We start from the raw sequence: 114,157 nt of genomic DNA on the forward strand, positions 1-114,157 counted from the left end.
GACTGCCATAGCGATAAGTTCCTGTCGTAACGACGATGTGACAGGATCGACGTTATGCATGTAAACAACGTCAAAATACCACTCGACGATTTTTGTCGACAATTATACCAATGAAAGATTGAGGTCATATCCGCGACCAGGCACTCCTCTGAATTGGATGCGATCAATAAAGCCTGGTCTATCATGAGCGCACCGAGGTTTCCCAGAGATGCGCGTATTTCTTGTCAGGCAAAAATATACACATTCACTTTTGATGCGGAATCCAGGAACTGGATTTTTTCTTTCTCTCGTTTTGCGGTTTTGCTTTCTGATGCTTATCCCGTTTCCCTTTCCAGTTTCCAGTGCCTTGAGGCTTGTGCGCGACACTGAAATTTGGGGCCCAACCATCTACACGAATTTGCTCACTGGCATTAGCACTGAACACTGCCATTGCTAAAAAAATTGGAAGAACGTATCTCATTTCTATTCCTGTATTTTAAACAGAGTGTAGTAGGGGGAAAACGACTAGTGATGAATTAAACTATATTTGGATCGCATATACAATCAATTTTTGATCGTGCATGCAGACACGATGGGCTAGATGCAATTGTATGCACGCAATGAGTGAAAACGATCGTCGTTGTCGTCTCTGAGTCTGAATTGAAATAGCCCACGGTTTCTTGCTAAAGGCAAGCGGGCGCGGGCTATTTATCTGCTGCTTAGGCTGAAATTCAATATGTGGCCGGTATGTGTCTTAGCTGAGACTTACTGCGGCGGCTTGACTGTCACCGTCAGTTCACGCGAAATACCACCACGTTCGGCGCTGCCGGACTGGGTTCCTGCTCCGCGCATGCGTTGCAGGCAATATTCGCGGTCTTCTGCGGGGTGGGCATCGCAGCGGCTTTCGCGGTTACGCTGGAGCTGTTCTTCGCTCAGGGTGGTGAGTGTGCCCAGGCGGGCTTGTTGTTTGGCTGCACCGGCTTCGCGCAGGCAGGTTTCTTTTGCCTGATTGGTCTGGCCCTTGTTACAGAGGCTGCGTTCATACTCGTAACGTGCGCTGGCACTGGTATCCTGGCGATCTGCCGCCATGCAGGTGCTGGCCAGTACAAAGGATGACATGATGCCCGCAATCAAGCCTGCGGTTTTTCTGCCCGCAGGCAAGCTAAAAATGTGAGTGGGAATAGGGGTGGTTTTGGTTTGATCTAGTTTCATGGCATGGCCTCACTGAAATTATAAAGATGTTGTCTATGCGGGCATGATGAGGGCATGATTGCATTGCCATCCAGCCTGCAATTATCTTGTCACTGTCCTGAGTGTAGTCTTCATAGCCCCATGCTTCTGCGTGTTAGCGCACATTCGCCAATAATTCTTTGCGGCACCAGCTGGATGATCAACTGTGACTTCAAGTATCATATCCGCAACTATACTGCTGATGCCTGCACATGTCAGCCTTATTGAAGTACGTCAATATTCTTTATCAAACCACATCAGAAAGATAAAAACCATGAAGCTTGCCACGCCTATCCAATTTGCCGCCTTGTTGCTGGGAACGGTGTTGCACCAAGGCAGCCAGGCACAACAAAGCACGGTCTTTGGCAAAAAAATGCCAGCCACGGGGCAGGCATTGCAAGACTTTGTTCCATCCGGCTGGAAGGTGGAAAACCAGGTCAGCGGTGACCTCAATGCGGATGGCGTGGCCGACATTGCCGCCGTGCTGGTAGAGGGCAAGAACACGGCGGATGACAGGCAGCGTGGCCTGATCGTGTTAAGCGCGAGCACTGGCAAGGGATATAGCGTATTGGGCAGTAACGGCAAACTATTGCAATGTCAGGGTTGCGGCGGCATCAAGGATGGCGTCAACCTTACCATTAAGAACGGCGTGCTGATCGTCAGCCAGTATAGTGGTTCACGTGAATACTCGGTCTACACCTGGCGCTTCCGCCTCGACGCAGCCAGCCAGCGCCTGCAAATGATAGGCATAGATGAAGAAGAGGCTGATGGCATGGTAGGCAAGGGTGCTACCGTCAGCACCAACTTGCTGACAGGCCAGCAAATCACTGAAAGCTATCAGTATGACGAAAAGCGTGATCGTAAAGTGATACTCAGTTCCAAAAAAGCTAAAGTCGCAAAAAGCGTGACTTTGCTTGAGGATGCGGTTGGGAGTCAATAAGCGAGCAACTACGATTTGTTGCACTTATCGTGTCCACACTGGCGCAATAATTTTGAAATTTTTTTAAGAAGGAGCACTCGCATGAGCGAGAAGCTTTTGAGGTTTGTTGAGGAATTCCTTGCGACCGAGTCGAATGCAGAAGTTTTTGCTGATGAATTCATTAAGCGATGGAAAAAGGAGGGCGCCAGTGGACTCGCACTTTCTGATAATCCGCAATTGAGCGAAGTATTATCCAGCACTTTTTGTCTAGCTGATATGTACAATCCAGATGCAGATCGTGAAAGCTATGAGTTGGACGAACACAAGTTAAGGGTAGAAATCAGGAAATTGATTGACGGGATTCTGCTTAGATCAAGCGCGTGAACTACAGACGCCATATCAATATACTCCAGCCTTGATAAAAGAAATCTTATGCAAACACCCCCATACATACCAGACGAAAAAATAGTCGAAGAATTACGAAGACTAAAATCTCTGGGACACCCGCCGTCTGCTTTGCTAAAGTATTTAAAAGGTGAACTTTCTGGAGCGTATTTTATTAAATATTTCAGAGCCGCATTTGGCATGTCTTTAAAGGCAGCGAAACCTGTAGCAGGTTGGTTGGCTATGGGGCTTTCAGATGAAAGAGTTGATCAATTCATTTCTGAGGAATGGTAAATGGATTCCAGATTACCTTTGCTTTCAATCAGAGAAATTCAGGCTGGACTCAATAAAGAGTTTGAGCATCTCGAACCAGAGTTAAGTGGATATCGCCTGCTGGAAGGTAATCTCCAATCAAGACATCTGCTTGATTTGGAACGTGATCTTTCTATCAAATTGCCTGAAGATTTTCGGCTGCTTATTTCGGAATTCGATTTTGGAAATTTAACTATTGGTCCAGTCAGTTTTGGTTTCTCTTGCGACTATGCAGATATGCTGCTGGAATTGAATACAAAGCTAAGATGGTGGGGCCCTGGTGCACGCCCAGAATCAATGATAATGGTGGCGAACTCGGATCCATTTGCAATTATGCTAGATGTTGGTAGCGGGCATGTGCTGGCAACGGATGCTGAATTGGGTTATGAAAGAGCTACTCTCATTGCAAGAAATTTTTCTTCCTTTTTTGCTGGCCTTGGAACGACTGTTTTATTACGGAATCAGACTGAAAATAAGAAAGAATTGGCACAACGAATTGCCAATGAAATAGGTAGTGATGACTTGGAGTTTTGGAATTTTTTGATGCGATAAACCCTCGTCTTTATAAATTCCCCCGTTTGCCATTTGCCAAACGGGGGGATCAAGCGCTTTAGTTAAAACTGGCAGAGCTGGTATTTGTATTTGTCAGCGTCTGGGTTTTGAAGTTGATGGTGAAGCGGTCGCTGGGTTTGCCTGAGCCCAGTCCTTTGAGGATGCTGAATACTTGCTTGAACTGGTTTTGGAAAAGCACGTTGACAGCATTCTGGTCTGATGGTTTTCCATCCAGCATGCTGATCGCCGCCGGACTGGTCGGGAAGGCGTTCATCAACACTTTGTATTGCTTGACGCGGTCTGTGCCCATGTCACGCAGGGCCAGTTCGCCTGCATAGACGGTACGGTGGAAGTCGCCATAGAATTCATAGGCAGTGATCTTGGCAAAGTCATCCAGTTTGTAACCTGCTGCGGTGGCCAGTTGTGTGGCTTTAGTAGTAGCCAGTGTCCAGTCGGCAGTCAATTGGCTGGCTGAGACAGGCGTACCACTGCTGCTGCCTTTGGACATGCAAGTGGCAGTCAGTGGCAAGACGCCGGGGATGTCTTTCAATTGCGCGAAGGTGACCTGGGTTTGCAATTGCGACAGGATCAGCATCTGTTTGCCATCAAGGCTGGTGGCGGCTTCTTTCATTTCGCAAGGCCAGTATTCATCCATGAAGCGCAGGCGTGACAGTTCACCAAAATAAAAGCGGGTAAATTCGCCATAGGATTTGGTGGCGAGGATATCCTTGCTCCAGCGTTTGCTGACATCAGCGGCTAGGCTGCTGTTTTGCAGATAGTCGTACTCTGTCTGGTAATACTTGAAGAGTTCGTTATAGCGTGCGACATTGTTGAGGGACACGGTTTCAATATCAACTGTATCCTGGTCCTTGTATTTGACGATTTTGTAGGCGGCACCATATACAGCCAGTGAGGGCGACTGTACATTGACGAAGTAATTGCCTGCGGTGTCTTTGTAATCATTGCTGCCATTAAAGTGCATGTGGCCGCCCATGTGCAATTGCATGCCGGTGCCTGCCAGTGCGCTGGTGGTTGCCTGCTCAGGCACACGTGCCACCTGGAAGGCACCTGACTTGAAGACTGCTTTCATAGCGTCAGTCTGGTTGGCGTAAAAATCCATGGTGGGATAATGCGAGAAAGCAATCAGGCGCTTGCCCTGGGATTTTGCTCGGGCGGTGACGGTCTTGATCCATGCCAGCAAATGTTTTTTGTGCGTCAGTACCTTGTTCCAGCCTGCATTGCCAGCGCCATCAAAGCCTTTGAATGCCTTGGCATTGAGAGGGTCAAATGCGCTGTTGGGGATGTGGACATTGGCATCAATCGAGAGCAGCCAGACACCCTTGACCGGTTCTACCAGATAGCTGGAATCAATGATGCTGGTGCATTTGCTAAATGCCTTGCCCAGGGTTTTTTCGCCCTCAGCCTTGTAGCTGCCGCCTTCGCCCTCGGCGCAGATTTCAAACTGGCGATTTTTTACGTCGGCGCTGGTCAGTGCTGCATCGTAGCTGTAGGTGGCATTGGCGTAGCTGGAAAACGGCGTTTCCCAGTACACGTCGGCCTTGTTGGGCATATAGCCAAATTCACCCAGCTGGGCGATGAGTTTTTCGTAACCCATTTCCATGAGCTGGTTGGTACAGGCGACAGTGGCGTCCTGTGATTTGCAGCCGGAATAATTGATGGCATAGACTTTTTGTTCTTTGCCTTCTGCCGTCAGGAAATCATTTTTACCCGCTTCATCATCGTCATAAGGCTCATTAGGATCGTGATTGCCGGGTGCGATAAAGAAGCGCATGCCTTTGGCCTGATACTCTTTCAAGATGGCGGCAATGCCGTCGATGTTGACGGGTTGTGCATCGTCAGAATAATCGCCGGACAAGGCTACCAGTCTGATGCCGCGCGCATAAGCGTCATCCAGTGCGCCACGGAAGGCGAAGTAGTTTTCATTGAACAGGCGGGTCGAAGTCAGTTGCGCATACATGGTGCGTATGGTGGCAAATTTGCCGTCACCAGTCGGTATGCCAGAAAACTTGGCATTTTTCAGGTCACCATAAATATTTTCAAAATGCACGTCAGACATGACGGCCACCGCAGGTGTTTCAGCAATGGGTTCTGGTGTGGGTGCAGCCGCATCCTTGTTGCTGCTACAGGCGATCAATGCCAGTGGCAAACATAATGAAAGCAATTGCCTTGCAGCTTTGCCTTCGTTTGAAAAACGAAAATTCATGGTCATTCCTGTCACAGGTTCGGGGTCACACCTGGTGCATGTGCATCAGGTGGATAGAGATAGCGGCACTGGTGGCGAGGCGGAAAAGAGCAGCAATGGCCGCCTTCAGTGGCTGGAATTGTAAAGTTGCTTGATGACAAGCCTGTGACTATGCTGTTTCAGATGAAGTGTAGCGATGCTGCTTGACATAAATGCGACAGAAGTTTGATTCAAGACACTGAATTTTCAGTGCGCATGGAGAGCAAGCGACCCATACCGGCGATAAGTAGCGCTATCACCAGCATCACCCCCGCCACGATAAACGTCATTTGCATGCCAGTTGCGATTGCTTCTGGTGCAGCTATTCTGATATCGCTGCTGGCTGAGGCCCGGGCAAATACTGCACCCATCAAAGTTGCACCAGTGATGAGACCGAGGTTGCGCGAGAGGTTGAGCATGCCGGAGACAAGGCCGCGCTGTGAAGTCTGGATGTCTTGCATGACGGCGGTGTTGTTGGCCGCCTGAAACAGTTGGTAGCCGGGCGTGAGTATAGAGATGGCGATGATATAGCCAGCGATGCCGAGCAGGGCGGGCAACAGGGCGAGGGCGAATGCGCCTGCAGTCATGGCGACAAGCCCGGCGATGACAGTGGCTTGTGCGCCCAGGCGGTCAACGATGCGGCCTGCGATGACGCCGCTGCAGGCAGAGATAACAGGACCTGTCGACATGACCAGGCCCACCATGGCGTCGCTGAGTGCCAGTGCGCGTGACAGGTAAAAGGGGCCAACCACCAGCGTGGCCATCATGACGGTGGCGACCAGGATATTCATGCCCAGGCTGGTGCTAAGGGTGATGTCGCGAAACATGGCAGGGCGTATCAGTGGCGAAGCGACTTTTGTTTCTACCACTATGAACAGAGCTGCACCCAGCATGGCGGCCAGCAGCAGCGCCAGGTTGATAGCACCAAAATGCCCGCGACCCAGTGTCATGGCCAAGGCATAAGCTGCCAGGCTCAGGGCCAGCAAGAGTGTGCCGGTATGGTCAAAGCGCGGGCTGGCTTTATTACTAGCTTTGTTGCTGGCTTGCTGGTCCGGTGGCAAGTAGCGTTGCGCGAGTAGGAAGCTTGCTATGCCCAGCGGCACATTGATAAAGAAGATGGAGCGCCAGTGGAGGCTTGCTATCAGTATGCCGCCCAGCGAGGGGCCGAGTGCAGTGCCGACGGCAGACATGGTGCCCAGCAAACCCATGGCGCTGCCAGTTTTTTCTTTGCTGACGGTCTCGCTGACGAAGGCCATGGTCAGCGCCATCATGATGGCGGCCCCCAGGCCTTGCAGGGCGCGGGCGGCGATCAGCATATGCAGGGTAGGGGCGGCAGCACAGAGCATGGAAGCGATGCTGAACAGGGCTATGCCTGCCAGCAACAGGCGCTTGCGCCCCATCAGGTCGCCCAGGCGGCCGACGCTGACGATGAGAGTGGTGATGGCAAGCAGGTAGGCGATGACTACCCACTGAACTTGCTGGAATGAGGCATTGAATGCATGGGTCAGAGTTGGTAATCCCACATTGGCAATGCTGGTGCCCAGTGAAGACAGCAGCATGGACAGGGACAGGCTTGCCAATATCCAGCGTACTTTGCTGCTGTTGGCATGAGTTGTCATAGAACTGGATGCGACTTTCATTTTGTGCTGACATGGATGATGATGCCCTGATCATAAGCCTCCACCATCTATGGCGGAAGACGCACGATTTGCACTTTATTCATGCGTCTGACGCCATGTGACATGAATGCGCGTTACAATAAATGCATGTCTATCCCTGATCTCAATTTATTGATTACCCTCGATGCCGTGCTTGCCGAAGGTAGCGTGGCCCGTGCCGCAGCCAGGCTAAAGCTCAGCCCCTCGGCCATGAGCCGGGCGCTGGCACGCTTGCGCGAGACGACCGGTGACCCTTTGCTGGTCAGGGCAGGGCGTGGCCTGGTTCCTACGCCCAGGGCGCTGGAATTGCGTGAACAGGTCAGCCAGCTGGTGCAGGATGCACAGGCAGTATTGCGCCCGGCAGACAAGCTCAATCTTGCACAATTGCAGCAGGCTTTTACCCTGCGCACCAGTGATGGCTTTGTCGAAAACTTCGGCCCCGCCCTGATTGCCCGCATCGGTAAAGAAGCGCCGGGTGTACGCCTGACATTCATGCCCAAGCTGAACAAGGACAGCACGCTTTTGCGCGAAGGCACAGTCGACCTGGAAACCGGCGTGATAGGCGATGCCGTCAGCCCTGAAGTACGCACGCGCGCCTTGTTTCGTGACCGTTTTATCGGGGTCATGCGTCAGGGCCATCCGTTGAGCCAGCTTGCGATGACGCCAGCAGTGTATGCATCAGGCCAGCATGTGCTGGTGGCACGCCGCAGCCAGAGCAAGGGGCCACTGGCAGAAGCGCTCAAACCCTATGGGCTGGAGCGCGATGTCGTGACCACTGTTGGCGGTTTTTCTGCGGCCCTGGCACTGGCGCGCGCATCAGATTTGATCGCCACTGTGCCTGAAAGGCATACCGGCAATTTGCGTGCTGGCATGCATAGTTTTGCGCTGCCATTTCCAAGCCAGGAAATTACCGTATCCATGCTCTGGCACCCGCGCATGGATGCCGACCCTGCCCATCGCTGGTTACGCAATTGCGTGTGGGAAGTATGCGCAGGGCAGGATGTTGATGCCACGAGCAAACAAGCAAAAGAGGCCAGTGGGACTGCTTCCTTGTAGAATGAGCATGTTTTTACTTCACTCTACGGACGTAACAGTATGAAATTCTGGAAAAACGTCGCATTCCTGGCATGTATGGGCGTGGCTGGTCTGGCCTGTGCCTCAGCCGCCGCAACTGTCGCAACTATTCAGCCCAACACCAAAGCAGGTAGCTACGTAGGGACGAGCAGCCTGCCTTGCGGTGATCTGGATGTACGCATAGAGACTTTTTGCGAGCTTGACGATGCCGGGAAAAATGGCTGTTTCCTGCAAAAGCTGAATATCCGGCACAAGCCCAGTGGCAAGGAAAAGAATAAGCTATACCTGTATGAAAATTATCAGCAAGACCGTTCCCTGATTATGAGCATGGTGTGCGTGAAAGCGCGCGGCAAGGACAGGCTGGTGCTGGAAGCCAGCAATCTGGGTAGTTGCAAGGTCTGTGAATGGGAAGATTATTTTTCTGCCGAAGGTGCGTTCCTTGGTTCCAGCCGCGCAATTCATGGCGCAACAAATTTCAAACCCAGGGCTTTGCCTGGCAATTTCTATGAAAAAAATGGGCTGCTGCTGGATAAGCAGGATCACTTTACCGAGACGGGCAGGGTGAACGTGAGTTATGTTCCAGGTAAATAAACCAGCTTAGCTGATGAGCATGAATAAAAACCGCATGAACAAGAGCGCGGACAAAGAGCAGCTTGAAGATACGGCAGGTTTTCAATTTTTTGAAACGCTGTTGTTTATCATTACTATCGCGTTGTTCTTCTTTGTCGGAGAAAAGGCAAGTATACGTTTCTCAGGCTTCGTGATGCTATTTTTTGCCTGCCGCACTTTGTTGATAAGACGTTTGCCATATGGGATAGAAGGGCAAGAGCCTATGGGTTATCTGACTGGTATTCCTGCAATTATTTCTGGACTGATCGGATTACTGCTTGCTGCCCTCATGATCTTTCGACCTGCTCAGGTGCTGGATTTTTTTCGCTAGCTGGCCTGGCGATAACACGCATCCCATTCCCATTTTCAGAGGCAATATGCCAGTTACCCCATTTCACTTTGGCCTTGGTGCTGCCCTCAAGGCCGTGGCACCACGCCATGTCAGTTTTTTGTCATTCGCTGCGGTGAATGTGTTCATTGATATCGAGTCATTTTATAACCTCATGAATGCCAGGTTTCCTGTGCATGCCTTCTTTCATACTTATCTGGGTGCACCCCTGATGGCGGGTTTCACGATCTTGCTGTTCTTGCTGGCCCGCTGGTGTGCCAGCAAGTTTTATCTGCCCAATACTTATCGCTGGCAGCAACTCAGCCTCTTGCAAGTCAGCGTGGGCGCTTTACTGGGAGCATTGTCGCACGTGGTATTTGACAGCATCATGCATGCCGATATACAGCCCCTGCACCCCTTTAGTAATGAAAATATTTTGCATGAAGCGATACCGCTGCTGTATCTGCATTTGTTGTGCGTATTGATAGGGGTGCTGGGTTTGATTGGTGTCTATGTGCGGCAGGCGGACCAGGTATGAAAAATATCCAGTGCGCATATTTGTTCTTGCACGTTCTATTTCTTCCTGCCGCATTAATAGCAAAAGAAAGCTTTGCGGCGCTTGCGGTCGTGCAGACCGAGACTTATGTACAAGAAGCGCCCGCTGGCATGGCAAGTGGATCTGTACAACTGGTGGCAGCAGGTGAAATTGTCAACATCAAAAAACGGCAGGCTGACTGGATATGGATAGTACGAAAAAACGGCCATCCAGGTGGCTGGATAAGTGCGGGGAAAGTGATTTCTCAACATCAGTTTTCACCCGTGTATAAGTGGAAAGACCCCAGCCGCATCAAAGTGGGTGGCGGTGATTATGAAGCACACTACAAGCTGCGTCGTGATGGTAGTTTTGCTGTCGAAGAAACCGCCATGCGTGGCGAGGATGGCTACCATCTTGTCAAACGATATGGACGCTTGCAACGCCATGGCAAGCTGGTATGGGCCAGGGTGGGTAATGAAACGCTCATCGCAAACAGGATATTCCTTTTGCATGTTGAGGATGGTTCATGCCAGCTTGTCGATAATATCGCTGCCTGTGACACGCATTAGATTGCATCTGGCTCGATAAGGCATAATACGACTTATATGATTCTGACATCCAGGCAATGGTAAAGGAGTTTGATGGAAAGTCATCCTATTTTATTGGCAGAGCTAATGCTCTTGTCTATCTGTGCGAGTATCAGCATTTGGGTCGAAGTTTTGCGTAGACCCGGGGGATTTTTGCCTAAAGTTTTGCTATTGTTTATTTCTGCCATCCCCGTGTTTGGCCCCATATTTTTTATCTTCATTGATGCGCCTCCTGCTTTACCCTTGTCTGAACAGGCCAGGCAATTTCCCAAGGGGACCAGTGTCTACCCTGATTTTTCCCCTTTGATGACGAGCATTAAAAGATATTTCAGTCAGCCTGGACGTGACTGAGTGACTGAGGCGCAGAGTCTGTTTTTATCAATACTCACGACTAGCCAAGCTCATAGTGCACGGATAACTGCCCCTTCTTTTCTTTTAATTTGGTAATTTTTATTTTGCCTATCTGACCGGTGGAAACCACATGTGTGCCGCCGCAGGCATGGGCAGGCAGATTGCCAAAACCTATCTTGCGTTGCCCTGCTTCCAGGCTGGTATGGCGTGGCATGTCGGCAGCTATCCAGGCATTGATTTGCTGTTCTATGTCTTCTGCAAGCAAGCTTGAGGTGGCGCCTTCGCTTTCAAAAACGACCCTGGCTTCGCCTGGCCAGTGATGTCCCTTGATGGCTTTGAAGCCTGCCTGTTCGCCATAAGATCCGATTAAATGTCCTGCTGAATGGAGCTGGGTATGGAGATGGCGTGCATCAGGAAATACCTCGATAAACGCAGGCCCCACGTCGACAGGCTGCGTGGTCAGATGAACGATCACATCGCCAGTTTGAAATACCCGGTTGACCTTGATGCCGGAGATGGTTCCGGTATCAGATGCTTGTCCGCCGCCTTGTGGATGAAACAGGGTGGCATCCAGAATGATCTCAAAATTGCCATCCTGGTCAGGTGTGCACAGGCGTACTTTGGTATTCATGCTCAGCTCGTCGCTATGGAAATAAAGGCGCTCTGTCATCATGCAAATTCTTTCTTTTGTTGGGTGTGGATGCATGTCATGCTTGCCAGCAGTTGATCGACTTCTGCTGCGGTGCTTGAAAAACTGGTGACGAAGCGGGCCACACCCGCCTCCCAGCGATCATGCAGGAAGACATAGCCTTCGCTTAATAATGCGGTCGTCATGGTCTTGGGCAAGCGGCAGAAAATTATATTTGACTGCGTATTGCCTATCAATTCTATGCAACTGATCTGGCGTAAACCATTTGCCAGACGCTGTGCCATGGTGTTGGCATGCTGGGCATTTTTTAGCCACAATTCATCCTGCAAGTAAGCATCCATCTGCGCAGACAAAAAGCGCATTTTTGAGAACAGATGGCCAGCGCGTTTGCGGCGATATCCCATCTCCGCAGCCAGGTTTTGGTCAAACAGGATGATGGCTTCTGCGCCTAGCACCCCATTTTTTGTGGCACCAAATGAGAGTGCATCGACGCCTGCTTTCCAGGTCATTTCTGCCGGTGTGCAATCCAGCGATACCAGGGCATTGGCAAAACGCGCACCATCCATATGCAAGCGCATGGATGACTCTTTGCAGACCTTGCTGATGGTGCTGATTTCCTCCAGAGTGTAGACACTGCCAATTTCAGTTGCCTGCGTGATGCTGACGGCATGCGGCTGTGTTGCATGCACGTCACCGCGCTTGAGTTTGCTGGCACTGGCGAGTTTTTCTGCATCGATCTTTGCCGCTGGCCCGTCTATCGCGATCAGCTTTGCACCATTGGTATAAAACTCCGGCGCACCACATTCATCATTGTTGATGTGGCTGCCGGGGTGACAAAAAATTGTTCCCCAGGGCGGCGACATGACGCTCAGGCACAGGGAATTTGCTGCCGTGCCCGTAGGCACCAGGAACACACTGACATCCCGTTCAAAGAGTTCACAAAATTGTCGCTCTACCCGCGCAGTGTATTCATCACCCCCGTAAGGCGTGGCGGCGCCTGCATTGCAGGCTGCAATGGCCTCCAGTATGGCTGGTGACACGCCGGCGACATTGTCACTGGCAAAATTGATGGCTGTCTGCAGTTTGTTTTCCACGATGATTTCCCTCTCATGATTGACCTGTCTGGATTTAAAAACAGGTCTTGGTGCGATCCATGATAGAGGGATGGTGGATTTCTGGATTGTAAAAAATTGACTAAAGCTGGCGATTATTTATTGGACAATAACAGAGGCAGCTTATGTAGGAGCGGCTTCAGCCGCGAATTGGACGGCACGGCAAGCTGTTCGCGGCTAAAGCCGCTCCTGCGAATCCGGTGTTTAATAAAGCTGGTAGGGGTGGCATATCCCCTCAAGCATGAATCTCCGTGCCACTCTGTGTCTCGGTGCCTCTGTGGTGAGATTTTTGGTTTTGATTTCAGGACGAGAAGCACAGATGCCAGCTTCCCCGTAGGAGCGGCTTCAGCCGCGAATTGGAGGGCAAGGCAAGCTGTTCGCGGCTGAAGCCGCTCCTACGAATCCGGCGATCAATAAAGCTGGGGCGGGGCGACATATCCCCTCAAGCATGAATCTCCGTGCCACTCTGTGTCTCGGTGCCTCTGTGGTGAGATTTTTGGTTTTGATTTCAGGACGAGAAACACAGATGCCAGCTTCCCCGTAGGAGCGGCTTCAGCCGCGAATTGGAGGACACGGCAAGCTGTTCGCGGCTAAAGCCGCTCCTACGGGATCGCCGTTTCAATAAGACGACGGTGCAACACCAAAGGCCTGCCGGAAAGCGCGGTTGAAATGGCTTTGGTCATAGAAGCCCACCATAAGAGCAACATCGGCAATGGATTGCGGGTTTTTGCACAGCAGGGCGCAGGCATATTCCAAACGCAGGCGCACCAGCCATGCATGGGGCGTCATGCCTATGCTTTGCTTGAACTGGCGCAGGAAATGAAACTGACCCAGCCCGCAGATAGCTGCCAGTTCTTCCAGGCTGATCTTTTGGGAAAGGTGGGCCACGCAGTATTCCTTGATACGCTGGAATTGTCTGGGCGAGAGGCTGCTTTTGATATCCTGGGGCTTGATTGCCCTGGATTGGGTGAATACAAACTCAAGCAGCGACAGCCATTCTGATTGTAATGCCAGAGGGGACGCCTTTTCACCCGCATGCATGGCGTCATGCAAATGCACGAGATGTGCTGCCCGCAGGGTATCCTCTATCATCGTCCCCACCAGTACTGGCTCGCGGCTGGACCCCGATAGTTCTTCCGTGACCTGGTTCAATAGTTCAACAGGCAGGCGGAATGTCTTGAGCGTATAGGCATCGCAGCCTTCACCTGTGCCATCGTGGATTTCACCGGGAGGCATCAAAACGATGCTGCCAGGCCCCAGCAATACTGAGCTGCCACGGAATTTTTGGCGTTGCACGCCTTCAGATACCAGACCTATGTGGTAGTCAAGGTGGTAGTGGCGGTCGAAGTGAAATTCCGACAACCTGCCTGCACTTAATACCAGGCCAGGTACTTCGGCGACACGCTGATAATGTATTTGATCTTTCATTCAAGCAAGCAAGAGAGTAGCTGCATGAGCATACCTGAAATTCTGGATGCCAGCAGAGCAACAGGATTGCTGACGGGGGTTACCGAGTATTGCCTGAGTACGCTAGCGTACAGAGATCTGCCAGACTTGCGCCTATGCTGGCAATAAATATTCTGACGGAGAACATCATGACACATATTATTGCCGGGCGATTACAACAACAAGACCAGGTGCAGCAGGCCAGACATCAGTTGATGGCAATATGCTTCGCAGAAAACCAGATCAGTTCTTTTTACCTGAATCCACCGGGGCAACATGATATGTACCCTATCGGTGGTGACCGCGACGAGTCGCCAGGGGCTAAGGAAGCAGGTAGTGGTGCCGTCGGCGGTGCAACCACTGGTGGCGTGATAGGTGCGGCGGTAGGCATGATAGGCGCGCCTGTCACCGGGCCTGTGAGCACTGCCTTGGGTGCACTGGTTGGTGCGCATGTGGGCTCGCTGATAGGCAGTCTGTCGCAAATGAAGGACAAGGGTGATGCAGAAGATGATGCCGAGAATGCAGCAGCAGTGCGGCGCTCTGGCATGATCGTGGCCGTCAGCGTGGCTAAGCCTGAGAGTGAAGAGGCTGTCATCAATATCCTGAAAAACCTGGGTGCTGACCAGATAGAGCTAGGTGAAGGCGATATCAGCAATGGCGACTGGAAAGATTTTGACCCACGCACGCCCCCCAGATTTATTGCCAGCATTAAACCCGCACCAGTTGAGCAACAGGCGGCAGAACAAGGGGTGACTGGCCGTGAACTCTAAGCAGACACAGAAAGAGCAAGTGCAGGAAAAGGTGGCCACGCCTACTGTAGACACGACTTCGCCAGGTGGCGAAGTGAAACTGCCACATGAACGTGACCAGACTATTGATAAGGATGGCAAGCCACGCAAAGTCATGAAGCAGGCTTTGCTGGATTTACAGCAGGGTCAGAAAGATACAGACTTGCATGGCCAGCGTGGTGTCGAGACTGTGGTCAAGCCAGAAAGCAAGCCTGATCCTTAGTTTGCTATCTTGTCAGTTCACTGGCTTATTTTGCCTGGGCGAAGCTGCCTGTCATCGCTGTCTGCACAAGATCACGTATTTCCAGCCGGTGAAAAGTGGCTGTGCAGCCTGTGGTTGAAATCAGGCCTATTAAGCCCGTGACCAAAGCCAGGGGATTGCTGGCAGCTTCTGCTCCGAAATAATCGCTGTGTACAAATTGCGCCAGATCGACATGAAAGCGGCGGGAAAATTCTTGCATGAACTCTAGCGCATCATCCCCATCCATGCCCAGGTCATGAAAGAGGCTGGTGTCGTCGCTGAGATTTTGTATGGGCACACCAGCAAAATCAGCGATGCAGTGTTTTACTTCATCGCGGATGATGGCAGGGTTCATGCTGTACTGCTGGATGATTGCTAACCGACTACTGCCGACTACTGCTGACTACTGATTACTGACCGTACTTTTTTTCTTCCAGTTTATGCGGCTTGTCTGTATAGGTCGTCAATCTGCTGGACCTCACTCCTTCTGGCAAAGGAGTATTCATGAATTCTTTCATGACGCGCTCATTGCTACGGCGTCTGCTATCCAGCATATCATTATGCTCACGTGTGGCCTGACGCTGATTGAATGCTTCGTTCTTGGCCGCCCAATTAGTGTCAGTACTGCTTTCTGAACCGACGTATTTCTGATTGGCTTTGACGACACCCTTTGCGCTGGTTTTTGGGCAAAGGTTGTCGGTAAATGTCACACGCCCGTCATTGTCCACACATCTTTGCACCTGGGCAGATGCCAGGTTTGTGATTGTCAGCAAAAGTGCGGCGGATAAAAGGTGCAAGCGTTTCATATAAATTTCCAGGTAACGGCAAGTCAGAGCAAAGCTTGCGAGTGGTCACAAGCTTCTCATAAACCCTGAAGAAACTCAAGGAATGCAGGCAGAAATTGCAGGCTGTCAGCTGTAGTCACTGATGGCAATCAGCAGGCCATCTTTAAAGCCAAATTCTGAACGTCCGCTCAGCTTGAGGGTTTCTCCCACTTTCAGGCCGTTCGGCAAATCGATGGCAAGCACACCCTGATAGCTGATATCGACGCTGACCTGGTCGCCAGTGAAATTAAAATTGCTGGGGTCTTGCTGACGTGAAGTGAAAAAAGCTTTGGATTGCTCTGCCAGTTGACGAAACTCTTCACGACCCGTGGTCTGGGTATTGACTTCGCCAGCAGCGATATTCTTGAACACGATATCTGCATGCAGCAGCTTGATCATGCCCTCAATGTCAAAGCTGTTATACGCATTCAGGTAGGCTAGTATGAGGCTGCGCTTTTCTTCATCCTTCATTGTCGATACTCCACATTAAGCTCCACATTAAGACTCCACTTGAGATTCCACTGCAAAGGGAGAATTATTGTAGCATTGATAATGGAATTTATTTGTTAAGCGGGAGTGAGTTGACCGCAACTTGCCCCGTTGCACGCTGATGGGCGAGTTCTGCGCGATTTTTCATGAGGCCCAGGATGGAGTGGTGAAAGTCGTTTAATACCATTCTTCCCCACAGGTCACCATAAGTCTTGAGCTGGGACTTATTGATGAAGCGGGTGCTCAGGCGTAATTCTGTGCCGCCGTCTTTTGCCTGCAAATCATAGCCGCCATCCAGTACATCGAAATACTCACCTCCCATTTCCACATGTCTGTCGAGCGCATCCCGGGGGATGCCGCCAGTTGGAATGTGGAAGCGGTAGTGCATGGCATAGGGCTTTTGCCAGGTGGTGATAATTTCTTCAAAGCGCACATTTTTTTCCCAGCGAGAAGTCCTGACTGCACCTACGCCAGTTCCACTCATATCTGCGGCCAGCGGCCTGGGCAAGCCTATCAGGTGCACCAGGGAAAAGCCAAGTTCTCCGGGCTTGATGTCTTGCACGGATGCCAGTTGCTCAAATACTTCTTCCGGACTGGCTTGTATCTGTATCACAGTGCTGACCTGTTGCTCACTTTGTACTGGCGGCAGCCTGGCTTCTATGGGGCCGAGCAAGAGAGGCAGCAAGGCAAAGGAATATATATTGGTGTTGGGTACACGAAAGTGATTGTGTATGGCGCCGCCTATGAACCCGCCTATGATGGCAGCGAGGAAGAAGACAGGGACGACCAGCACGATGCAAATCAGGCCTTCCAGCGCGCACATGAACATGGCAAGCAGAAACATCGCCATCGCTGAGCAAGACACCATGACTTGCATGCCAACGTGGATACGGGATTTGCCTGCCGCCAGCAACACGGAGATCGCACCCACACTAAATGGTGCTACGACCAGAAAGGCAGTAGAAACAATTTGCAGCCAGGCATGCAGGGACTTGTTTTCAAAGCCTACACGCAGCAGTAATCCATAGACTACACCTGTCAGCAGGGCGACGACGAGCCGCAGGCTAGGGTTGCCAGCGCCCGGCATTTTATAAATATCGGCGTTGTTGTCACCGTAGTTGCCACTGTTGTTGCCACTGTTTTCGTTGCCGTGCTCGTTGTATTCAGACATGCTGTTTACCTGCTTGATGAGGTGGAAACTTTAAGGGTTTATTTGTACAGCAATTTCATGATGAGAATGAAGCTGGCCAATACCAGCGTCACAATATTGGCGATAATGACAGGCAGTGCACCCAGCATGAGGCCGTACAAGAGCCACATGAGTACGCCGCTGACGAGTATCAGGTACATGCCCAGGGACACACCTTCGGCACGTTTGCGACGCCAGGTCAGCCAGGCTTGCGGGATGAAGGCAGTGGTAGTAAGACACGCGGCAATATAGCCAACCATGTCGGCAGACAGGGGGATACTCATCTTGCGCTTATTTGATGTCTACTGGCGGGCGCAGGAACTGGCCAGAATGAAACACCAGCGGTGCCTGTTTGGTAAATTCACAATGCTCGACTTCACCAACGAAGATAACATGATCCCCCTCGGGATAGCGGCTGCGGTTATGACATTCAAACCAGGCCGAGGCACCTGTCAATATGGGGTGGCCAGTGCGCGACAGGGTGTAATCGACGCCAGCAAAACGGTCAGTCTTGCGGCTGGCAAATTGCTCTGCCAGCCAGGCTTGTTCGCCGGATAGTATATTGACAACATAATGGGAATTGCCACTGAACACCGGCAAGCTATTGGCTGCCGTACCCAGGCTCCAGAGTATCAATGGCGGGTCCAGTGAGACAGAATTAAAGGAAGATGCTGTCAAACCCAGGAACTGGCCATCCGCCAGGCGGGTGGTAATGACGGTGACGCCAGTAGCAAATTGCGACAGGGCATCCCGGAAATGGCGGGTATCAAATTCACGCTTTTCAGAGCGGGGTGAGCGGGTGTGCATGAGGTTCCATCGTTCTTTTTTTGCCATTATCCCAGATTTTAAGGCTTTCTGGCTTGAGAACAGGTATTTGCCTGCTATCCTGCAATAGGAAGTGTGGCGCTGACTGTGTTAAACTTGCAGGCTTGCCGGTTTCCCCAGGTTTTTGCCTAAGTGGTTGATTCCTTTGAGTTTAATTTCTTTGAACTTGATCCCTTTGAATTTGATATGAGGTGCTGAAGTATGCCCATGCTGCTGGCTTTACGCCGTGTAATGATGTTGTTCATGCTGGCTGTGCTGACGACAGCGAGTTTGCCCGCTTTGGCGCAAATTCCGGCCGAACGCAATTTTCCTGAAAACACCAAACGCGGGGTCTTGAATATGTCGCAATACCCTAATGTGCTGATCAATGGCAAAGCTGTCAATACAGCACCGGGTTTGCGTATTTTTGATGATGAAAACCTGTTTATTTCGCCTACGCAAATTACGGGCAATTACATCATCATCAATTATCTCGAAGATAATTTTGGTGATGTGGCCAAAATCTGGGTGCTGACCGATGCGGAGCGCAAAAAAACCTTGCCGCCAGCGCAAGAGTGGAAACCACAGATTTTCATCAACAAAAATTTCTAAGTAAAAATTCAGGTAATGCCGGGCGATAGCTTCATGCTGCCCTTTACAGCATTGCAGCATTGCAGCATTGTTATCCCTGAAGTACGCAGCTAAGTAGAAAGCTATGCAAAAAAAAGTATTTATCAAAACCTTCGGTTGCCAGATGAACGAGTATGACTCGGACAAGATGGCAGATATCCTCAATGCCAATGATGGCATGGTGAAAACCGATAATCCCGACGATGCCGACGTGATCTTGCTCAACACTTGCAGCGTGCGCGAAAAAGCATCTGAAAAAGTATTTTCTGACCTCGGTCGCCTGCGCGAACTCAAGCGTAAAAAACCAGAACTGCTGATTGGTGTTGGCGGTTGCGTGGCTTCGCAAGAAGGCGATGCCATCGTCAAGCGTGCACCTTATGTTGATATGGTCTTTGGCCCGCAAACTCTGCACCGCCTGCCGCAGATGATAGATGCGCGCCGTAGTTCTGGCCGTTCGCAAGTCGATATCAGTTTCCCTGAAATTGAAAAGTTTGACCACATGCCACCAGCCCGCGTCGAAGGCGCGAGTGCCTATGTGTCCATCATGGAAGGTTGCAGCAAGTATTGCAGTTATTGCGTCGTACCCTATACACGCGGTGAAGAAGTCTCGCGCCCGTTTGATGATGTGCTGGCAGAAGTGGCGGGCCTGGCTGAGCAGGGCGTCAAGGAAATCTCGCTGCTGGGGCAAAACGTGAATGCCTACCGTGGCGTTATGGAAGATGGCGAGATCGCCGACTTTGCGCTGCTGATCGAATACATCGCCGAGTTCCCTGAGATAGAACGCATACGCTTTGTCACCAGCCATCCTAAAGAATTCACCCAGCGCCTGATCGATTGTTATGCCAGGGTGCCCAAGCTGGTCAATCATCTGTACCTGCCTGCCCAGCATGGCTCTGACCGCATCTTGTCGGCGATGAAGCGTGGTTATACGGCCATAGAATACAAATCGGTCCTGCGTCGTTTGCGCCTGGTGCGCCCCGATATTTCTGTGTCATCTGATTTTATCGTCGGCTTCCCTGGTGAGACCGATGAAGACTTTGATGCGCTGATGAAGCTCATCAATGACATTGGCTTTGATAACAGCTTCAGCTTTATCTTCAGCCCGCGCCCAGGCACGCCAGCGGCGAACCTGGCTGACGATACACCGGCCGAACTCAAATTGCGCCGCCTGCAGCATTTGCAGTCTGTGATTGATGCCAATACCAAGAAATACAGCAATGCCATGATAGGCACTGTGCAGCGCATCCTGGTAGAGGGCCCGTCGGTCAAGGACCCGAATGAATTGCAGGGTCGCACCGAGAATAACCGAGTCGTCAATTTCGCGGGCTCCAAAGATCTGGTCGGTACGCTGGTGAATACCCGCATTACCGAATCCTATAATTATTCCTTACGCGGCGAACTCGTCGAAGAGGCAGTGACAGCATAATGGCAAAAACACCCGTGCCGGTAGCACACTTCATCCCTCAACCACTGGACAATACCCGCCTGGCACATCTGTGCGGGCCTCTGGATGAGAACTTGCGGCAGATATCATCGGCACTGGATGTGACGATTTTTCGCCGTGGTGAAAAATTTATCGTCAGCGGCCACAATGCCGAAAAAGCGATAGAGATACTTGAGCATTTCTATGGCCTGGCGAAAAAAATCGTCACCATTGATGAAGTGCAACTGGCGCTGGTAGAGCAGCGCGCCAGCAGGAGCCTCAAAAAAGGCAAGGCCGGCAAAGAAGATCAGGATGATGTTATTCCTGCCGACGCCGTTGCGGTTGACGCAACCTTGCCGGAAGATGCAGACATAGAAAGCCCGATGCTGAAAACCCGCCGCAGTGATTTGCGCGGGCGCACGCCGCATCAGAATCATTACATCAAGACCATACTCGAACACGACATTAGCTTTGGCATAGGCCCTGCTGGTACAGGTAAAACCTATCTGGCCGTGGCTTGCGCCGTGGATGCGCTGGAGCGTGATGCCGTCAAGCGTATCGTGCTGACCCGCCCGGCGGTGGAAGCAGGTGAGCGCCTGGGCTTCTTGCCGGGTGATCTGGCACAAAAGGTTGATCCTTATCTGCGCCCTTTGTATGACGCCCTGTATGACTTGCTGGGTTTTGACCGCACGCAAAAAATGTTTGAAAAACAGGTCATCGAGATTGCCCCGCTGGCGTATATGCGTGGCCGTACCCTGAACCATGCTTTCGTCATCCTCGATGAAGCGCAAAACACCACGCCGGAACAGATGAAGATGTTCCTGACGCGCATAGGCTTTGGCAGTAAGGCGGTGATTACCGGTGACCCTACCCAGGTTGACTTGCAGCGTAACGTGAAGAGCGGCCTCATCGATGCCTGCCAGGTACTCGATGGTGTACGCGGCATAGGCTTCACTCATTTTGGCAGCGTCGATGTGGTACGTCACCCGCTGGTCGCCCGCATAGTCGATGCCTATGAAAGCGCCAATGCCAACGCCACCGCCAACAGCGCCGCCATCGGCTTGCTGAAACCCGCAACCCCTTTAAGCTCTGCCCACCATGGTCGCAAAAAGTAAAAACGAAGTTAAACCTGTTTCCAAACACAAGCTGACGCTGTCGGTGCAATATGCTGACAAGCGCCTGCAAGATGTACTGACCCGCCCGCTGATACGCAAGACCGTACAGGCGGCACTGTTCTTCCCCGCAGAAATCACCTTGCGCTTTGTCGATGCTGAAGAAGGCAAGGTACTCAACCATGATTACCGCGGCAAGGACTACGCCACCAATGTGCTGACCTTTGCCTATACCGAGGATGAAGATGCCGAGGTGACGCAGGCAGACATTATCCTCTGTACCGATGTGCTGGAGAAGGAAGCTGCCGAGCAAAAGAAAACCGTCCTTGAACATGCCCAGCATCTGATCGTCCACGGCGTCCTGCATGCCCAGGGCTATGATCATGAAGAGGATGATGAGGCTGAGGAGATGGAGGCGCTGGAGATAGAGATACTGGCTGGGATGGGGCTGGGGAATCCTTACTCGTAGGTTGGGCTACGCTTCACCAGCCCAACACTGGGCGGTTCAATAACGTACACCTTGATCTTATGGCGGGATACACTTGTTCAACCGACCCCCATCCCCCACCCGACCATTCCACTGCGCCGCTTACATGCGGCTTAGATATTTGTGGCGCAAAGCTGCGCTTTGCGAATTCCCACAAATCTCCCCTTGAAAGGGGAGGAGTGACCAGCTCTTGCGCTGGCGAGTGAACGATCAAATATCCACAATATTCGAAAGCCCCCAACATGTCACAAGATAAACCACAAGGCCGTCGCATCAACATGGGTGGTCGTTCTGTCGTCGCCTATGGTTTGCCCACCCAGTTCTGGCAAGACATTTACTACTATGCGATGACATCAAGCTGGCCTGTGTTTTTTGCTGGCGTGGGTGTGGTATTCCTGGTCTTGAATGTGTGCTTTGCTTCGCTGTTCATGCTGGGGGACAATCCCATAGGCAATCTGCATCCGAATGGTTTTCTCGGGGCGTTTTTCTTTAGTGTGGAAACGCTGGCGACTGTGGGTTATGGCGACATGCATCCGCAAACCGTGTACGGGCACAGCATCGCTACGCTGGAGATTTTCATCGGCATGGCCAGTGTGGCCCTGATTACTGGTGTCATGTTTGCGCGTTTCTCGCGCCCGCGTTCCAGCATTATTTTTGCCAATCACCCAGTCAGCCATATGATGGATGGCAAGCGGGTCTTGTTGATACGCCTGGCTAATGCGCGCATGAATATCATTAGTGAGGCGACGGCCAAACTACGCCTGATGCGGGACGAAAGTACGTCCACGATGGGCAGTTTCCGCAAGATCACGGACATGAAGCTGGAGCGTGAACAGCATCCCATCTTCATCCTGGGCTGGACTGTCATTCACGTTATTGATGAAAACAGCCCGCTATTTGGCATGGATGAAGAGGCACTGCACGCTTGCCGGGCTTCACTGATACTCAGTATAGAAGGGGTGGACGACACCACCAACCAGCCGCAAAGAGCACGTCATTATTACCCTTGCAGCCAGATACACTGGAACCATCGCTATGTGGATGTATTTGAAAACGGCCGCGATGCCGATAATGTCCAGCACATCCATTACACCCGCTTCCATGATTCGGAAGAGATCATTGACGTGCCGGAAAACTGAATTTGCTTAAAAGTGCAGTAGTACTAATGCCAGCAAAGCCGGTGCTGCCTGTATGTAAAGGATGCGGCGGCTGACTGAATAGGCACCGTAGGCACCGGCAATGATGACGCAGGTCAGGAAGAAAATCTTCACATGAAAGCCTTCATGACCACCCATCAGCAAACCCCAGATCAGGCCCGCTGCCAAAAAGCCGTTATACAAACCCTGGTTGGCTGCCAGCACCTTGGTGGTCTCTGCCTTTTCAGGCGTATTGCGGAAGGTGCGCAAGCCCATGGGTTTATCCCACAGGAACATTTCCAGCACCAAAAAATAGATATGCAGGGCGGCGACGATGCCGGTCAGTACGTTGGCGATGATGATGAACACGGTTACTCCTTACAGGATTTTTTTACGGGGCGTATTGATCATAGTGGATCACCCCGCTTTTAAACAGTGTTGAAACCGCCATAACTGGCGGGTCTTGCACGCTGGGTCAATTTAACGGCTGATATCCCAGTCTTTTGTTTCTGGCAACAGCCAGCCGCCTATCAGCAAAGACATCAGCGCTATGCCTATCGGGTAATACAGGCCTGAGTAAATATCCCCGGTGGTGGTAGCGATCAGGGTGGCAAAGTACAGCATAAAGCCGCCAAAATAGCCTGTGCCTATATGGTAAGGCAGGGAGATGCTGGAATAGCGTATGCGGGTGGGAAAGAGTTCAACCAGGTAGGCGGCGATGGGGCCGTAGGCCATGCAGACATAAAATACCAGCACGAACAGGATGAGCACAACCATGGGTTTGTTGATGGCTGCGGCATCGGCCTTGGCCGGATAGCCCGCTTGTTCCAGTGCCGCCTTGATGGCTTTGGTGTCAAAGCCATTGATAGTGGCGCCGCCTATGCTGGTAGTGACCCCAGCCTGGCTGCTGGTTTGCAGGCTATGGGCAACGCCAGCAGCGTTCAGGAATTCTTTCACCTTATCGCAATCGCTGACCGGGCCTGAGAACAGGCGCACACTGCATTCATTCGATTGCATGCTGACAGGTGCATGGCTCATGGCTTGTTCCAGTGCCGGATTGGCAAAATGGGTGAGCGCCTGGAATAGCGGGATATAACTGGCACTGGCGAGGATGAAGCTCAGCATCATCAGGCGCTTGCGGCCAATTTTGTCGGACAGTGCACCAAAAACCACATAGAAGGGAATGGCCAGCGCGAGGGCTACCGACATCATGATATAGGCTGTGGCAAAGTCTACCTTGAGGGATTTTTGCAAAAAGATCAGAGCATAAAATTGCCCTGTGTACCAGACTATGCCCACGCCAGCGACCGCACCAAACAGCGATAGCAAGACGTATTTCATATTGCCCCAGTTGGCGAAACTGTCACGCACTGGTGCCGCCGATAACTTGCCGCTGGCCTTGAGGGCAGCAAAGACGGGGGATTCATTAAGCCGCGAGCGTATATACAGCGAGACGCCAAACAGGGCAACCGAGATCAGAAAGGGGATGCGCCAGCCCCAGCTTTTGAAGGCGGCTTCGCCCATGATGGCCTGGCAAGCCAGTACCACGATGAGGGACAGGAAAAAGCCCAGGCTGGCGCAGATCTGTATCCAGCCTGTGGCATAGCCGCGCCTGCCCGGCAAGGCATGTTCTGCCACATAGGTGGCGGCACCGCCATATTCGCCCCCCAGTGCCAACCCCTGCAGACAGCGCAGGATGACCAGCAGGATAGGGGCCAGTATGCCCGCAGTTTCATAGGTAGGCAGCAAGCCGACCCCGGCAGTGGAGATGCCCATCAGGGTCATGGTGATCATGAAGGTGGTCTTGCGGCCCACCACATCGCCCATGCGGCCAAAGATCAGTGAACCAAAGGGGCGCAAGACCAGGCCTGCGCCATACGTTGCAAGGCCAGCCAGGAAAGCACCGGTTTCGCCCAGTTCTTTTGAATAAAACAAGGGCCCCAGGATGGCCGCCAGCGTGCCAAACACAAAGAAGTCATACCATTCAAAAGCGGTACCCAGGGAAGAGCCAAAAATCACCTTCCGCTGTTCTTGCACGCTGGCTGTCGTCATATTGTCACTGCACTCCCATCCTGCCTCATTGCAAAGGAGCATGGCGTGGCAAATCCAGTGTGAAGCTGCTACCCATGCCTGGCTGGCTATATACGCTTATCTTACCCCCAAGTATGGATGTGACGATGTTGTAACTGATGGACAGGCCTAATCCTGTGCCTCCACGGCCCATTTTTGTTGTGAAAAAGGGATCAAAGATATGCCCCATCACATGTTCATTCATGCCGCAGCCATTGTCTTCCAGCCTGAGCTGTATCTTGTCCTTGCTCAGGGCGATGGCTGAAATGATCATTTTGCCACTGGCTACATGCTCAAACCCATGGAGCAGGGCATTGTTGATGAGGTTCATGATGACCTGGCCCAGTGGGCCGGGATAACTGTCGAGCAAGATGCCGTCCGGTATGTCGACGATAAGTTGATGCTGGCGGGCATTGATCTGGTTGACGATGGTGGCGCACAAGTCATGGCAGGTCTTGCGCAAATCAAATTCACGCCTTTGGGCCGTAGTCCTGTCGACGGCAATTTGCTTGAAGCTGAGGACCAGGTCGGCAGCGCTTTCCAGCGAATGCACCAGCAAGTTGCTGGCTTGCTCTACCTGATTGATAAACAAGTCCAGCTCGGAGCGGCGCAATTTTTGTTCCCTGTGTTTGGTGGCCAGGTCGACAGATTTTTCACTCAGGGTCGAGGCAGTGAGTACGCTATTGCCTATAGGTGTATTGAGTTCATGCGCCACTCCAGCGACGAGCGAGCCAAGTGCCGCCATTTTCTCCTGTGCCACCAGTTGCTGCTGGGCGTTTTGCAGGCGCTGGTAGGCAAAGGCATTTTCCAGGGCAATTGCACCATAGGTACACAGGGTTTTGAAGATCAGTCGCTCACGCTCGCCATAGGCTTGTGCCCGGTGGGCCTGCAAGGCCATCACACCTATCGTATGTTCTGCCACGCGCAGAGGGGCACACAGCAGGCTGCGTATATCGTCACGACTTGCCAGGCTGGTGTTGTTATCTTTTTCAGCAGTGCCAACAATATTGACGGCGGGACTGAAGTCACTGGCATGGTCAGGCGGGATATCCATGCAGATGTCCCTGAGTTCTCTGACGCAAATGCTGTAAGGGTGTACGGAGTCAGCCAGCTCTATGCTGTTGTGTTCGCGTTCCTGATCTGATTCCATATGCAGGGCAGGATGCAGGCTGAGGCTGCTGTCATCCATCAGCAAGACGCTGAAGCTGCTGGTCTCCAGCAAGCCTGCCACATGGCGGTACAGGCTGCGGCAGACCACGCTGGTGTCCAGTTGGGCAGTAATGTCCTGGCCTATGGCACCCAGGCGTTCGAGGGTGGCATTGGTTTGCTTGAGGGTATTGAGTTCCTGTTCAGCGACGGTAGCGGCAGCTTCCTTGGCGGCGGCCAGTTCAAATTCGACTTTCTTGAGGGGGGTGACGTCAGCCACATGGACAAAAAAACCGCAGACCTTGCCATCGACAATGTCAGGGGTATAAGTCATCAGGCTATGACGTATGCTGCCATCGGGGATGACGACTTCGCGCTCGAAGATCTGCAATTCACCGCGCAGCACGGCTTGTATATGGGCCAGGTTTTTTTCAAAGATGGGGCCGAGAGCATCGCGCATGTAAATGCCACGCATCTGTTCTTTGGATTTGCCAAACCAGTGGGAATAGGCATTGTTGGAAAACTGGCAAATCAGGTCCGTGTTCCAATAGCCTGTCATGGCACTCAGGTGATCGATGACCTTGAGTGCGATTTCCACATTCTGCATTGGAGGGGGCTGGGCCTTGTCGCCACTTTTTTTCATCAAGTCATCGTCCGTGATTATGCTATCCCTTAGCCTGTCACAAGCAATGCTAACAGTTCAGCGGTGATTGATGCTCAATGGTAATTGAAAAATTTTGTGGCAGTGAATAGTGTGATTTGCTGCAATATTGTATAAATTAAATGATGCCCAGCTCCAGCCCGCGCAAAACAGCGCGTACCCGGTCGCGTACTGCCAGTTTTGACAAGATGCTTGATACCTGGTTTTTTACCGTGCCTTCACTGGTGCCCTGGGCGTCGGCAATTTCACGGTTATTGAAGCCGCCAGCCATCAGGGCCAGTATCTCGACTTCGCGCTGGGTCAGTGGATCGTGCAATTGCTCGGCAACATAGGCGGGAGTCAGCTTTTGCAAGCCATGCAAGACGCGTTCGGTAATGGCAGGCCGGAACAGGGATTCGCCACGGGCCACACTGCGAATGGCGGCACTCAGCCTCTCCAGACAAATATCCTTGAGTAAAAAGCCCTTGGCACCGGCACGCATGCCATGGAACAGCGCCTCGTCATCATCAAAGGTGGTCAGTAAGATCGTCGCTGGTAAATACTCGCGTGCATTCAATTCCTGCAAGACTTCTATGCCTGACATTTTTGGCATCCTGACATCGAGCAAGACTACATCGGGCCGCAATTGCTCTATCAGTTCCAGTGCGGCTTCACCATTGGCGGCTTCTGCCACGACTTGTATATCAGGCAGCATGGCCAGCAAACCGGCAATGCCTGTACGGATGAGGTTTTGATCATCGACCAGCAAGACGCGTATCATGCCTGCCCTTCCTTTTGCGGGAGCCAGATATGGATGTGGAAGCCTTCGTCCGGCTGGCTGCTGATGTGCATGCGCCCGCCCAGCTCATTGACGCGTTCACGCATGCCGGACAAGCCGTGGCCCTGTTCATCCTTGCTGATGCCCTTGCCATCGTCAACCATCAGTAAAATGATGCCATCCTGCTGGCGTGCCAGGTGTATATGCAGTTTTTTTGCCCTGGCATGACGTATGCAATTGGTGATGGCTTCCTGCACGCAGCTGAAAATCGTATGCACCAGCACCGGGCATTGCAGCTCGGCGTTGCTGGCAAATTCCAGCGTGATCAAGGGGTCTGGTATGGCACTGCACAGCGACTGCAGGGCCTGACGTAAATCGCTGACATGGTTGCTGCGTTCCATGGCCACCACGGCACGTACCTGGTTCAAGAGGTTTTGCGCCAGGTCGCGTGAAATAGCCAGTGACTTGCTGCTGACGGCATGCTGGTCCTGTTCCAGGGTTTGCCTGAGTGCCAGGTCGAGATGCAGGTTGAGAGCCGTCAGGTGATGACCCAGTACATCATGCAAGTCGCGGGCGATGCGTACTCTTTCATTTTCACGTATGGCGTCACTGAGCAGTATCTGGGTGGCCTTGAGTTCAGCATAGGCTGACTTGAGTTCAACCTCGGCCAGTTTGAGTGGCGTGACGTCGGCCACATGGACAAAAAAGCCATGTACCCTGCCACCCTTGAAGCGGGGTGTATAAGTCATCAGGCTATGCCTGAGGCTGCCATCGGCAACGCGGACGGCGCGCTCGAATACCTGTTTTTCGCCATCCAGTGCACCCTGGATTTCCTTGCGATTCATCATAAAGATTTCACCCAGGGCATCACGCATGGCGATACCCTTCATTTCTGCGCGTGACTTGCCAAACCAGTCAGCGTAAGCATCGTTGGAGAACTGGCAAATCAAATCCGAATTCCAATAAGCCATCATGGCGGGTGAGTTATCGATGACGAACAGGGCCAGAGCTGCCACATCCTGGCTGGCACCCCTGGTTTCCTTACTTTCCATAATGATCCTCGCTGCATTCGTCTTTGCGTACGTGGCGGAAAAATCAGCACTGTACCTATATTGTCCGGGCGCCGCATGTGTGGAAAGTCATATGACTTCCAGCACATGCGCTCGCCACCCTGTGTCCACTAAGCTCTGCGTCTTTGTCCAGCCGGGTTTATTATCTTGAACGCAGAAAAAACCGATATCCGCAGTCTTAGTGACGATACTCTTTACGAAATCAGGAAACAAGTTGTCGCCATGCATTTGACCGGGCAGGGCAGGGCGCGCATCGCCAGCAAATTGCAGCTGAGTTATAGCGGCGTTGTTAAAATCATCAAGCTCTATGAGAATGCTGGCAATGTCGTCCCCATGCCTGCGGTCAGGGGGCGCAAGAATGGCCAGCAACGCTTGCTAAAATCGGAGCAGGAATTGCTGTTGAAAGGCATGATAGAGCAGGGGGCACCTTCAGCCTATGGTCTGCCATATCACTTGTGGGGCCGCGATGCACTGGCCATGCTGGTACATAAACAAACCGGCGTTGACCTGCCTTTGCGTACCGTCAGCCATTACATGGAACGCTGGGGTTATGCCAGCAGCCAGTTGCAAAATGCGGTGCCGGCAAAGAAAAAAATACAAGAATTTCGCTCAAAAAAGCAACACCCCCAGATCCTGCCCGAGCTTTGCTGGCTGAACCGGACATTGCCACCCACACTGGGTAACCCCGCTGGTGAAATCATTTCTGCCATCAATGGCCGCGGCAGCTTGCGCTGGTTATGTCTGCCTGCGGCTTGCGGTGCGAAAGGCCTATCCATATTTTTGCATGGCCTGCTTGCAGACATGAAAAAAAATCTGCTGGTACTGGGCTTGTCCAAAGAAGAAATGGACGAACTGGCAGTACAAATCAGCCTGCCTTTGCAGCAGGCAAATTTCCATCTGCAATGCGCACCTGAGATGCAGGAGGCAGACCCTGAAGTGACGACAGAAACTGTGTCCTGGCACTTTGGAAAAAATGTTGTCTAGCTGAAAAGAAACAGTCAGGGCTGTTCAGAAAAAAAGACAAAGATAGTGAAATTGTGCGCACTATTATTCCTACTATTTAGCAGCCAGAAACAATCTTGCTTAAGATAAATCCGTCGTCTTGATTGTGTTTAGTGACCTGCCTGTTTTGCTTATTATGCGCAGGCGGGCTTATTTCATCTGCACTTGAAAGGAAGAAAAATGAGACATCTGCACAAATGGATTTTCTCCGTCATGCTGACAGCAGCGATGCTGGCATGCTCAGGCATGGCGCAGGCGGCGGAGCGTGCGACCAAGGAAGAAGCGGTGGCGATGGTGAAAAAAGCCGTGGCTTATTACAAAGCCAATGGCCGCGAAAAATCGCTGGTGGCTTTCAGCGACCAGAGCGGGCCTTTCCGGGACAGGGAATTATTTCTCATCGTGCTTGACCCCAAGGGCACAGCCGTCGCCCATACCGCCTTGAAAAAAATGATAGGCGCCAACATCATGGACTTGAAAGACCAGAATGGTGTTGAAATCATCAAGAGTTTTTACAAGGCAGTAGAAAAGAACAATTCAGGCTGGAGCGCCGAATACACCTTCATCAACCCGGCCAGCCAGCAACTTGAACCCAAGCTCACTTATGTAGAAAAAGTCGATGACTTGCTGATTGCCTGCGGGTATCACTTTTTGAAAACCAAATAAGCTGCTTGTCTCATACAAAACTGGCTGGCAGGGGCAGATTTGCCCGTCAATTTGTCCTTATTTGTCCTTACCAGCGCTTGCCAGCCTGTTTTATTGTCTTTAACACCATCATGATGACGCCACCATGACATGTTGCTCACTTTTTAAGCATGCGTCTGTTTTTTGGTTAAATTCTCGCTTTCGGCATGAAAGTGCTGCCTTTCTTGTAACGAAGTACTGCAAAATTTGGGAAACTGCCCCTACTTGTTGTATTCTGTAGGATTGAAACAACGGCGTTACGCCTATTATGCAAGAGCACTCTAGTAAGGTCAGACCATCTGACCTTAAACCCCATAGGTCATTGTTTGAACGATTGACCGCCCTGATTTCTCCTGAACCTGAAAACCGCGCCGAGCTGCTGGAAGTGTTGCACGACGCGCAAGAACGCAACCTCATCGATGCCGATGCACTGGCAATGATAGAAGGCGTGTTCCAGGTATCTGACCTGTGCGCTCGCGATATCATGGTGCCGCGCGCGCAAATGGATGTCATCGACATTTCCAATCCCATACAAGAATGGATGCCAGAAGTGCTGGAGACAGCGCATTCCCGCTTCCCGGCTGTCGATGGTGATAGGGACAAGGTCGTCGGCATTTTGCTCGCCAAGGATTTGCTGCGCTACTACGCTTCTGATGCATTTGATGTGCGCGACATGCTGCGCCCTGTCATCTATATCCCTGAATCCAAGCGCCTGAATATCTTGCTGCGTGACTTCCGCGCCAACCGCAATCACATTGCCATGGTGGTGGATGAATACGGCGGTGTCTCTGGCCTCATCACCATCGAAGATGTGCTGGAACAAATTGTCGGTGATATTGAAGACGAATACGACTTCGAGGAAGAAGAAGACAATATCCTGGCGCTGGAAAGCAAGGGTAATGGCAAACGCTGGCGCATCAAGGGGTTGACCGACCTTGAGCAATTCAATAACACCCTCAATACTACCCTGGGGTCTGAACAAGCCGAAACCATAGGTGCCTATGTGGCTGACTATATGGGACATGTGCCGCATATGGGCGATGAATTCTCCATAGGCAATCTGTATTTTGAAGTCCTGCGGGCTGATGCGCGTGAAGTGCAGATGCTGCTGGTGGAACAAAGACCTGTCGTGCGGTCCGATGATTAAGGCTGTGCAGTCTGTACTATCTTCACTTTCAGTACGTTCATCTTTCCTGCTGATGCTGCTGGCAGGGGGGCTGAACGTATTGTCGTTTGCCCCTTTCCATTTCTGGCCTGTACAAATTCTCGGCCTGGCCTTGCTGTTCAGCCAGGTTTTGCGTGAAGGTGAGCAGGCCATCAGTCGCAAACGGGCAGGCTGGCTGGCCTGGGCCTATGGCCTGGGATGGCTGACCGCCACCACCATCTGGCTGGTCTACGCCATGACCTTGTTTGGCGGTTTGCCTGGCATCTTGTCCCTGCTGGCGCTGATGTTCCTTACCGGAGCATTGTCCATTTATATCGCTGCCGCTGCCTGGGGCACGCGCTGGCTGCAACAGCGCTGGAACATTTCTTCCGCCGTCGCCGGTCTGCTGATATTGCCAGGCTTGTTCACCGTGGCTGAATGGTTGCGCATCTGCTTTTTGACCGGATTTCCCTGGACTATTTCTGGCTACACCCATACCCATAGCCCGCTGGCTGGTTTTGCCCCCGTCATTGGCGTGCTGGGTCTGTGCTGGCTGAATGCCTTGCTGGCTGCGGCACTGGCTCTATTGATGGTGACGCAAGCCAGTCGTCAGCAAAAGCTGGCTTTGCCAGCCTTGATCGTGACGGTATTCGTAGCTGGTTATGGCTTGCAGCAAATCAGCTGGACCCAGCCACAAGGCCAGCCCATACAGGTGCGCCTGTTGCAGGGGAATATTGCACAGGACATGAAGTTCAGCCAGGAACATCTGAACGACTCGCTGGCCCTGTATCACGACATGATCACGCAAACCCCGGCTGATCTTATCGTCACGCCTGAGACTGCGCTGCCCATGCTGACCTCGCAACTGCCGCCAGATTATCTGCCGCTATTGAATACCTTTGCCCAGGACACAGCCAGTACGGTTTTGCTGGGCGTGGGTGTGCATGATGGCGGCGATCAATATTCGAACAGTGTACTGGGCATGTCACGCCAGTATGCCCAGCCTTATCGCTACGACAAACATCATCTCGTGCCTTTTGGCGAATTCATACCGCCTGGTTTTCGCTGGTTCGTGAAAATGATGTCCATCCCCATGGGCGAGTTTTCTACCTCTGGCCCTATACAGCCAGCCATGAAAGTCGCTGGCCAATGGGTCATGCCAAATATCTGTTACGAAGATTTGTTCGGTGAAGAAATCGCTGCGCAATTGTCCTCACAACATAATGCTGGCCAACCCGTCGCCAGCATCTTGCTGAATGCCTCCAATCTTGCCTGGTATGGCAATTCATTCGCCATCCCCCAGCATTTGCAAATATCACAAATGCGCGTCCTCGAAACCGGCCGTCCCATGCTACGCGCGACCAACACAGGAGCTACCGCCGTCATCGTTCCAGGCGGTGTGGTTGAACAGTTATTGCCCGAGAATACCCGCGCTGTGCTGGCTGCAAACGTGCAGGGCTATACTGGCATGACGCCGTATATTCTCATCGGTAATTTCGGTGCGCTGGGCCTGTCTGCACTTGGAGTTTTGCTGGCATTCTTGCTGGGGCGCAGAGCAGCAAAATAGATGCTTGCATGTAGGAGCGGCTTTAGCCGCGAACAGCTCTGTACGTAGAATTTTCGCGGCTGAAGCCGCTCCTACGTGGATTGATGGATAGCTCCTGGCCAGAGCTGATACGAATGGTGCAGCGTAATTGCACAAATCGTTTTTATCTGGCTGCATTCAAAAATCGGTTTTTATATGGTGTCTGAGGAATCCACTCCATGAGCAATGAAACTTGGGAAATGACTACACTGGATTGGACTAGAAAAGGAGATCATGACGAGATTGTTAGTCCGGCTGACTTGGCAGAACTGATATTTGCAAAAAATAAGCAACAGGCAAGAGATGCTCTCTTGATCGTCGCCGGGGCTGTTGGACAAAATGGAGTGATATATCCATGTGCGTTAACTATAGTTAAAACAGTTTTAGCAGCACTGCCAAATTGTAGTCTTGTAGCCAAGTCTGATTGTCTGCATCTCATTGCTCAAATTACAGCGTCAGAATCTGCACCCGATTCACCGGATATTGCAAAAGAATGCTTAATTGAAATTCGTCAGGCAACTTGGTACTTTATTTACGGACTACAATTTGATGATGTTGAATTGGCGTGTTTATATGTCGACATATTGGGGTGTTTGGGAGAGAAGTTTGAAGACCTGAGAGCGACTGCTGTGAAATATATAAAATTGGCGCTTACAAGAAATTTGCCTCACTATGATATTGAGATGATTGAGAATACGATTGCTGGTTTATCGAATTGAATGTTGCAGGCCTTTTCTGCATAGATGATGAACGGCTTGATATTCCCAGGCTCACTGCATGCAAGCCCCCTTGTTGTAAGATGTTGTAGGGCAAGGCTATAACCCTTTCCTCTTTTTCGATCAGTACAAAAGAAAATATGACAGAAGACCTCTCCATTCTGACCCGCAAGGGCAATCCGCCTGACCACAATCTGGTCTATGGCAGCCATGCAGACCAGGTGGCCGATATACGTTATGGCAGTGATGGTGCACAGCGTCCACTGTTGATGTTGATACACGGCGGTTTCTGGAAACCAGAATATGACAGGCAGCACACCGAGGCGATGTCCAGCGCACTGGCCGCTGAAGGCTGGACGGTTGTTACACCAGAATATCGTCGCATCCCCGGCAAGCCTGACGCCAGCCTGGAAGATATCGCCAGCGCGATAGAAATGCTGCCACACCAGGTGGCGCGACACAACGGCAAGATCCTGTTGGTCGGGCATTCTGCTGGTGGGCATCTGGTGCTGTGGGCAGCAGTCAAATGCGCCACACCCATGCTGGCCGGTGTGCTTGCCCTGGCACCTGCTGCTGATCTGCGCATGGCCCATGCGTTGAAACTGGGTGATGGTGCTGTGATGCGTTTTCTGGGAAAAGACCCCGCTGAACGCGCCGATGTCGATCCCATGCAGTTATCCGCACCTGCGATGCCAGTGACCGTGCTGCAGGGTGGCCTTGATGCAGTTGTGCCGCCTGCTGTGTCTGAAGCTTACTGTCAGGCTTTTCCAAAAACGCAATGGGTACTTGTGCCAGGCGCCGGACACTTTGCCGTGATTGATCCGCAAAGCAATGCCTGGCCTGCAGTGACATCGGCTTTGCGTGGTTTGTCAGGCTTGTGAAAAATTCGTGTGCCAATTCCGCTAGCACCTGCATTGAATTATAAGTCTCTATAAAATCTAAACGCATTTTTTAACGCTGACTATTGCATGCTTATCTCCACCCTTAGAACAAAGGCCAGAAAAAATACGCTGGAAGTTGAACACATACTGGCTGCGGCAAAAGCAGGCGTACCAGGTTTGCGTGAGGAGCTGTCGCAGCTATCGATCGAATTAAATTGGTCAGCTTCTGCTTGCCTGTCTGATGGAACCCGTGTCGTGCCTTTGGCGAAATGGGCCGAAATTGCAGGAGCCTATGCAGAACAAGGCATGAGCGCGCTCGCAGTTCTTGCCAACAAGCCTGAAAATGCTGTCTACATTATTGGCTTGCTTGAGACACTGGGTTCATTGGAAGCTGTTGACGCACTCAATGCAATTTTCCGGGACGTCATGCACAAGCCAGGTGGTGATACTCATACGGCATGGTGTTTGGTGTATGCATATAATCAACTGCTCAGTTTTAAAAAATCGCCCATTGCTACAAGTGAGCAGGAAAACACAATCCGTGCTTTTCTGAACGAGCTTTTCCCTCTTGCAGAATCAGATGCTCAGCGAGCTAGTCTGATCTGTACACTTCGTGGTGTCGGTGATGAAGCATCGATACAGTATCTGTCAAATATTGCGGAACTTCCTTATCCTTATGAATCCTTAAGGCGCGATGCGATTCGCGTCATTCGTCAGCGTTTGCGGGCACGGCCCTGACATTTTCCTGCTGACGACAGCCAAGTAATCCACATCCTCGTATGCTTTGCAGCGGTATACATTAATGCATAGCCGCTAGTCATTTTTCGGCAATTCCAATTGCCCACGCCTTCCTACATACTCCTTTCATCGCAGTGCGGCTGAACATCAGCAAGCTCTTACAAGATGCTCTTGTTGACTGACATGGCCGCATTCCATCAGATGGGTGTCGATAAGCGTCGACCAGCATATTTTTTCAACATACTCAGGAGTGTTTCGTGAACTCAATAAGAAAATATACTCGTAAAGCCATACAGGTAGTCGCCGCAATTGCACTGGCTGGAAGCAGCCTGACAACGGCTTACGCTGCGACTGTGGGGGCAACTGCATCTGCGCCACCGGCAATCACGCCGGCACACCAGGGCCGTGTGCTCAAGTCACATCAGCTGCTGATCAAGCAATGGATATCGCTCTGGAATGGTGATCTGGAGCTGGCAAAGTCCATCATCGCGCCTGATTTCGCTTTGCATGCTACCTTGCTCGATGGTCGTTCCGATACCGTGATTAGTGGCCCGGCAGGACTGGCGGCCTGGGTAGCGCAAAGTCACGGTCTTTTCAAAAACCTGCAATTCTCTATACAAGTCGGCCCCATCGTCGATGCTAACTTTGTCGTGCTGCGCTGGGAGGCAAGGGGTAACTATGGCGGCGGCATGCCCGGCGCAAATGCTCCTGTCGGTACCCCTGTGAAATTTACAGGTACAGACATACTTCGTATTGAAGGTGGCAAAGTCAAAGACTACTGGCTCAATGCCGATACAGCAAATCTGCTGATGCAATTGAAGTTTGGGCAAGGACCGACGGCCACTGCGAATTAAATCTCTTAATAGCGTGGATAGCCTGGATAGCTTATATGGTTTGGATGGCTTTCGTCAGTTGCCTCACAGCTTCCTCCATATCTGCTGCCGGTATCTGAGCGTAGCCCAGGATCAAGCCATTGCTACTCGCGATCAGCTTGCCATGCTCTGCGGCGTGGGCGCTGAGTGCCTGGGCGACGATGCCCAGTTCTGCAGCTCTTTTGCTGATGTCTGTATCCGCCAAGTCTGCGGGCAATGTCAGGCTCAGGTGCATGCCTGTGCTGGCACCGTGGATGCTGGCTTGTGTACCCAGTTGATATTCCAGCGCCGTGACCAGGGCATCGCGCCTTTGTTTGTAAAAGCGGCGCATGCGTCGCAGGTGTGTGGCGAACTGGCCGCTACTGATAAATTCTGCCAGGGCCAGTTGATCTGCTGCGCGTCCGCGTGGTGCTGCATGAGCGAGGAAGTGGCTGAGTGCCGTCACCAGGTGTCTGGGGACCACGATATAAGCCAGGCGCAAGGCAGGGAACATGGTCTTGCTGAAAGTACCCAGATACAGCACGGGCGCATCTGTTGCCAGGCCCTGCATGGCGGGCAGGGGTGGGCCATCGTAGCGGAACTCGCTGTCATAATCATCTTCCATGATCAGGGCATTGCAGGCCCTGGCTTGTTCTATCAAGGCCATGCGCCTCGCCAGGCCAAGCACGCTGCCCAAGGGGTATTGGTGAGAGGGGGTGACATAGATCAGGCGAGGGGGATATTGTTGCCAGTCACCGGCTTCAGGAACAATGCCGTCTGCATCAACAGGAATGCCGCGTATGCGTAGCTGGGCGGCGTTAAAGGCTGTCCTGGCGCCATGGTAGCCGGGGTTTTCCATCCACACCTGTTCCCCCGCATCGGTAAATGCGTGGGCGCATAAATCCAGGCTGGCCTGTGTGCCATCAGTAATAAAAATTTGTTCTGCATCACACAAGACGCCACGCGATACCCGCAAATAATTGGCAATGGCCGTACGCAAGACAGGCTCGCCTGCGGGTTCGCCATAATTCAATTCTGCTACCGTGACACTGCGCCAGGCACGTGCCTGCAAATGCCGCCAGGGCATTAGCGGGAACGCATCCAGTGCAGGAACGCCAGGTGTAAACGCCTGCATGCCCGTGGTGTCGAGCAAGGCTGCACTGACACGGCTGCGTTGTGACAGAAGCGGTGTGGCTGCCATGCTGGTCGCAGGTATGTCAGTGTGGCCGATCCTGACCCGCGCCACTACTGTGCCGCGTTTGCTGGCATCGACATAGCCTTCTGTTGCCAGTTGTTCATAGGCATACAGCACGGTGTTGCGCGCCATGAGCAGTTCGCTTGCCAGCTCGCGGCTGGGCGGCAAACGTGTGCCCGCGATCAATGCACCACGCTTGATGGCGGCACGCAGGCATTCATGCAAGAGGCGTTGTCGTGACCAGCCCAGGTGTTGGTGTTGTTCCAGAAATTGATTGAGTAGTAAGGCGTAATCCATGAGCTAGTGCTAAATGTGGCTCTAAAATAATTCGTTATTTTGGTTCTTTTTAAAGAGCCATGCATGAATTATAGTGCGCCTCGCCTTCACTTTTTCAGGATATATCTCATGAATACCAGCAGCGCACCCACAGACTGCACCCGCATACGCCGCCTGGCAGAACTGGCCAGCTATGAACAAGCCAGCCTGCATGCCGTCATTGATGCGGCCTATCTTTGCCATATTGCTTTTCAGGATGCCAAGGGCACGCACTGCATCCCCACTGCCTGCTGGCGGCAGGATGGGTATTTGTATATCCATGGCTCGAACGGCGGGCGACTGACCAAGATACTGACGAGTGGCATACAAGCCTGTGTCACGATCACCCATCTGGATGGTCTGGTCATGGCCCGTTCCGCCTTCAACCACGCTATGAATTATCGCTCTGCCATGATCTATGGCTGCTTTGAAAAACTAGGGGACGAGGCCGACAAGCATCTCGCTCTGGCGCAATTCATGGAAAAACTGGCACCCGGCAGGCAAGCTCAGTGCAGGCCGGGCAATGACAAGGAAATGGCCGCCACCACCGTCATGCGTATTGCACTTGATGAGGCTGCAGTCAAGATACGCAGCGGCGGCCCGGAAGATGCTGAAGAGGATATGGATATCCCGGTATGGGCTGGTGTCCTGCCTTTAGTGCAGGTACATGGCGAACCCATCATTGATAGCCTGTGCAGTATGGCTGCGCCGGATTATGTGCGGAACTGGGTGAGGTAATCAGCGGCTTGAAGCCAGGATGGATAATTACGTCATTCCAGCTAAGGAAAGACGTAATTATTTCTGGTGACCTCATCCCTGCATCACAAGAAATTCGTCACATCAAAACCCACCAGGCTCAGGTTATTGATATTTTTCAGCGTACCTACCAGGACAATTTCGTCTGGTGTGATGTTGTTGACATCGAGTTGATTAATCACATACCAGATGCTGGCGTCGCCAATAATATCGGCGGTGATGAGTACCATTTTGCTGGCGACGGTGGGGCCGGTGAAGGCCTTGCCTGTGCCAAACAGGGCTGCCAGTTTGGATGGGTCGAGGGCATTGCCCTGGACCGTCAGTACGTCGCCATTGGCCCAGGCCTTGGGTGTGGTGGCAGCCGCATTCACGGCGGCGATCTTGGTGGTGCCGGTCTTGTTCAAAAAGGCTGAGAAATTCAATACATCGCCACCCTTGCCTATGGTGAAATTGGTGATGGTGTCGACGCCATTGGCAACCGGGGTAATGCCAAACACATAGGTGTCAACGCCAATGCCGCCCTGCATGGTGTCGTGGCCACCACCACCTGTGAAAAAATTGGCGTAGTTGGAGCCTAGCAGCAAATTATTGGCTTCATCGCCCTTGATGGTCGTGGTTACTGTGACCTTGGTGCCAGACGTACCCGTGCTTGTTCCCGTACTGGTGCTGGCCGGTGCGATCTGGCTCAGGTCGACATAATCCACCTGCTTGACCTCGCCACTCAGCAAGGCCAGTGGCTTGCTGTCGAGAGTGAGCGTATCCATGTTCAAATCTATCACCAGAGGCGTCGTCAGAGCACCTTTGCCGCTCAGCAAATGATTGACTTCAGTGAGTGGGATGTCGAGATAATTGATCTGCAAATCAGTCTTGACTGCATTCAGGATATTGACGACCTTGCCACCGGTAAAAGAGGTATTGTCCAGCGTGACTGTCAGGTTGGCGACATTATTGATACTGGCATGTGCCGTTGCCTTGCCGCTCAGGGTCAGTGTTGCCGTGGTATCGGTGGTCTTGATCAGGGTGCCGGTCAGGCCTGTCGGTACATTGGTTAGCTTGCCCAGCGCACTACCGATATTACCTTTGAAGGTATCGCCAGTCAGCGTTAATATGATGCTGCTGGTCATGCTGCCATCATTGAGTTGTTGCTCTACAAAGGCCGGTGCAGAATAACTGATGCTTCCCAGCGTAGGAGTTACTTCTGACGCCTGCGCTACTTTCAGGACCAGTTGCTCGACATTGGTGGGTGCCGCAGCAGCTTCGGCGGCGGTGGGCATGCGGCCTATGAGAGTCGTGTACACCACGCTGGCATAGACCTTGGTCGAGGCAGAAATCTTGAATTCTTGTGACTGGGCGAACTGGTTCAGTATCTCGCCCCGTGGCATGCCGTTATTCATCGCTTCTACCCAGTAGTTGCGCCCGGCGATATCGGCTGGGCGCCCCAGCACGTTTTGGTAGATCAGATCGAGATACTGTGCATTTGATAATTTTGCGCCGTATTTGCTGACAAATTCTTCAGAGTGGGCAAACACATCGGCAATCTGGCTATTGCTGCCGCCGTTTCTGTGTACCCCCATCCAGAACACAAAACCATCCGTGTCGGGAATGCGGTTAAAGGCCGCCAGGTACAGGCGTACAATCTGCTCTGCCGCCGGGCTGTATTCCGGTGCGATCAAAAAATTGTATTCCACCCCGGCGCGGGTCAGCAAACCAGAATCCAGACGCGAGGCATATAAATCCACGGTCTGTTGATCTGGTTGTCTGTCCCACAAGATCTGGAACAAGCCTGTGACAAATTCTTTATTGGTTTTGGCCATCATTGCACCCGCTTTATCTGCAGCAAATGTTGATATGAAAAAAAGTATGCATCCCTTGGTTTACGGCAAACTTTTTCAAAATTTCAGTGTCCAGGCCCCTCATAAGAGGAAATCTACGAAAGAAATTCACGCCTGGGACCAGGCATAATGCCATTCTTGCCAGACGGCAAAATCCTGATTTAAGCAGTATATGCCAAAAGAATTCAGGGCAATTCATACAACAGCACTTAAAAAACCAGTCAATTCGATATAGTTATCACTGCACGCTTGATAAAATACCCTACATCGGCTCCTTGCTCATGGCTCAGGCTCACCGGCAGACCAGCACATCGGCACACCAGCAGAAAGCACCACATCATGAAAATCGTCGTTCTCTTTCCTACCCAGACTGAAGCCAGCCTGTTCCAGCGTGAGGGCATTATCACCATTGTCTCAGGCGTGGGGCTCACTGCCACGGCTCACTCTACACTCAGGGCCATTTATGAATATGAGCCAGACATGCTCATCATGGCAGGCATCGCCGGGGCTTATCCACATTCCAGCTTCAAGGTGGGGGATGTGGCACTGGTGGAAACAGAAGTCGAAGGTGACCTGGGTTTTTTCACACCAGATGGCTTTACCCATCTTGCCCATCTGCCCATCGATATGGAATTTGAGCGCCGCCATACCCTGAGTTGCCCTTATCTCCCGGCAGGCACCGAGTTTTTACGTGCGCGCAGCATGTCACTTAATGCGGCAATGGCTCACTATGTTGACACTGAATTTGTTGATCTGGAAAATATGGAAGGTGCAGCCTTCTTCTATACCTGCCTGCAGGAAGACCAGCCTTTCCTGGAATTGCGCGCGGTCTCCAATTTCGTCAATGTCGACAATGATGAATGGGATATGCAGGGTTCGATCAAGGCGATGACCAAGGCGCTGAACCAGTTACTAGACGACATCCAACACTAAATTTTATGCACGGACCAGACCCAAAAAACGCCCACCCCATGCAGGGCTTCCCCCAGGTTTGTTATATCAAGAATACCGTCAGCAATCCCAATATCCTGATAGGCGACTACACCTATTACGATGACCCGGATGATTCAGAAAATTTCGAGCGCAATGTGCTCTATCATTTTCCCTTCATTGGCGACAAACTCATCATCGGCAAGTTTTGCGCCATTGCCCGTGGTGTCAAGTTCATCATGAATGGGGCTAACCACAATATGGCGGGGGTATCGACTTATCCATTCCAGATATTTGGCCATGGCTGGGAAAAAACGCCCATGGACCTGGAAGCCTTGCCCTACAAGGGTGATACTGTCATTGGCAACGATGTCTGGATAGGCTATGAGGCCCTCATCATGCCAGGCGTGAAGATAGGTAATGGTGCCATCATCTCATCACGTTCTGTCGTCGTCAGCGATGTGCCTGCCTACACCATTGTCGGCGGCAATCCGGCCAAGCCGCTACGCCAGCGTTTTACACCAGATGTTATCGAGACACTGGAGCAAATCGCCTGGTGGGACTGGCCGGTAGAAAAAATCAGCCGCCATATCAGCGTCATCACGACAGCTGATATAGGCGCCTTGAAGGCTTGTGCGCAGGCTGAATAATATAAGCCCTCCAATTCCGTTTCATTAATGTAAAGCAGCATATGAAAATATCAGATATCCCGTTTGGCACGACTGACTGGTCCGCTGTAGAGCAAACCGAGCATCCTGGCATCACTGGCAAAGCTTTCTGGCGCACCTGCAAGTTTGGAGATATCCGCGTGCGCATGGTCGAATATACACCTGGTTATCTGGCAGACCACTGGTGCAGCAAAGGGCATATCCTGTTGTGCATGGAAGGTGAAATGCTGACCGAACTTGAGGATGGCCGCGTACTGAGCTTGAAAGCAGGCATGAGTTACCAGGTTGCCGATGGTGCAGAGGCGCACCGTTCATCGACAGCGACAGGAGCAAAGCTGTTTATCGTGGACTAGTCGCAAGGCTGCCCGGCTTGCATTGCCCGGTCTGGCTACACCCCTATGGTATATTCGCTGGCATCATTATTGCTGCAATGCTGATTACGCCAGCAAGATGAACACTCCATATAAAAATATCATAGGGACCAGCAATGAATAAGAAACTGACATCCGTCTTATTGAGCAGCATGTTGTGCAGTCTTGTCATGGCCACAGGCCAGGCACATGCCCAGGACAAACCACTCCTTCTGGAAACCATCGCCATCAAGGCTGGCCGTCTGCTGGATGTGGAGAGCGGCAAGGTCTTGCGCGACCAGCTCATCGTGATCGAAGGCGAGCGCATTATTTCCATCGCGCCCATCGCTGGCACGCCAATTCCAGCCACGGTCAAAGTCATCGACTTGTCCAGATCCACCGTCTTGCCCGGCCTGATCGATGCCCATACCCATCTGACCAGCAACCCGCGCCAGCACGGCTATAGTTCGCTGGGCACCTCCACAGTGCGCGCCGCCCTTTATGGCGTCAGGGCCGCACGTGATACTTTGCATGCAGGTTTTACCACCGTGCGTGACGTTGGCTCTGAAGGTTTTTCTGACGTTGCCCTGCGCGACGCCATCAATGATGGCGACTTCCCTGGCCCGCGCATACTCGCAGCCGGTTATGCCATAGGCATCAAGGGTGGCCATTGCGATAATAATTTACTGCCACCAGAATACAATGATACCGGCAAGGGCGTGGCCGACGGCCCCTGGGCAGCACGCGCCAAAGTGCGTGAAATGGCCAAATATGGTGCAGATGTCATCAAGATTTGCGCCACTGGCGGTGTCTTGTCCAAAGGCGATGCTGCGGGTGCCCAGCAATATACATTGGAAGAAATGCAGGCCATCGTGCAGGAAGCCCACAAGCTGGGCCGCAAGGTTGCCGCCCATGCCCACGGTGCCAGCGGCATCAGTGATGCGATACGCGCGGGTGTCGATTCTGTCGAGCACAGCAGCCTGATTGATGCTGAAGGCATCAAATTGGCCAAACAACATGGCACATGGCTGGTCATGGACATCTATAATGACGACTATATTCTTGGCGAAGGCGAAAAAGCCGGTTTCCTGCCAGAGTCTTTGGCCAAGGAAAAAGAGATAGGTCAAAAGCAACGCGATAATTTCCGTGCTGCCATGCAAGGCGGTGCCCGCATGGCCTTTGGCTCAGACGCTGGCGTCTACCCGCATGGCGATAATGGCAAGCAGTTTTATTACATGGTCAAATATGGCATGACACCCATGCAAGCCATACAGGCAGCCACGATCAGTGCCGCAGATTTGCTGGGTTTGAAAGACAAGCTTGGCAGCATCAAGGTGGGCAAGCTGGCCGACATCATCGCTGTCGATGCTGATCCGCTGGCGGATGTGACAAGCCTGACGAAAGTGAATTTCGTCATGAAGAATGGCAAGGTTTATAAGTAATTTTAACTCAAGACCTCTCAACACAGAGGCACAGAGACACTGAGAAGATCAGAAGAAAAACTAAAAAAATGGTGATTCTTCATTCTAATTTGCGTCTCTTTTTTAGAAAGCAGCAATGAATCAAAAACTCAGCATAGATGAATACGACGCACTGGAGCAATTAAGCAAGCTGCCGCGCAATACCAAGCCAAATGCCTGCATCAGCCGCAATGCCAAGCGCCTGTGCGGCATCAAGTTCATGACTTACCGCAAGGATGGCACGCTGGAACTGACTGAGACCGGCAGGCAAACCTTGTTCATCAAACAATGCATAGATGGCTTACGTGCCATTGCCAATGACCCTGAAGTGAGTTTGCCGGGTCCGGTAGCCACCTTCCTGGGTAAGAAGGCGCATATTGAAGTCAATGTAGAGACGGGCAAGATGACGATCACGCAGCGTGGTCAGGAATGTCTGGCGGATATTGATGCGCAGATGGTGCAGGGGAATAAGTAAGAAATATCTTTGTGATTATGTATTTGCTTTTTTACTACCTCCACACGTCATTTAAGATTGCAGGCCGGTGGTAGACCGGCGGCTACTCACTTTTCTTGTCTCGCCAAGAAAAGTAAGCCAAAGAAGGCGACCCAGGCGTAGCCGCCCCTGCGGGGTACCCGTTTGTGCAGTACAACAAATGGGAAATGCCCGAAACTCGCTACGCTCAGACACGGGCATTTCTAATCCATTTTCTGTACAGCACAAACGGCGGCTACACATGGGAAATGCGAAAGTCAAAAGCAAGAACAAGGTCAAACCCAACAGCAACAGCAACAGCAACAGCAACAGCAACAGCAACAGCAACAGCAACAGCAACAGCAACAGCAACAGCAACAGCAACAGCAACAGCAACAGCAACAGCAAACCTAGCTATCGTTGATCGAAATTATTCAGCGCAATACGAACCGCGGTTGTATTGACGTTGTTTTTGACTTTGGGGTTGTTGTTGATCTTTGCCGTTCCGATGTGTCGATGCCTTTGCTGCGAGGCAGAAAATGGATTAAGAAATGACCGTTGTTTGAGCCGCAGGCGAGTTTCGGGCATTTCCCATTTTTTGACTTGCAGCAAAGGGAACCCCCTTCAGGGGGCAGCGACGCCTCGGTCGCCTTCTTTGGCTTACTTTTCTTGGCGAGACAAGAAAAGTGAGTAGCTGTCGGGCTACCCCCGACCGGCAATCTTAATTCACGCGCGCAGGTATTAAAAACGAATAGATAGTTACGACGAATCTGATGACTATATGCTGCGAAAATATTGAATGGAATAATCGTCAATATACGCCAACATAAACCACCAAAGCACTTACTCTTCCCTCACCACCTTGGTGCCCGCCAACATATCCCCCAGCCGTAATTGCCTGCGCCCCAGGGCAAATGCCCAGTCGACCACGGTCAGCAAGGCAAGGTTGCGGAACAGGGATTGCTGCAAATTGCAGGGGTGCTCAGTGCCGGCCTGTACTACACGTATCTTCATGATGCGCTTGCCCAGGCTCTGGCCGTCAAAGCCATCCTTGAACAGCAGGTAGAGCATCCACAATATCAGGATAGCCCGGTTGGTTTGTTTGAACAGATTGGGCATGGTTACCGTGATCAGCAAACCCAGCAGCACCAGCAATAAGGCCACGCCTGCGGTATCGATCATCTGCGCGATGAAACGTCTGGGAACGCCAGCCAGTTTTGCATCATCGGCATGGGCAACCTCGGCAATTCTCAGGTGCTGGCTGCGCTGTTCACGTAATGCTGATACATCGACGCCGCGCACAGACAAGACTGATTCTATCGTCGCATATTCATGCTCATGCAAACCCGGCCTGATGCCGAGCGCGAGCAAGTCTCCCGTCTCTCTTGACGTATAGCTTTCATGCAATTGTGCGCGTAGTGCATCCATTTTTGCTTTAAGTCAGATTGAGGGAGCCCGATTCATGATAGTTCATGCATCAGGCGGCATACGGGTGAATTTGTTGCAAGATATTACACAGAGCGCATTTTTGTTCAGGTGCAGCATGACAATCAGCGTTGTTTGGCCTGGATAAACATGGCCTCTGGCATTTAACGATTGCATATCAGCAGGCCGTGGCCCTGGGTGATCACTCACTCGTGAGTAATGCAAGATACCAGTGCTTAAATAGGAAATCAAAGCCAATAGGGTAAGCAATCTGATTCATAAAGAAAATTAACAATTGCAGTAAAGCCACTTGTTACCGCGTCGCGATAAAAATGCAATAAAAATGATAAGAAAACCGGGATGCCGCACTAAGAGAATGCCTTAAATTTGCGAATAATATTGGCAGGTGGCAACGTCGCAAAATTGCAACTGTTTTTAACAAGTAAATCCAGGAGAAGTAGATAGGCATATAAGAAAAATATGGCGATATGCACAAGCTATTTATCAAATTGCCTGAAATTGCCTGATTTACCGCTTCATGGAATGGATGCTATTCTGCAAGGGTTCGCGTTTTAGACTATCCTGCCCGACTTTTTAGGAACTGGCGATGTGCGTCAGTTTCATTACTTAAGTATTGGAGAACTGGTATGTTTTTTTCGTCACTGCGTAGAAAGCTCATCAGCATTTGTGTGACCATAGTAGTGATAGCCATGTTGTCCATGGTAGTAGCGAATTTCTTTACTACCCGCTCGCGCACGATGGATGCGCTCAACAGCCAGTTATTGCAATTGTCTGAAAGCCATGCAAGCGCGATTACCGAATGGGTCAAGTCCAAGCAGGCAGCAGTCGCCTCGCTGAAGCTGGCGGCAGAATTGCCAGAACCCATAGGTGCACTCAAGGCAGGTGAACAGGCGGGTGTGTTTGACATGGCCTACATAGGCTTTGCCGACAAGCACGCGGTGTTTTCACAAGAGCGCAAACGCGCTGCTGATTATGACCCGACTGCACGCCCCTGGTACATCAAGGCCAGCGAAGCAGGTGGCCCCATCATCACCACGCCCTATATCGGTGCCAGCACCGGCAAACTGGTGGTCACCTTTGCCGACCCCATCGGCCCCAAGGGCAGCATCAAGGCAGTGGCCGCAGCCGACGTCATGCTCGATGCTGTTACCAGCAATGTCGCCTCCATCAAGCCTACTCCTGCCAGCTATGCTTTCCTGCTCGATGGCAGTGGCAAGATCATTGCCCATCCCAATGAAAAACTGACGCTGAAACCACTCAGTGAACTTGATGCCAAGCTGACGACAGAAGTGCTGACCGCCACCGAGGCTTCCAAGACCAGTAGCATCATTCATTTGAATGGTCGCGAAGGCATGTTGTTCGTCACCAAAATCGCTGGTACTGACTGGTTGCTGGCCACTGTGCTGGACCGTGCCGAGGCCACCCATGCATTGTCAGCCATGCTGACAACATCGGCAGTGACTGCCATCATCGTGGTGGCACTGGCAGCGCTTTTGTTGACCACCCTGGTTGCCCGCGCCCTCAAGCGCCTGGAACTGGTGCGTGATGCCATGGCCGATATCGCCACGGGTGAAGGCGACCTGACCCGCCGTCTGGCTGCTGATGGCAGCGATGAACTGGCGCAAATCAGCGAGGCCTTTAACCGCTTTGTCGACAAGATTGCCGCGGTGCTGATAGACATACGCGCCACCAGCGGTTCAGTCAGGCTGGCATCAGGCGAAATTGCCGCAGGCAATGCCGACTTGTCTGCGCGTACAGAAAGCCAGGCCAGTTCACTGGAAGAAACCGCTTCATCCATGGAGGAACTGACTTCCACCGTCAGACAAAATGCCGACAATGCACGCCAGGCCAACCAGCTGGCAGCTTCTGCCGCCACCGTGGCAGGCAAGGGTGGTCAGGTGGTGTCGCAAGTGGTCAATACCATGGTGTCCATCAAGGACAGTTCCAGCAAGATTGTTGACATCATCAGCGTGATTGACGGCATTGCTTTCCAGACCAATATCCTGGCATTGAACGCGGCGGTGGAAGCTGCTCGCGCGGGTGAGCAAGGGCGCGGCTTTGCCGTGGTGGCATCCGAGGTGCGCAACCTGGCACAACGCTCGGCCACTGCCGCCAAAGAAATTAAATCTCTCATCGATGACTCGGTGGGCAAGGTAGACTCAGGTGCGCGCCTGGTCGATGAAGCCGGGCAGACCATGGGCGAGATCGTCACCTCGGTCAAGCAGGTCGCCGACATCATGAGCGAGATCACTGCGGCCAGCCAGGAACAAAGCTCAGGCATAGAAGAAGTTAACCGCGCTGTCACCCAGATGGATGAAATGACCCAGCAAAATGCCGCCCTGGTGGAAGAAGCTGCCGCCGCTGCGGAGAGCCTGCAAGAACAGGCTGAACATCTGTCGCAAATCATCAGCATGTTCAAGCTTGATGATGGCAGGCAGCCAGTTGCGGCCGGTGTGGCCACTCACAACGCACCTAGAGCGGCAGTAAAAGCAAAACCCGCTGCACAAACTGCGCCGAGAATTGCAGCTGCTGCGAAAGTCAGCAAGCCTGCAAGCACAGGTAGCAAGAAAGCTCAAAACACTAACGATGACTGGGAAGAGTTTTGATGAAGCTGTTGCGCCATGAATCAAAATGGCGCTGTCATATTGTCGTCATCGCAGTTGAGTATGCTGTTGCTTGAACATACTCCTCCTCGGTGTTGATATTGTGCTCCCTATGCATGTGTCGCATCTATGTTCTTAAGCAGCCTCAGGGCTGCTTTTTTTATAAGAATCATGATGAGAAAAAACCATACTGACTTGTCAAATTACACAGAAAATATCCATGCTGTACAGACCAGTTCCCGGACTTGCACATGATTGACAAAAGTTCACAAATGCATACGGCCTTCCATTAACCCTGACTGCCTATGCTTGGTGTTAGCATAAGCCAGTATCCTGCCTTACTTATGTGCAACTTATGTCCATCTTTTGTCCAACTTGTGCTCAACCCGTGTCCAGGAGATATCATGAATATGTGTAGATCGCTGTTGACCATCGTGGCGGCGCTGTCTGCGCTGTTGCTGCTGGCCTGCCAGGATGAGATGGGCAAGGGCAAAGCCGGTTCTGCTTCAGACCCTGCAAAAAACCTGGCTGTCACTGCCTCTGCCAAATCCAGACCCAGCGTCAGCATTGCCCTGGTGATGAAGACCCTGACCAATCCCTATTACATACAGATGGAGCAGGGCGCGCGCCGCGCAGCCAAAGAATACGGGGTAGAACTGCTGGTCAAGACAGGGGCGCAAGAAACGTCGATAGAGCAGCAAATACAGATAGTCGATGAGCTGATACAAAACAGGATAGCCGCCATCGTAATTGCGCCTGGCGATTCAAAGCGCCTGGTGCCTATCCTGAAAAAAGCCCAGGACCAGGGCATCGTCATTATCGATGTGGATAACCGGCTTGATGCACCTGCCATGCAAAGCCAGGGCATGCAAAAAATTCCCTTTGTCGGCGTGGACAATGAAAAAGCCAGTTTTGAATCCGTGAAGCATGTCGTCGACCAGATCAAAAAACCGACGGCTGTCGCCATCCTCGAAGGCATACGCAGCACAGAAAATTCACGCTTGCGGGTGCAGGGAGCAGAGCAGGCTTTTGCCAGCAACAAGTTCATCAAACTGGTCGCCAGGGAATCGGCCAACTGGAAAATCGATGAAGCGCGCGAAGTCACCAAGCGCTTGCTGGCTGAGCATCCCGATATACGTATCTTGTATTGCGCCAACGACATGATGGCATTGGGTGCTATCAAGTTCTTGCAGGATAGTGGCAAGACTGACGTGGCCGTGATTGGCTATGATGCGCTGGAAGAAGCCGTGGCTGCCATCAGGCAGGGGCGTTTGCTGGCAACGGTAGATCAAAGTGCGGCCGAACAGGGTTATGTCGGTGTCATGCTGGCATTTCGCCGTTTAAAAGGTGATGAGGTGCCACCAACCACTATTATCGACACACGTCTGGTCACCGCAGACAGTTTGAAATAAACAGGCCAGACCTTGAATCCCAAGCTCGACATCAAGCCAGACATCAGGCCATACATCAAGCCCAACATCACGATCAAGCTGATTGCCTATCTATTGATCGTCAGCGTACTGCCCTTGCTGGCCTATGCCGTCATTTCCTTTGATATGGTCAAACGCACCATGCTGGAAATGGCCAGCGGCTATAGCGCCCAACTGGTGAGCAACCAGCGGGATTATCTGCTGCTGCAAACCGCGCAGATAGAAAGCCTGGCAGCCCGCATCGCCAGCATAGAAGAAATCGGCGCGGCGGTTGCCAATATTGATACCGCACAGAAAAGCGAACGTAATTCCTATGATGACCTGTCTGCCCAGGCTGGCATACGTCAGAGCCTCAATGCCTATACCAATCTCAAGGGCCTGGTGTCGATAGACTTGTTTACTGCCAAAGGCAATCGCTTTTATGTTGGTGATACCCTGGCCGTGCCTGTTGTCAATGATGCCCAGCGTCAGCGTATTTATGATGCTGCTGTCAGGTCGCAACAATCCCTGATATGGCTGGGCGTGGAAGATAATCTGAATACCGCCTCACCAGTGCGCAAGGTCTTGACAGCGGTCAAGGTGATACGCCGCTATTCTGAAGAAAAGCAGGACTCGGTGGCGACAGGCATGTTGCTGATTAATTATTCCACCGACTACCTGGCAGAAAATTTCTCGCGCCTTGACCTGGGGCGTGAAGCCTATCTGATGGTGGCAGATGCGAAGGGGCGACTGGTCTATGCACCTGCACATGATGAGATAGGCCGGGCCGCACCACCTGAACTGGCAAGCTTGCAAAATAATGCCAGGGCAGGTGGCGCGGGTATTATGGGTGCAAGAGGAATCGCAGATGTGCAGTTACGCCAGCACAATGCCCTGGTCAGTTATTCCTGCACTGCAGATGGTTTGTGGTGCGTGTTTGGTGTCATCCCCAAACAAACCCTGCTGGCGCCGGTCAATCGTATTGCCTTGCTGGCCACCATCGTCATGCTGCTGTGCTTTGCTGTCATTGCTCTGGCAGTACGGCATTTCAAGCGCAATATCGTGGCACCGGTCAGGGCGATTTCTGACGGCTTCCGGCAACTGCAAGAGAATAAATTCGATATCAGCAAACCCCTGCCTCTACCCAATGGCAAGGATGAAATTACCGAACTGGTGGCATGGTTTAATGCCTTCCTCGAAACCCTGCAAATGCGTCAGCGCCATGAGCAGGAACTGATACAGAGCGAGTATAAATTTTCTGCCATCTTCCAGTTATCACCGATGGCACTGGCCCTGATACGCCTTGAAAATGGCGAGTTCGTCGACGTGAATAATTTCTGGCTGCTGCAGTTTGGTTTCAAGCGTGAAGACGTGGTAGGGAAAACTTCGCGTGATTTTAATCTGTGGGTAGATCTCAAAGAGCGCGAAAAAATGGTGCGTGCCTTGCAGAGCGCCAATATCCTGAATCGCTTTGAAGTGCGTCAAAGACGCAAGGATGGGCGCATCATCACCTGCGAGCTGTTTGGCCGCCCTATAGAATTCCAGCATGAAATGCTCTATATTTTTTGCTGTGTCGACATCACCCGTCAGCGCGAAGTAGAGCAGGAAATACGCGAGATCAACCAGCAGCTTGAATCCCGGGTACATTCACGCACCATTACGCTGGAGCAAACCAACCGCGAACTGGCAGCAGCAATGAACACCCTGAACCGTACCAAGGATGAACTGGTGCGCTCAGAAAAAATGGCAGCACTGGGTGCACTGGTGGCAGGCATCGCCCATGAACTTAATACCCCGATAGGCAATAGCGTCACCGTTGCCAGCACCTTGCAGGATGAGTCCGGCACACTCAGGGCAGAACTGCAATCGGGCAAGCTGCGTCGCTCCACCATAGAATATTATCTGAGCACTATTACTACAGGCACCGAGCTGCTGATGCGCAACCTCGGTAGCGCCCATGAACTGATCAGCAGTTTCAAGCAAGTCACGGTTGACCAGTCCAGCAACCAGCGCCGTCCCTTCATGCTCAAGGAAACCCTGGAAGAAATTATTGCCACCCTGGTGCCCATGTATAAAAAAACCGGGCACAGCATGCATTGCGAACTGGCCAGCGGCATCATGATGGACAGTTATCCCGGCCCGTTGGGACAGGTACTCACCAATTTTGTCACCAATGCACTGTCACATGCGTTTGAAGGCCGCAGCAAGGGCCAGATGAAGCTGACCGCCCATCCGCTAGCTGGCGGGCTGGTAGAAATCATTTTCAGTGATGATGGACTGGGCATACCGGACGAACACCAGTCACGCGTGTTTGACCCTTTCTTTACCACCAAGCTGGGCAAGGGCGGTTCTGGCCTGGGCATGAGCATCGCCTATAACATCGTCACCAGCATACTGGGCGGGTCTATCAGTTTGCAGTCAAAGCTGGGTGAGGGCAGCAGTTTTATTCTGGTCCTGCCTTTGTGTGCGCCGGTGTTGCAGGGGGAGGCTGACTGTCACCAAGCCTGACAGGTGCACACTTGCTAAGGCGCACCCCAATGGATTGGGCATTCGCTGGTGCGCCATGCACAGCCAGCCGCATCAAGTATGCTGATGAGAGCTTGCAACTCTTCACCGCGCACGTGTTTGCCAACCTGATGTTCTGCTACTGTTGTCAATAGCTGCTTGAGTTCCATGACATTCAGTGACGAAGGGAATAGAGGCTTCAACAGGCGCAATGTGCTAGCCGTTAAGTTTGCTGGCGTCTGCAAGTAAACATCAACAAAAGTGTCACCATGCTTATATGAAAAAACAGGGATTTCCGGATGCCTGGGCATGGAAAATCTGAATTCATAAATGTAAGGCAGATACGCCGGTGTAATCGCGATTCCGGTGTGCGTAATGCTTGCCTTTAAACTGATGTTACCTGCAATCGAAATTGAGCCGCCAGCCAAACCCGGAACCGCCTGCTCTTCCAGTGGATAAAGTGCAGCACGATTCACCAGTATGCCCCTCTGTCCATTTTTTGATCTGCTGGCCGCTTCATCTTCGAGCAGACAAACAAAGTGGCTGGAGATAATGAGGTAGCCGCTTATTTCTACAGGATGCAGATAGTGCTCATCACTAAGCTCGAGAGCTTCACTAACGCGCATGGTTTAATTTTTCTCGAAGTCTTCCAGCTCTGCAATGCGCGTTTTTGCACGAGCCTGCATGCAACTGATGTGCATGACATTGCGTATGGTGCCGCCTATATTCTTTTGATAGACGGCATCGCAATCAGCTTCGCGAAACTTGATCCAGGCGCGCTGGGCATTGACGAAAGCTTTTTTCATATCAGCAAAATTGCCGTCAGACGCATAGTCTTTTTCCATGCCTTTGAGCACGCGCTGATACACCTGATTCAGTTTGGCTTCGACCTTTTGTTGTTCTATGGAAGCGCATTCATTGATTTCCATGGTGTTGGAGGCTTTGTTGCAATCAATGGCTTGGGCGAGGCTGCTGGCGCAGGCGAGGGTGAGGAGGAGAATGAGGTTGCGCATGGTGGGCTCGTCAAGGTGATGGTGAAGTTGCTTTATTATTTGGATTATAGTCTGAAATTTCGGTGTGCTACCGGGCTGATTGATTCCTAATTAACGAGATTTTTCTTAACGTCATTCCAGCGTGGGTTTAGCTGGAATCCAGCGGCGTTCGTAGCATTTCGTGAAGTGCATTAGCATCTGAATCGTGGTGCTTTGAACGACTTGATTTTCAAATGCATACACACGTGATTCTAGATTGCCGGCCGGTGGTAGACCGGCAGCTACCCACCTTTTTGTCTCGCCAAAAAAGGTGGGCCAAAAAGGCGACCCAGGCGTCGTCGCCCCCTGAAGGGGGTTCCCGTTTGTGCAGTACAAAAAATGGGAAGGCCCGAAACTCGCTACGCTCAAACAGCGGTCCTTCTTTTTCCATTTTCTGTAATGCACAAACGGCGTCGACACATGGGAACTGCTAACGTCAAAAACAACATCAACCGCAAAGTCAAACCCAACAGCAACAGCAACAGCAACAGCAACAGCAACAGCAACAGCAACAGCAACAGCAACAGCAACCCCAACTTCAAAACCGCGGCAATGCGTCAGCTATATAAACTGCGTGATTCGAAATTAAATCCCATCACTGATGGACTTCTCGTATTACCGCCTCATACACCGCAAGATCCCCATCAGAAAAACAGCAAAAGATAATCTCTTCTATGACCGGATATTCTGCCGCCGCGGCCATGATGGTATTGATAGCAACACGTGCCGCCAGTTCTATTGGATAACCATAAATTCCCGTGCTGATACTGGGGAAGGCAATGCTGCGTAATTGTTTTGCGGCAGCCAGCTCCAGGCTGTTGCGGTAGCAGGATGCCAGCAACTCTGGTTCACTCTGTTCGCCGCCGCGCCAGACGGGGCCTACGGTGTGGATGACGCAGGTGGCTGGCAGGCGGTAGCCTTTGGTGAGTTTGGCCTGGCCAGTTTTGCAGCCACCCAGCAGGCGGCATTCATGAACCAGGTCTGGCCCTGCTGCGCGATGGATGGCGCCATCGACACCGCCGCCGCCCAGCAGGGAGGAGTTGGCAGCATTGACGATGGCATCTACTTGCAGCCTGGTGATGTCGGCTCTGATGGCGAGGATTTGTGGCATGGATGTGATGGGCTAAGCAAAAGTAAGTGTCAAAATACAATAAAAATGCGATATTGATAGCAGCCTGTCTTCTCTCTGTGAGCTGGCATGGCGAGACTATTTTAATGTTATTTTAATACTATTTTGCAATCGTTGACTTGCAAAATAGCAATTGCCTAATATGCTAGAAAGAAGTAAAACAAAGAAATCTTGCTTTTCCTGATATGACATCCTTGGGAAACAGGCGAGGAAGGGGGAGTTGCCCGCCAATATATAAGTGCAAACCCCGGCTCTGCAGTGCCTTACTATAAAAATATCTGGAGACAGGCAATGAAAATTCAAAATCTGAATATAGGCATACGGCTCGCCATGGGCTTTGGACTGGTGATGCTGCTGGCGACGATTTCTTCCGGGATAGGTTTATGGCGCTTGAACGAGGTGGCTGACAGTACCCGTTCCATGATGCAGGAGCCTTTGAAAAAAGAACGCATGACCGAGGAATGGTACCGTATCACCGTGGCCGGGCTGAAACGCACGCTGGCCATCGTAAAGAGCAGTGATGAAACACTGGCAGAATATTTTGTCAATGACGCCAAGGCATCTACGGCTAGAAATAATGAAATTCAAAAATACATGGAAGAGCATATCGCCTTCCCTGAAGAGAAAAAACTGCTCGACAATATCATCGCTGTGCGCAAGGAATATATTGCCTTGCGTGACCAGATCACCAAGTTGAAAAAAGACGGTCAGGCGGATGAAGCCGCCAAGCTGTTTGAAAAATTCATGCCAGTATCAGACGCTTATCAAAAGAGTGAACTTGATTTCCTTGAGTTTCAAAAAAAGGATGTGGATGATCTCAGCCAGGAAGTCGATGCCATCGCCAAAAACAGTTTTATGCTGATCAGTGCCTTGATCATCTTGTTTATTATCTTTGGTACTGCCTGCGCCTGGTTTTTGACGATAGGCATTACGCGTCCCATGCACCACGCCTTGTCGCTGGCCCGTAGTGTTGCTGATGGTGACCTGACGACGAAGATCGATGTCAAATCGACGGACGAAACCGGCCAGCTCATGCAGGCATTGAAGGACATGAACAACGGTCTGGAGAAAATCGTTAGTGAAGTGCGTACCAGCACAGACACCATCGTCGGTGCATCCACTGATATTGCCACCGGCAATATGGATTTGTCTGCCCGTACCGAGAGCCAGGCTGGCTCACTGGAAGAAACCGCATCTTCCATGGAAGAGCTGACCAGTACCATGAAGCAGAATTCACAAAATGCCCGTGATGCCAATCAACTGGTGCATGCAGCATCGGATGCTGCGGTGAAAGGCGGGGCGGTGGTGTCGCAAGTGGTAGTCACCATGGGCGCTATCAGTGATTCATCCAGGAAGATTGTCGATATCATTGCCGTCATTGATGGTATTGCGTTTCAAACCAATATCCTTGCCCTGAATGCGGCGGTAGAAGCTGCACGTGCGGGTGAGCAGGGACGAGGTTTTGCCGTAGTGGCTTCAGAAGTGCGCAACCTGGCACAAAGATCAGCCAGCGCTGCGAAAGAAATCAAGGCCCTCATTTCTGATTCTGTCGATAAAGTGGGCGAGGGCGCGCGTCTGGTCGATCAGGCAGGTGCGACCATGTCCGAGATCGTCGATAGCGTGGCAAAAGTAACGACCATCATGAATGAAATCAATGATGCCAGCAAAGAACAGTCTGCCGGCATAGACCAGATCAATAATGCCATCATACAAATGGATGGTGTCACCCAGCAAAATGCAGCTTTGGTGGAAGAGGCCGCAGCTGCGGCAAAAAGCCTGCAGGACCAGGCCAGCAATTTGTCGAATGTGGTCAGTATTTTCAAAGTTCAGCAACAGTTCTCTCAGGCCAGCACCGGCAGCTATGCGTCGACTTCAGGCAAGGTAGTGACATCCGACAAGAGGCTGGCATACAGGCAATGAACTCGCGTGTGAAATTTTGCCATCTCGCTGTATTGCTGCGAGATGTATTGCTGTCATTCTCTCTATTATTGCCCTTCACGTTGCCCAGCTTTGCTGGCACGGAAATACATACTGCAGCCCAGGAGGCATCTGAACCCAAGTACATTGCTATCGTCAATGCTGAGGGCAGGGCAGCAGTCGGCGGGATATGTGTGGACATCATGCGGGCCATGGAAAAGGCTGACACTGACTTGCATTTTGTTGGTGACCAGACCTGGCAACCCCGTGCACGCATCGATGCCAGCCTCAAGTCGGGCAACATCGATGTTATCTGTGGCGTGCAGCGCATCGCCCGCAACACCTCGCAATATCAGTTTGCTGCGACACCGCTGTTCACCGTTAATTACTTGCTGGCCGTGCGGGCAGACGACACTATCGCGCTGGAAGACTGGGACGATATACGCAAGCTGGGCAATGAGGGCATCATATTGACGCTGCGGGGTTTTGGTATCGTCGATATCCTGACGCAGATGGGGGGCCTGAAGATAGATGACAGCGCAACTTCCTCCGCCTCCAACCTGAAGAAACTGCTGGCGGGACGCGGGCGTTTTTATTGCCACCGTTCTCCAGGCATAGGTCTGGCGATACGCCAGGCTGGCCTGGAAGATAAAATCAGGTTGTTACGCAAACCAGTGCTGACAGAAAAGTTCTACATGGGCATGACAAAAACCATGCATCCTGAACTAGTCAGGAAGATAGCTGCAGCACTGGTTGTGCTGGAGAAAAATGGGGAATTGAAGAGGATATACGAACGATATCAAGAGCCTGGTTCGCCTTTTTCTTGAGCTGGCGCTTGGTCTATTTTGTGTTTTTTTAAGCTGAAATTCTCAATAAGATCCAGCAAGCCACGATCATTCTGTTCGCCATGGTAGGGCGCAATCGCTACATGATTTTCTGGTTGCCTGGCGATTTTTTCAGGTGAGTCATCTACCATCATAATCTGATCCAGTGTATAACCCTGGCCCTGGATTTTTCTCAGGTCCTTGATGTAGACGTAACTATTGCTTCTGACATCTACCCGTTGCACACAACGCTCGACCGACCAGGCAAACTTGAGCGGGTAATCAGTGCCAAAGACTTGGGTGACCACGGCATCCACATATTCTCGCGATGAAGACGACCATACTGCCATATCAAAATGTGGTGCCAGCGCGGCCAGCATGTCGGCCAAAAAAGGGCGCTGATATACAAAGTAGGGAGGAAACGAAAATGCAGCAGGCTGGCCCAACTCAGTTGTGCTGGCGTGAACCAGTGTTTCATCCAGATCGAAGACGATTAATTTAACTTGCTGTGATGATGTCATATCGCTGGTGTATTGGCAAAACGCAGTAAGGCAAAGTGGCCGAAAATCTGCTCCAGACTTTCATCGTGCTTAGTCAGACTTTCAGCCAGATATTACAACGGCCAAGGTTTTTCGATATTGTAATCTTGTTTGAGATACGAAGTATCAAGCAAGCTAATGTCAGGCATGTACATGCTCCAGTCGGTGGTGCTCTTCATTATTGAGGTCGGCAATCGGGGACGATATCCCGGGGTCAAAATTATTAAGTGGCAAGCCGCGCAAGACGCGTGCTGGCCAGTCTGCATGGGTCAGCGCACCTCGTCCTAGCGATATGGCATTGGCCTGACCGCTGGCTATCAAGTTGGCCGCGCGCGTGGGATCATGCAGTGATCCATTGGCGATCACGGGCAAGTCTGCATATTGCCTGGCAAGTGCAGCCAGGCTGGGACCGTTCCCAAAGGCACTTTGCCATGCTTCAAATTCAGTCGTGTGGATATAGTCAATTGGCAGCTTTGCCAGCGTACTGAAGATGAGCGCAGCGTCGGTTTCTGCATTGCGCCACTTGTGCGTGAAATCGTTGACCTTGCCCTGGGATATACGCATACCCAGCGTGAACTCAGGGCCAACCGCCGTGCGTACCGCCTGCACGACCTCGATGATCAGGCGCAGACGGCATGCGATGTCGCCGCCGTAGCGGTCGTTGCGCAGGTTTATGCCTTCGCTAAGAAATTGGTCAAGCAGGTAGCCGTTCGCTCCGTGGATTTCTACACCGTCGAAGCCAGCTTGTTTTGCGCGCACTGCCGCAGCGGCGAAGCCATTGATCGCTTCCGTGATTGCGTCGTCAGCCATTGCATGTGGTATTGGGTACTCGCCCTTGCCCCTGTAAAAGCTCATCTGCTGTCCTTGAGGCCTCACTGCAGACGGGCCCAAGGTATCGCTGCGGTAAGGGTTGCCCTGCGAGAGCGCGCCTGCATGCATCAACTGGGCAATCATGCGTCCCCCATCTTGATGGACCGCATCAACTACTTTGGTCCAGGCATCGCGCTGGTGGTCATCAGACAGGCCGGGCTGGTTCAAGTAGCCTTGCGAGTAAGCCCTGTCCGTATAAATACCCTCGCTGATGATCAGCCCGAAGCCGCCTTTGGCGAAAGCGGTGTAATAGCGTGCCATCTGCTCAGTCGCGCAGCCCCCATCGCTTGCGCTGATGCGTGTCATGGGTGCTACTGCCAGGCGATTTTTAAGCGTCATCCGGCCTATGGAGACCGGCTGGAAAAGGCAGTCGTGCAGATGAGTATCAGGTGTCGTGGTGGCATTCATATCAGCTCCCCGCATGAGGACGTATCGCGGCGATAGCCTCAATCTCTATCATGGCCGCGGGATCGTACAGGGCCTTGATTTCGGCGATGGTATCTGCAGGATAGGGCGCTGTGAAAAACTGGCGACGCAGTTCCACGACTTCTTTGAAGTTGCCCATATCAGTGACGAAGATGGTGACCTTGATGACATCTGCCAGGCCAGAACCACCAGCTTCCAGTGCGCGCCTGAGGTTGGCGAAGGCCTGCTCGCCCTGAGCACGAAAACCGCCAGCGACGATCTTGCCATCTTCACCTGCACCGGCCTGGCCAGAAACGAAGAGCAGGTTGCCAAATTTGATCGCCTGAGAAAGCAGGTAGGGTTCGTAGTTGTCTGGCTGGGTAATAATTCGTTCGAGCATGATCTGCTCCTTTCATCGAGTTAGTAGAAAAGTGTCCGGCTTGTCAGGGCCGCAGCGAGAAGATAGACCTGCGCCTCTGCGTTGACAAACGCTATGTTGTCAGGCATAACATGACTTATTTTCATCTGTCTTTTCATCTGTTTTCTCATCTGTTATTTTCATCTCTTTTTTATCTATAGTCACAATGCGGCGACTCCCCTCACTCTCAGCACTACGGGCGTTTGAAGCGGCGGCCCGCCATGGCAGCTTCAAGCAGGCAGCCAATGAACTGGCGGTTACAGCGACTGCCATCAGCCATCAGATTCGCCTTCTTGAGGAGTACACTGGCCTGTGCCTGTTCGAGCGGCAGGTACGCAAAGTGGTCTTGACTGATGCTGGCTTGGCCTTGTATCCAGTGCTGCGTGATGGTTTCAATGCTTTCGAGATGACGCTGCAGCATCTGGGGAAACCTCAGACACGCCGCCGCGTCATCATTTCGACGACCAATGCATTCATGGCGCACTGGTTAGCGCCGCGGGTGAAGGGTTTCCAAAAGTTGTATCCGGAAATAGACCTTGAGCTGCACGCGTCCGATCAGGCAGTCGATCTGGGAACGGAGCTTGCCGACATAGCGATACGTTACGGACGGGGGCCCTATCCAGGCATGGTCGCTGAGCCGCTGTTGACCGATAGTTTCGCGCCTGTGTGCAGCCCCTTGCTTGGCACTATACAGCCGGCTGATCTGAACCAGTTACCGCTGATTGATTTCAAATGGACCCACGACCATCCGCTCAACCCTACCTGGAAAAACTGGTTTGCAGCAGCAGGCCTGCCCTGGAAGCTTAGTCGCAGCCAGCTTATTTTCTCGGATGAAGGCCATGCGATTCAGGCAGCATTGGCAGGCCAGGGTATCGCCTTGTTGAGCCTGGATCTGTTAGCTGACGACATCGCTGCCGGGCGCCTGGTGCAGCCATTTGGCCCGGGCGTAGCTGGGCATACCTATCATTTAATTCGGAGTGCTGGTCATATACCCGGGCCGCATGTCGAATCTGCATTAGCATGGTTACGCAGCCAGTTGCCCGGATAGAAGAAGGCTTCCAGGCTACCCGACGAAGAAGATAACTCTGTCCATCGATGAGCTGAGTTATGTCTTTGGACTCACAAGGCAGCAGTGGAAAACCTGGTATATTGTTTTTTTCATATGATGAGTTCCCCTGACAATATGCTTTTGATTATCCAGGAAAAATTAAATAAGTAAATATCTCTACAAAATTTGTAATAACTAATATTATTGTATAGAATGTGTTTCATGAAAACACACACTATCACTACTGACCCTGCTGCCCGCTGGCTATTGCTGGTGCTGAGCCTGCCTACAAATAGTGCAACAGGGCGGATGCGCATCTGGCGCAATCTCAAGGCCCTGGGTTGTGGTTCCCTGCGTGATGGTGCTTATCTCCTGCCTTTTGGCGACGTTCAGCAACAGGCACTGCAGGATTTATCAGAAGAAAGCTTGCGTGAAGGCGGCAGCGCCTGGTTATTGCATGTCTGGGCGCAGACTGAAGATGAGAATCTCGCCTTCCAGACCTTGTTTGACCGTAGTGGTGAATATGCTGTCTGGCTGCAAACCCTGGCAGATGCACGCCCCGGTTTATGCAATTTAAAGCCGCAAGAAATTACCAAGCTCTTGCGCAAGATGCGACGAGAATATGAGGCTTTCAAAAGCATAGATTACTTCCCTGGCGATGGCAGTAACACGCTTGAAGCTGCCTGGATGGATTTCATGCAGGCGGCAGAGAGTCTGTTATCAGTCGGTGAGCCGCAGGCAGTACAGGCGGCAATCAAGATGCTGGCAATCGATGACTATCAGGGCCGTACCTGGGCCACCCGCCAGCACCTGTGGGTGGACAGGGTGGCCTGTGCCTGGTTGATACGCCGCTTCATCGACAAGCGGGCGCGCTTTGTCTGGCTGGAGTCCGTCAATGATTGCCCGTCGGATGCGCTGGGTTTTGATTTTGATGGTGCAGCATTTACCCACATCGGCGAGCGTGTCAGTTTTGAGGTCTTGCTGGCCAGCTTTGATCTGGAAGGCGACCGTGGCTTGCAACGTCTGGGTGCCATGGTGCATGTGCTGGACGTGGGTAATGGCTTCGTGCCCGAGGCCAGCGGCTTTGAAGCCATGCTGGCTGGTGCCAGACCAAACGCCCGTAACGATGATGATTTGCTGGACAAGATGAGCGTAGTGCTGGATGCCCTCTACCAGCATTTTTCTCAAGTGCAGCCAAGTACAACATAAAAGGTGCCAGCAATGAGCCAGAGCCAGCCTGATCCCAATCCAGCCACCATCGAGAGCGCACCAGTTTATACGCTGTGGCAAATGGTACTTTACATGCTGCGCCTGGGTGCGCTGGGCTTTGGTGGCCCGGTGGCATTGGTAGGTTATATGCAGCGCGACCTGGTTGAGCAGCGCGGCTGGATTTCGCCAGCCGATTACAAAGAGGGGCTGGCGCTGGCACAACTGGCCCCCGGCCCGCTGGCGGCGCAGCTGGGCATCTATATGGGCTATGTACATTACCGCATCTGGGGTGCAACGCTGGCAGGCATTGCCTTTGTCCTGCCTTCTTTCGTGATGGTGGTGTTATTGGGTTGGGCTTATACCAGCTATGGCGGCCTGGCCTGGATGCAGGCAGTGTTTTATGGTGTTGGCGCTGCGGTAGTTGGCATCATCGTCATGAGCACCAAAAAGCTCACGCAAAAAAGCATAGGCAAGGACAAGTTGCTGTGGGCCATCTATCTCTTGCTGGCAGCACTGACTTTTATCACCGAGACAGAAATCGCCTGGCTGTTTATCGCAGCGGGCGTACTGGTCTGGCTGTTGCGTGCACCACCAGCATGGCTGGGTGGCGGCAAACTTGGCAGCCTGACGCTGCTGCAATTGCCAGTCATAGGCAGCATGCTGACTACACAGGACGCATCGCTGTTGACGCAGATCGCTATCTTCTTTGCCAAGGCCGGTGCCTTTGTATTTGGCTCTGGCCTGGCGATTGTGCCTTTCCTGTACGGCGGCGTGGTGACTGAACATCACTGGCTGACGGACAAGCAGTTTGTCGATGCGGTCGCGGTTGCCATGATCACACCAGGGCCTGTGGTCATCACGGTGGGTTTTATCGGTTATCTGGTAGCTGGCTTGCCGGGCGCGACGGTGGCAGCGCTGGCGACATTTTTACCCTGCTATCTGTTCACCGTCATCCCCGCACCTTACTTTAAAAAATATGGCAAGTTGCCTGGCGTGATTGCTTTTGTTGATGGCATTACCGCAGCGGCAATCGGGGCGATTGCCGGCTCGGTACTGGTGATTGCCAAACGCTCGATACTGGATGTGCCGACCGCAGCCATTGCCCTGGTCAGTATCTTCCTGTTGTGGAAGTTCAAGAAATTGCAGGAACCTGTCATCGTTGCGGCCGCAGCGGTTCTGGGTCTGCTCATTTACCCCTTGCTTCACCCTTAGAGGAGTTGGAAATGATTCAAACCGAACAAGCAGAACAAACAAGGCAAATCGTCAGCGTTGCTGAATTCATGCGCGAGCTTAGCAGTGCTAATCCGCCAGCGGTCATTGATGTGCGCAAGCGCCCGGCCTTTGAAGCCGATACTCTGCAAGTTGTCGGTGCAGTCTGGCTGGATCCTGAACAAGTGGCCAGTTGGGCACCTGCACTGACGCAGCAACAGAATGTCGTTGTGTATTGCATCAAGGGACATGAAGTCGGCATCAATTGCGCCAGCGCACTTAATTCAGCAGGTATCGCAGCTCGATACCTCGAAGGTGGGCTGGAAGCCTATAAGCAGGCTGGCGGCATGCTGGCCAGACGGGCAGGCTAAGTCCTGTCATCATCGTGGGAGAACAATCATGCAATGGATTACCCGTGAACGACCCAAGATAGACCGCATTGCCTGTCCCTGGCTGATCAGGCATTTCATCGACAGGGATGCAGAATTTTTATATGTGCCCAATACCGATGTCTTGCGCATCGCGACAGAAACCGGTGCCATACCGTATGACATTCCGGGCGTGGAACTAAGCCATGTCGGTGACTTGTGCAGCTTTGATGCCTTCCTGAAGAAATATGCGTTGGCTGAGCCTGCCCTGCAAACCCTGGCGACTATCATCCGTGGAGCAGACACCGGCAAGCTGGATTTGACGGCGCAATCGGCGGGGCTATATGCCCTGTCGCTGGGCTTGTCAAAGATTTTTGATGATGATCACATCATGCTCAGTCATGGCATGGTGATGTACGACGCGCTGTATGCCTGGTGCCAGCATTGTCAGGCTGAAGCACATCAATGGCCACCAGTGATGAACTGAAATATGACTTAAATGCGGAATTAAATGCAGACTTAACTGCGGACCTAACTGCGAAATTAACTGCGAAATTAACTGCGGCGTCTTTGGCAGGTGATCACTTCACCTGGCTGGACGCTGGGCTTTTTTCAAACTGGGCGTTACCCACGTATTTGAGGTATTTGACATTGCCCGAGGCATCGGCCATCTGATAGTACTCGCCTACATGCAGGGTGGGTAATTCATCGTTCAGGGCCAGCATTTTTTCCGGGGTTACATAATGCACCGTGCCGCTCTGGGAATCGAGCCGGTAGACCTTGCCATCCGATGAAGTCACAAGTTGATAACGCGAGCCTGACCAGCCAGTGTCGCAGCCAGACAAGGCAAATGCAAATGTGACGGCAATTAAGAGGCGGCTTTGCTTCATGCGTACTCCCTGGTCATGGTGTCTTGATCCCTGTCGCTTTTCAAATGCAATAAGCTGATCAAATGTATAAATTGGCAATTATGAAAATATAAACCACTATTATTGAATTGGCAATTGGATTTGTTAAATAATTTAACCTTTGATTTGCAGGTTGAATTTTTTCAGGAAATTAAAACGTGATTTTCAGATTGACAATTTTTCAATAAAAAATGCCATTTTCATTGCGGCGAGAAAAATAATTCTGTAGCATTCGCCCTGCATAATGATGGCTTGGCCTGTCATTCTCATGAGCCCCGCAGGGCTCATTGCTTACACTTCGTTTTACTCAACCGCTTAATTCCTGATTGCAATTCATGGCAAACGTCTCTATCAAACTCTCCCAAAATATCGTTACCACGCTGTACCAGTTATTACTTAAAAACCCACCGACAAACGGTTCGATTGGTAGTGTATTTGATGCGTTTTCCAAAATTGGTGCGAGCTGGTCAAAAGACCACTCCCTGTATTCTTCTGCTGACTTCAATGGCAGCAGGTTCCAGTTTGGTTTTCCTGACGGCGCCACATCGACCTTTAATGGTGTCATCCTGGCTAATCCCAATGCGACGCAAGGCACGGCAACAGCCAGCAGCTCACTGTTATATAAAAGCGGCGTCGTATCGCTGTCGCAAACCGGGCAATATTATTTCGATTATTCGATTAGCAGTACAGGGGTATTATCGATTACCAGCACTGGTGCGCAATCGACGGGCCTGTCTGTCAATACGCTGGTACCTTCCAATAGCGCAGCTTACGATAGCGTGTTCGGCAATATTTCGCTGTCGGCATTTGGCTCTATCAAGGGAGACATAAACGGCAATAATTCTGGCACCGTGACCCGCATCATGACATCGTCGGACAAGCTGGTTTCATCAGCGACTATCGACGGTAATTTCAGCATGTCGAATAATACCCTCTCGGTGAGCCAGGGTTTGAGCAAAACCATCGCCACTGGCACGATGACAGCATCAAATACTGAATATCGCGATGGCAGTTATGCTCGTATGACAGGTTTTTCAGCGCCGATTTCTGCCAACCAGATCGTTGATGAAAAAATGCTGGCTGATGAATCCCTGTTCGGTGGTGCCGACACCATCAGCGTGGATTTGCCAGCAACTGTGTATTCCGACTACCTGATTGCCTCTGGCGCAGGTGGTGATCTGATCACCATCAACGGTGGCGGTGGACGCTTGCATGTCAATGCGGGCAGCGGCAATGATGCCATCAATGTCGGTACAGGCAATCATAATATAGACGGTGGCACAGGTCTTGACACTGTCATCATGGCCGGGCAGGCGAGTGCGTTCACGGTCAAGCAAGTGGGCGGCGCTTATCAATTGCGAGTGAATGCCAGTGGCGACGTCGACAATCTGTCTAATGTCGAGCGTGTGCAGTTTTCTGACAAGAGCATTGCACTTGATATTAATGGTACGGCTGGACAGGCTTACCGTTTGTACCAGGCTGCATTTGGTCGCAAGCCTGATCTCGAAGGTTTGGGTTACTGGATCAAGGATATGGACAAGGGTTCCAGCCTGACGACCGTGGCTGCCGGTTTTTTCCAGTCACCAGAGTTCCAGAAATTGTATGGTGCCAATCCATCGACCACAACCCTGATCACCAACTTCTATCAAAACGTCTTGCACCGTGCGCCAGACCAGGCTGGTTTTGATTACTGGAATAATCAGTTAAGCAAAGGCCAGATCACGGCAGCTGGTGCACTTGCCAGTTTCTGCGAGAGTACAGAAAACCAGGCGCAAGTCATAGGCAGCATACAGAATGGTGTTGAATTCAAACTCTGGCTGGGCTGATTTTTCCTGAGTCGTCATTGTCAGCCTGCATTACCATTGTTGATGGTAATGCAGGCTGGGTTGTTGTCTGGCTTTATTTGGTTTTATTTGGCTTTGCCAGATTGGCGCCTGAGCCACTCATTGACCACATCACCCATGGTCTTGCTTTCGCCATTGCTTATCCAGGCCATGAAGTCACGGTCAAACTTGAAATCTTTACCGCATTCAGCAATCATAAAACGCCTGACGTTTTGCGTGTTTTTGTAGCTTGCATCTACCGGGGTTGAGCTGGAGATGGCGATGTTGTGCCAGTCTGTTTTCATGCACGATTTCCTTCCGCACTGACCCTGCTTGGCTTTCTCATTCTTCAGTTTCTCCCAATCGATGTGGGACTACATCCTTGTTGATGCCTGCTGAAAATGTCTTATGACCTGCAGCTTGACGCGACCTGGTCCATAAATGAAACAGTATGCCCAGCAAGACAGAAATGAATCCGCCTGTATAGTACATAGTGATAGCGTATCCAGCGCCATCATCAAACTGCAATGAAGTGAAGAGCAGCGGCAGCACAAAGCAGGATGCGCCAACAAGATAAAGCAGCCAAGCAGCAACAGGGGTATGCAATTTTGTCATGCGTGGGCCTATAGATCGACGATCAAATCCGGATCAAAAGCCGCATTTTCCATCCTGCCGCTATGCAGCGGGTAACCACAGGGGTTGCAAATGACACGGCATTTTCCTAGCTGGTAATCAAAGCTTTCATGCATGTGGCCGTGTATCCATAAATCTGCCTTTTGTGCCAGCTCATCCAGTTGCGAAGCAAAGGCGGCAGATAGCAAATCATCCGCATAGCGGGGTGAGACAGATTTTAGTGACGGCGCCATGTGGCTGACGACGACGGTGCTGCCAGAGAACGGGACATTGAGCCGTTTATTGAGCCAGGATTTTTGCTTGGCATGTATTTTTCGGGTATCCGTTGGCAGCAACTTGCGATAGCCTTGTTCCGCCAGCGTGATGCGCTGATAATCAGGCATCAGGTCTTCAGCTTCTTGCAAGGTATAGGGCAGGTGCTCTTCTCCAAACAGGCAAAAGTCCGTCCACAGGGTTGCCCCCAAAAAGCGTATCTCACCTATCTGGTATTCACTGGCATTAAGAAAATGCACGTTGTCCGTGGCTTCGCAGGCACGAGCGATATCAGCTTGCATGTCTTCCAGGTTCTTGCCATAGGCTTCATGATTGCCGTGTACGTACAGGACCGGTATACCAGCAAAGTGCTGCGCTGCCCAGCTTACAGCCTTGTTACCAGCATGGATGTCACCGGCAAGTACCACGACATCAGGCTGGCTGATGGCCGGGTTGCCAAAGGGCGCAGTATCGCCCCAGGCTTCAAGATGCAGGTCGGACAGGATTTGTAGGCGCATGGTTACTGTGTCTTGAGAGAAGCTTGATTGTAGCAACAAAGCTGGCAAAAAGTTTGCCTGCCAAGTCGTTTATTCAAGTCGCATTTTCAGGCTGTGTATCAAGATAGGCATCCATGCAAGCTTCCATCGTAGCGTTATGGATATCCTGCACTTTTTGTATGCAGCGGCCCTGTTCAGTGCGCACTTCCTGATAGCCTCCCGCCAGGTTCCAGGCGATGGGAATATCATGCGCTTTGGCGAAGCGAAATACTTGCAGGTCACGTTCCCGCATTTCTGCATTGTTGAGGAAGCCGCCTAGCGGATCATTCTCATGCTGGTCGGCGCCAGCCTGGTAAAACAGGATATCGACATTCTTCAGCGTTTCCAGTAAGCCCGGCAGCTCTTGAAAGAAAGCCTGCTTTTCGCGGGTATAGTGTATCTTGCCAGTGCGGTGCAAAATGCGGTCGCCCAGTGCCAGTTTATCGATGATGTCTTGCGAACCGTCACCCTGGTGATAATCAAAGTCCAGTATGCCGACCTGTTTGACGGCACCACTAGTGAGCAGCTTGAGTGCAGCAATCAGCAAACCATTGAAGGTACAGAAGCCCCATGAAAAATCATGGCCAGCATGATGAAAACCTGATGTGGGAGATACCGCAACGCGATGCCGCAAGGCATGCTCTGCTGCTGCGTAAAATGACGCAGTCGTCCAGTAAAGAGAATCAACAACTTCCTGATGCCGGGTGTCCATGCCATTGGCAATTTGCAGGCTGATGATGCCATCCACATGCTCTGCTTTATGAGCGAGACAAAAATCTGCCTTGCCTAAAGGTGCAAAATCAATGACTTCAACCGGATAGCGTTGCTGCCATTCAGTGACGACTTCTCTAGGCTTCTTTGGCGATGGTGATTCAAGATCTATTTCCACCACCATGGCCGGATTATAAAATACAGGGATATGCTTCATAGTGCGTTCTTATTGTACTTGTCGTGCTTATTGTTGTTATTGGGCTGGTGCTGAATTCAGTATTTGGATACCGAGTGTAGCATCAGTGTGACAGAACTCATTTCATAAATATGGATGAGGTGCGTTTGTCTTATAACGTGGGCTATTAAGACGGGCACGTTATTCTGTAGCGGTGTTGTTGACAACGAGTTCGCCCAGTCTAGTACGCGTTATGAGACAAACCCTTCGGGAACTGACGATTTGGGCGCATTGCTGTGTTACGCCCCTCGCTAAGGCAGAAGCCTTAGCAGCGGGTCGCGCCTTGCACTGCATCCCAAATCGCCTTGTTCGCACTCACCCCTATTTATGAAATGAGTTCTAATGATGAATACTTGCTATTATTCTGCATGCACAAAAAACGGCCCGTGAACCATGTCTGAACTTGTCGTCCTCACCACTTATTTCAACCCTTGCCGCTATGTTTCGCGCAGGCAGAATTATGATGTGTTCATGCAAGGGATGCGTGCGGCGGGGCTTACCTGCATTACCGTGGAATGTGCTTTTGGCGATGCGGCTTTTGAATTACCTGTGGCGACAGATGTCTTGCAATTGCGTTCAGCGACTTTGCTCTGGCAAAAAGAGCGCTTGTTGAATCTTGCTGCTTCATGGCTGCCAGCCAGTTGTCGTTATGTGGCCTGGCTGGATTGCGATATTTTGTTTGATAACCGCAACTGGGCCAGGGAACTGGTGGCCGTCTTGCAGCAATACCCGGTGGCGCAAGTATGGCAAAGCTGCCTGCGTCTGCAAAAAGATGGCCGTGAGGGCGCATTGCCAGACCGTGTCAGCTCATTTGCCGCCGTCATGCAAGAACAGCCTGGCAGCCTGCATGCCGGGCGCTATGATACGCATGGGCATACTGGTTATGGCTGGGCCATGCAGCGCAGCCTGTTTGATACTGTGGGCCTGTATGAAGCAGCTATCTCCGGCAGTGCCGATCATTTCATGGCCCATGCCATATATGGTGACTATAATTTTTGCATACAAAATGCCCTGAAACATGACCAAGCCCAGATCGCACATTTGCAAGCCTGGGGCCAGCGGTTCTATCAGCAGGTGCAGGGCAGGCTGGGTGTGGTGAAGGGGGAGATCCGCCACCTGTGGCATGGTGAAACCCAGCACAGGCGCTATTTTTTGCGCATGCATGAAATTACTGATCTGGGTTTCAATCCCTGGACAGATTTGAGTGTGCATGCAGGCCAGGCGCTGGAATGGCATGCAGACATGCATAAGCCCGGTTTGCGTCAGTATTTTGTCGATTATTTTTTATCCCGCCATGAAGATGGCGAATTTCAAGAGCTTAGGACTTACGCAAAATTGTCCCAGCAAGGCTAACGCTTTTACGAAACATCTCTTGTAAGGGATGTTCGTTTCGTCGGCAGACAATGTATTGTCCGAAACCCCGACTGCACCGTAGCGACGAAGACAGTACTTTAGTACCGAATCTTGCCAAATGCTGGAGCTGCAACGCAGCTGGGGCGGTTTTGCGTAAGTCCTGGAAATTAATGAAAGGTCTAGCCATGTCAGATCCACACGCCATCACCACGCCACCTACCTTGAATACAGCCTTGCCAGATAACCAGGTGGCGATACAAGGCTTGCAACATGCCCTGCAAGCCATACAGGATGAAATTACCCGGCAAGGCAGTTTGCAGGAGCAATATCAGCAGCATAAGCGGCAATTGCTGGAAAGTCAGGTGGCCCGTCTGTTGCCCGTTTTCTCAGGCGCTGTGCTGGATGCGCTGGTACTGGCTTGCCCCGGTTTTGTCGATGATGTGGTCAGGGCAGCGTTCAGGGATAACCGCAAGATACTCGGCCTGTTTGCAAGGCCGGGCGCAGCCATTGCGCTGACAAGCTTGCAGGTGCGCCTGGCTTTTTTCCTGGATCAGCAAAAGGGCCCTGAGATACGCAGCGCAGACCTGCAAATTGCGAATGCCAGTGACGCCAGGCAAAAACTGGAAAAGCTGCACTATGAAACCCAGACAGCCTTGCAGACGCTGGCAAGCTACCAGGCCAGCGGGCAGTCTCTTCCTGCTGATGTGCAAGCCTATGTGCGCCAACTGGCAGAGCGTGCGCGCCAGATTGTCGAGCAGCCCCAGCAGCCAGGTAGTACTCATCAGGACAACTCCAACACCAGTCAGCAGCATGGCTATGACCATGGGGCTTATCCCTGGCTATACTACAGCCATGACATAGGACAGAATTTCAGCCATGTGCCTGCGGCAGCAGTTGCTACCGGTGCTGTAACTGCCACCGCAGTGACCCAGCACCGCCAGGCAGATGATCATGCTGCTCCCGCTTATTGTCCGCCAGACATGGGCAATCAGTCTGATACCCGCGATGCTCTGGCTTGCCGTACCGATGACAGTCTGGGGGCTTATTCATAGATGACAATTGTGCCAAGCAGGCAATTTTGCATAAATGTTCAGGAAAACCAAAATCAGGATGGATTTACCACGCCGCCTTTAAATTGCCGGGCATAAATTGAAATTTTGATTGTCATCATGAACACGAATGCTAATATCGGCATCAAGATCAATTCTTATTTCAAAATGCCATGTCGTCCAGCCGGTTCTCTCGTTTCCGCGACATCAGTTTGAAAACTCGCCTGACCGTGGCGGTGGCGATTTTCTTTGTCTTTTCGCTGGTTTTGTTGTCATGGCTGGCTAACTCGGTATCTGAACAAGCCCTGGAAAACCTCATCGTGGCCAGGCAAAACAGCCTGATCACGGCCATGGCCAATGAAGTCGATCAAAAGATAGAACTCAGGAAAAACTCTTTGATACTGCTGGCGACAGACCTGGCGACGGATGATGCTGACCAGGAGACGCTGCAAGAATTCATGTCACATCAGAAGAGCCTGGGCGGACTGTTTGATAATCTGGCTGTCATTAACCTGCAGGGGGAACTGGTGGCCATACTGCATGGCGCAGAAGAGCGTGGAAAAATCAATCTCGCTGGCCGGGATTATTTCAAGGAAGTGCTTAAACAAAAAAAACTGATTGTCTCTCTACCCCTGAAAGGCACTGCTTCCAGTCGCCCACTGGTAGTGATGAGTGCTCCTGTCTTTGATGACAAGAGCCAGTTGCGCTACGTGCTGGCTGGTATCATCGAACTGGCACAGGATAGTTTTTTGGCAGACCTGGCCGGGACAAAAATTGGCGGTAATGGTTATTTTTATGTGACCACGCGCCAGGGCGTTTTTGTAGCGCATCCTGACGGCAGCCGAATACTCGCAGACAGCCGTGAGCGGCCAGATAAACATCAGATACCCGACTCAGCCTATGGCGCTCTGGAAGGCAGCCTGATTTCACGTAATGGCACGACTGATGAAGCGATATTATCGTATCGCAGGCTCAAGGCGGCAGACTGGATGCTTGCGGCCGTCTATCCTGCCAGCGAAGCCTTTGTCGTCATTTCGGAAGTCAGAAAAAAAATCACACTGGCCAGCACGGTTCTCTTGCTGGTCCTGCTATTGCTGGGCTGGTGGTTCATGTACTGGCTGCTGCGGCCCTTGCAGCATTTGCGTCACAAGGTGAACAGCGGCGTGCCTGCATGGATAGATACACTCAGACCCACGCTTTATCCAAAAGATGAAATTGGTGACCTCGCCAAGGCATTTGATGAGGCCATGGCCAGTCGTCGTTTGGCTGAGGCGGCATTGAGCGCCAGTGAAAACAAGCTGCGCCTGATTGCCGATAATATGTCGGCCTTCATAGGCTATATCGACCATGAAGAGAAATACACCTTCGCCAACAAGCGCATCACGCATTTATCGCATTTGCAGCCTGCCGACGTCATCGGTAAAAGCATGCGCGAAGTGGCCACACCTGATATCTATGACAGGATAGTCAAACCCGAGGTGCGCAAGGTGCTCAATGGTGAATGGACGCGTTATGAACGCCGCATACAGCGTTATGGTCACTGGGAGTGGGACAGGGTGACCTATGCACCAGATTTCAGCAAGTCTGGCCATGTCGATGGCTTCTTTGTACTGGTGGAAGACATTACCGAGTTCAAGCGGGTGCAGGATGATCTGATACGCAGTGAACAAAGGGTACGCACCATCACCGACAACATGCCTGCCATGATTGCCTATATTGATGCCAAGCTGCGCTATCAGTTCTGCAATCGCAGCTACGGTTTGATACCAGGGCTGGAGCCGAAAGACTTGCTGGGCAAGACCATCACCGAAGTATTTGGTGAAGCGACTTATCTTGAGTTGAAGGACAAGATAGAGCTGGCCTTGCAGGGTGAAAAAGTATCTTTCGAGCGCTATGCGCCTGAGCGCGATATCAAGCGCTTCCTGCAATATGAGTATGTGCCGGATACCAATGCCGATGGCGTGACACAAGGGTATTACTCCATGGTGATAGACATTACCGACCGCAAGGAGGCCGAGTTGAAACTGGCCGCCAGTGAAGGCTTGCTGCGCACGATAGCAGACAATATCCCCGCCTTTGTCAGCCTGATAGATGCACAAAACCGCTACCAGTTCGTCAATCGCCCCTACGAAACCTGGTTTGACCTGCCACTGGAAAACATACGCTGCCAGCCCGTCATGTCATTGCTGAGCGGGGCCATGCAGCAAGAGCATCATGTCCATTACAAACTGGCCATGGCGGGTGAAAAAACAGAATTTGAAACCGAGATCAGCGTTGCCGGCAAGATGGGGCATTATCACGCCACCTATGTGCCGCAATACGATGACAGCGGCAAAGTCGTCGGTGTCAACAGCCTCATCAATGACATCAGCGATGCCAAGGCTGTAGAAAAACAATTGCTGGCCCTGGCCAGGTTTGACACCCTGACAGGCTTGCCTAACCGTAACCAGATCAATGAAAGAATGGAACAGGCCAGCGCCCGTTCGCAACGCACAGGCAGGTTGATGGCCGTGATGTTTCTGGATGTAGACAAGTTCAAGAGCATCAACGATACCCTGGGCCATCATGCAGGCGACCTGGTCTTGCAGGAATTTGCCAGCCGCCTCAGGCATTGCATACGCCAGACTGACCTGGCAGGCCGCCTGGCAGGTGATGAATTCGTCATCGTGCTGGAAGGCCTGAACATGCATAGCGAGGCTGATATGGTGGCCAGCAAGATAGTGCAAGCCATGACCACGCCCTTCGACATAGAGACAAGTTCACTCATGGTCACCACCAGCATAGGCGTGGCGATTTCATCAGAAAGCAAGGCCAGCGCCAACGACTTGCTGAAAAAAGCAGATGAAGCCCTGTACCTGGCCAAGAAGGCCGGGCGTAATAATTTCAAGGTGCTGCAACTGGATTAGGTGTGGCTTAGATATGACTATAGATGTGTGCTGACTTCAACGCGTATCGACGGCTATCGAAGTGCTTGTTCAAGCAAGCTTCAAACTCGCCCCATCTTCTTTAAGCACAGCCGCCCGCACTTCTACCACAGCCCCATCCGCCAGCGACATCACCCGCTCAGCCGCATTAATGGTCTCTGGCCTGTGCGCCACCATGATGCGCGTCAGTTGCAAATTGCCCAGCGCCTGATTCACCTTGTGCTCATTATTCACATCCAGGTGACTGGTTGCTTCATCCAGCGCCAGTATCCTGGGTTGCTTATACAAGGCACGCGCCAGCAAGACACGCTGCTTTTGCCCACCAGACAAGCTGCTGCCCATGTCACCCACCAGAGTCTGATAACCCATGGGCATCTTGCTGATTTCATCGTGGATGGCCGCCAGCCTGGCACATTCTTCAACCCTCTGTTGATCACAATGGCTGTCGAAGAAAGCGATATTGTCCATGATGGACCCAGCCAGCAAAACATCTTCCTGCATGACCGTGCCCACCAGTTGGCGGTAAGTCTTGATGCCGAGCTGGGTGATGGGGATATCGTCGATCAACACCTCACCCTCGGTCGGCTTCAACAAACCCAGAATGATCTTGCACAAGGTAGTCTTGCCACAACCACTTGGGCCCACCAGGGCAATGCTCTGGTGGGCCGGTATCGTCAGGTTGACATCCTTTAACACCCAGGGCTCACCCTCGGCATAACGGAACTTGATATTCTTAAGTGTGATCACTGCCTTGATGCGTGAGATATCGGTTTCAACAGCAGTTTCTGCCTCCGCCTCTTCCAGCACAATATCCGCCAGTCTCTCGCTATGCAGGCTCAACATGCGGTAACTGATAAATACATCAATCAGGCTGGAGATACGCCCCGTAAACGTACTTGCATAGCTGGAGAACGCCATCAGCATACCCACCGTCAAGGCATTTTGCATGACCTGGCCAGCACCGATATAAAACAGTGCCAGCCCCTGTATCCCAAAAATCAGGGTATTACTGACCTTGAAGATGATGGACAGCTTTTGCGTCTTGATATCACGGTTTTGTACATCGATCTTCAAATTCTGCCAGCGCGACAACCGCTCAGTTTCACGGCCAAACAATTTCAATGGTGTGACCGCGCGCATGGTTTCCAGGAAGTGGGAACTCTCTTTGGACGACAGTATCAGCCGCTCTTGCGAAGCTTCGCGGAATGGCTGATAAAAAGCCCAGCGCAAACCCGCGTATAAGACGACTGCAACCAAAACGAGCATGCTGAGCTTGACGCTGTATATCAGCATCATGCCCAAGGCCAGCAAGGCCATGAGACCATCCAGTGCACTCTCGACAAACATGCTGGTCAGGGTGCTCTGTATCGCTCCTATGGAACCAAAGCGTGAAACCACATCACCCAAATGGCGCTTTTCAAAATAAGCAACAGGTAATCGCACCAGATGGGCAAACACACGTGCCGACCATTGCAGGCTGATATCCATGCTCCAGCGCATCAAAAACCAGCTACGTGCCAGGCCTATAGCGTTCTGGGTGATCATCAACAGCACAAAGCCAAACACCAGCACCACCAATAATTCTTTGTCGCCACTGACGATGACTTCATCAATCACGAACTGGTTGAACAGAGGTGAGCATATGGCAAAAATTTCGAGTGCCAGCGCCAGGGCAATCACTTTGACAATGGCAGGGCGCAGGCCAACAATGTGACCGGTCAGATCGCGCAGAGCAATCTGCTTCTTTTCATCTTTGGGTTTAAAAGAGGGGCTGGGAGCCAGTTCCAGTGCCACACCGGTAAAGTGACTGGACGCTTCCTCAACGGGTACGCGTCGTTCACCTACTGCCGGGTCCAGCAAGACCAGCGTGACTTTGCCACGCCAGTCCTTGCGCACGGCTTTGAGTACGACGAAGTGATTCAAATTCCAGTGCAGGATGCAGGGCAAGGCCAGTTGCTCAAGTTCATCCAGATCCAGACGCAGCGGGCGGCTGTTCAATTGCATGGCCGATGCATGACGCATCAGTTGCGCCAGGGTTGCACCTTTGAGGCTGATGGAGAACTGACGACGCAGGTCGGCAAGATCAGTGCGATAGCCGAAGTGACTGGCGACCATGGCCAGACAGGCCAGGCCGCATTCGCTGGATTCGGTTTGGAGGAGGGGTTTCATGACTCTTTGGAATGACGCTTAGCAATATGAAGCAAAAAATATGGTCAGCGCCCGCATGTAGTTGGCAAATCGCAATTGCCAGTTCACTGCTGTTCAACCATATTGGCAAATTTGCGCATTGCTAGTACCTGCAAAATGTAGTCTTTTGTATTGCTCAATAGAACAGACCAAATAAATGCGTCTGAAAAATCCAGTGGAGATGCCTTCCAATTCTTGGTCGCCAGAAAGTATATAAAGAGTAAAAAAAAGAAAATGCCAAACTTCAAAGAATTCGGCCATGTAATCAGTGTATATTTGTCGAAATTTTTATACTGGTCAGTACTGATATAGCCATATAGAACAAAGAAAGCAAGGGTCGGCAGCCAGAACCTCAGAAATGGAGCTTCGTAACGAATTGCGTTCACAGCATAAATTAGCAATACTGTGACGTTACAAAGAATTGATGCATAGAGCAGCATACTTATGCCGCTGAGATCACTTTTGTTTGTTGTGCTCATTAGAATTTCTTTATGTGGCTATTGTGCAACGGGTTCGTCACCAAACATAATTCCCAGATCACTGAGACTGAATTTTTCTATTGCTTCAAATTCATCGCTTTGTTCGCCACTCCAGAAGTATGCATTTGATAAGCCAGACTTGACCTGGCGTGCGATATATATTCCACCGTCTTTATTTTTTGCTCTATACATGTTTTTTAAAAATTCCAAAGTCATTTTATTTTCACTACGCTCTGAAATTTTCTCAAGGAGTTGATTGGTGAGTTCTGTCATCACATGGAAATCCACATTGCTTCTTGCTACGTGCAGCATTAACACTGTCGCCCTTTTGTCATTAGAGCGTAATAAAGTTCTTTCAAATCCCATCAAGAAAACTATCGCGCAAGAAGAAAAACATTCTCCACGTGCGAAGGTCTTTAATTTGAGTCGATTTATATCGTTGATGTATCCCAAAACGACCGGGCCAGCATCACTGCTGCTGCCAGCAGAATTGACTAATTCAAGCTCATTAATACCTGGATTATTCTTTATGGCATCTCTGAATTTTTGCAAGCTATCCAGTGTCAATGGCCCATCCAAGATATAGCGATTACCAAGAATTTTCTCACCCGCATAAGTATTCGCGCATGGAAAAACAAAAGAAGAGATGATGATACTGAGTACCATAATTTCCTTCACCCAATGCAGGGCTGGCACAGACTTCATGTGACGATTGAGATATTCCATTATAAAGATTCTCGGAAATTGATTGAAGGAAGAAGCATGATTTTACTTTTATAAAAAATTAAATCATGCTCCTAAAAAGGATATGATCTATTTAACTAAAAACAACTTATTAATTTAAGGTTTAACACCAGAGTTTTGCATCCATTTTTCATATGCATTGGTATAACAACCTTCATCTCCTTTTGGACATTGGCTGAGATCTTTCTGAAGTGTAGCCTGAGGGGTTGACGCTTCTTTTTCAGCTTGCACATCTGCGGCCGTTTGACCCCATGTGTTTGTTCCTGGAGAGCGAGTTGCTGCCGCATCAAATCCTCCAATATTGTTCCAGGCACCTAGATCCGGATCACCGCCGCTGCCATTGATTATTGGTTTGTTACTCCAGTCAAAATCGGAATCACCACCACCTACAACCACAAATTCTTCATTTGTAATCAAACGCATTTTGTGTTACTCCTATACATGGTTAAGTGAACCATACCTCATGGCATGGCTTTACTGCTCCGTTCAGGGTCTTGACCACCTTGAACGGTATTTCGGGCTGAGTCTGTTAGGTTTTCCTGACAGACTCAGCATCGAATTCTGAAATTCTTTTTTCTGCTAAAGGAGCGGGTTGTTGTGCGTTAACCGACGCCATGAAAGATAGTAAAAGTAATGCGAAAGTTGCGTTTATTATCGTCACTGTTAAGCTCATTTTTTTGTTTGAAAATCGCAATAATAAAAGCTGATAATTTAGTGTATAGATGGCCCAGTTTGTTTTTTCTCAAACTCGCGCAGTTGCTCTTCCACATCCAGTGTGTTGCTTGAATTGCGCAGTACCATGTTTTGATCTTCTATCAGAATACATAGAGAACGATTGGTAGGAACAAACCAGGATTCTGCTATACGCTGTATGTTGCCTAAGTCCATATGCTGTATCCGTTCACGCATCAGGAAATATAATCGCCAGTCACCGCTGCCAATAAAATTGTTTAACTCTGTTGTTAACGCATCAGTATCTTTTCTGGAGTCAATATAAGCATTGCCCAGAATTTGTTTTGCCTGATCCAGTTCGCTTTGCGTAAGCGGTTGATGCCTTACATTCTCCAGGGTATTCAATAATGTGGATTTTGCCTCATCTATAGGCAAGCCATATTCCTGATCAACTCCAAATAGTAAAGCACCTGCATGTTCCATATACATGACATGAGCTGCAGTTCTTTTGGCGATTTTTGTTTTGATTAGTGCGTCCTGTAAACGGCCAAATTTTCCATTGCCAAAAATCTGCCCCAGTAGCATAGCTGCAGCCGCATCAGGGTGTATATACGGTTCGGTACGGTATGCAAGCATCAATGCTGCTGCACCACGCTTTCTGCGTTTCACAATTTCACGCTCGCCGTCTTGTGTTGGTTCTGTTGTATAAACAGATCTGATCAAAGGCTTTAATTTTTGGATCGGTCCAAATATTTTTACTACTGACGAGAGTAAATTTTTTTCATTGAATTTTCCGCTGACGATCAAAGTGGCATTATCTGGCCTATAGTAAGTTTCCCAAAAATTCTGAAGATCATTGAGTGTCATATTTTTAAGATCGCTAGGGATACCAATTGGTTCTTTGCCGTAAGCATCCCAAAAAAACAGAGGTAGTGTGGCTCTGCGTATTAAAGCGTTTTTCCCACTGGCGTCAGTATTTTCTTTTTCACCAAGAACTTCCCTCAATGCGACAAGCAGATTGTCATCTGAAAACTTGAATTGACTCATGCGTGCAGCTTCCAATTCCAGTACCCAGTCCAAAGTATGCTGTCCAGCATCCAACGTAGTTCTGTAACTGGTAAAGTCAAAAGAAGTCAGGCCCATGGTCATCATATTTCTTTGACGGTATTCAACGCTTATATCTGGATGCGTACTACCGCCGGTATAGATCAAATGTTCCAGTAAATGCGCAAGTCCCTTTTGTCCATAATTTTCTTGTTTTGAGCCTGTTCTATAGACTAGATTCATGGTGGTGTAAGAGCGATGCTCATCACCAATTAATAGTATTTGCAAACCATTGGCAAGTTTGAATTCCCGTATGCCTTCGACTTCCCGCACTAATTGCACATCCACTTTTTGCGCTGGAACAATTACTTGCAGATCGACTGCAAATGCATGAATATTAAATGTCATTAGCAAGACGACTAAAATGTACTTAGCTATTTCAGCGAAATACCAGGACATACTTTTCCCCAAGAATGAACTTAACTCAATTTCATCTGGTGTTGTAACGAATTACAACACCAGCTTTATCAACTACCTGGATTTATACGCCACCGCCGCCGCCATTAGCTGCAGAGATGTCACGCTTCTCTTGATCAGTCGTCCCAGGATTTGAGCCTCTTTTATCCGTGATTGTGACGGTTTGTATGTCATCTTTGCCACCACCAGACACTTCATTTACTTCTTCATTTGTAATCAAACGCATTTTGTGATACTCCTATACATGGTTATGTGAACCATACCTCATGGCATGGCTTTACTGCTCCGTTCAAGGTCTTGACCACCTTGAACGGTATTTCGGGCTGAGTCTGTTAGGTTTTCCTGACAGACTCAGCATCGAATTCTGAAATACTCTTTTCTGCATCAGGCGCGCTGCTTCATTGCCAGCACTGGCTCCAGCACCCATTCCCAAATTTTGCGCTTGTCCTGTATCACATCTGCCTCCAACGTCATACCTGGTTTGAGCATTTGTGCCTGTCCATAGGCATTGATGCTTTGTTCATACAGCCTGACTTTGATGCGGTACAGCGCTTCGTTCATGTTGAAGCCATTGATGGCTTGCTGGGCATTGCTCAAAATCGTTGTTGCCAGATGCGCTGGCAATTCTGCCGGGGCAAATGGGGTGCGGCTGACATCAACGACGGTGGCAGTGTGCAGACCAAATTTTTGGTAAGGGAAGGCTGCATAACGTATCAATACTTCCTGCCCTGGCTGGATAAAGCCTGCTGTGCGGCTGGGTACATATAGATGCGCTTCCAGCGAAGCTGTTTCGGCTTTGCTGGCATTGCCAGTATTTTTAGTCCTGGCATCAAGAGGTATGAGGCTGGCCAGCACTTGCCCGGCATTGATGGCTTGCCCCGGCTGGTTTGTCAGGGCGCTTACCGTACCTGCTTGCATTGCGACGATGTGCACAGCCTGGCGGTTGGCGTTTTCTGCGGCTTCTTGCCTGAGGCTGGCTTTGGCTCTTGCTATTTGTGTCAGGTCAGTTGCCAGGCTATTCGACAAGGTATCGAGTTCTGATTGAAGGGCAATCTGGTTGGCTTGCAACTGGGTTTTGCTGCGCTGTAAAGTGCTCAGGCGAGTGCTGATGTCGAGCAGGTCTTCCTGCTTTTGCTGGGTCTGGGCAGCAGAGACATAGCCATTGCCTTGCAGGGTTTCATACTTGGCGACGCTTTGCTGTGCCAGTTGCTGGCGGCGCTGGGCCAGCAGCAGCTCTTGTTCAAGCTGGGTATGTTCCTGGGCCAGGTTGGCCAGTCTTTGTTGCAGGGCTTGTTTTTTTTCCTGGTACTGGCTTTGACGCAGTCTTTGTTCTGCTGCCATGCTGTCGACACGGCTGGCGAGTTGCTGGGCCACGAGGGCAGTGATTTCACCCTGGCTATTCTGGCGCTCTGTGCTCAGGGTAAACAGGACTTGCCCGGCTTTGACTTGCTCACCTTCTGTGACATGACTGGTCAGCAAGATACCGGCATTGGGTGCAGCCACGCTGAGCTGGCCGCCGACTGGTACGGTAATACCAGTAACACGGGCTTTTTTGGTGATGCTGCCAAAAGTGATATAAGCGATCAATGTCGTAGCAATGACCAGGGCAACAATCGCAATCAAAGAAGCAGAAAGCGGTTGTGCCAGGCGGATGGAACCCATCCATTGACTGCCTAATGCTGCTGTAACTTCAGGGCGGAACAAGGGAGTAGACTTACTCATTGCCCGCCTTACTTACTGCAAATTGTTGTGATTTAGCTGGTATTTTCATTTATCTGCGGCAATATTCCACGAAGCACATATCTGCTGTGCACTTGTCTAAAGCATAAATGAAAATTCTGGATAAATGTCAAATAAAGTTAAAAATATATTTTTGATATGTATTCACACTATTTGATATACATTTGATAGAATCCTGCGCGCGCAGTTTTTATAGCCTGCAATGTTTGCAATTTTGCGCAGGTCCGCCGGTGAATTTGACCTATTTACGTGACTTGCTGACAAGCAGTGTCATCCTGCCAGTAAGGTCATCAGTGCGATTTAGAACTGAGGCAGCAAGCTGTCTTCGCCAAAAATAATTCCCAGGTCATTGAGGCTGAATTTGTCTATTGCTTCAAACTCATCGCCTTGTTCGCCACTCCAGAAGTACGCATTTGATAGCCCAGGCTTGACCTGGCGTGCGATATATATTCCGCCGTCTTTATTTTTTGCCCTATACATGTTTTTTAAAAATGCCAGAGTCATTTTATTTTCACTACGATCTGAAATTTTCTCAAGGAGTTGATTGGTGAGTTCTGTCATTACTTGGTAATCTACGTTGCTTCTTGCTACGTGCAGCATTAACACTGTCGCCCTTTTGTCATTAGAGCGTAATAGCGTTCTTTCAAATCCCATCAAGAAGACTATTGCGCAAGAAGAAAAACATTCTCCACGTGCGAAGGTCTTAATTTGAGTCGATTTATATCGTTGATGTATCCCAAAACGACGGGGCCAGCATCACTGCTGCTGCCCGCAGAATTAACTAATTCAAGCTCATTAATGCCTGGATTATTTTTTATGGCATTTCTGAATTTTTGCAAACTATCCAGCGTTAGTGGTCCATCCAGGATATAGCGGTTGCCAGGTATTTTTTCACTTGCATAGGCGTTGACGCATAGAAAATTAAAAGAAAAAATGATGGCGAGTAATGCACATATTATTCTGCCAAGGTCTAAGGTATACATGCAGGTAAATATTTTATTTGTATAGTCCGCCATAATGTCCTTTGAGCGCTGCAAAGATGAAAGAAGTCGGCATACTTGCTGTCAATACGGGGTAGATTGAGCGGTATTTTCTTTAACTTTCTTAAAGACCCATTCCCCTGCCATGTAAAGTATCAATGCACCCATTAAGGCCTTATCAGCAATGAAATTGCTGGCCACTAGCCATTCAGAAGCAGTAAGCGAGTTTCCTAAATGCGTGATTTGAAGTCCCTCAACCTTACTGAGATAACCGATAGTGTCATAACAGGCATGCAATAAAATCACGGCAATTAATGACCTGAAGCGCAAGGCCAGGTTAGCGTAAAAGACGCCAGACAAAAATAAAAAGGGATTGAACGTAAAGTGAAGAAAAAAGAAAGCAAAGGAAGACCAAAAAATGGCCCACTTTGTGGACATGCCTTTTCTAAGGAAGTCTAGTAAAAATCGTCTGAACACCATTTCTTCAAAAACAGCGACTCCTATAGCTGTTGCAACTATTTTTAGTAAGGCGGATGGCGTGACAAATTTTTCTATGAGTGCTCTCATTTCCATGAGGTTTATAGATAAAGAAAGCCAGTAAATAACAAGAAGAATATAGCAAATAGCTATCCCTGATTGCAGCAGCAATCTTTTAAATGCAATCTTTCTTTCTATCCCGAAGATGACAATTGCGGACACTATCAAGAGAACTGCAGCGACAATGATAGTGGCTTTTCCCATATCGTAATTATTGAGAAAGATATTCAGCGCCACAATGAATACAAGACCTGCAACGAGGTAGTAACTGTGTTTTTTGGATATTAATTGCGCTTCAGATGAAGAGGTGGCTGTCATGGTTGATGCTGTCAGAGAAAATATGCACTACCCGAAATAACCCTCAATGCTATTGAACGCATATTTCTGCTTAGTAGATATTGAAAATTGTTGCGCAGCCTTGTTAATCCGCGATGCGTATTCCCAGATCTTGCGGCGACAGGTCACTGAAAGGTATAGCCTTGATCCTCTTCTTTATGCTGGGCGAAAACAGGACAGATTTATTTTCGGAATTTACTTCTCTTAAAATAAAAATTCCACCGCTGGAATCATCCGTGGAATACATTTTGTCGAGCAAGTCAGTTGTAATTTTCCCTTCGCTGCGTTCGGATACAGCTTTATTTAATTTGTCTGTATATTGAACCTGAATTTGCCCGACGCCGCCTGTATCGTCCTTAGCAATCCAGCGTACTGGATGCAGTAGCAGCATGGTCTTTTTCCCTGCAGGATTTGCCAGCAATGTACGTTCATGACCCAACAAGAAAATATATGCACATGTGGATGCGCAGAAACCGCGTGCAAAGGTTTTGAGTTTTAATTCATCAATGCGTTTCTTGAATTCAAAGACGGTACTCGTTCCATCATCGTATCCGCCCGGTGAGTCGGCAAGTAAAATTTCACTGATATCGCGGTTCGCTTTAACAAACTGATCGAACCGCTCAATCTCAGATTTTGAAATGATCCCGCTTATTTCAAATCGTTTGAGAGGCGCAATATCCTCAGCCAGAGTCGTGCTTGAAAGTAAAAATGTCGCGAGAAAAATGCTGGACTGAATGATACGTGTGCTTGCTTTAGTGATCTGTTGCTCCAGGCGGAAGAAGGCCATCCCTTGACTGGCTGGTGAACGGTAAGTTCTGGGCGAAACAAGGGAAGGGCACCCATTGCTGACTTTACTCATTCCACATGCTTGTAATTTGTTTGGTATTTTCACTTGTTTATCGTAATTTTCGACTAAGCATCTATTTGCCATGTACCTGTTTAAAGCATAAATGAAAATCTTGATAGAATGCCAAAATAAGTTAAAAATATATTTTTGATATGTATCTGCACTATTTGATAAACTCTTGCGTTCGTTTTTCAGCCTGTAAATTGTTTTCAATTTTGCGAAGGCCCATCAATAAGATGAGCCACAGTTTTACGGTAGCCTGCTGACAGGCAGTGTCATCCCGCCAGCAAAGCCTTCAGGGCTGTCTTGCCCTTGCCACCTATCTGCATGATTTGCAGTGCTGCCAGTGTAGGTGCTGGCAGGCTTTGTTTCCGTTCAAGGCGCAATTCGTTCAAGAGTTCCAGCAAGGCTGCCGTGTCTTTGGGTGGTGCTTGCGGGCTTTGCGTGACCATGGTGCTCAGCAGTTGAAACACCAGTTGTGGTGCCAGTGCGTGGGCGCGTGCAGCTGTTGCCAGGCTTTTGGCATAGCGGCTGGCCTTGACTTGTGGTGTCGCCAGCAAATCATGGATGGCCTGGGCGAGGGCGCTGGCATCGAGCCGTCCTTCCAGCCAGGTGACGACCAGGGCATCGATGGCGATGGCAGTCTGGCCAGGTTCTTTACCCGCCAGCGCAAAGGCCAGCAACGTGATGGCGCTGCTGCTCATGGGCACTGTGGGGTCGAGCAAGAGATTCAGATAGGCCTTGTTGTACCATTCTGCTTCCCACCAGTCGAGGTTATTGGCGATGGCATGGGCACCCTCGGCAAATACTGCCGCCAGGCTGGAAGGCATCATGCTGGCGGCCCAGCGTATCTGGCTTTCATTATTGCCGCCAAAGCTTTCTATACGGCGGAAGTATCCTTCGTCTTCCACGACTTGCGGATGGCGCAAGATGCTCAGATAAGCCGGGTCTATGGCTCTGGGCGCTGGTGTAGTGCGCAAGTGACTGTGATAAAAAGTGTATACCTCATTCTTGCTGATTTCTATCTCAAAGCGGTAGCGGGCTGCATGTGCGCCATCTGGCCCAAAGTCACCATATAACTGGATGAGGCTGGTGTCGTCTTCATCAGGGTAGCGGGCGCGGGCGGCGGCGATGTACAGGGCGCTGTCCTTGCCTTTGGCAGGTATGCTGACTTGTGAACCCAGGGCATAGCGCAAGGCATTGTGATAGGGCGTATCTGGCAAGCTGGCTGCCTGCTGGCGCACGCCTGCATCTTGGCAGGGGGCCAGGCGCAAGAGGCTGAGTACCTGTTCCTGCAGGGGCTGTTGCAAACCCAGGGCATGTTGCTCACGCGCTCTTTCTATCAACACTGAGGGTGCGATGTAGCCACGTTGATGGCTGGGGGCCGCCAGTGGTGGGACAGACTTGCCCTGCGCCAGGACATCCATCAAATCATCAGTGCGCTGGCAGATGACGCTGTGCACACCGAAGCGCCCTTTGGCAAAGCTGCTGGTGGGCGTCAGTCTTTCCGCTTCAAATATGAATACAAGCAGGCGTGCCAGTTCACGCGCCAGCGGTTTTTCCATATTGCGCCAGTTATCGGCGCTGGGCTTGAGTTTTTGAGCGCGCTTGAGTACAGGGCCAAAGCGCTTTTTGTCATCAGTAGAAAATGGTGCCAGCTTTAGCAAGGCGTGGATGACGGTTTCAAAGCAGTCAGTGTCGTCACTGTTTTCAAAGACATAGGCACAGGCTTCGATGAGAGCGTCAATATCACTGATGAGGACCAGAGCGCGGTTCTCTGCTATTGGCGATGGCAGGGGCTGCAAAGTGGGTAATGTTTGCGATATTTGGATAGCGGTTGGTGGCTCAGACGCATCGACGACAGCAGTGCCCAGCAAAGCCGTCAGTGCATCCCGGTTACTGGTGGCAACCTGGGGCAGCAATTGCCTGGCCTGTTCTTGCGTGGCAGCATCCATGCTCCATTTACCCAGGCGGCTGATGACTTTCTTTTGCATGTCTGCTGCTTCATGCAGTAAGCCAAATACGGCAATAGATGCAGCTTCATTTGCTAGGCTGGCATCTTTGAGGATAATCTGGTCGAGTAATTTCAGGGCAGCATCCACTTGTGCCTTGACGGCAGATGACAACAGGGGTTGCAGTGCCGTCAGCAAGGCAGTATTGCTGATGGCGTCTGCTGCCTGCAAAGTGCCCAGCACCTTGAGCGCCATGCTGACAGTAGGCGGGATGCGGCTGTGGCACAGACCCAGATAGCGTTCGCTGAAAACGCGCATTTCTTCTACTGTTGGTGCCAGTGCATCATGAAAGCGCGAGAACCAGCCAGAGCGAAATTGTATCCAGTCTTTTTCCAGCGCGCCCAGGGTTTTATCCAGCAAAAGTTTGCGACTGTAGACGCCTTGCTGGCATAAATTCAAGAATAACTGTTGCCAGGTATGGGCAGGGTCATGGTTATATTTATCGCGCCCGGCGAAGCTGATATCGGTCGTGCCCTCAATGTCGAACAACTGCAGTAATGGTCCCTGCAATAAGTCCGGGTCATGCTTGATCCAGTAAGCCACATCTGGCACACGGTCTGAATGTACTTCCTGGCTTAGCAAACCCAGCAGATAATTATCATGGGTAGGGCGTTCAATCAGGTTATTGATCAGCAGGCTTTGCACGATGCGAAAGGCCAATGGCCTCAGGGATATCATGGTGAGAGCCAGGTTTTCTGTCGATGGCGGTTGGTATTCTTTCCAGAGTTCGATAAGCTCGGCTGGCTGATAAAGATAATGCCAGCAATGTTCTGCAACATCAGTAGCGGTGCCGCACAAGAAAATGGCAGCACGCAGACAATGCCATTGTTCATCCGTGACCTTGCTGCGCCAGGCTGACCTGCTCATGTCCAAGGTATAGCGCGATTTTTCCATGACTTTATTCAAGCGCATGACACTGGCCCGGTGCTGCGACCACTGTGTCTTGTCCTGTGCTTGCAGATATGTCATCAAGCCCTGGTAGTTGCCTGCGACGACGAATTCTTCCAGCGGGTTTTTTGCCACGAATGCGGCTTCGTTTTTTTGTTCTGCCATGGGTATCCTAAGTTTCAGTCATCGCTTCGACGGCCAGCACATGCTTGCAAGGCCCACGCAAACCCTGGTGCCTGGCATACCACGGGCAAGTGCAGCGCAATTCACCATCCACTTCGCGTACACGGTGCTGTATATCTGCACTCTGCACACTGGCTTCAAGCGGCTGTTTTTTTATGATGTTGACGGCATGGTCTTTGATCAGTTCACGGGCGGCAAGCAGGCGTGGGTGCAAGTCTTCTGCCATGTTCAGGTCCAGTGGCAGTACACGATGAAAGTAGCTGCCTTCAGTCACATCAAAACCCAGCAGGCCAGAGACGCCAAGTATGCGCAGGCTGTCTTCTATGCTGGCTAATGGTAAATCCAGTTGCTCTGCCAGTGCCGGGGCTTGCAATGAGGATTGCCATTGTAAAAGAGCACGCAGGCGGGGTAGGGCGTCGGCATCCTGCATGTTCATCAGGGCACGTAAAGCCTGGCCTTCGCCAGAAAACCCACGCCAGACTTCGGCACTCAGGGCCAGTGTCAGGCGGGCACCGGCAAACTGCAATACCCAGGCGCTGGCTTGCTGGGCTTCATCAGCAAAAATAGCCATGGATTTCACACGCGGCAGCAAGGCTTCAAGCACGCGCAGGCGGGTGCTATCTACCAGGCGTATGCTATCCGGCTCTGGCCTGGTCGTGGTGCGCAGGCCAAAGGGGCCATGTGATATCCATAGCGGCGTCTTGCTGGTCGATGCCCTGGGCTGCGATCGCAAGAAGCGCAAGGCTTCAGCACCGCTGACTTCTACTATCTTGCGCATGCCAGCCTGGTAAGACTGCACTTCCAGCATGCCACGTATCCAGCGTAATGGCAGTTCGACTTTTTTCTCGACGACGCTATTGCCACCCGCATGCAGGGTAAACGCATCCTGCCCGACTGAAAACGCAAGGCCAGCCGCATCACGCACACGCGCCAGTGCAGCCCGCATGGGTGCATTGAAATCAACATTGGTCGTGCCCTTGCCGACGATATCTCCCTCATAACTGTCAGGCAGCATGTCGACACGCACATAGGCACTACAACAGGAAGAGAAACCTTCAAAACGCAAAATGCCGCCGCCAGATGTAACGACCGGGTCTGCCAGCATGAGGTTTTTTGCCAGGGTATTGGCGGGTGTGAAAAAGCGTGAACCAACAATGATGTGGACCGCAGTCAGCAATTCTGCCGACAGGCGCGGCTGCTTGAGCATGCCTTCAAAGAAGTGCGGGTGGGCGACCACTGCTTTGTCGCCCGTTCCAGACGTGGCCAGTTGCAGCCTGGGCCTGATATCTTCTGTCAGGGCTGAGGCTTGCAGGTAATGGTAGGCGTGTGCTTGGGTAGTCATGGGCGCTAGCATATCGCTTTGTGTAGCGATTGTCATCGCGCCCGCGCCTCAGTATTTCTATTCCTTTTTCTGAAGCAGCTCAAGTATGCTGGAAAAATCCTTGCCGCCTGCACCGGCTTTGCTGTGGATACCATACAGATTGCGCACGGCTTCACCCAGCGGGATGCTGGAGTTTGTACCCAGCGCTGCCTCGGTTGCCAGGCCCAGGTCCTTGAGCATGAGGTCTACCCCAAAACCACCAGTGTAGCCGCGTGATGCGGGGGCGGTTTCCATGACGCCGGGGTAGGGGTTGTACAGTTCCAGCGCCCAGTTGCGGCCCGAGCTTTTGCTCATGATGTCGGACAGGACTTTGGGATCAAGCCCGTTCGCTACGCCCAGCGCCAGCGCCTCTGCCGTGCCTGCCATGAGTATGCCGAGCAGCATGTTGTTGCAGATTTTGGCGGTTTGTCCGGCACCGTGTTCGCCAGCGTGGAAAATGTTCTTGCCCATGGCGTTCAGCACAGGGCGGGCGCGTTCGAGGTCGTCTGTACTACCGCCGACGATGAAGGTCAGCGTGCCTGCGGCTGCGCCTGCCGTGCCGCCTGAGACCGGAGCATCGACCATTGCCAGCCCGCGTGCGGCGGCTGCTTGTGCGACTTTCTTGGCAGATTGTGGGGCGATGGTGCTGCAGTCTATGATCAGTGCGCCATCGGCGATGTGGGCGAGTATGCCGTCGTCGCCAAGGTAGAGGCTTTCTACATGGCGGCTGGCGGGCAGCATGCTGATGACGATGTCTGCGCCTTCTATGGCTTGCTTTGCGTTACCTGCGGCCAGTGCACCTGCGTCTGCCAGTGTTTTGAGGGCAGTGGGGGAAAGGTCGAAAACGGTGAGTGGGTAGCCTGCCTTGAGCAGGTTAAGTGCCATGGGCGCGCCCATGTTGCCGAGGCCGATGAAGGCGATTTTGGATTGGTTTGACATGGTTTATCTCCTTTTATTACGTGTTCTTTGTTCAGATTGGCGGTCGTTCCTCGTAGGTTGGGCCGGGCCTCGCTAGGCTACGTTTTATCAGCCCAACACCCGGCGTTTCAACAACGTATTCGTTTATTTAAGGCCCAGTGTTGGGCTGGTAAACCGTAGCCCAACCTACGGACCTCGGCTTGATACTCACGCAGCTCTCTTTTGGATATTTTCACTCGCACCCAAATCTCTTAAAGGATGCTGCTCTGCCGCCCAAAGACGCGCAAAATATAGCTCGCCATCCTGCGGCTGCAATGCAACCAAACTACCCGGCAACCATTGCGGTTTCTGATCTTTATCAATAATCAAGGCTCGTATCCCTTCCGCAAAATCATGGCCCTGCGCGCAGGCGAGTGCTGCCACCAGTTCCATGCGGAAGATTTCTGCCAGCGACAAATGCTTGCCTCTTTCTTGCAAGGCATGTGCCAGCCAGGCAGATGTAGGGCTGCCTTTTTGCAGGCTGGCGATGGCTTTTTGCAGCCACGCATCATCGTTTACTACGCTTGCATCCAGCTGACAAATATTGCTGATGATGGTGCTCAGGTCAGCAGCGCTGCACAGTTGATTGATGTGATCGAAATGCAGGCGCAAAGGCCCGGCGCTGATGACCACGTTGGCATTGCGTTGCTGCTCATGCAGGATATGGCTCAGGCGCAGGTGGTTATTTTCCGCCTGCTTGCTCCATTCACAGGCTTGCAGGCGGGCCAGCAGTTCTGCCTTGCTTTCGTGCGGCAATTGCAGGTCTGCCAGTTTCACAAATACGGCGTCACTGGCATTGATGTTCGCGCCCGTCAAGGCCAGGAATAAACCCAGCTTGCCTGGCATGCGATTCAAAAACCAGGTGCCGCCTACATCCGGGAACAGGCCTATCGCAATCTCAGGCATGGCGAGGCGGGATTTTTCTGTGACGACGCGGTGGCTGGCACCGGCCATCAAGCCTATACCGCCACCCATGACGATGCCATGGCCCCAGCATAATATGGGTTTGCGGTAGGTGTGGATTTGATAGTCGAGGCGGTATTCCTGTTCAAAAAAATCCAGGGCGTAGGCATTGCCCAGCAAGTCATCTTTTTTATCGGAAGCATGATGCTCGCGCATGCTGGCGTACAGGTTTTGCAAGTCACCGCCTGCGCAAAATGCTTTTTCGCCAGCGGCCTGCAAGACCACCATGGCGACGCTCTCATCTTCATCCCAGGCTTGCAATTGCCTGCCCAGTAATTGCACCATCTCTTTGGACAGGGCATTCAGGGTTTTTTCTGAATTGAGGGTGGCCACGCCTAGTTGCATGCCATTGGCGGCAGGCAGGGTGTGGAACAGGACTGGGGAGTCGCTCATGCATTCCTCCACACGGGTGGGCGTTTTTCCAAAAAGGCAGTGACGCCTTCTTTTTGATCGGCGGTATCAAACAGCGCCAGGAAGGCTTCGCGTTCTTGTGGCAGCACAGTGTTCATCGGTTGCTGGCGTGCGCCCTGTATCAGTTGCTTGCATGCCTTGACGCTGCTGGGGCTTTGCTTGCCAACCTGTTTGGCCAGGGCCAGTGCGTGTTCTAGTGCGCCGCCGGTGGCGACGACTTCTTCTACCAGCCCTATGCGCAGGGCAGTGGCAGCATCGACACGTTCACCGCACAAGATCAGGCGCTTGGCCCAGCCTTCGCCGACCAGCCAGGCAAGATTTTGCGTGCCGCCAGCGCAGGGCAGCAAGCCCACTGCGGCTTCTGGCAAGGCCATTTGCGCCTGGGTTTCGGCAATACGCAAATCGCAAGCCAGCGCACATTCCAGGCCACCGCCCATGGCATAGCCATTGATGGCAGCGATGGAAACACCACGGAAGCGGCTCAGGGTTTCAAACGCTTCACCAAAGCGGCGTGCCATGTCCAGTGCCACGGCCTTGTCGCCATCGGCAAACAGTTTCAAATCTGCGCCTGCTGAAAAGAATTTCTGGCCTGAGCCTGTGATGACGAGGCTGTAGATATCTGCATCGGCATTGAGGTCATTGACGAGTTGCGTCAATGCCTGCAAACCCGCAGCCGTCCAGGTATTGGCGGGCGGGTTGGCAATGGTGACCAGGGCAGTGTGGCCTATGATTTCGCATTGCAGGTTGGTGTAGTTGCTGTACTTGCTCATAAAAATTCCTCGCTTGCGGGTTGGTTTAGCATGTGGCGGGCAACGATGACGCGCATGATTTCATTCGTGCCTTCGAGTATCTGGTGCACCCTGACATCGCGCAGGAAACGCTCCAGCGGGTATTCGCGTATATAGCCGTAACCGCCGTGTATTTGCAGGGCTTCATTGCAGACGGCAAAGCCGGTGTCGGTCGCCAGGCGCTTGGCCATGGCGCAATACACTGAGGCATTGTCGGCCTTGCTGTCTAGCTTGCTGGCAGCGAGACGCACCATCTGACGGGCGGCCACCAGCTCGGTTTGCATGTCGGCCAGTTTGAATTGCAGCACCTGAAAATCAGACAGCTTTTTCTGGAACTGCATACGCTCATTCATATACGCTTGCGCGCTATTGAGTGCCGATTGCGCCGCACCGATGGAGCAGGTGGCAATGTTGATGCGGCCACCATCCAGACCACGCATGGCAATGCGAAAGCCCTCGCCTTCTTCACCCAGCAAGTGGCTGCGCGGTATACGTACCTGGTCAAAATTGACAGTGCGGGTGGGCTGGCTGTTCCAGCCCATCTTGTCTTCTTTCTTGCCATAGCTGATGCCCGGCAAATCTGCCGGAACCGCAAAGGCAGAGATACCGCCAGCACCATCACCCCCCGTGCGCGCCATGACGACCAGCATATTGGTGGCACCCGCGCCTGAGATAAAGGCTTTGCTGCCATTGAGGATATAGCTTTCACCATCGAGGCGGGCGCTGGTGCGCAGTGATGCTGCGTCAGAACCCGAGCCAGCTTCGGTCAGGCAATACGAAGCCAGTTTCTTGCCTGCGGCCAGTCTGGGCACCCATTCCTGCTGCACTTCTGGTGTGCCCCAATGGGCGATCATCCAGCTTGCCATATTGTGTATGGTGATGTAAGCCGTGGTAGAAGGGCAGGCGCGGGCCAGCTCTTCAAACACGATGGCGGCGTCCAGCCGCGTCAAACCCAGCCCGCCCAACTCTTCTGGCACATACAGCCCGCAAAATCCCAGCTCCCCGGCATGGGCGATAACGTCCAGCGGGAAGTGGGAAGTGGCATCCCAATGCGCGGCTTGCACCGCCATTTCATGGGCGGCGAAGCTGCGGGCAGATTGCTGGTAGGCGCGCTGGTCTTCACTAAGATCGAAGTCCATGGCCATCTCCCTATTTTAAAGAGATGGTGGTATTCACCTTGCCTGCGCTGACGCTGTCATCAAACCAGCGTGCCGTGATGGTCTTGGTCTGGGTGTAGAACTGGATGACTTGTTTACCATACGGCCCCAGGTCACCGAGTTTGGATGCCCGTGAGCCGGTAAATGAAAATAGCGGCACAGGCACAGGGATAGGCACGTTGATGCCGATCTGGCCAACGTCGATATCTTCTTCAAAGGTGCGGGCAGCAGCGCCAGACTGGGTGAACAGTGCCGTGCCGTTGCCGTTAGGGTTGGCATTGATGATGGCGATCGCGTCAGCCAGGGTATCTGCCCGCATGATGCACAATACCGGGCCAAAAATTTCTTCTTCATACACGCGCATACCGGGCTTGACTCCGGTGAACACGGTAGGTCCAACGAAGTTGCCATGCTCATAGCCTGGCACTTGCGGTGCGCGGCCATCCAGCACCAGTGTCGCACCTTCAGCAATACCTTGCGCGATCAGGCTTTCTACGCGTTCTTTGGCAGTACATGAAATGACCGGTCCTATGTCGGTATTGGCTTCTGCACCCGCATTGATCTTGAGGCTGCGTGCGCGGTCCAGCAAGTCTGGCACCCACTGGTTGGCTTCACCAACCAGTATCACCACGGACAGCGCCATGCAACGCTGGCCAGCCGCACCAAAGGCAGCACCGGCGAGGTTGTTCAGGGTTTGTTCTTTATTTGCATCTGGCAGGACAATGGCATGGTTCTTGGCACCCATCATACACTGTGCACGTTTGCCCGCCAGTGTCGCACGGTTATACACATGCGTGCCTACGCGGGTGGAGCCTACAAAGGACACCGCCTTGATATCAGGGTGATCGCAAATCGCATTGACGATATCTTCACCGCCATGCACCACGTTCAGCACGCCAGGTGGCACACCGGCCTGCATAGCCAGCTCAGCCAGACGCATGGTGACCATGGGGTCTTGCTCGGATGGTTTCAGGATGAAGGTGTTACCGCAGGCAATCGCCATAGGAAACATCCACAGCGGTATCATCGCCGGGAAGTTGAAAGGGGTAATGCCAGCGCACACGCCCAGCGGCTGGTTCAGGGTATAGGTATCGACACCGCTGGCCACGTTATTGGCGATTTCGCCCATTTGCAGGTTGCCGATATTAGCGGCATGCTCAACCACTTCCAGACCACGGAAGATATCGCCTTCAGCATCGGCCAGGGTCTTGCCCTGTTCGGCTGTCAGCAATGCGGCCAGCTCGGCCATGTTTTCACGTATCAGTTGCTGGTATTTCAAAAAGATGCGGGCGCGTGTGCCTATCGCTGTCTTGCGCCAGGTCTTGAACGCGGCCTTGGCAGCATCGACTGCGGCCTGCATTTCATCTGGCGTGGTAAACGGTACATGGGCCAGCACCTGTTGCGTGGCCGGGTTGATCACATTGCGCCATTGCGTGGATTTGGAGTCTATCAGTTCGCCGTTGATGAGCAGTTTGACGTTGGGAACCTGGGTAAGAGTTGCCATGATGATTTCCTGTACTTTCCTGATTGCGCACGGACAGACGGCGGGCCACGCCCGCAACAACAGCCGCACTGATGCCTGAAAACAAGACAGCCGCCACCTGCAGAAACCTGCCGCAGCAACCATCCTGACCATGGGCATACGCCGTGTGGACGCACACCCGCCACGCACCTTCCGTACGTGACCAGACCTTGGAAAAACAGTGAAAGAACAGTATTGAAGACAAGCATCCGCCCGCCATCAGGCGCACCATGCCATATCCCAAACACCGCCTTCCGCAATGTTTTTCTCAGCGATCAACAGGCCGGTATCCGGGCTTGCAAGTCTTGTTACATCGCCTTCCCAGTCATGCATGACCAGTGGCGTGGATGATGTAACCGCACTTGCCTACCGTTGCGGAGGCAGCAGGGGCTTGAAACATATTTACTATCTTAAGCGCGAGCGCGATCGTAAACACGTTTTTAGGTCTTGATAGCTACTGCCACCTGCTGGTGACAGCGACCAGGACGACCACTTTCCCGTTTAACACAGCCCAAGAGATTGGGTTATGCACCTGTTATTTTTAGAATAGCACAAGAATTGACGTTAACGTAAACGTTAATTGGTGAAAAAAATTCAAGGTGAACAGCATGGATTTGATAATGCTTAATTGCTAATGCCAAGAAATATTTGCAGCGAACGTAAATACCGTGTCTAGCAGAAGTATCAGTTAATGAAAATCGGCCTCGACGTTTCAATATGGCTGACTTTTGTTGCAGTGGATTGATTTTCAATAGTTGTGTTCGCCTCACAACGATTTAACAATTATTATAAAAGCTAGATAATTTTATATTTTCCATGAGGGAGAACAAGATACTATGTGAATGCCACCGGTATCTTTGAGAGCAAAATAGGAAGTATTTACTATCGTATGCACGAGCCAATGCTGTGTTGGTAAAAGGGGATGGGAAAATGGATTTAGAATCTGATCTTTCGAAAAATGTACCCGAAAAGGGTGAGGCTGTTCCCAATATCGTGCATGGAAGCGGCAGTGTAGCGCATCAGATAATTGGTGAATTTCTTGTCTCACTTGGTACGCATGAAGGCTATGACGAAATTGCAAAAAATCTAAAATTAACGCTTTTCACTGAAAAATCAACAGAAACTGCATTGCAAATAGCAATCTTTGGGGAGAATGCGCTGTGATTCGAGCCAAAAGTATTTCAATCTCAGAATTTCGAGGAATTCGAAATTTGACGCTTGATCTTGAGGGGAAAAATTTCGCCATCTGTGGACCAAACGGTACTGGCAAGAGTGGCATAGTGGATGCACTCGAATTTGCCCTAACAGGAAACATATCTCGCTTGACCGGAACTGGGACAGGTGGGCTATCTGTTAAAGAACACGGACCTCACGTAGATAGTAGAAATACGCCTGCCAAAGCTTTAGTTTCTCTTACCGTTCATATACCTTCTTTAAATACGGACGTTACTATAGTTCGCAGTGTTAAAGATGCGAAAACTCCAAAAATAACGCCCGACACTCCAGAAATTCGTACGGTTCTGGAATATATTTCATTGCATCCAGAAATCACGTTGTCCCGCAGAGAATTGATTCGATATGTTTTAGCAGAACCAGGGAAGCGGTCGAAAGAGGTGCAAGAGTTGTTAAAACTTGAAGAGGTCGAAACAGTTCGATCGCTTCTTCAAAAAATAGCAAATGCCAAAGATCGAGAAGAAAAATCTGCGAAAGGAGTAAAAAACGATGCCGAAACGGCTTTAATGCGTTCAATGGGCATAACTGAAATTTCTGATAATGCGATCTTAGTCGCTGCAAATGAAAAGCGAAGCGGCCTGAATTTACCGCCTCTTTTGAAATTAGATGCTAACACCTCAATCAAAGAAGGCACTATCTCTTCAGAGAACAAAATTCCTGTATCTAAAATTGTAAAAAACCAGGCAGAAATAGACCTTAATGCATTTAATGAGAAAGTCAAAAAACTACAAGACAGTGTCTTCTTATCGCAGTGTGTCGCTGTCTCAAAGACTGTCAGCGCACTCTCAAAAGATGAGGAATTTTTAAAAAATGCATCTAGAGAATCATTTTTGCAAAGCGCATTAAATTTTTTTGATGAACAGATTTGCCCGGTATGTGATGTCCAATGGGACCCTCAAGAGCTGCGACAAAAACTTACTATTAAACTTCAAAAATTTGAAGTTGCATCAGCCAGTAAAAAAGAAGTCGAACGTGATATTCGTCCAATCATAATGATATTGGATGAAATACAAAGCTCAGCAACCGCATTGCAGCGCATGGGGCCTTTGCTGAACCCGCCAATTGATTGTGCTCCAATAAATCGGTATGTTGAGGATATTTTACAACGTTCAACTGCGTTAAAAAATTTTCTCCCGTTAAGTGAAACCTGTAATGCTCTGTCATTAGAAAACGTGACATCAAAACAGCTTGAAATCAATCTTGCACAACTTGAACTAGCTATTTCGAAATTACCTGAACCGACACAGCAAGATGCAGCTCGCGATTATTTGATTGTTAGTCAAGAAAAGTTAGAGGTGTACCGTACTGCGTCATCGAAACTTGAAAAAGCAGAAAAAAGCAGAACAAAAGCTCAATTTGTATTTGACACATATGCGAGAGTAACTACTGCTGCACTTGAAACCATTTATAAAAATGTAGAAGCCACCTTCAGTAAGTTGTACAGAATTGTGAATCATGATGATGAAGACGCTTTTCAAGCACAACTTCAACCATCAATAGGTAAATTAGGTTTTGATGTGGATTTTTACGGGAGAGGTTATTTCCCACCTGGCGCATATCATAGTGAAGGACATCAAGATGGAATGGGGCTATGTCTCTACTTGGCACTAATGGATTACTTAGCAAAAGATTCATTTACTTTTGCTGTGCTTGACGATGTGTTGATGTCGGTAGATTCAGGACATCGCCGTGAAGTTAGCAAAATGCTCCTCGAGCAATTTCCTAACACGCAATTTTTACTGACAACTCATGATGAAATTTGGCTTCGTCATATGAAAACAGTTGGTTTAATTGAACCAAAACGATACGCTCATTTTCGAACATGGAATGTAGACATCGGTCCGACCGAATGGAGTGATAGAGATGCTTGGGAAGAAATTTCGCTTTTGTTAGAGCGTAACGATGTTAGAGCTGCGGCAGCCTTGCTACGCCATTTCTTGGAGTATTTTGCAAAGGAGGTATGTCAAGTACTTCGTGCTCAGGTCGAGTTTCGGGGAGATGCACAATTCACTCTTGGAGACTTGCTCCCAAACTCTATTTCAAAAATGAAAAAGTTGATTAAACAAGGAAAGTCTGCTGCGCAGTCATGGGGACAAAATGATAATGTAACTGCTATTTCAGAATTTGAAAAAAAATTTAATGAGGTAGTTCAGGCTTCAAATGTAGAGCAATGGCAAATTAATGCGGCAGTGCATTTTAATGAATGGGCCAATTTTCAGAAAAATGATTTTGAGTCAGTTGTAGCAACATACAAATCATTAGTTGATGCATTTTCCTGTGAAAAATGCAATTCCGTGCTTTATTCATCACCTGAACACGGGGAAGCGGATGCATTGAGATGTAGATGTGGTAATCATAGTATCAATCTACAAAAAAAAGCAGCATGAAAAGATGTTTTTATCTTTACGGTGCAAGAAATGTATATGGCTATAGTGCATAACTCATGCTAAGAACACCGCTGGATTCCAGCTAAATGCATGCTGGAATGACGTCAATAAAGTATTAGTTTTATTTGAAGCTCTTTTAGCTGGGCGTGTGCGTCTGAAATAAAATCTGGCATTGCAATTGTGTTGGGAAGATTTCACGATCATTCAAGGTTCATATGCACGACGCAAGACATAAGTTATGCAGTACAACGGTACATACTCACAATAAAGCGAACATGTACCTTCGCTGAAAATTAATTTGGTTGAGACAAGAAACATCGACAATTCCGGCACTCTTCCTCATCAGTCGCGATAGCCGCCCTCAACCACCTGTTGTAGTTTCAGACCAAGCCTATTTCCCATTGACGCGCTGCATTTTTATTTCTTGCCCACCCTGGCGCAAAATGACGTTTTCTGCGAGCGGTCCTTGTGCATCAAATTCCAGGCTTGCATCGACGATGGTGAGTTTGAATTTATTGACATCTGTAGCCACAATCTCGGCACTGGGTTGACCTTTAGCCTGCACTTCCAGACCGCCCTTGGCAGTGCGCCTGACATCGACACTGAATGCTGGGCTGGTGTATGAACCGACAAGTCGTGCGAGTTGGGCTTCACTCAGTGTCGGGGCTGTTGTTTCTGCTGGCAGGTCACCCTGGCGTGTCCAGAGCTCACTTGCTGAACTGCCTTGCGGGTAAAAGTTAAGTCCGGTAATTTTTTTCTGCCCATCGCGTACCAATTCCATCCAGTTGAGTGGATCTATGTCAAAACCGAGTCGCTCTTGTGTCGCTGTCACGAGTGCCAGGTCTTTTCCGCCCTGGCGTCGGGAATAGAGTTTGCCATCCTGGAATTTGATGGTACGTGTCACACCATCTTTGGCGTAGATGCCTTGCGCATTCTTCATGCTTTCTTCGGTCCATTTTTCGCGCGTGAGAACAACAAAAGGGTCGCCTATGACCTGCGCTGCCAATTGCATGAGATAAGGGCCGGGTGGACCCTCGAGGTTATTCAGTTGCACGACCGTGGTGCCGCTTTCTGGTATATACGTCAGACCAGAAACGAAGCCATTGATGCCGCCGTTATGCCAAAAGGCAGAATGACCGCGCACCTGATTGTTAACTATGCCGAAACCATAGCGGCCTTTTACCGCTGTACCTTGTGGCGTCGTCATTTGCTGATACGATGCTGCCGACAACAGGCGGCCGCCATGCAGGGCTTCGTTCCAGCGCCACAAGTCATTGACGGTGGAAATCATCGCACCTGCACCTTGTGGTACGGTCATACTGATAGGGCTGGCAGGGGCATAGCCTCCCTGGGCATTTTTTTGATAACCACGTACCAGGCCAGGCCAGACTTGCTCGGGGTTTTCCCAGCCAGTATCCTTGAGATTGAGTGGCTTGAAGATTAATTCATCCAGGGCGAGATTCCAGCTTTTACCGGTGATTTTTTCGATCACGGAACTCAAGAGGATATAACCAGAATTGGAGTATTTCCATGAAGTGCCTGGGGCGAAGTCTGCCGGTAAGGCGCTGATCGATTTGACCAGGTCTTTGCTGTTGGTGTCTATCCTTTGCGTCGTCTCTCCAAATTTTGGGGTGCTGGTGAGTTCGCCTACGCCAGCGGTGTGATTGAGTAACTGCAGCAAGGTGATTTTGCTGCCATCAGGAAAATCACTCAGGTACTTGGATAAGGGGTCATCCAGCCTGGCTTTGCCTTGATCTACCAATTTTAATAATGCAACGGCGGTGAACTGCTTGGTGATGGAACCTATCCGGAATTTATGCTCAGGCTTCAATGCCAGGCCTAATTCGATATCAGCCATGCCTCGTGCCGAAGTACAAATCAGCTCACCTTTGCGCGCGGCAAGTACCACGGTACCTGGCCCGGCATCAGACACCCCTTGGAGGATGGCATCACATTGCCCTGCAAGCGACTTTACGGCTGGCAGGGTAGTCCCCGCATAGACACTGGAACCGACAAGAGAAAAGGCAATCAGGCCAAGCAATGCGATGGATTTTGTAGTTGCACGGGATGGTAATGGCTGACGGTAAGCACGCATGATGGGTTTCCGTGGTGTGGTTGATGAAAGAAACTACAGCATAATGAATTGCCAGGGTAAATACTCCGGCCAAGCGACAGAATGCACTATTGCAGTCATGGAATGCAAGATATGCATGATTAATTGATCCTGGTGGAGGAGGGGCTCATTAATAGGACGTTTCACTGTTTCCTGGTAATGGTCGATCTGCTGTGGGTCAGTAAGGATGCAGTCGGACATGCATCTGCTTAAGAGAAAAAGTTTTCTGTTGATGTTGTAAAATTAATCATGTTGGCAGTACACCCAATGCGACCTGTAACTGGGCGTGTCTGGTGTGCTTTGCCAGCACCCGGATTATTCATTTTACGAACATACTGCATAATTAATCTACACAAACATATGACAGGAATCCCTATGAGTTCTTTTGCGGTCATCATCAAACACAAAACCCAGCCCGGCAAGCGCGATGAAGTGCAGCAGGTCTGGGAAAAACACATGGCCCCGGCGATTACTGCCAACCCCGGTCACCTGGCTTATTTCTACTGTTTCGATAATGCCGATCCGGATGTTATCTGCGCCTTTCAGCAATACAGTAGTGCAGAAGCCTCGCAAGCATTTTTACAGACAGCCAGCTATGCTGCATATTTGGCCGATGCTGAACCTTTGCTGTCTGGTCCTCCGCAGGTGATGGCGATGACGCCTGTGTGGGTGAAGAATCCTTGAATTTGACGAGTGTGTAAAACATAGCTGATAACACGTCATTCAGATCTGTCGCTTTAATTATCCAGCGCAAATGTATACGCTTGGTGTTATTTGGTTTGGACATGCAAGACTAAATCAAGAAATTGGACTGGATGGGGCGGTGCATCAAGCATCACGATCAACTGTTTTCGGTAGTTTAGGACGCATTGCCGCAGAGCAGAAATTTCCTTCAAAAAAAACCAAAACCTATTCTGCAGTCAGCCCTTTAACCTTCACCGCAGTGACCTTGTATTCCGGCGCATGCACCAGATTATCGCAGTAAGGTGAGGTCAGCGCATTGACGTTCAGGTCTGCGCGGTGGAAGCTACAAAACAACTGGCCGACTTGCATTTTGTCTGTGATGTTGACAGGCAGGACGGCTGTGCCATAGCGGCTGCTGATCCTGGCAGATTGGCCTTGTGCAAGGCCCAGCAGCCGGGCGTCGGCTGGTGAGATGTCGAGGGTGTCGGTGGGTTTGAGTACAGCATTGGGGCTGCGGTAAGTCATGGTGCCTGCATTGAAGTGATATAGCTCGCGGCCTGTTGTCAGTAGCAGGGGGTAGTCATCATCACAGACTTCTGCCGTGGGCTGATAGTCTATGCAGGCCAGGCTGGCTTTGGGGCCAGCTCCAAAACCTTGCTGGTGCAGGATGGCGGTGCCGGGATGATTGTCGTCTAGAGTTGCGGGGCAGGGCCATTGCAGGCTTTCGTTTTGCAGGCGCTGGTAACTGAGGCCTGCACCAGCAGGCCAGACGCTGCGTATTTCATTCCAAATGGCTTGCGGCGCATCGAATTTGAAGCCCTGCTCATGGCCCATGTGCCTGGCCAGTTCTGTGATGATCTGCCAGTCTGGTTTAGCCTCACCAGGGCTGTTGACGACTTGCCTGACTCTTTGTACGCGACGGTCGGCGTTCATAAAGCTGCCGTCTTTTTCAAAAACACTGGCAGCAGGGAAGAAGACGTGGCCCACCGCCTTGGCAGTTTCGTTAAGGAAGAGGTCTTGCACAATGACGAGTTCAAGTTGCGCCAGGGCTGCCAGGGTTTGACTGGCATTGGGCATAGACATGGCGATGTCATATCCCATGACCCACATGGCTTTGAACTTACCAGAACTGGCGGCTGCCAGCATGGCAGGCAAATCCAGCCCTGCGCTTGTTGGCAAGTTTGTGCCCCAGGCTTGCTCGAAGCTGGCACGTACTTTGGCATCGGCCAGGTTTTGCGCGCCGGTCAGCGAAGCTGGTTCACAACCCATCTGGGCTGAACCCTGCACATTGTTTTGCCCGCGCAAGGGGTTGATGCCACTGCCGCGCTTGCCCAGGTTGCCTGTCAGCAGGGCGAGGTTGATCAGGCTCATGACGCCTTGCGTGCCTTGCAGGTGTTCTGTCATACCAAGACCATGAAAACACATGGCGGGTTTGGCTAGGGCATACATGCGCGCAGCTCGGCGTATGTCGCCTGACGTGACACCGCACTGGCTGGCGACCTGTTCTGGCGCATAGGCTGTGATGAAACTGCTGAAGCCTGCCAGGCCATCAACGCGCATGGCGATGTAGTCGTCATCCTGCAAACCTTCTTCGAGCAGGGTGGCGGCCATGGCATTGAACAGCAGCACGTTGGTGCCGGGGCGCAAGGCCAGGTGTATATCGGCGCAGGCTGCCAGCTCGGTACGCCGTGGATCGATGACGATGAGGCCAGCCCCGGCGCGTACTGCCTGTTTGATGCGGGCGCCGACGATGGGGTGGTTTTCTGTAGGGTTGCAACCACACAGCATGAACAGGCTGGTGTGTTCTATGTCACTAAATGAATTGGTCGCTGCACCTGTGCCCAGCATGGTCTTCAGGGCTTTGGCAGACGGCTGATGGCAAACCCGAGCGCAGCAATCGACATTGTTGGTGCCCAGCACGACGCGGGCGAATTTCTGCGCGAGATAGTTTTCTTCGTTGGTGGCGCGGGCTGAACTTAATACGCCCAGACTGTCTGCTTCGTACTTGTTGCGCAGTTCTTGCAGGCGGCTGGCGGTGAAGCTCAGGGCTTCTTCCCATGAAACTGCATGCCAGTCACTGCCCCTGCGCAGCATGGGGTGGGTGATGCGATCCGGGGCGTGTGTAAAGTCGTAGGCATAGCGGCCCTTGACGCACAGATGGCCGTGATTGACCGGGCTATCCGTTGGCCTGATGGCGACGACTTTATTGTCGTGGCTGCCGACTTCCATCTGGCATCCGACGCCGCAATAGACGCAGGTGGTTTTGGTCCATTGATCAACCGGCCCTGTGCTGCGCTTGTCAAAAATTGCGCCGGTCGGGCAGGTGTCGACGCAGGCACCGCATGATACGCAGCCACTGCTGAGCAGGCTCTTGCCATCTGCCGGGGCGATATGGGTTTGCTCGCCCTTGCCCCAGACTTTCCAGACAAATTGCCCCTGTACTTCGTCGCAGATGCGTACGCAGCGCTGGCAGTGTATGCACCTGTCCATGTCTATGCCTAGATAAGGGTGGCTGTCATCCTTGAAAATAGGTGATTGGTGATTGCTACCGGCGTTCACCTCATGTTTAACCAGCAATTGATGGAAGGGGTGCTCAGCCTGTTCATGCACTGCCTTGGCCGGATAACCATCCGCCAGTAACGACAGGTTGGTATGCAGCAGCGATTGCAGGCGAGCTGTAGCTGTATGTACGACCATGCCCTCAGTGACTGCGGTGGCGCAACTGGGGACAGGGCGGGCTTGCCCCTCGACTTCCACCAGGCATAGCCTGCATGCGCCTATGGGCTTGAGTCTGTCATCATGGCAGGGGTGAGGTGGCTGGCAGCCATTGTCGCGCAAGGCTTGCAAGAGGCTGCTGCCTTCTGCCAATGTGCATGCCTGGCCATTTATACTGATGTGAGGCATGTCTGCAACTCCGCATGGTAGTGGCGTTGAATTGACTGGGCGAACTCTGCCAGGCCGCGCCCGTGGCCGCACAGGCTGGCATCGGCAAGGGCGCTTACCAGGGCTTGCCAGCGGTCTGCATTCCAATGCCCTCCTTGCAGTATGTCGTCAAAGTGGCGGGCGATTTCTGCTGCACCGTGATGGCAGGGCGTGCATTTGCCGCAGGATTCAAATGCGCCAAAGCGAAATACCTGCGCCACCAGTTCGGCAATGCTGCAACTGTCATCAAAAGCGATGACGCCGCCATGGCCGACCGCACCGCCAATTTGCTGCAGGCTTTGATAAGCGAGCGGGGTATCAAGCAATTGTGCTGGTATCACACCTGCCAGAGGTCCACCTATCATCAGGCCTTTGAGCTGGCCTTGCTTCAGGCCCAGGCCGAGCTTATCGACAATGTCACCCAGGCTGATGCCAAATTCGACTTCATACAGGCCAGGCCGCCTGAAGACAGCATTGAGTGACAAGAGCTTGGTGCCAGGGCTTTCTGGCGTGCCCAGGGCCGCGTAGGCGGCAGCGCCATGGGTGATGATCCAGGGGATGGCGCACAGGGTTTCGACATTATTGACCAGCGTGGGTTTGCTGTATAAACCCAGTTCGGTGATTTGCGGTGGGCGCAGCCTGGCTTCTGGTCGCTTGTCTTCGATAGCATTGAGCATGGCGGTTTCTTCACCGCACAGGTAACTGCCTTTGCCAATGACGAGGCTGATGTCAAAGGCATGTGCGCTGCAAAGTACATGCGGCCCTAGCCAGCCTGCCGCTCGCGCCTGTGTTATTGCCGCCTGCAAGATAACGGCTGTTTGCTCATATTCACGACGCAGGTAGATGTAAGCTTGTTTTGCACCGACGGTAATGCCAGCGATGAGCATTGCTTCTATCAGACGGTAAGGGTCTCTCTCCATCAGCAGGCGGTCACTAAAGCTGCCGGGGTCGCCTTCATCGGCATTGGCGACAAGGTATTTGCAGTCCGCTTTTTGCTCGGCCAGCAATTGCCATTTCAGACCCGTAGGGAAGGCGGCACCGCCCCGGCCACGCAAGCCTGAAGCGCTGATCTGCTGTATGACAGCGGCGCTGTCCATGCGCAGGACCTGGTGCAAAGCCTGTCCGCCGCCTGTCTTGCAATACTCTGCCAGATCAAGTACTGCAGCGTTGGCGACATTGCCGAGCAGGACTGATGTGCGGGCATGGCTGGCGATATGGGGTAGTGCATCTTCACCCTGCCGAGCAGGGCCAAGATAACACTGGCCCAGGCAAAATACGGTGGGGCTGCTCTGGCACGCCTGTTTCCAGCTCGCAGGATCTAGCTGCCTTGCAGCAAAGCAGGCCAGTCCCTGACAGCGACTGCCCGTCAGGGATGCATGGGACAAGTGATAAAAGCTGTCGCTGGCAAGCCGTGCAAGGATGTGGTCCATATAAGCCAATATGAAACGCTGTACGGGCATAGCGCCTATGCCAGCTTTCAATATGGCATAGCTGGCTGCATTGTCAATTGAGGTGCATCAAGAAACGCCAGTTTGAGCATGGCTGGCGGCCTTATCAGCAACAATCCTGATGTTCTTCATCATCCACCGCCACAGTCGCCCGCAACAACTTGGCCGCCTGCACCATGTTTTCCAGAGCAGCTATCGTCTCTGGCCAGTCGCGGGTTTTGAGGCCACAATCGGGGTTGACCCAGAGGCGGGCGTCGGGGAGTACGCTGCGGGCTTTTTGTAGTAGTCTTTGCATTTCGCTGACTTTGGGGACGCGCGGCGAATGGATGTCGTAGACGCCGGGGCCTATGTCGTTAGGGTAGGCGAATTCGCCAAAGCCGTCGAGCAATTCCATGTCAGAGCGTGAGGTTTCTATGGTGATGACGTCGGCATCCATGGCGGCTATCCAGGGCAGGATGTCGTTGAATTCTGAATAGCACATGTGGGTATGGATTTGCGTATCATCCCTGACGACGGCAGAACTCAATTTAAATGCGCGTACTGCCCAGTCGAGGTAAGCGGACCAGTCTTGCTGTTTCAATGGCAGGCCTTCGCGGAAGGCGGGTTCGTCTATCTGTATCATGCCTATGCCAGCTTTTTCAAGGTCGGCGACTTCATCACGCAGGGCCAGGGCGATTTGCAGGGCGGTGGTGGAGCGCGGCTGGTCGTCGCGCACGAAAGACCATTGCAGCATGGTGACGGGGCCGGTGAGCATGCCTTTCATGGGTTTGCTGGTGAGTCTCTGTGCGTATTCGCTCCAGCTGACTGTCATGGCTTCTGGCCTGTACACATCGCCATAGATGAAGGGCGGTTTGACACAGCGTGAGCCATAGCTTTGCACCCAGCCATTCAGGGTGAAGCCATAGCCCCAGAGTTGCTCGCCGAAGTATTCGACCATGTCATTGCGTTCTGGCTCGCCGTGGACCAGTACATCAATGTCCAGCTTTTCTTGTTGCTCAACGACGAGGCGGATTTCTGCGCGCATGGCTTCGAGGTATTCGAGGTGGGACAAATCACCGCGCTTATAGGTGGCGCGGGCCTGGCGTATAGTCCTGGTTTGCGGGAATGAACCTATGCTGGTCGTGGGAAACAGCGGCAGGGCAAAGCGTTGCTGTTGCTGGCCTATGCGCTGCTTGAATGCATTGTGGCGGGTGACATCCTGCTCGGTGATGGCGGCCAGACGTTTTTGTACGATGGGATTGTGGATGCGTACTGATTTGCGGCGGCTGGCGATGGCCTGGTCGGCGGCTGTGAATTGATGCGCGACTTTATCTGCATTGCCATTCAGTGCCTGTTTCAGGGCGACGACTTCATCGAGTTTTTGTGTGGCAAAGGCGAGCCAGCTCAGGGTTTCTGCATCGATTGCAGTTTCTGTTGCGAGGTCTACAGGTACGTGTAGCAAGGAGCAGCTTGGGGCCAGCCACAAGTTGTCGCCGAGTTGTGCGTGGACAGCGTGCAAGTCGGCCAGCAAGCTGCTGAGGTCGGCACGCCAGATATTGCGGCCATCAATAACACCGGCAGACAGGACGCGGCCTTGCGGCCAGTTAGCCAGCAGGGTGCGCAATTGTTGTGGTGCGCGTACCAGATCCAGGTGCAGGCCAGTGATGGGCAGGGCGTGTAGCAGGGCGGTGCGCTCTTGTACTGATTCAAAATAGGTGGACAACAAAACCTTGGGCGTATTTTGCGCCAGGGCATTGTAGGACAGGATAAAGGCATCCAGCCAGGCGTTATCCAGGTCCAGTGCGAGTATTGGTTCGTCTATCTGTACCCATTCCACCCCTTGTTCTTGCAGGCGTGCCAGCAGGCGCTGGTAGGCGGGAATGATCCTGGGCAGCAAATCCAGTTTATGTGTCAGGCCACTTTTGATTTTGCCGAGGTAGAGCAAAGTCAGCGGACCAATCAGGGTGGCTTTTGCGGCATGACCCAGGGACTGTGCTTGCGCCAGTTCTTCAAACAGCCAGTCTGTGCCGCCATCAAAGCTGGTATCTGCTGTCCATTCTGGTACGAGGTAGTGGTAATTGGTGTCAAACCACTTGGTCATTTCCATCGCAAAATGCTGAGGGTTACCACGGGCGGCGAGGTAATAATCTGCTAGCGTCAGTTGTTTGGCATCAAAGCCAAAGCGGCGGGGCAGGGCACCCAGCAGGGCCAGTGTGTTCAAGACCTGGTCATACCAGGCAAAGTCGCCAACGCTGACGAAATCCAGGCCCGCCTGCTTTTGCAAACCCCAATGGCGGGCACGCAGGTCGCTGCCGGTTTCACGCAAAGTCGCTTCGGTGATGTCGCCGCGCCAGAAGGATTCTTGTGCAAATTTTAATTCTCTTTGGGCGCCGATACGGGGGAAGCCAAGTGTGTGTGCGATGGTCATTTGTTATTCTCCAATCATATTGAGCTTATGATGGGTTAGAATTGATTATGATTCAAACGACATATTTTAAGAATTAACTTGAATTTCATTCATAATGCAATCGATACTAGAGCTACGCCACCTTAAAACCCTGCATGCCCTGCGTGAATCCGGCAATTTATTGCGGGCCGCGGTCTTGCTGAATGTCACACAGTCTGCCCTGTCGCACCAGATTAAGTTGCTGGAAGAGCATCATGGCGTGCCGCTGTTCGAGCGCAAGACGACGCCCATACGCTTCACGCCTGCCGGTGAACGCCTGCTGCAACTGGCCGACAGTATCCTGCCGCAAGTCGCCAATTGCGAACGCGACCTGGCACGTCTGGCACAGGGCGTGGCAGGGCAATTGCGTATTGCGGTGGAATGTCATACCTGCTTTGACTGGCTCATGCCTGCCATGGACTTGTTCCGCCAGCGCTGGCCTGAGGTGGAGTTGGATATAGTCTCCGGCTTCCAGGCTGACCCTGTAGGGCTGCTGTATAGCCACAAGGCGGATGTTGCCATCGTGTCGGAAATGGATGCGGATGAAAGCGTGGCTTATCATCCTCTGTTCCGTTTCGAGATTGTCGCCTTGATCGCCAAAGACCATGCGCTGGCCAAGCGTGACTATCTGGTGGCGCAAGACTTTGCGACTGATACCCTGATCACCTATCCTGTACCTGATGAAATGCTGGACGTGGTACGCCAGGTCTTGAAGCCCGCCGGGATAAATACCACGCGCCGCACGACCGAGCTGACAGTCGCCATGCTGCAACTGGTCGCCAGCAAGCGCGGCATTGCCACCCTGCCGGTGTGGGCCGCGCAAAATTATGTGAACCGCGATTATGTACTGCCCAAGCGCATTACTGCGGATGGTTTGACTGGCAGACTGTATGCAGCCTGCCTGCCAGATTTGTCGGCCAAGGCTTATTTCAGTGATTTTGTGACGACGATACGGGAGAGTAGTTATTTGAATTTGCAGAGTATAGAGTTGACTTGAGCTTGCTGCGATTGAGTGATAGTTCTTGTGTTCGTCTGGTGTGAATGTATTTCGTGCGCCATTTTACTCTGTCGTTTTTGCATCCCATCCAGCAATAAACGCATCCTGTCCATTTCTTCTTGTTCATGCATCCGGTATCTCCTACATTCACGTGATTTATTAAACAGGAGATAAGACATGGTGAAATGGGTAAACTGGATTTTACTTGCAAGCGTAACGACGCCCGCCTTGGCGCAGGCGCAGCTTGATCTGACGAAGCTGGATCGCGATATGAACGGGCCTCGTGCCCAGGTACTGGTGTTGGGGACTGTGCATTTGAACAGCATGCCAGCCAGCTTCAAGCCTGCATCGCTGGACGGTGTGCTCGATAAGCTGGCGAAATTCAAGCCAGAGATTATTACGATAGAAACTGAGTCTGGTGAAGAATGTGATATGGCTGCCCGCCATGTCGCCAGGTACGGTGCCGACTATTGCGCATCGGTCGAAGTGGCCAGGCTGGCTACCGGACTGGATGCGCCAGCGGCGATGCTTGAAGCAAACAAGATGCTGAAGGCATGGCCAACTCAGGCAACGGCGGCTCAGCGCCGTCGTCTTGCTGCCTTGTTCATGGCATCTTATGACATGGCTTCTGCCTATGTGCAGTGGTTGCAACTGCCAGAAACTGAACGCCGTGCCGGGGATGGTTTGAATGAGGCGCTGGTAGAGAAACTCATACAGACCTCAAAGAGCAATAACGAAAATTACCAGATTGCTGCTCGTCTGGCAGCGCGCCTGGGATTGCAGCGTGTATATGCGGTGGATAACCATACAGGTGACCGTATTGATGTGCCTGACATTAAAGCCTTTGTACGCGCAATAGAAAATGCCTGGGCGGCCGGTAGTACGCTGTTAAAAGAGTGGGAGAAACGGGAAGCAGAATTGTCAGGTGCGACAGATCTTTTGCCTTTGTATCGCTACATCAGTGAACCTGAGGGTTTGCGCATTTACGCAGAAGCCAATGTTGTGCCTGCGATGCGCGCCAAATCACCTGAGGCTTACCCGCAGATGTGGGTAGCTGGCTGGGAGATACGCAATATGCGCATGGTCGCCAATATTCGTGAAACTTTCCGTGAACGCCCGGGAGCCCGTGTGCTTTCTGTCGTAGGCCTTTCCCACAAACCCTGGTTTGATAGCTGGCTGGGACAGATGCAGGGAGTCGATATCGTGAATGCAGCAGATGTGCTGAAGTGAGGTGCTCACTGTTGATGGTGTTGATTTTTCGTAGGAGCGGCTTTAGCCGCGAATGCTCTGTTGCATGCGCTATACGTGATCAAGCATTGCTGCATTTGCTGTTCGCGGCTGAAGCCGCTCCTACAGAGGAATTGCGCTGGTTTTATTGGCTGGTCATTTCTGCATGTGCGGCTTCATCTTCAGAGAATTTCTCCAGCCCGCGGGCCAGTGATGAGACGCTGGGGTTTTCTACAAAGACGCAGCGTTTGCCTGTGCGTTTGCAAAAATCCTTGACGCGCCAGTAGGCGGTGTGGCTGATGCAACCGGTCTGGCAGATGACGAGGTCGGCGGCGGCCAGGCTGGCGTCGAGCAGGCTCTGGTTGTCTTCAAGGCCACCATCATGGTGGGCGAAGCGGCCGCCTATGCGTTCTATGAGATCACGGTAAGTCGGTACATTGCCACTGCGGCCACCTACGCACAGCACGGTCTTTTGCTTCAGGTGCAGGGTGATGGGGTAGATCTTTTCTTCGGGCTGTTGCCTGCTTTGCTCGGCTGCCTGTTCTTGCATATCTGCGGCGGCCTTGTTGGCTTCTGCGAGTTTTTGTTTTAGCTCGCGTACCTGGTTTTCCATTTCGGTCTGGCGTTCAGCCATCTGCTCGATTTTCTTGAGCAGGCGCTGGCGGGTTTCCAGTTCTGGCACTTCTGCCTTGAGGGCGGCGATATCGCAACTGAGGAAGTGGATACTGCTGTCCTTGCCTATGTTTTCTGCACGTAATTGTATGAGCTGGGTATTCTGTTGTTCTATCTCGCGGGTTTTTTCTGCCAGGGTGTGCTTATGTCTTTCCTGCACGCGACCAAGTTCACGGGTCAGCAGTTTATTCTGCTCTACCAGGGCATTGAAGCGGTTAATATCAATGCGCACGCTGGCACCGGCCTGGTGTTGTAACATATGCATGTCGCGGCACAGGCCATCCTGTAATTCGGCATTGCAACGCGGGTGTGTCAGCGCAGCCCAGAAGGCGCCAGCAACATCGCCCTTATCGATGGCTGCCAGCCACATGTGGGTCACAGCTTCTACCGTCTTGGCGGCGCGAAACTCCTGTATGGTGCGGGCATAGCGCTGTTCCAGCTCTTGCTGTATGGTTTCTGACAGGCGGTTGCGGCGGCCACATTCTGAGATGGCGCCTACATGTATCTCATAATCTTCGGCAATGGCCTGGCCATTCATGGCCTTGTTGACGATGCGGCGCAACGTAGGCAGTGGTATGCAGACGCCGATGACGGGGCAATGGCATTCATGCGACAAATCCCAGATGCGGCGACGGCGTGAGCCTGCCGGTGTGGTCTCGGTTGTTAATGCCTTACTGTGTTTGTCGTGTTCACACATACTTCACTCCTTGGGTAAGGGACGATGCAAAACAGCCAGATTTACTGCGCTTGCCGACTTGCAGCGGGCGATTTTGCTTCTGTCCGTTTAATGCATTTTTTTGCCCGGTGCTATCTCAAAGCCAGTGACGTGAGGTGCTTCCGCTTTTTTGGGCAGGCGGGCTTCATAGCTTTCTATATTTAGCTGGGCTTCGGCCATCATGTAGGCGAGTACACGGAAAGCCTCTACATCAAAGCGTAACGACACATGATTCAAGGACAGATGAACCACGCCGCATTCTGGGCAGATCATGATTTCGCCTACTTTGCTTGAGGCCAGGCCCAGGTGTTGGCAAGCGTTGGCTGATGGCTGATGTTTCATGTGTTCCTCTGAGTGTGGATTAAGATGAAGCCTTGGGTGCGGGTATGCTGGCGCATGGATCAGCACGGGTATGGGCTTTGACGACATGGCTGCTGTCATACATGCCAGCTTTTTCTGCTGCAGTTTCAGATGATGCTTCTATATAGCCGTGGACTTGCACGCCGGCTTGCTGGCTGGTGGGCAGCCATGCAGGTACACCAAGATCACGCCTGACGTGGCCATTGCCAGCCAGCAGGACGACGCCACGGTCTGCATTGTCGGTGACGATTTTGGCCATGATGACATCGCGCGCGACTTGTGCCCTGACCATGCTGGGGACGATATTGTCGGGCATCTTGCCGCAGTGGCCGCCTTCGATGGCGGCACGCTGACCATCGACGATGGCGGTAGGCAGGGGCTGGTCGAGCTTGTAACTGCTGATGGTGTTTTTGTCGATCACTGCGGCATAGCCCTCACGCATGACGCGGGCAGCATCGGCACGTGACAGGTTGGCGGCCAGTAGCGGCAGCTTGTAATCGATGGCAAGCTGGATGACGGGACGGTAATGCGGCCATTCCCAGCGCTTGTTGCCGACCCTGGCGATGATGCAGTCGGCATCGGTGCAAGTTGTCTGTACCTGGGTGAGTTCAGCCTGGTTTTCGCGGTCGAACTGTTCCATCGCGATGGCGGGGCGCCAGCCTGCGACGACCAATTTTTTCAGGTCGACATAGCGTTGTGCATGCCCTTCGGGATTGTCATGTACTTCGCCAAGGAGCAGGATGTTGCTGCTGACTGGTTTTTCAGGCTGGGTCGCGCATGCTGACAAAAGGCTGGCGGTGGCCAGGGCTGCGGCTACACTTGTGAATCGAGTTAAATTACGCATTGCTGCATGTATCCCTTGTGTCAATTTCCTGGCCTATGAACCACAAGACGCCGCTTGGGTCTGTGATGGTAAAGTCGCGCATGCCATAAGGCTGTTCAACGACTGGGGTCAGGCGTACCTGGTATTTGTCTGCAATGCCGGATGAGGCGATGAACTCGTGCCAGATACTGACGTCATCGACCAGGATGTACATCATGAAATTATTGGTATGGTCAGCGACATAGAACTCTTGCAGCATGAAGCTGCATTGCGCATAGTTGAGATGGGCAATGCCATCTTCACTGAAGACGACTTCAAATCCCAGATCCTGGTAAAAGGCCAGAGAAGTGTCAAAATTCTTTGCAGGCACAAAGGCCTTGATTTCCTGCATCTTCGGTTTTTGCATGATCTCTCTCATTCGGCAATATGGTTTGCTATGCGCTTTTCCTGGCGCGGGATGAGGCGCGCAAGGGGGTGACCAGCAAATCACCTTCTTCATTGTGCATGCAGGTCAGGGCAATATTGTATAAGTCTTCCAGCGCTGGTACTGCTTCGCGGTTGCTGGCGATATCAGCAACGAGCTGGCCATTCTTGACTAACAGCAGACGTTCGAACGCCTGCATGGCATGGTTGATGTCATGCAGGATGGCGACGATGGCATGCTGGCGTTCTGTCGCATATTCTTCGAGGCTGGCGAGCAGGTCAAATTGCAGGCCGGGGTCGAGTGCTGCCAGCGGCTCATCGACGAGTATCAGGCCATCGCGCTGATCCAATAGTTGTGCAAAGATGCGCGCCAGTTGTATGCGTGCCTGTTCACCGCCAGAGAGACTGTCAAAGCGGCGGCCCAGCAAATGGGCCGCATGCGCCATGGCCGCTGCTTGCCTGACTATGTTTGCCAAATCAGGGTCATGCGCTCGGCTGACACGACCCAGGCTGATGACCAGATCAGTCTCCAGGCCAAAGGCCACGTCACTGTTTTGCGGCAGGACGGCGCGCAGGCGGCTGAGTTCCATCAAGGACCAGCTTGCCAGCGGGCGTGACTGGAAAGCGATGTCGCCGCTGCTGGTTTTCAATTCACGGGACAGCAGCTTCAGCAGCGTGGATTTGCCTGCACCGCTGGGGCCGAGTATGGCGACTTTTTCTGCTTTTGCTATGTTCAGGTTGAAAGGCCCAAAGTCTTTCTTGCCCAGCCTGGCACAGACGGCGTCAAGCTGGAGCAAACCCTGTTGTGTGGTGGTTTTCATTAACATGATTGTGTAGACGATTCAGGCTAAGCGACCACGTGCATTACGCAGCAGGATCAGGAAGAAAGGGCTGCCCAGCAGGGCCGTGAAAATACCCACTGGCACTTCAGCCGGGATGGCGATGCAGCGTGCCACGGTGTCGGCCAGCAGCAAGAGCAAGCCACCCATGAGCATGGAACGCGGTATTACCTGTCTTTGATCTGGCCCACCCATGGTGCGAACCAGATGCGGGGCGACCAGGCTGATGAAGCCTATCATGCCGCACCAGGCTACCGCAAACCCGGTCAGTACTGCGACCAGCACAATGACCTGGGTGCGCAAGCGGCGTACATCAATGCCGACATGGGCAGCCGCAGCTTCGCCCAGGGCCAGGGCATTCATGGCGCTGATCATGCGCCTGATCCACCACCAGGCTGGCAACAGCAATGCCAGTAACAGGCCAGCAGCCAGCCAGCTAGCACCTGCCAGAGAACCCAGGGTCCAGAAACTCAGGTTGCGCAATTGCTCGTCCGTTGCCAGGTAAGTGCACAGGCCCAGCACGGCAGCACCCAGGGCATTGAGGGCAATGCCAGTCAGCAGCAGGCCAACGATAGAGCCAGGTGAAATCCAGCGCGCCACACGATCAAGTGCAAAGCAAACCAGCAGCGCGCCGCTGAATGCGGTGACAGGCAAGATCCACATACGCCAGGACATGGGGATAGGCAAGTGTATGCCTGACAGGACAACGATACTCAAACCCGCAGCCGCAGCCGCACCGGCAGTAATGCCCAGCAAATTGGGATCTGCCAGCGGGTTGCGGAACAGGCCTTGTGTCAATGCACCTGACATGCCGAGTGCTGCACCAACCAGCACTGCAAACAGGGCACGTGGCAGGCGGATATTCCACAAGACATAGCTGC

The 114,157-nt window shown here is 51.7% G+C and carries 111 protein-coding genes and 1 riboswitch (2 of these 112 cut by a window edge); of the genes, 51 read left to right on the forward strand and 60 right to left on the reverse strand.

The genetic code is table 11. From position 1 onward, the window contains the following. From DFR42_RS19715 to DFR42_RS19725, 3 genes are all read right to left on the reverse strand, one after another. Positions 1-60, reverse strand: partial view of a hypothetical protein gene (locus tag DFR42_RS19715; RefSeq protein ID WP_170133590.1) — the 5' portion only. 489 nt of this gene lie to the left of the window's left edge; only the first 60 of its 549 coding nucleotides appear in the window; its start codon is at positions 58-60; its stop codon lies beyond the left edge, outside the window. 184 nt (positions 61-244) lie between these two features. Next, positions 245-460: a hypothetical protein gene (locus DFR42_RS19720; protein ID WP_110256749.1), complete on the reverse strand. Its 216-nt coding sequence runs from the start codon at positions 458-460 to the stop codon at positions 245-247. A 284-nt stretch (positions 461-744) separates the two neighbouring features. Continuing rightward, positions 745-1,191 carry a hypothetical protein gene (locus DFR42_RS19725; RefSeq protein WP_110256750.1) on the reverse strand — a complete coding sequence of 149 codons (447 nt, stop codon included), beginning with the start codon at positions 1,189-1,191 and terminating at the stop codon, positions 745-747. Between the two features lie 292 nt (positions 1,192-1,483). Between DFR42_RS19725 and DFR42_RS19730 the strand changes: the two genes are divergently transcribed. The 4 genes from DFR42_RS19730 to DFR42_RS19745 all read left to right on the forward strand — a co-directional run bounded on the left by DFR42_RS19730 (position 1,484) and on the right by DFR42_RS19745 (position 3,376). Further along, entirely contained in the window at positions 1,484-2,149 is a 666-nt protein-coding gene (locus tag DFR42_RS19730; protein ID WP_146218908.1) for a hypothetical protein, read from the forward strand. A gap of 81 nt (positions 2,150-2,230) precedes the next feature. Next, positions 2,231-2,512, forward strand: coding sequence for a colicin immunity domain-containing protein (locus DFR42_RS19735; protein WP_110256752.1), 282 nt, complete (start codon positions 2,231-2,233; stop codon positions 2,510-2,512). Positions 2,513-2,560: 48 nt separating this feature from the next. Beyond that, positions 2,561-2,806, forward strand: a complete 246-nt coding sequence (locus tag DFR42_RS19740; protein ID WP_110256753.1) for a hypothetical protein — start codon at positions 2,561-2,563, stop codon at positions 2,804-2,806. Further along, positions 2,807-3,376 (forward strand): SMI1/KNR4 family protein, encoded by a 570-nt coding sequence (locus tag DFR42_RS19745; protein ID WP_110256754.1) that lies wholly within the window; start codon positions 2,807-2,809, stop codon positions 3,374-3,376. It begins immediately after the preceding gene. A gap of 58 nt (positions 3,377-3,434) precedes the next feature. Here the strand turns inward: DFR42_RS19745 and DFR42_RS19750 are convergent, their stop codons facing one another. Next, entirely contained in the window at positions 3,435-5,600 is a 2,166-nt protein-coding gene (locus tag DFR42_RS19750; RefSeq protein WP_211324363.1) for a metallophosphoesterase family protein, read from the reverse strand. Between DFR42_RS19750 and DFR42_RS29925 the strand changes: the two genes are divergently transcribed. Continuing rightward, a complete protein-coding gene (locus tag DFR42_RS29925; RefSeq protein WP_281275184.1) occupies positions 5,599-5,724 on the forward strand; it encodes a hypothetical protein in 126 nt (41 codons plus the stop codon). The two genes, DFR42_RS19750 and DFR42_RS29925, sit on opposite strands and share 2 nt — an antisense overlap. A gap of 85 nt (positions 5,725-5,809) precedes the next feature. Here the strand turns inward: DFR42_RS29925 and DFR42_RS19760 are convergent, their stop codons facing one another. Further along, positions 5,810-7,237 carry an MFS transporter gene (locus DFR42_RS19760; protein WP_245937022.1) on the reverse strand — a complete coding sequence of 476 codons (1,428 nt, stop codon included), beginning with the start codon at positions 7,235-7,237 and terminating at the stop codon, positions 5,810-5,812. A gap of 147 nt (positions 7,238-7,384) precedes the next feature. Between DFR42_RS19760 and DFR42_RS19765 the strand changes: the two genes are divergently transcribed. Genes DFR42_RS19765 through DFR42_RS19785 form a run of 5 tightly spaced genes read left to right on the forward strand, consistent with a single transcriptional unit; the run spans position 7,385 to position 10,391 of the window. Then, entirely contained in the window at positions 7,385-8,332 is a 948-nt protein-coding gene (locus DFR42_RS19765) for a LysR family transcriptional regulator (protein WP_110256907.1), read from the forward strand. A 39-nt stretch (positions 8,333-8,371) separates the two neighbouring features. After that, a complete protein-coding gene (locus DFR42_RS19770) occupies positions 8,372-8,941 on the forward strand; it encodes a hypothetical protein (protein WP_146218909.1) in 570 nt (189 codons plus the stop codon). A gap of 19 nt (positions 8,942-8,960) precedes the next feature. After that, positions 8,961-9,290 carry a hypothetical protein gene (locus DFR42_RS19775; RefSeq protein ID WP_146218910.1) on the forward strand — a complete coding sequence of 110 codons (330 nt, stop codon included), beginning with the start codon at positions 8,961-8,963 and terminating at the stop codon, positions 9,288-9,290. A gap of 46 nt (positions 9,291-9,336) precedes the next feature. Next, positions 9,337-9,825, forward strand: a complete 489-nt coding sequence (locus DFR42_RS19780; RefSeq protein ID WP_110256760.1) for a hypothetical protein — start codon at positions 9,337-9,339, stop codon at positions 9,823-9,825. After that, complete coding sequence (locus DFR42_RS19785; RefSeq protein WP_110256761.1) at positions 9,822-10,391, forward strand: hypothetical protein; 570 nt, start codon at positions 9,822-9,824, stop codon at positions 10,389-10,391. Before DFR42_RS19780 ends, DFR42_RS19785 begins: the two co-directional genes overlap by 4 nt. Before the next feature lie 409 nt (positions 10,392-10,800). Here DFR42_RS19785 and DFR42_RS19790 read toward each other — a convergent pair whose 3' ends face one another. The 3 genes from DFR42_RS19790 to DFR42_RS19800 form a co-directional block, all read right to left on the reverse strand. Then, complete coding sequence (locus DFR42_RS19790) at positions 10,801-11,433, reverse strand: alanyl-tRNA editing protein (protein WP_245937023.1); 633 nt, start codon at positions 11,431-11,433, stop codon at positions 10,801-10,803. Beyond that, entirely contained in the window at positions 11,430-12,503 is a 1,074-nt protein-coding gene (locus DFR42_RS19795) for a threonine aldolase family protein (RefSeq protein WP_245937024.1), read from the reverse strand. The genes DFR42_RS19790 and DFR42_RS19795 overlap by 4 nt, the downstream gene beginning before the upstream one ends. A gap of 636 nt (positions 12,504-13,139) precedes the next feature. Continuing rightward, positions 13,140-13,949, reverse strand: coding sequence for a helix-turn-helix transcriptional regulator (locus tag DFR42_RS19800; RefSeq protein WP_110256763.1), 810 nt, complete (start codon positions 13,947-13,949; stop codon positions 13,140-13,142). A gap of 167 nt (positions 13,950-14,116) precedes the next feature. Here DFR42_RS19800 and DFR42_RS19805 point away from each other — a divergent pair, with 167 nt between their 5' ends. Then, positions 14,117-14,737 carry a hypothetical protein gene (locus DFR42_RS19805; RefSeq protein WP_211324364.1) on the forward strand — a complete coding sequence of 207 codons (621 nt, stop codon included), beginning with the start codon at positions 14,117-14,119 and terminating at the stop codon, positions 14,735-14,737. Beyond that, positions 14,727-14,978, forward strand: coding sequence for a hypothetical protein (locus DFR42_RS19810; RefSeq protein WP_245937025.1), 252 nt, complete (start codon positions 14,727-14,729; stop codon positions 14,976-14,978). Before DFR42_RS19805 ends, DFR42_RS19810 begins: the two co-directional genes overlap by 11 nt. Before the next feature lie 25 nt (positions 14,979-15,003). On the opposite strand, the gene DFR42_RS19815 is transcribed toward DFR42_RS19810, so the two are convergent. From DFR42_RS19815 to DFR42_RS19840, 6 genes are all read right to left on the reverse strand, one after another. Beyond that, positions 15,004-15,351: a DUF1493 family protein gene (locus DFR42_RS19815; RefSeq protein ID WP_110256764.1), complete on the reverse strand. Its 348-nt coding sequence runs from the start codon at positions 15,349-15,351 to the stop codon at positions 15,004-15,006. Positions 15,352-15,406: 55 nt separating this feature from the next. Beyond that, positions 15,407-15,802, reverse strand: a complete 396-nt coding sequence (locus DFR42_RS19820; RefSeq protein WP_110256765.1) for a DUF4124 domain-containing protein — start codon at positions 15,800-15,802, stop codon at positions 15,407-15,409. A gap of 105 nt (positions 15,803-15,907) precedes the next feature. Further along, on the reverse strand, positions 15,908-16,291 hold the full coding sequence (locus DFR42_RS19825; protein WP_110256766.1) for a nuclear transport factor 2 family protein: 384 nt from the start codon (positions 16,289-16,291) through the stop codon (positions 15,908-15,910). Positions 16,292-16,379: 88 nt separating this feature from the next. Beyond that, entirely contained in the window at positions 16,380-17,480 is a 1,101-nt protein-coding gene (locus DFR42_RS19830) for an SRPBCC family protein (protein WP_110256767.1), read from the reverse strand. Positions 17,481-17,518: 38 nt separating this feature from the next. Next, a complete protein-coding gene (locus DFR42_RS19835) occupies positions 17,519-17,782 on the reverse strand; it encodes a SemiSWEET transporter (protein ID WP_110256768.1) in 264 nt (87 codons plus the stop codon). Between the two features lie 7 nt (positions 17,783-17,789). Further along, positions 17,790-18,305, reverse strand: a complete 516-nt coding sequence (locus DFR42_RS19840; RefSeq protein WP_110256769.1) for a flavin reductase family protein — start codon at positions 18,303-18,305, stop codon at positions 17,790-17,792. 219 nt (positions 18,306-18,524) lie between these two features. Between DFR42_RS19840 and DFR42_RS19845 the strand changes: the two genes are divergently transcribed. From DFR42_RS19845 to DFR42_RS19865, 5 genes are all read left to right on the forward strand, one after another. Then, positions 18,525-18,914 carry a hypothetical protein gene (locus DFR42_RS19845; RefSeq protein WP_110256770.1) on the forward strand — a complete coding sequence of 130 codons (390 nt, stop codon included), beginning with the start codon at positions 18,525-18,527 and terminating at the stop codon, positions 18,912-18,914. Between the two features lie 103 nt (positions 18,915-19,017). Next, positions 19,018-20,358 (forward strand): tRNA (N6-isopentenyl adenosine(37)-C2)-methylthiotransferase MiaB, encoded by a 1,341-nt coding sequence (miaB, locus tag DFR42_RS19850; RefSeq protein WP_110256771.1) that lies wholly within the window; start codon positions 19,018-19,020, stop codon positions 20,356-20,358. Beyond that, entirely contained in the window at positions 20,355-21,470 is a 1,116-nt protein-coding gene (locus tag DFR42_RS19855) for a PhoH family protein (protein ID WP_110256772.1), read from the forward strand. The genes miaB and DFR42_RS19855 overlap by 4 nt, the downstream gene beginning before the upstream one ends. After that, on the forward strand, positions 21,454-21,936 hold the full coding sequence (gene ybeY / locus DFR42_RS19860; RefSeq protein ID WP_110256773.1) for an rRNA maturation RNase YbeY: 483 nt from the start codon (positions 21,454-21,456) through the stop codon (positions 21,934-21,936). The genes DFR42_RS19855 and ybeY overlap by 17 nt, the downstream gene beginning before the upstream one ends. A gap of 260 nt (positions 21,937-22,196) precedes the next feature. Then, a complete protein-coding gene (locus tag DFR42_RS19865) occupies positions 22,197-23,093 on the forward strand; it encodes an ion channel (RefSeq protein ID WP_110256774.1) in 897 nt (298 codons plus the stop codon). 6 nt (positions 23,094-23,099) lie between these two features. Here DFR42_RS19865 and DFR42_RS19870 read toward each other — a convergent pair whose 3' ends face one another. The 5 genes from DFR42_RS19870 to DFR42_RS19890 all read right to left on the reverse strand — a co-directional run bounded on the left by DFR42_RS19870 (position 23,100) and on the right by DFR42_RS19890 (position 28,776). Continuing rightward, a complete protein-coding gene (locus tag DFR42_RS19870) occupies positions 23,100-23,459 on the reverse strand; it encodes a DUF1304 domain-containing protein (protein ID WP_281275185.1) in 360 nt (119 codons plus the stop codon). A gap of 111 nt (positions 23,460-23,570) precedes the next feature. Beyond that, positions 23,571-25,142: an MFS transporter gene (locus DFR42_RS19875; protein WP_110256775.1), complete on the reverse strand. Its 1,572-nt coding sequence runs from the start codon at positions 25,140-25,142 to the stop codon at positions 23,571-23,573. Positions 25,143-25,167: 25 nt separating this feature from the next. Next, positions 25,168-26,949 carry an ATP-binding protein gene (locus DFR42_RS19880; protein ID WP_110256776.1) on the reverse strand — a complete coding sequence of 594 codons (1,782 nt, stop codon included), beginning with the start codon at positions 26,947-26,949 and terminating at the stop codon, positions 25,168-25,170. Positions 26,950-27,085: 136 nt separating this feature from the next. Continuing rightward, on the reverse strand, positions 27,086-27,727 hold the full coding sequence (locus tag DFR42_RS19885; protein ID WP_110256777.1) for a response regulator: 642 nt from the start codon (positions 27,725-27,727) through the stop codon (positions 27,086-27,088). Next, entirely contained in the window at positions 27,724-28,776 is a 1,053-nt protein-coding gene (locus DFR42_RS19890) for a sensor histidine kinase (protein ID WP_110256778.1), read from the reverse strand. Before DFR42_RS19890 ends, DFR42_RS19885 begins: the two co-directional genes overlap by 4 nt. A 165-nt stretch (positions 28,777-28,941) precedes the next feature. Between DFR42_RS19890 and DFR42_RS19895 the strand changes: the two genes are divergently transcribed. From DFR42_RS19895 to DFR42_RS19930, 8 genes are all read left to right on the forward strand, one after another. Beyond that, complete coding sequence (locus tag DFR42_RS19895) at positions 28,942-29,778, forward strand: helix-turn-helix domain-containing protein (protein WP_146218912.1); 837 nt, start codon at positions 28,942-28,944, stop codon at positions 29,776-29,778. A 198-nt stretch (positions 29,779-29,976) separates the two neighbouring features. Then, the gene (locus tag DFR42_RS19900) at positions 29,977-30,459 is read left to right on the forward strand and encodes a cache domain-containing protein (protein ID WP_110256780.1); all 483 of its coding nucleotides are present in this window, start codon (positions 29,977-29,979) and stop codon (positions 30,457-30,459) included. Between the two features lie 286 nt (positions 30,460-30,745). Further along, positions 30,746-31,624, forward strand: a complete 879-nt coding sequence (locus DFR42_RS19905; protein WP_110256781.1) for a CorC family transporter — start codon at positions 30,746-30,748, stop codon at positions 31,622-31,624. A gap of 4 nt (positions 31,625-31,628) precedes the next feature. Then, entirely contained in the window at positions 31,629-33,188 is a 1,560-nt protein-coding gene (gene lnt, locus DFR42_RS19910) for an apolipoprotein N-acyltransferase (RefSeq protein ID WP_245937026.1), read from the forward strand. Between the two features lie 197 nt (positions 33,189-33,385). Next, positions 33,386-33,925: a hypothetical protein gene (locus DFR42_RS19915; RefSeq protein ID WP_110256783.1), complete on the forward strand. Its 540-nt coding sequence runs from the start codon at positions 33,386-33,388 to the stop codon at positions 33,923-33,925. Between the two features lie 137 nt (positions 33,926-34,062). Continuing rightward, entirely contained in the window at positions 34,063-34,803 is a 741-nt protein-coding gene (locus tag DFR42_RS19920) for an alpha/beta hydrolase family protein (RefSeq protein WP_110256784.1), read from the forward strand. A gap of 87 nt (positions 34,804-34,890) precedes the next feature. After that, positions 34,891-35,541 carry a hypothetical protein gene (locus tag DFR42_RS19925; protein ID WP_110256785.1) on the forward strand — a complete coding sequence of 217 codons (651 nt, stop codon included), beginning with the start codon at positions 34,891-34,893 and terminating at the stop codon, positions 35,539-35,541. Positions 35,542-35,798: 257 nt separating this feature from the next. Then, a complete protein-coding gene (locus tag DFR42_RS19930; protein WP_211324366.1) occupies positions 35,799-36,395 on the forward strand; it encodes an ester cyclase in 597 nt (198 codons plus the stop codon). A 31-nt stretch (positions 36,396-36,426) separates the two neighbouring features. On the opposite strand, the gene pdxR is transcribed toward DFR42_RS19930, so the two are convergent. Next, the gene (gene pdxR / locus DFR42_RS19935) at positions 36,427-37,884 is read right to left on the reverse strand and encodes a MocR-like pyridoxine biosynthesis transcription factor PdxR (RefSeq protein ID WP_110256786.1); all 1,458 of its coding nucleotides are present in this window, start codon (positions 37,882-37,884) and stop codon (positions 36,427-36,429) included. Positions 37,885-37,992: 108 nt separating this feature from the next. On the opposite strand from pdxR, the gene DFR42_RS19940 reads away from it, so the two are divergent. Then, positions 37,993-38,640, forward strand: a complete 648-nt coding sequence (locus DFR42_RS19940) for a pyridoxamine 5'-phosphate oxidase family protein (RefSeq protein WP_110256787.1) — start codon at positions 37,993-37,995, stop codon at positions 38,638-38,640. 83 nt (positions 38,641-38,723) lie between these two features. Here DFR42_RS19940 and DFR42_RS19945 read toward each other — a convergent pair whose 3' ends face one another. Further along, positions 38,724-40,472, reverse strand: coding sequence for a DUF4214 domain-containing protein (locus DFR42_RS19945; protein WP_170133593.1), 1,749 nt, complete (start codon positions 40,470-40,472; stop codon positions 38,724-38,726). A 357-nt stretch (positions 40,473-40,829) separates the two neighbouring features. On the opposite strand from DFR42_RS19945, the gene DFR42_RS19950 reads away from it, so the two are divergent. The 6 genes from DFR42_RS19950 (at position 40,830) to DFR42_RS29025 (ending at position 44,834) form a co-directional block, all read left to right on the forward strand. Further along, positions 40,830-41,423 carry a phosphorylase family protein gene (locus DFR42_RS19950; protein ID WP_110256789.1) on the forward strand — a complete coding sequence of 198 codons (594 nt, stop codon included), beginning with the start codon at positions 40,830-40,832 and terminating at the stop codon, positions 41,421-41,423. 5 nt (positions 41,424-41,428) lie between these two features. Beyond that, a complete protein-coding gene (locus DFR42_RS19955; protein ID WP_110256790.1) occupies positions 41,429-42,070 on the forward strand; it encodes a Vat family streptogramin A O-acetyltransferase in 642 nt (213 codons plus the stop codon). Between the two features lie 41 nt (positions 42,071-42,111). Then, the gene (locus DFR42_RS19960; RefSeq protein ID WP_110256791.1) at positions 42,112-42,441 is read left to right on the forward strand and encodes a DHCW motif cupin fold protein; all 330 of its coding nucleotides are present in this window, start codon (positions 42,112-42,114) and stop codon (positions 42,439-42,441) included. 134 nt (positions 42,442-42,575) lie between these two features. Next, positions 42,576-43,880: a Xaa-Pro dipeptidase gene (locus tag DFR42_RS19965; protein WP_170133594.1), complete on the forward strand. Its 1,305-nt coding sequence runs from the start codon at positions 42,576-42,578 to the stop codon at positions 43,878-43,880. Between the two features lie 115 nt (positions 43,881-43,995). Then, positions 43,996-44,373 carry a hypothetical protein gene (locus DFR42_RS19970; RefSeq protein WP_110256792.1) on the forward strand — a complete coding sequence of 126 codons (378 nt, stop codon included), beginning with the start codon at positions 43,996-43,998 and terminating at the stop codon, positions 44,371-44,373. A 185-nt stretch (positions 44,374-44,558) separates the two neighbouring features. After that, on the forward strand, positions 44,559-44,834 hold the full coding sequence (locus DFR42_RS29025) for a hypothetical protein (RefSeq protein WP_146218913.1): 276 nt from the start codon (positions 44,559-44,561) through the stop codon (positions 44,832-44,834). Between the two features lie 379 nt (positions 44,835-45,213). Here the strand turns inward: DFR42_RS29025 and DFR42_RS19975 are convergent, their stop codons facing one another. Then, positions 45,214-45,798, reverse strand: a complete 585-nt coding sequence (locus DFR42_RS19975; RefSeq protein ID WP_110256793.1) for an RDD family protein — start codon at positions 45,796-45,798, stop codon at positions 45,214-45,216. 644 nt (positions 45,799-46,442) lie between these two features. Here DFR42_RS19975 and DFR42_RS19980 point away from each other — a divergent pair. From DFR42_RS19980 to DFR42_RS19990, 3 genes are all read left to right on the forward strand, one after another. After that, positions 46,443-48,422: a methyl-accepting chemotaxis protein gene (locus DFR42_RS19980; RefSeq protein WP_110256794.1), complete on the forward strand. Its 1,980-nt coding sequence runs from the start codon at positions 46,443-46,445 to the stop codon at positions 48,420-48,422. Between the two features lie 401 nt (positions 48,423-48,823). Beyond that, complete coding sequence (locus tag DFR42_RS19985; protein ID WP_110256795.1) at positions 48,824-49,831, forward strand: substrate-binding domain-containing protein; 1,008 nt, start codon at positions 48,824-48,826, stop codon at positions 49,829-49,831. A 12-nt stretch (positions 49,832-49,843) separates the two neighbouring features. Continuing rightward, the gene (locus DFR42_RS19990) at positions 49,844-52,336 is read left to right on the forward strand and encodes an ATP-binding protein (protein WP_110256796.1); all 2,493 of its coding nucleotides are present in this window, start codon (positions 49,844-49,846) and stop codon (positions 52,334-52,336) included. Between the two features lie 14 nt (positions 52,337-52,350). On the opposite strand, the gene DFR42_RS19995 is transcribed toward DFR42_RS19990, so the two are convergent. From DFR42_RS19995 to DFR42_RS20010, 3 genes are all read right to left on the reverse strand, one after another. Beyond that, complete coding sequence (locus tag DFR42_RS19995; RefSeq protein ID WP_110256797.1) at positions 52,351-52,959, reverse strand: hypothetical protein; 609 nt, start codon at positions 52,957-52,959, stop codon at positions 52,351-52,353. Between the two features lie 3 nt (positions 52,960-52,962). After that, positions 52,963-53,346, reverse strand: coding sequence for a lysozyme inhibitor LprI family protein (locus tag DFR42_RS20000; protein ID WP_110256798.1), 384 nt, complete (start codon positions 53,344-53,346; stop codon positions 52,963-52,965). Between the two features lie 613 nt (positions 53,347-53,959). Next, positions 53,960-54,475 (reverse strand): O-acetyl-ADP-ribose deacetylase, encoded by a 516-nt coding sequence (locus DFR42_RS20010; RefSeq protein WP_110256800.1) that lies wholly within the window; start codon positions 54,473-54,475, stop codon positions 53,960-53,962. 309 nt (positions 54,476-54,784) lie between these two features. Here DFR42_RS20010 and DFR42_RS20015 point away from each other — a divergent pair, with 309 nt between their 5' ends. Continuing rightward, a complete protein-coding gene (locus DFR42_RS20015) occupies positions 54,785-56,413 on the forward strand; it encodes a methyl-accepting chemotaxis protein (protein ID WP_110256801.1) in 1,629 nt (542 codons plus the stop codon). Beyond that, positions 56,410-57,237, forward strand: coding sequence for a substrate-binding periplasmic protein (locus DFR42_RS20020; RefSeq protein WP_110256802.1), 828 nt, complete (start codon positions 56,410-56,412; stop codon positions 57,235-57,237). Before DFR42_RS20015 ends, DFR42_RS20020 begins: the two co-directional genes overlap by 4 nt. Here the strand turns inward: DFR42_RS20020 and DFR42_RS20025 are convergent. The 3 genes from DFR42_RS20025 to DFR42_RS20035 form a co-directional block, all read right to left on the reverse strand. Continuing rightward, positions 57,210-57,755, reverse strand: coding sequence for an HAD family hydrolase (locus DFR42_RS20025; protein WP_110256803.1), 546 nt, complete (start codon positions 57,753-57,755; stop codon positions 57,210-57,212). The genes DFR42_RS20020 and DFR42_RS20025 overlap by 28 nt on opposite strands. Positions 57,756-57,914: 159 nt before the next feature. Next, positions 57,915-59,051: an NADH:flavin oxidoreductase gene (locus DFR42_RS20030; RefSeq protein ID WP_110256804.1), complete on the reverse strand. Its 1,137-nt coding sequence runs from the start codon at positions 59,049-59,051 to the stop codon at positions 57,915-57,917. A gap of 1 nt (position 59,052) precedes the next feature. After that, the gene (locus tag DFR42_RS20035) at positions 59,053-59,448 is read right to left on the reverse strand and encodes a RidA family protein (RefSeq protein ID WP_110256805.1); all 396 of its coding nucleotides are present in this window, start codon (positions 59,446-59,448) and stop codon (positions 59,053-59,055) included. Positions 59,449-59,632: 184 nt separating this feature from the next. Here DFR42_RS20035 and DFR42_RS20040 point away from each other — a divergent pair, with 184 nt between their 5' ends. The 5 genes from DFR42_RS20040 to DFR42_RS20060 all read left to right on the forward strand — a co-directional run bounded on the left by DFR42_RS20040 (position 59,633) and on the right by DFR42_RS20060 (position 63,787). After that, positions 59,633-60,514 carry a LysR substrate-binding domain-containing protein gene (locus tag DFR42_RS20040; RefSeq protein WP_110256806.1) on the forward strand — a complete coding sequence of 294 codons (882 nt, stop codon included), beginning with the start codon at positions 59,633-59,635 and terminating at the stop codon, positions 60,512-60,514. A 222-nt stretch (positions 60,515-60,736) separates the two neighbouring features. Next, a complete protein-coding gene (locus tag DFR42_RS20045; protein ID WP_110256807.1) occupies positions 60,737-61,723 on the forward strand; it encodes a chromate resistance protein ChrB domain-containing protein in 987 nt (328 codons plus the stop codon). A 12-nt stretch (positions 61,724-61,735) separates the two neighbouring features. Then, the gene (locus tag DFR42_RS20050; RefSeq protein WP_110256808.1) at positions 61,736-62,935 is read left to right on the forward strand and encodes a chromate transporter; all 1,200 of its coding nucleotides are present in this window, start codon (positions 61,736-61,738) and stop codon (positions 62,933-62,935) included. A gap of 11 nt (positions 62,936-62,946) precedes the next feature. Beyond that, complete coding sequence (locus DFR42_RS20055) at positions 62,947-63,303, forward strand: rhodanese-like domain-containing protein (protein WP_110256809.1); 357 nt, start codon at positions 62,947-62,949, stop codon at positions 63,301-63,303. Between the two features lie 28 nt (positions 63,304-63,331). Further along, positions 63,332-63,787, forward strand: a complete 456-nt coding sequence (locus DFR42_RS20060) for a chromate resistance protein ChrB domain-containing protein (protein ID WP_110256810.1) — start codon at positions 63,332-63,334, stop codon at positions 63,785-63,787. 94 nt (positions 63,788-63,881) lie between these two features. Here the strand turns inward: DFR42_RS20060 and DFR42_RS20065 are convergent, their stop codons facing one another. Then, the gene (locus tag DFR42_RS20065) at positions 63,882-64,190 is read right to left on the reverse strand and encodes a hypothetical protein (RefSeq protein ID WP_110256811.1); all 309 of its coding nucleotides are present in this window, start codon (positions 64,188-64,190) and stop codon (positions 63,882-63,884) included. Positions 64,191-64,543: 353 nt separating this feature from the next. On the opposite strand from DFR42_RS20065, the gene DFR42_RS20070 reads away from it, so the two are divergent. Next, a complete protein-coding gene (locus tag DFR42_RS20070; RefSeq protein ID WP_110256812.1) occupies positions 64,544-66,034 on the forward strand; it encodes a DUF4214 domain-containing protein in 1,491 nt (496 codons plus the stop codon). Positions 66,035-66,117: 83 nt separating this feature from the next. On the opposite strand, the gene DFR42_RS20075 is transcribed toward DFR42_RS20070, so the two are convergent. From DFR42_RS20075 to DFR42_RS20090, 3 genes are all read right to left on the reverse strand, one after another. After that, the gene (locus tag DFR42_RS20075; protein ID WP_110256813.1) at positions 66,118-66,336 is read right to left on the reverse strand and encodes a DUF6434 domain-containing protein; all 219 of its coding nucleotides are present in this window, start codon (positions 66,334-66,336) and stop codon (positions 66,118-66,120) included. 318 nt (positions 66,337-66,654) lie between these two features. Next, complete coding sequence (locus tag DFR42_RS20085; RefSeq protein WP_110256815.1) at positions 66,655-67,434, reverse strand: metallophosphoesterase; 780 nt, start codon at positions 67,432-67,434, stop codon at positions 66,655-66,657. A gap of 73 nt (positions 67,435-67,507) precedes the next feature. Next, positions 67,508-68,380, reverse strand: coding sequence for an arginase family protein (locus tag DFR42_RS20090; RefSeq protein WP_110256816.1), 873 nt, complete (start codon positions 68,378-68,380; stop codon positions 67,508-67,510). Positions 68,381-68,791: 411 nt separating this feature from the next. Here DFR42_RS20090 and DFR42_RS20095 point away from each other — a divergent pair, with 411 nt between their 5' ends. From DFR42_RS20095 to DFR42_RS20105, 3 genes are all read left to right on the forward strand, one after another. Continuing rightward, on the forward strand, positions 68,792-69,751 hold the full coding sequence (locus tag DFR42_RS20095; RefSeq protein ID WP_110256817.1) for a glycosyltransferase family protein: 960 nt from the start codon (positions 68,792-68,794) through the stop codon (positions 69,749-69,751). Between the two features lie 185 nt (positions 69,752-69,936). Then, on the forward strand, positions 69,937-70,803 hold the full coding sequence (locus tag DFR42_RS20100; protein WP_146218915.1) for a hypothetical protein: 867 nt from the start codon (positions 69,937-69,939) through the stop codon (positions 70,801-70,803). Positions 70,804-70,973: 170 nt separating this feature from the next. Continuing rightward, entirely contained in the window at positions 70,974-73,706 is a 2,733-nt protein-coding gene (locus DFR42_RS20105; RefSeq protein WP_110256819.1) for a sensor domain-containing diguanylate cyclase, read from the forward strand. A gap of 69 nt (positions 73,707-73,775) precedes the next feature. On the opposite strand, the gene DFR42_RS20110 is transcribed toward DFR42_RS20105, so the two are convergent. From DFR42_RS20110 to DFR42_RS20190, 18 genes are all read right to left on the reverse strand, one after another. Continuing rightward, a complete protein-coding gene (locus DFR42_RS20110) occupies positions 73,776-75,893 on the reverse strand; it encodes a peptidase domain-containing ABC transporter (RefSeq protein ID WP_110256820.1) in 2,118 nt (705 codons plus the stop codon). A gap of 83 nt (positions 75,894-75,976) precedes the next feature. Beyond that, on the reverse strand, positions 75,977-76,390 hold the full coding sequence (locus DFR42_RS20115; protein ID WP_110256821.1) for a hypothetical protein: 414 nt from the start codon (positions 76,388-76,390) through the stop codon (positions 75,977-75,979). An 18-nt stretch (positions 76,391-76,408) separates the two neighbouring features. Next, positions 76,409-77,116: a hypothetical protein gene (locus tag DFR42_RS20120; protein WP_146218916.1), complete on the reverse strand. Its 708-nt coding sequence runs from the start codon at positions 77,114-77,116 to the stop codon at positions 76,409-76,411. 114 nt (positions 77,117-77,230) lie between these two features. Next, complete coding sequence (locus DFR42_RS20125) at positions 77,231-77,557, reverse strand: hypothetical protein (protein WP_110256823.1); 327 nt, start codon at positions 77,555-77,557, stop codon at positions 77,231-77,233. A 288-nt stretch (positions 77,558-77,845) separates the two neighbouring features. Beyond that, on the reverse strand, positions 77,846-79,309 hold the full coding sequence (locus DFR42_RS20130; RefSeq protein ID WP_110256824.1) for a M16 family metallopeptidase: 1,464 nt from the start codon (positions 79,307-79,309) through the stop codon (positions 77,846-77,848). A gap of 82 nt (positions 79,310-79,391) precedes the next feature. Next, a complete protein-coding gene (locus tag DFR42_RS29285; protein ID WP_170133595.1) occupies positions 79,392-79,553 on the reverse strand; it encodes a hypothetical protein in 162 nt (53 codons plus the stop codon). A gap of 158 nt (positions 79,554-79,711) precedes the next feature. After that, positions 79,712-81,049, reverse strand: a complete 1,338-nt coding sequence (locus DFR42_RS20135; RefSeq protein ID WP_110256825.1) for an HlyD family secretion protein — start codon at positions 81,047-81,049, stop codon at positions 79,712-79,714. Positions 81,050-81,367: 318 nt separating this feature from the next. After that, positions 81,368-81,628: a hypothetical protein gene (locus DFR42_RS20140; protein ID WP_146218917.1), complete on the reverse strand. Its 261-nt coding sequence runs from the start codon at positions 81,626-81,628 to the stop codon at positions 81,368-81,370. A 101-nt stretch (positions 81,629-81,729) separates the two neighbouring features. After that, positions 81,730-82,050, reverse strand: coding sequence for a hypothetical protein (locus tag DFR42_RS20145; protein ID WP_170133596.1), 321 nt, complete (start codon positions 82,048-82,050; stop codon positions 81,730-81,732). Between the two features lie 81 nt (positions 82,051-82,131). Continuing rightward, positions 82,132-82,902 carry a CPBP family intramembrane glutamic endopeptidase gene (locus tag DFR42_RS20150; RefSeq protein WP_110256828.1) on the reverse strand — a complete coding sequence of 257 codons (771 nt, stop codon included), beginning with the start codon at positions 82,900-82,902 and terminating at the stop codon, positions 82,132-82,134. A 103-nt stretch (positions 82,903-83,005) separates the two neighbouring features. Beyond that, the gene (locus DFR42_RS20155) at positions 83,006-83,980 is read right to left on the reverse strand and encodes a hypothetical protein (RefSeq protein ID WP_211324367.1); all 975 of its coding nucleotides are present in this window, start codon (positions 83,978-83,980) and stop codon (positions 83,006-83,008) included. A 62-nt stretch (positions 83,981-84,042) separates the two neighbouring features. Then, positions 84,043-86,832, reverse strand: coding sequence for a DUF6493 family protein (locus tag DFR42_RS20160; RefSeq protein ID WP_110256830.1), 2,790 nt, complete (start codon positions 86,830-86,832; stop codon positions 84,043-84,045). Between the two features lie 7 nt (positions 86,833-86,839). Continuing rightward, positions 86,840-88,192: an SWIM zinc finger family protein gene (locus DFR42_RS20165; protein WP_170133597.1), complete on the reverse strand. Its 1,353-nt coding sequence runs from the start codon at positions 88,190-88,192 to the stop codon at positions 86,840-86,842. A gap of 57 nt (positions 88,193-88,249) precedes the next feature. Beyond that, the gene (gene mmsB, locus DFR42_RS20170) at positions 88,250-89,149 is read right to left on the reverse strand and encodes a 3-hydroxyisobutyrate dehydrogenase (RefSeq protein ID WP_110256832.1); all 900 of its coding nucleotides are present in this window, start codon (positions 89,147-89,149) and stop codon (positions 88,250-88,252) included. 186 nt (positions 89,150-89,335) lie between these two features. After that, complete coding sequence (locus DFR42_RS20175) at positions 89,336-90,523, reverse strand: enoyl-CoA hydratase/isomerase family protein (RefSeq protein ID WP_110256833.1); 1,188 nt, start codon at positions 90,521-90,523, stop codon at positions 89,336-89,338. Next, positions 90,520-91,311 (reverse strand): enoyl-CoA hydratase, encoded by a 792-nt coding sequence (locus DFR42_RS20180; RefSeq protein ID WP_110256834.1) that lies wholly within the window; start codon positions 91,309-91,311, stop codon positions 90,520-90,522. The genes DFR42_RS20175 and DFR42_RS20180 overlap by 4 nt, the downstream gene beginning before the upstream one ends. Beyond that, on the reverse strand, positions 91,308-92,468 hold the full coding sequence (locus DFR42_RS20185; protein ID WP_110256913.1) for an acyl-CoA dehydrogenase family protein: 1,161 nt from the start codon (positions 92,466-92,468) through the stop codon (positions 91,308-91,310). The genes DFR42_RS20180 and DFR42_RS20185 overlap by 4 nt, the downstream gene beginning before the upstream one ends. A gap of 10 nt (positions 92,469-92,478) precedes the next feature. After that, a complete protein-coding gene (locus tag DFR42_RS20190; protein ID WP_110256835.1) occupies positions 92,479-93,990 on the reverse strand; it encodes a CoA-acylating methylmalonate-semialdehyde dehydrogenase in 1,512 nt (503 codons plus the stop codon). 282 nt (positions 93,991-94,272) lie between these two features. Then, a riboswitch (cobalamin riboswitch) is annotated at positions 94,273-94,559 on the reverse strand. Between the two features lie 379 nt (positions 94,560-94,938). Between DFR42_RS20190 and DFR42_RS20195 the strand changes: the two genes are divergently transcribed. Together DFR42_RS20195 and DFR42_RS20200 are read left to right on the forward strand one after the other, a co-directional pair. Further along, positions 94,939-95,172 carry a hypothetical protein gene (locus DFR42_RS20195; protein WP_110256836.1) on the forward strand — a complete coding sequence of 78 codons (234 nt, stop codon included), beginning with the start codon at positions 94,939-94,941 and terminating at the stop codon, positions 95,170-95,172. Then, positions 95,169-97,628, forward strand: coding sequence for an ATP-binding protein (locus DFR42_RS20200; protein WP_110256837.1), 2,460 nt, complete (start codon positions 95,169-95,171; stop codon positions 97,626-97,628). Before DFR42_RS20195 ends, DFR42_RS20200 begins: the two co-directional genes overlap by 4 nt. Before the next feature lie 391 nt (positions 97,629-98,019). On the opposite strand, the gene DFR42_RS20205 is transcribed toward DFR42_RS20200, so the two are convergent. Continuing rightward, positions 98,020-99,723 (reverse strand): serine hydrolase domain-containing protein, encoded by a 1,704-nt coding sequence (locus DFR42_RS20205; RefSeq protein ID WP_110256838.1) that lies wholly within the window; start codon positions 99,721-99,723, stop codon positions 98,020-98,022. A 393-nt stretch (positions 99,724-100,116) separates the two neighbouring features. Here DFR42_RS20205 and DFR42_RS20215 point away from each other — a divergent pair, with 393 nt between their 5' ends. After that, the gene (locus DFR42_RS20215) at positions 100,117-100,425 is read left to right on the forward strand and encodes a putative quinol monooxygenase (protein WP_110256840.1); all 309 of its coding nucleotides are present in this window, start codon (positions 100,117-100,119) and stop codon (positions 100,423-100,425) included. A gap of 225 nt (positions 100,426-100,650) precedes the next feature. On the opposite strand, the gene fdhF is transcribed toward DFR42_RS20215, so the two are convergent. The 3 genes from fdhF to metE form a co-directional block, all read right to left on the reverse strand. Further along, entirely contained in the window at positions 100,651-103,329 is a 2,679-nt protein-coding gene (gene fdhF / locus DFR42_RS20220; protein ID WP_110256841.1) for a formate dehydrogenase subunit alpha, read from the reverse strand. After that, the gene (locus DFR42_RS20225; protein WP_110256914.1) at positions 103,311-104,777 is read right to left on the reverse strand and encodes a complex I 51 kDa subunit family protein; all 1,467 of its coding nucleotides are present in this window, start codon (positions 104,775-104,777) and stop codon (positions 103,311-103,313) included. The genes fdhF and DFR42_RS20225 overlap by 19 nt, the downstream gene beginning before the upstream one ends. A gap of 124 nt (positions 104,778-104,901) precedes the next feature. Next, positions 104,902-107,202, reverse strand: a complete 2,301-nt coding sequence (gene metE, locus DFR42_RS20230) for a 5-methyltetrahydropteroyltriglutamate--homocysteine S-methyltransferase (protein ID WP_110256842.1) — start codon at positions 107,200-107,202, stop codon at positions 104,902-104,904. A 91-nt stretch (positions 107,203-107,293) separates the two neighbouring features. Between metE and DFR42_RS20235 the strand changes: the two genes are divergently transcribed. Continuing rightward, positions 107,294-108,217, forward strand: coding sequence for a LysR family transcriptional regulator (locus tag DFR42_RS20235; RefSeq protein WP_211324373.1), 924 nt, complete (start codon positions 107,294-107,296; stop codon positions 108,215-108,217). A 177-nt stretch (positions 108,218-108,394) separates the two neighbouring features. Continuing rightward, positions 108,395-109,447: a DUF5694 domain-containing protein gene (locus tag DFR42_RS20240; RefSeq protein WP_110256844.1), complete on the forward strand. Its 1,053-nt coding sequence runs from the start codon at positions 108,395-108,397 to the stop codon at positions 109,445-109,447. A gap of 142 nt (positions 109,448-109,589) precedes the next feature. Here the strand turns inward: DFR42_RS20240 and DFR42_RS20245 are convergent, their stop codons facing one another. The 6 genes from DFR42_RS20245 to DFR42_RS20270 form a co-directional block, all read right to left on the reverse strand. After that, positions 109,590-110,813, reverse strand: a complete 1,224-nt coding sequence (locus DFR42_RS20245) for a DUF2325 domain-containing protein (protein ID WP_110256845.1) — start codon at positions 110,811-110,813, stop codon at positions 109,590-109,592. A gap of 87 nt (positions 110,814-110,900) precedes the next feature. Then, on the reverse strand, positions 110,901-111,173 hold the full coding sequence (locus DFR42_RS20250) for a hypothetical protein (protein WP_110256846.1): 273 nt from the start codon (positions 111,171-111,173) through the stop codon (positions 110,901-110,903). Between the two features lie 19 nt (positions 111,174-111,192). Then, the gene (locus DFR42_RS20255; RefSeq protein WP_110256847.1) at positions 111,193-112,035 is read right to left on the reverse strand and encodes a ChaN family lipoprotein; all 843 of its coding nucleotides are present in this window, start codon (positions 112,033-112,035) and stop codon (positions 111,193-111,195) included. After that, positions 112,028-112,420 (reverse strand): VOC family protein, encoded by a 393-nt coding sequence (locus DFR42_RS20260; protein ID WP_110256915.1) that lies wholly within the window; start codon positions 112,418-112,420, stop codon positions 112,028-112,030. The genes DFR42_RS20255 and DFR42_RS20260 overlap by 8 nt, the downstream gene beginning before the upstream one ends. A gap of 28 nt (positions 112,421-112,448) precedes the next feature. After that, complete coding sequence (locus DFR42_RS20265) at positions 112,449-113,258, reverse strand: ATP-binding cassette domain-containing protein (protein WP_245937027.1); 810 nt, start codon at positions 113,256-113,258, stop codon at positions 112,449-112,451. 21 nt (positions 113,259-113,279) lie between these two features. Next, positions 113,280-114,157, reverse strand: partial view of a FecCD family ABC transporter permease gene (locus DFR42_RS20270; RefSeq protein WP_110256849.1) — the 3' portion only. It continues 208 nt past the right edge of the window; 878 of the gene's 1,086 nt are visible here — the last part of the coding sequence; its start codon lies beyond the right edge, outside the window; the stop codon is at positions 113,280-113,282.

This window comes from Undibacterium pigrum, from assembly GCF_003201815.1.
GTDB classification, from domain to species: Bacteria; Pseudomonadota; Gammaproteobacteria; order Burkholderiales; family Burkholderiaceae_D; genus Undibacterium; species Undibacterium pigrum.

Excerpts from the sequence above, each read along its gene's own strand:
- DFR42_RS19720 (WP_110256749.1), bottom strand. The coding sequence starts at position 460 with ATGAGATACGTTCTTCCAATTTTTTTAGCAATGGCAGTGTTCAGTGCT.
- DFR42_RS19725 (WP_110256750.1), bottom strand. The coding sequence starts at position 1,191 with ATGAAACTAGATCAAACCAAAACCACCCCTATTCCCACTCACATTTTT.
- DFR42_RS19730 (WP_146218908.1), top strand. The coding sequence starts at position 1,484 with ATGAAGCTTGCCACGCCTATCCAATTTGCCGCCTTGTTGCTGGGAACG.
- DFR42_RS19735 (WP_110256752.1), top strand. The coding sequence starts at position 2,231 with ATGAGCGAGAAGCTTTTGAGGTTTGTTGAGGAATTCCTTGCGACCGAG.
- DFR42_RS19740 (WP_110256753.1), top strand. The coding sequence starts at position 2,561 with ATGCAAACACCCCCATACATACCAGACGAAAAAATAGTCGAAGAATTA.
- DFR42_RS19745 (WP_110256754.1), top strand. The coding sequence starts at position 2,807 with ATGGATTCCAGATTACCTTTGCTTTCAATCAGAGAAATTCAGGCTGGA.
- DFR42_RS29925 (WP_281275184.1), top strand. The coding sequence starts at position 5,599 with ATGGTCATTCCTGTCACAGGTTCGGGGTCACACCTGGTGCATGTGCAT.
- DFR42_RS19750 (WP_211324363.1), bottom strand. The coding sequence starts at position 5,600 with ATGAATTTTCGTTTTTCAAACGAAGGCAAAGCTGCAAGGCAATTGCTT.
- DFR42_RS19760 (WP_245937022.1), bottom strand. The coding sequence starts at position 7,237 with ATGACAACTCATGCCAACAGCAGCAAAGTACGCTGGATATTGGCAAGC.
- DFR42_RS19765 (WP_110256907.1), top strand. The coding sequence starts at position 7,385 with ATGTCTATCCCTGATCTCAATTTATTGATTACCCTCGATGCCGTGCTT.
- DFR42_RS19770 (WP_146218909.1), top strand. The coding sequence starts at position 8,372 with ATGAAATTCTGGAAAAACGTCGCATTCCTGGCATGTATGGGCGTGGCT.
- DFR42_RS19775 (WP_146218910.1), top strand. The coding sequence starts at position 8,961 with ATGAATAAAAACCGCATGAACAAGAGCGCGGACAAAGAGCAGCTTGAA.
- DFR42_RS19780 (WP_110256760.1), top strand. The coding sequence starts at position 9,337 with ATGCCAGTTACCCCATTTCACTTTGGCCTTGGTGCTGCCCTCAAGGCC.
- DFR42_RS19785 (WP_110256761.1), top strand. The coding sequence starts at position 9,822 with ATGAAAAATATCCAGTGCGCATATTTGTTCTTGCACGTTCTATTTCTT.
- DFR42_RS19790 (WP_245937023.1), bottom strand. The coding sequence starts at position 11,433 with ATGATGACAGAGCGCCTTTATTTCCATAGCGACGAGCTGAGCATGAAT.
- DFR42_RS19800 (WP_110256763.1), bottom strand. The coding sequence starts at position 13,949 with ATGAAAGATCAAATACATTATCAGCGTGTCGCCGAAGTACCTGGCCTG.
- DFR42_RS19805 (WP_211324364.1), top strand. The coding sequence starts at position 14,117 with ATGACACATATTATTGCCGGGCGATTACAACAACAAGACCAGGTGCAG.
- DFR42_RS19815 (WP_110256764.1), bottom strand. The coding sequence starts at position 15,351 with ATGAACCCTGCCATCATCCGCGATGAAGTAAAACACTGCATCGCTGAT.
- DFR42_RS19820 (WP_110256765.1), bottom strand. The coding sequence starts at position 15,802 with ATGAAACGCTTGCACCTTTTATCCGCCGCACTTTTGCTGACAATCACA.
- DFR42_RS19825 (WP_110256766.1), bottom strand. The coding sequence starts at position 16,291 with ATGAAGGATGAAGAAAAGCGCAGCCTCATACTAGCCTACCTGAATGCG.
- DFR42_RS19830 (WP_110256767.1), bottom strand. The coding sequence starts at position 17,480 with ATGTCTGAATACAACGAGCACGGCAACGAAAACAGTGGCAACAACAGT.
- DFR42_RS19835 (WP_110256768.1), bottom strand. The coding sequence starts at position 17,782 with ATGAGTATCCCCCTGTCTGCCGACATGGTTGGCTATATTGCCGCGTGT.
- DFR42_RS19840 (WP_110256769.1), bottom strand. The coding sequence starts at position 18,305 with ATGCACACCCGCTCACCCCGCTCTGAAAAGCGTGAATTTGATACCCGC.
- DFR42_RS19845 (WP_110256770.1), top strand. The coding sequence starts at position 18,525 with ATGCCCATGCTGCTGGCTTTACGCCGTGTAATGATGTTGTTCATGCTG.
- miaB (WP_110256771.1), top strand. The coding sequence starts at position 19,018 with ATGCAAAAAAAAGTATTTATCAAAACCTTCGGTTGCCAGATGAACGAG.
- ybeY (WP_110256773.1), top strand. The coding sequence starts at position 21,454 with ATGGTCGCAAAAAGTAAAAACGAAGTTAAACCTGTTTCCAAACACAAG.
- DFR42_RS19865 (WP_110256774.1), top strand. The coding sequence starts at position 22,197 with ATGTCACAAGATAAACCACAAGGCCGTCGCATCAACATGGGTGGTCGT.
- DFR42_RS19875 (WP_110256775.1), bottom strand. The coding sequence starts at position 25,142 with ATGACGACAGCCAGCGTGCAAGAACAGCGGAAGGTGATTTTTGGCTCT.
- DFR42_RS19880 (WP_110256776.1), bottom strand. The coding sequence starts at position 26,949 with ATGAAAAAAAGTGGCGACAAGGCCCAGCCCCCTCCAATGCAGAATGTG.
- DFR42_RS19885 (WP_110256777.1), bottom strand. The coding sequence starts at position 27,727 with ATGATACGCGTCTTGCTGGTCGATGATCAAAACCTCATCCGTACAGGC.
- DFR42_RS19890 (WP_110256778.1), bottom strand. The coding sequence starts at position 28,776 with ATGGAAAGTAAGGAAACCAGGGGTGCCAGCCAGGATGTGGCAGCTCTG.
- DFR42_RS19900 (WP_110256780.1), top strand. The coding sequence starts at position 29,977 with ATGAGACATCTGCACAAATGGATTTTCTCCGTCATGCTGACAGCAGCG.
- DFR42_RS19905 (WP_110256781.1), top strand. The coding sequence starts at position 30,746 with ATGCAAGAGCACTCTAGTAAGGTCAGACCATCTGACCTTAAACCCCAT.
- DFR42_RS19915 (WP_110256783.1), top strand. The coding sequence starts at position 33,386 with ATGAGCAATGAAACTTGGGAAATGACTACACTGGATTGGACTAGAAAA.
- DFR42_RS19920 (WP_110256784.1), top strand. The coding sequence starts at position 34,063 with ATGACAGAAGACCTCTCCATTCTGACCCGCAAGGGCAATCCGCCTGAC.
- DFR42_RS19925 (WP_110256785.1), top strand. The coding sequence starts at position 34,891 with ATGCTTATCTCCACCCTTAGAACAAAGGCCAGAAAAAATACGCTGGAA.
- pdxR (WP_110256786.1), bottom strand. The coding sequence starts at position 37,884 with ATGGATTACGCCTTACTACTCAATCAATTTCTGGAACAACACCAACAC.
- DFR42_RS19940 (WP_110256787.1), top strand. The coding sequence starts at position 37,993 with ATGAATACCAGCAGCGCACCCACAGACTGCACCCGCATACGCCGCCTG.
- DFR42_RS19945 (WP_170133593.1), bottom strand. The coding sequence starts at position 40,472 with ATGGCCAAAACCAATAAAGAATTTGTCACAGGCTTGTTCCAGATCTTG.
- DFR42_RS19950 (WP_110256789.1), top strand. The coding sequence starts at position 40,830 with ATGAAAATCGTCGTTCTCTTTCCTACCCAGACTGAAGCCAGCCTGTTC.
- DFR42_RS19955 (WP_110256790.1), top strand. The coding sequence starts at position 41,429 with ATGCACGGACCAGACCCAAAAAACGCCCACCCCATGCAGGGCTTCCCC.
- DFR42_RS19960 (WP_110256791.1), top strand. The coding sequence starts at position 42,112 with ATGAAAATATCAGATATCCCGTTTGGCACGACTGACTGGTCCGCTGTA.
- DFR42_RS19965 (WP_170133594.1), top strand. The coding sequence starts at position 42,576 with ATGAATAAGAAACTGACATCCGTCTTATTGAGCAGCATGTTGTGCAGT.
- DFR42_RS19970 (WP_110256792.1), top strand. The coding sequence starts at position 43,996 with ATGAATCAAAAACTCAGCATAGATGAATACGACGCACTGGAGCAATTA.
- DFR42_RS29025 (WP_146218913.1), top strand. The coding sequence starts at position 44,559 with ATGCCCGAAACTCGCTACGCTCAGACACGGGCATTTCTAATCCATTTT.
- DFR42_RS19975 (WP_110256793.1), bottom strand. The coding sequence starts at position 45,798 with ATGGATGCACTACGCGCACAATTGCATGAAAGCTATACGTCAAGAGAG.
- DFR42_RS19980 (WP_110256794.1), top strand. The coding sequence starts at position 46,443 with ATGTTTTTTTCGTCACTGCGTAGAAAGCTCATCAGCATTTGTGTGACC.
- DFR42_RS19985 (WP_110256795.1), top strand. The coding sequence starts at position 48,824 with ATGAATATGTGTAGATCGCTGTTGACCATCGTGGCGGCGCTGTCTGCG.
- DFR42_RS19995 (WP_110256797.1), bottom strand. The coding sequence starts at position 52,959 with ATGCGCGTTAGTGAAGCTCTCGAGCTTAGTGATGAGCACTATCTGCAT.
- DFR42_RS20000 (WP_110256798.1), bottom strand. The coding sequence starts at position 53,346 with ATGCGCAACCTCATTCTCCTCCTCACCCTCGCCTGCGCCAGCAGCCTC.
- DFR42_RS20010 (WP_110256800.1), bottom strand. The coding sequence starts at position 54,475 with ATGCCACAAATCCTCGCCATCAGAGCCGACATCACCAGGCTGCAAGTA.
- DFR42_RS20015 (WP_110256801.1), top strand. The coding sequence starts at position 54,785 with ATGAAAATTCAAAATCTGAATATAGGCATACGGCTCGCCATGGGCTTT.
- DFR42_RS20020 (WP_110256802.1), top strand. The coding sequence starts at position 56,410 with ATGAACTCGCGTGTGAAATTTTGCCATCTCGCTGTATTGCTGCGAGAT.
- DFR42_RS20025 (WP_110256803.1), bottom strand. The coding sequence starts at position 57,755 with ATGACATCATCACAGCAAGTTAAATTAATCGTCTTCGATCTGGATGAA.
- DFR42_RS20030 (WP_110256804.1), bottom strand. The coding sequence starts at position 59,051 with ATGAATGCCACCACGACACCTGATACTCATCTGCACGACTGCCTTTTC.
- DFR42_RS20035 (WP_110256805.1), bottom strand. The coding sequence starts at position 59,448 with ATGCTCGAACGAATTATTACCCAGCCAGACAACTACGAACCCTACCTG.
- DFR42_RS20040 (WP_110256806.1), top strand. The coding sequence starts at position 59,633 with ATGCGGCGACTCCCCTCACTCTCAGCACTACGGGCGTTTGAAGCGGCG.
- DFR42_RS20045 (WP_110256807.1), top strand. The coding sequence starts at position 60,737 with ATGAAAACACACACTATCACTACTGACCCTGCTGCCCGCTGGCTATTG.
- DFR42_RS20050 (WP_110256808.1), top strand. The coding sequence starts at position 61,736 with ATGAGCCAGAGCCAGCCTGATCCCAATCCAGCCACCATCGAGAGCGCA.
- DFR42_RS20055 (WP_110256809.1), top strand. The coding sequence starts at position 62,947 with ATGATTCAAACCGAACAAGCAGAACAAACAAGGCAAATCGTCAGCGTT.
- DFR42_RS20060 (WP_110256810.1), top strand. The coding sequence starts at position 63,332 with ATGCAATGGATTACCCGTGAACGACCCAAGATAGACCGCATTGCCTGT.
- DFR42_RS20065 (WP_110256811.1), bottom strand. The coding sequence starts at position 64,190 with ATGAAGCAAAGCCGCCTCTTAATTGCCGTCACATTTGCATTTGCCTTG.
- DFR42_RS20070 (WP_110256812.1), top strand. The coding sequence starts at position 64,544 with ATGGCAAACGTCTCTATCAAACTCTCCCAAAATATCGTTACCACGCTG.
- DFR42_RS20075 (WP_110256813.1), bottom strand. The coding sequence starts at position 66,336 with ATGAAAACAGACTGGCACAACATCGCCATCTCCAGCTCAACCCCGGTA.
- DFR42_RS20085 (WP_110256815.1), bottom strand. The coding sequence starts at position 67,434 with ATGCGCCTACAAATCCTGTCCGACCTGCATCTTGAAGCCTGGGGCGAT.
- DFR42_RS20090 (WP_110256816.1), bottom strand. The coding sequence starts at position 68,380 with ATGAAGCATATCCCTGTATTTTATAATCCGGCCATGGTGGTGGAAATA.
- DFR42_RS20095 (WP_110256817.1), top strand. The coding sequence starts at position 68,792 with ATGTCTGAACTTGTCGTCCTCACCACTTATTTCAACCCTTGCCGCTAT.
- DFR42_RS20100 (WP_146218915.1), top strand. The coding sequence starts at position 69,937 with ATGTCAGATCCACACGCCATCACCACGCCACCTACCTTGAATACAGCC.
- DFR42_RS20105 (WP_110256819.1), top strand. The coding sequence starts at position 70,974 with ATGTCGTCCAGCCGGTTCTCTCGTTTCCGCGACATCAGTTTGAAAACT.
- DFR42_RS20110 (WP_110256820.1), bottom strand. The coding sequence starts at position 75,893 with ATGAAACCCCTCCTCCAAACCGAATCCAGCGAATGCGGCCTGGCCTGT.
- DFR42_RS20115 (WP_110256821.1), bottom strand. The coding sequence starts at position 76,390 with ATGAGCACAACAAACAAAAGTGATCTCAGCGGCATAAGTATGCTGCTC.
- DFR42_RS20120 (WP_146218916.1), bottom strand. The coding sequence starts at position 77,116 with ATGGAATATCTCAATCGTCACATGAAGTCTGTGCCAGCCCTGCATTGG.
- DFR42_RS20125 (WP_110256823.1), bottom strand. The coding sequence starts at position 77,557 with ATGCGTTTGATTACAAATGAAGAATTTGTGGTTGTAGGTGGTGGTGAT.
- DFR42_RS20130 (WP_110256824.1), bottom strand. The coding sequence starts at position 79,309 with ATGTCCTGGTATTTCGCTGAAATAGCTAAGTACATTTTAGTCGTCTTG.
- DFR42_RS29285 (WP_170133595.1), bottom strand. The coding sequence starts at position 79,553 with ATGCGTTTGATTACAAATGAAGAAGTAAATGAAGTGTCTGGTGGTGGC.
- DFR42_RS20135 (WP_110256825.1), bottom strand. The coding sequence starts at position 81,049 with ATGAGTAAGTCTACTCCCTTGTTCCGCCCTGAAGTTACAGCAGCATTA.
- DFR42_RS20140 (WP_146218917.1), bottom strand. The coding sequence starts at position 81,628 with ATGACAGAACTCACCAATCAACTCCTTGAGAAAATTTCAGATCGTAGT.
- DFR42_RS20145 (WP_170133596.1), bottom strand. The coding sequence starts at position 82,050 with ATGTATACCTTAGACCTTGGCAGAATAATATGTGCATTACTCGCCATC.
- DFR42_RS20150 (WP_110256828.1), bottom strand. The coding sequence starts at position 82,902 with ATGACAGCCACCTCTTCATCTGAAGCGCAATTAATATCCAAAAAACAC.
- DFR42_RS20160 (WP_110256830.1), bottom strand. The coding sequence starts at position 86,832 with ATGGCAGAACAAAAAAACGAAGCCGCATTCGTGGCAAAAAACCCGCTG.
- DFR42_RS20165 (WP_170133597.1), bottom strand. The coding sequence starts at position 88,192 with ATGACTACCCAAGCACACGCCTACCATTACCTGCAAGCCTCAGCCCTG.
- mmsB (WP_110256832.1), bottom strand. The coding sequence starts at position 89,149 with ATGTCAAACCAATCCAAAATCGCCTTCATCGGCCTCGGCAACATGGGC.
- DFR42_RS20175 (WP_110256833.1), bottom strand. The coding sequence starts at position 90,523 with ATGAGCGACTCCCCAGTCCTGTTCCACACCCTGCCTGCCGCCAATGGC.
- DFR42_RS20180 (WP_110256834.1), bottom strand. The coding sequence starts at position 91,311 with ATGAGCAAGTACAGCAACTACACCAACCTGCAATGCGAAATCATAGGC.
- DFR42_RS20185 (WP_110256913.1), bottom strand. The coding sequence starts at position 92,468 with ATGGACTTCGATCTTAGTGAAGACCAGCGCGCCTACCAGCAATCTGCC.
- DFR42_RS20190 (WP_110256835.1), bottom strand. The coding sequence starts at position 93,990 with ATGGCAACTCTTACCCAGGTTCCCAACGTCAAACTGCTCATCAACGGC.
- DFR42_RS20195 (WP_110256836.1), top strand. The coding sequence starts at position 94,939 with ATGGATTTAGAATCTGATCTTTCGAAAAATGTACCCGAAAAGGGTGAG.
- DFR42_RS20205 (WP_110256838.1), bottom strand. The coding sequence starts at position 99,723 with ATGCGTGCTTACCGTCAGCCATTACCATCCCGTGCAACTACAAAATCC.
- DFR42_RS20215 (WP_110256840.1), top strand. The coding sequence starts at position 100,117 with ATGAGTTCTTTTGCGGTCATCATCAAACACAAAACCCAGCCCGGCAAG.
- fdhF (WP_110256841.1), bottom strand. The coding sequence starts at position 103,329 with ATGCCTCACATCAGTATAAATGGCCAGGCATGCACATTGGCAGAAGGC.
- DFR42_RS20225 (WP_110256914.1), bottom strand. The coding sequence starts at position 104,777 with ATGGACCACATCCTTGCACGGCTTGCCAGCGACAGCTTTTATCACTTG.
- metE (WP_110256842.1), bottom strand. The coding sequence starts at position 107,202 with ATGACCATCGCACACACACTTGGCTTCCCCCGTATCGGCGCCCAAAGA.
- DFR42_RS20240 (WP_110256844.1), top strand. The coding sequence starts at position 108,395 with ATGGTGAAATGGGTAAACTGGATTTTACTTGCAAGCGTAACGACGCCC.
- DFR42_RS20245 (WP_110256845.1), bottom strand. The coding sequence starts at position 110,813 with ATGTGTGAACACGACAAACACAGTAAGGCATTAACAACCGAGACCACA.
- DFR42_RS20250 (WP_110256846.1), bottom strand. The coding sequence starts at position 111,173 with ATGAAACATCAGCCATCAGCCAACGCTTGCCAACACCTGGGCCTGGCC.
- DFR42_RS20255 (WP_110256847.1), bottom strand. The coding sequence starts at position 112,035 with ATGCGTAATTTAACTCGATTCACAAGTGTAGCCGCAGCCCTGGCCACC.
- DFR42_RS20260 (WP_110256915.1), bottom strand. The coding sequence starts at position 112,420 with ATGCAAAAACCGAAGATGCAGGAAATCAAGGCCTTTGTGCCTGCAAAG.
- DFR42_RS20265 (WP_245937027.1), bottom strand. The coding sequence starts at position 113,258 with ATGAAAACCACCACACAACAGGGTTTGCTCCAGCTTGACGCCGTCTGT.